Here is a 115,343-nt window from a genome sequence, read left to right as displayed (position 1 = left end):
TTTATCGCTCTTTTCAGTATGCTGGTCACCATAGTGAACGGATATTTTTCTATTTACTATGTTCAGAAAGAAATCATAAAAAAACAGTCATTTCAATCAGATATAAACTACTCCTCCGGGCTGGCCGCCTCGACAGATATGTTTTTTTCAACAGCGGAATCACAGCTGGCTTACAGCGCGGCGCTGCTGTCAAACGATGTTCGCTATGGTAACTTCGCCAGGCTACAGTCAGAGGTTCAGCGCATTCATCAATTTAGCCCTTATTTTAATTCTATTGTCGTAGTCAGTACCAGAAAAATCATTATTGCATCATCCCCGCCTGAATTAAAATTATCGGGTATGCCATTAGTTTCTCATGCCAGCCAAATGGCATTAGAATCCAGAGGATTATTTATAAGCTCGCCCTACACATCAATTACAGGGAATTATCTTTTTTTTATTTCAATGCCTATTTTCGATGATGCAGGAAATTACCTTGGTTATATTGGTGGAACGATTTACCTGAACAACCAAAAAATCATAAATCAATTTATGAAGACGCAGTTCAGCAATGAAGAATTAAACACTTATGTTATTGATAAAGAAGGCACCATGCTCTATAGCAGTAACATCAGTAATATCGGCAATAAATTTTATGATCTGAGCTTTATGGAGGCGGCATTCCAGCAGGAAAAAGGCAGTATCATGATGCCAGATGAACACGGAGTGTTGTCACCCGCCGGCTTTGCCAGAATAAAGAAATCCGATTGGATCGTTATTACCCAGCAACCGATGCAGGCAATGGAAGAAACATTACATAGCGTAATGATTCAAGTGCTCAAAATAGGCGCCCCCGCAGGTTTACTCACCTCACTGATACTGATGCTGCTGGCGTTTTACATTACCCGACCGCTGCGCCAGTTGGCGAAATCAGCCAGTGCGATGGATCAACCTGGCGTCATCAGCAAAATACGCAGCGTCAAAGCCTGGTACAACGAAGTCGAACAGTTAAAACGTGTGCTGCTCATGGGAACGGTGCTTTTGCATAAGCGGATTGGTCGGCTCAGTTCTGAAGCCTATACCGACCCGCTTTCCGGTATGCTGAACCGTCGGGGTATGCAGGAAAGCCTGGAGGAGATTCGTAACGAGTATAAAAAAATCTCCGTCATCGCCATTGATATCGACCATTTTAAACTGATTAATGACTCGTTCGGCCACGACGTCGGTGATGAAGTCATTCGTAAGCTCAGCCAGCAGATTCGCAAAAACTTCCGTAAAACCGACCTGATTTGCCGCATTGGCGGTGAAGAATTTCTGATCCTGCTACCGGGTTCTGACATTCATGTCGCCATCGCCATCGCAGAGCGGTTACGCCACAATGTCGCCAACACGGTTTATTTGTCCGGCTCAAACCACCGCCAGATTACTATTTCCATTGGCGTCACCACGTTTGATCCACAAAAATCGGCGTTGGACGTCGCCATCAAAACCGCAGACAACGCACTGTACAAAGCCAAAAATAGCGGCCGTAATCAGGTGGTGGTGGAACACCTCTCTGAAGATATTTCCCTCGCGCAGCCTTAACCCAAACCTCATCGGTGCGATACCGGCTATTCCCCTTGTAGGGTCACCACCAGCGAACGGCTGCCACCGTGATTGCGGTGTTCACACAGGTAAATCCCCTGCCAGGTGCCAACATGCAGCCGACCGTTGCGCACCGGCAACATCAGGCTGCTGCCCAGCAAACTGCTTTTCAGGTGCGCTGGTATGTCGTCACTGCCTTCGTAGGTGTGGCGGTAATCAAATGAAAACCACGGGAACGGGGTTTCAGCCGAATATCGTATTGTTTCCACATCTCAAGTCACCTGTAATGTGAATGATTACCAGATAATGCCATAAAAAAAAGCGCGGCAAGCCGCGCTTCACAACCGCCGAATGGAGCCTGCTTAACCACGCTCCAGAATCGGTTTCAGGAAACGAGCGGTGTGGGATTTCTCGCACTGCGCCACCGTTTCCGGCGTGCCGGAAACCAGAATTTCACCACCGCCACTGCCGCCTTCCGGGCCGAGATCGACAATCCAGTCTGCGGTCTTGATCACGTCCAGGTTGTGCTCGATCACCACAATGGTGTTGCCCTGATCGCGCAACTGATGCAGTACCGTCAACAGTTGTTGGATATCAGCAAAGTGCAGGCCGGTAGTGGGCTCATCCAGAATATAGAGCGTCTGCCCGGTGCCGCGTTTCGACAACTCGCGCGCCAGCTTCACGCGCTGCGCCTCACCGCCGGACAAGGTAGTAGCGGACTGCCCCAGCCGGATGTAGGACAAACCAACATCGATCAGCGTTTGCAGTTTACGCGCCAGCGCCGGAATGGCGTCGAAGAACTCGCGAGCTTCTTCGATAGTCATCTCCAGCACTTCATGGATGCTCTTGCCTTTGTATTTAATCTCCAGCGTTTCGCGGTTATAGCGTTTGCCTTTGCACTGATCGCAAGGGACGTAAATGTCCGGCAGGAAGTGCATTTCCACCTTGATCACGCCATCGCCCTGGCAGGCTTCGCAACGCCCGCCGCGCACGTTAAAGCTGAAACGGCCGGGGTTATAACCGCGGCTGCGCGCTTCCGGCACACCGGCGAACAACTCGCGGATCGGCGTGAACACACCGGTGTAGGTAGCCGGGTTGGAACGTGGAGTACGACCGATCGGGCTTTGATCGATGTCGATGACCTTATCGAAATGCTCCAGGCCCTGAATATCACGGTACGGTGCCGGTTCGTTCAGTTCGCCGCCGTTAAGCTGACGCTGGGCGATCGGGAACAGGGTATCGTTGATCAGCGTCGACTTGCCGGAGCCGGACACCCCGGTAATGCAGGTGAACAGTCCGACCGGCAGGGTGAGCGTCACATCTTTCAGGTTGTTGCCGCGTGCGCCAATCAACTTAAGGACTTTACCCGGATCCGCCGGTATGCGCTGCGCCGGAATCTCGATCTTGCGCGCCCCACTCAGGAACTGCCCGGTCAATGATTCCGGCACCGCCATAATCTGCGTGGCCGTGCCTTCGGCGATCACCTGACCGCCGTGTACGCCAGCACCGGGGCCAATATCAATAATGTGGTCAGCGGCACGGATGGCGTCTTCATCGTGTTCCACCACGATCACCGTGTTACCGAGATTACGCAGGTGGATCAGCGTCTCCAGCAGGCGCTCGTTATCGCGCTGGTGAAGGCCAATGGACGGTTCGTCCAGCACGTACATCACGCCGACCAGACCGGCACCGATTTGGCTCGCCAGGCGAATACGCTGCGCTTCGCCGCCCGACAAGGTTTCCGCCGAGCGCGACAGCGACAGGTAATTCAGACCCACGTTAACCAGAAAACGCAGCCGATCGCCGATTTCTTTCAGCACTTTTTCGGCAATTTTCGCCCGTTGACCGCTCAGCTTGATGTTATGGAAAAATTCCATCGCATGGCCGATGCTCATGTCAGCAATCTGTGGCAGCGTGGTCTGCTCCACATAGACGTGGCGCGCTTCTTCACGCAGACGCGTGCCGCCACAGCTGGCGCACGGCCGGTTGCTGATGAACTTTGCCAGTTCCTCACGCACCGCGGTCGATTCGGTTTCTTTGTAGCGGCGCTCCATATTATTGAGCACCCCTTCGAACGGATGGCGGCGCACCGACGTATCGCCGCGATCATTGATGTATTTGAACTCGATATTTTCCTTACCGGAACCGTAAAGAATGACTTTATGGACCGCCGGGCTAAGGCTATCGAACGGCGCTTCGACGTCGAATTCGTAATGTTCCGCCAGCGAGCGCAGCATCTGAAAATAGTAGAAGTTACGGCGATCCCAGCCACGAATAGCGCCGCCAGCCAGCGACAGCTCACCATTTTGCACCACACGCGCCGGGTCGAAAAACTGCTGCACGCCAAGCCCATCGCAAGTCGGGCAGGCACCCGCCGGGTTGTTGAATGAAAACAGACGCGGTTCCAACTCGTGCATACTGTAGCCGCACACCGGGCAGGCGAAGTTGGCGGAGAACAGCAGTTCCGGCGCGCCGGGGTCATCCATGTCCGCCACCACAGCGGTGCCACCAGACAACTCCAGCGCGGTTTCAAACGACTCGGCCAAACGCTGTGCCAAATCGTCGCGCACTTTAAAACGGTCGACGACCACTTCAATGGTGTGCTTTTTCTGCAATTCCAGTTTCGGCGGGTCCGACAGGTCACACACTTCACCGTCGATACGGGCGCGGATGTAACCCTGCGTCGCCAGGTTTTCCAGCGTTTTGGTGTGTTCGCCCTTACGTTCTTTCACGATCGGTGCCAGCAGCATCAGCCGTTTACCCTCCGGCTGCGACAAAACATTGTCGACCATCTGGCTGACGGTCTGGGCATCGAGCGGAATATCGTGTTCCGGGCAGCGCGGCTCGCCAACACGGGCAAACAACAAGCGCAGGTAATCGTGGATTTCGGTGATGGTGCCGACGGTGGAACGTGGGTTGTGCGACGTGGACTTTTGCTCGATGGAAATGGCGGGCGACAACCCTTCGATGTGATCCACATCCGGCTTTTCCATCAGCGACAGAAACTGGCGGGCGTAGGCTGACAGCGACTCCACATAACGGCGCTGCCCTTCGGCATACAGCGTATCGAACGCCAGCGAGGATTTGCCAGAACCGGATAACCCTGTCACGACGATCAGTTTATCGCGTGGAATAATCAGGTTGATATTCTTCAGGTTATGGGTACGGGCACCACGAATTTCGATCTTATCCATGCACACTTTTCCCGCAATAGACGCTGCGTTTTCATCCTTTCCGTATGACATTCCGTACGAAAGGAAACCGGTAGAAACGGCCGATTATGGCACAAAATAAACTGAATGGATATCCAGTATATGACTGCAACTCCCGCAACAGTGGAAAAAAGAATGGAGCGCGGATCGCGGGTATTATCTGTCAGAGTGGCATGATAGAATTCTTCGCTTAAACTTTAAAAAGTGATTGTTCAGGAGATACCAACATGGCCAGCAGAGGCGTTAACAAAGTGATTCTTATCGGGAATCTGGGTCAAGACCCGGAAGTCCGTTACATGCCAAATGGCGGCGCTGTCGCTAACCTGACTCTGGCCACGTCGGACAGCTGGCGCGACAAGCAGACCGGTGAGCAGAAAGAGCGTACCGAATGGCACCGCGTCGCGTTGTACGGCAAGCTGGCGGAAATCGCGGGCGAATACCTGCGCAAAGGTTCTCAGGTGTATATCGAAGGCCAGTTGCGTACCCGTAAATGGCAGGATCAGGGCGGCCAGGATCGCTACACCACCGAAGTGGTGGTTGATATCTCCGGCAGTATGCAGATGCTTGGCGGCCGTACAGGCGGCGGCGCTCCAGCGGGTGGCGGCATGAGCAACAATGCGGGTGGCAACGCACCACAAGGCGGTTGGGGGCAACCACAACAGCCGCAACAAGCTAACCAGTTCAGCGGCGGTGGTCAGTCCCGTCCGCAGCAAAGCGCACCAATGCCAGGCAACGAGCCGCCGATGGATTTTGATGACGATATTCCGTTCTGATAAGCGTCATCAGTGCCGGGGTCCATACTGGTTCCGGCATTATGGACAGGTTCAAGGATGAACCCGACTACTACAATAAATTCAGAAAAAAGGACGAGGATATTGCCTATGTCACGTTCATTTGAATTGCAGCGAATTTCCGAAGCACACCGTCAGGCTATGTTGCAATCCGTCGAACAGGCATCAAACCGCGCTAGCGCCGCAGGTGCAGCTGCAACAGTAAGAACACTCTCTCCGTCAGATCTGAACGAACTGATTCATCAGGCTATGAGTCAGGTATTAGGTTCTAGTGACGAAAAAAGATAAAATTAATACGGCCTAAAATATCTTTCGTATTGTATTAATACAGGACATTATTTCAGAGCGATGGAAAGCGATAATTCTTTGGTGGTAGCCAATGAGAAATCATGGGTTTTCAGTTACTGGTAAAAAATCCAGAAGACAGTATTGGTTTGATAGCCTATTCATTCTATAAACTTGAGAAAAACCAATACGCTGAAAAACTACGTGCTAATGGCCAATCTGATCAAGAGATTGATCTTGCCGTAAAGCAATTTCATGAGCAAGTTGTTCATATTCAACGACGTTTAGATGCTTACCGTGATAATGCCAGAACAATGTTTTCTCGTCTATTGGAAGACTGGGAAGAGGAAATCAGGAAGGACTATCAGCAGCAACTCGATATTATTGACAAGAAAAACTCGGAAATAGAAAACCTTAAAATAGAAATAGATAAGAAAAATCAAAAAATAGCCGAGAATGACATAATACAAAACCGGGCCATTGAGAATGCCAAAGAAGAGGCTATTAAAGAATTTTTTCGAGCCGCATCAAGAAAAGAAAAGCAAAAAACACCAATTGCATTACGTATATTATCCTGGATATGGAGTGGCTTTTCGGGAATCATCGCCAGCATTATTTTATTTACTTTCCTCTATGGCATGGTGGGATTATTAACCACACCAGAAAGAAAATCACAAATCTGGCAATGGGGTATAGAATCATTTAAATCTTCATCCCCTTTACCGCCAATAGAGAACAGTAAAGTACAATAAATACAATCAGCTGTATTATGGCGTTTATTTCCCCCTCAACGCCCTGCTCTTACAGGGCGTTAGTTTATGGTCACGACTCTTTCGCATCCAGTGCATCGCCGATGGCATAGTAGTGCCCGCCTGCCACATGATGCAGGCTACGCCATTGCGGGTCAGCGTCTTCAAAATGCCAGTGGCCGTCGCGAAATACATGTGAATCCGCCCAGGCACCAATGACCTCGCCGATAAACAGGTCGTAGGTGTGCTGATTGTGAGCTTCAGGGATCAGCTTGCACAGCAGCCACGCTGCACAACCTGCTACTAACGGCACATCTGATTCGCTGGTGCGAAACAGTTCCACCTGGCAGTGTGCCAGTTTATCTGAGTCATCCCGCAGGCTGATACTCCCCACCTGATTAGTCAGTTCCAGTTGTGCTACCGTCGGCACCTGAATGGCAAAATAACCGCTGTTTTCCAGTAGCTCACGTGTTTTAGTCGCCTTATCCAGCACCACGGTCAGCTTAGGTGGTGCAAAATCCAGCCCACAGCACCAGGCTGCCGCCATCACATCGTCCACGCCATCATGACAGGCAGACACTAGCACCGTCGGCCCGTGGTTAACCAGCCGATAGGCTTTTGCCAGTTCAACTGGTGAAATCGCGCTATTCATATTGACTCCTGCGTTATGCACGTTGCCTTTCACTCTACACCAGATGTTCAGAGGTAATCACCCGGACACCCGCGGCAGGGGCCAGCACCGCCGCCAGCAACGCATCCGCAATTCGCTCGGCCGGATTAATGCGCCAGGCTAACGGCAGCAACGGATGTAGTACCCGCAGCGCCTGCTGCGCTATCCATTCACCCGGTCGGCGCTCGTCACGCTTGCCGCCTATCAGCCCAGGGCGTACTAGCGTCAGTGAGGAAAACCCCACTCCGGCCAGGTCACGCTCCAATTCACCTTTCACCCGGTTATAGAAAAAACGTGATGATACGTTGGCTCCCGACGCCGAATTCAGCACATAAGCTGGCGTGCCATGCGCGTGGGCCAGCCGCGCGGCAGTCAGCGGATAGTCATGATCGACCCGATAGAACGCGGCCTGACTGCCCGCCGCCTTGATGGTGGTGCCCAGCGTGCAAATTACCGCATCCGCCTGCCACCAGTCGGCGTCTTCCGGCAATTGTTCAAAATTCACCGGCGGCGCGATCAGTTTGTCATGAGCCGGTAATGCACGACGCACCGGTGCCACCACCTGCGTAATACGTGTATCGGCCAACGCTTTTACTAACACCTGATGACCAACTAACCCAGTTGCACCTACAAGTAGTAGTTTCATTGGTTGCCATCCTTTTCAGCTATGCATCATGATATGCCATAATGACCAATGGCTTGTGACTGAATTCTTTTAACAGCAATACGCTAATCTCTTTTCAACAGCAATAAAAACCATCAATATATGCTTATTCTCTCGATTTTAATGCATTGTACTGATTAGCAACAGGGATATAGCATGGCTCGCGAAGATAAATACATCATATTTTATTCTCTAAAATTATTTATAGGTTTATTTTATTTTTTGGCTCTGCTTTATTTGGTATTTTTTCCCCAATGGCTTATTCCGGATTTATACCCAATATTAATCATGCCATGGCTATTATTTATCACATATAAAACATTTCGTGACATTCAGAGTATTCGTCAACAACACTGGGCCATAGAAGAGTATTTATCTCCAAGTCGAAGCCTGTGGTATCAAGGTTTCCTGATGACACCTAAGATGGCAATCGATGCCCTGAACAAATTGCTCTCTTTCTGAGTACTAGCCCGAGAACCTATTTCATCAGATGATCCTAATAAGTATCAGGATAGGTTCTCATTCCCTTCCCGATGAATTATTTCTCCGTTAAATGTATGAATACAACAACAGCTTTTGCCTGAAGCACCCGGCACATGGCTTTGATGCTGAACTCTGCCTGATGTTTTTCGATAAAGACAACCTTCATTTCAGGCGCTTCGCAAAGTATGTCGCGGCCTTTTGGAGAATGGCCAGCTCCTCGTTCCACTCAGCCAATTAGCGCTTGAGGCTGGCATTCTCTGCGGCCAGTTCGCTTTCTCGCTCTGAAGATGTCATTTGCTGTTGTTGTTTACTGCGCCATGCATAAAGCTGCTATTCATACAGGCTGAGTTCGCGGGCAGCAGCAGCGACACCGATGCGCTCAGCCAGTTTTAGGGCTTCATCGCGAAACTCCGGCGTATGCTGTTTACGGGGCTTCTTGCTGGTTGATGCTGGTTTTGTCATGTGAGTCTCCTCTGGTCGAGAGTTTGCCGCGTGCCCACTAATGGTGGGGAGGATCATTCCTCGAATTCGGCAACAGTGCCCGTTGTTTGATCACTGGCTCAGTCAGATGGAAGCGTTAGTGGACGCTTAGCGCGCCCGACTATTTACCGTCTTATTGTTTCTGATCTTATTGTCAATTAAGCCTGGTTCATTCCTTTACTGAAACAACCGGTGTCACTCCCGCCCCTACCGAATCCCTCACCACCAGATGCCCGGCCAGTTCGATGCGCTGGGCAATGCCGAGCGCCTGTGCGGGCAGCAGTTGCTGGGTGAGCAGATGCAGCGCGGCGCGTGCCATCTCTTCAAACGGCAGGTGCACGGTAGTGAGTGAAAGCGGCAGCATGTCCAGCGGCAGAATATCGTCCATGCCCATCACCGAGATATCATCCGGCACCCGCAGGCCGTGCTGGTTAAGCGCATCCGCCACGCCAATGGCCTGATTGTCGGCGGCGCAAAAAATAGCGGTGACGCCGAGCCGGTCCGGGTGGCGCGCCAGCCAGCCGAGCAGCGCGTCGCGGGCGGTCAGCGGCTGGAAATCCGGCAGCGACAGAATCAACCGTTCGTCCAGCGGGATACCGGCTTCAGCCAGCGCGTCGCGGTAGCCGCGCTCACGCTCGCGGATGGTCAGGCGGGAATGCCAGGTCAGATGCAAAATACGCCGATGCCCTTGTGCAATCAGGTAACGCACCGCCGCGGCGGCCGAGTAGTGGTTGGCGGGCATCACGGTGTTAAGCCGCATGGTCGGGTCTTCGCCGTTGATCAGCACTGCCGGTACGCCACTTTCTGCCACCGCGTTAAGTAACGTGGGGTGGTCGTCGTTGACGATCAGAATGCCACTTTCCCGCCCGCCGCGCAGCGCCTGCAATAACTGCTGTTCATTGATGCTGTCCGGCTCGCCAACAAACGGACTGAGCTGGATGTTGCGCTGCTGACACAAGGTTTTCAGCCGGTTGATCAGCGTCAGCGACACCAGATTGAGTTCACTTTCCAGCATCAGGTTGCGCGGCGTCGCCAACATGATGTGGCGCAGCGGCTCCGCAGTGGCCGCCGTTTTGCTCGCCTTATGCAGCGGATACCCCTGTTCGGTGGCGATCGCCATGATCTGCTGGCGTACTTTGGCACTGATGGGCGCGGTGCCGTTCAGCACCCGTGACACCGTACTGATCGACACCCCCGCGCGATCGGCAATATCCTTGAGCGTCGCCATTTATTTCATTCCCGTGTTGGCAATGCCGGTGGTGATGTATTTTTGCAGGAACACGAACACCGCCGTCACCGGCAGCAACGACAGCATGGTCATCGCCAGAATGTAGTGCCACTGCACCGAGAACTGCCCCTGAAACGCATTCAGGCCGATCTGCAACGTGAAGTTATCCTGACTGGATAGCACGATCAACGGCCACAGGAAGTCGTTCCAGCGCCAGATCACCGAGAAGATCGCCAGCACCGCCAGCGCCGGTGCGGTCAACGGCAGGATGATTTTCCAGTAAATACGAAACTCGCTGGCGGCGTCGATACGCGCGGCTTCGATCAACTCATCCGGGATGGTCAGCATGTATTGGCGCAGCAGGAACACCCCGGTGGGTGTGGCGATGGTGGGGATAATCACCCCCCACAGGTTGTCCCCCATATGCAGGCCGATCACCACCAGAAAGGTCGGCACCATCACCACCGACAGCGGGATCATCATGGTGGACAGAAAAAGCGTTAACACCGTGCCGCGGCCGCGAAACTGGTATTTTGCCAGCGCGAACGCCGCCATTGAACTCAGCAGCAATGTCAGCAGCGTCGCCATCACCGTCACAAATACGGTGTTTTTCAGGTAGGTGGCGAAGTGGAATTTCGACAGCGGTGTGGCGTAGTTGTCGGTTTCCAGATGCAGGGTTTTCTGTGGCGTCAGGTTCTGCACCGGCACCCGCACCACCTCCTGCGGCGCTTTAGGGTCTACCATCTGCGCCAACAGGCCGATGCGGCGTACCATCGCCAGCGTCTTGTTACTGCCGTCGTCCTGTTTCGCCTGCCACAGCTCCAGCGGTTTCGGGTAGTCGGGCAGCGTGACGGTGCTGGCGGCTTCCGGCAGAAAGCTGGGGGGGAAGCGGTTGATCTCCGACGGGGTTTTCAACGACGACATCGCCGCCCACATCACCGGGATCAACACCAGCAGCGTACCCACCACTAGCCAGACCCAACTGAGGATGTCGGTGACGTGAATCCGCCCCGGATAACGGGTGCGGGTAAGAAACGCGATTATCTTCATCATGCCGACTCCCGGTTATTTTTTGCCTTCCAGACGACGGGTCAGCAGGAACTGCAACGCCGTCAGAATCATCAGCACCAGCCCCATCAGCACCGACGCTGCCGAGGCCAGCCCGTACAGCGACGCGTTGGAGGAAAACGCGGTCTGATAGATGTACTGCACAATAAAGTTGTTGGCGGTGCCCGGCCCGCCGCCGTTGGTCAGCACCCAGGCTTCATCGAAAATCTGCACACTGTTGATGGTCAACAGGATCACCACCACCAGAATGTTGGGGGCGAGCAACGGCAGCGTCAGGCGATAGAAACCGCGCCAGCGCGAGGTGCCATCCACCGCCGCCGCCTCGTAGATATCACGCGGGATCGCCTGTAACCCGGCCAGCAGAATCAGGGTATAAAAGCCGACGTGAAACCACACCGACACGAACACCACCCAGAAGCGCGCCAGCGACGGCTCCAGCAAGAACGTAACCGGCTGGCCGCCCAGCGACGACAGCACCAGGTTTAGCAACCCGTTACGGTTGAGGAACCACTGCCATACCAGCCCGACCACCACCGGCGACAACAGCACCGGGTAGAAGAAAATGGCGCGGAAAAAGCCACGGGCGATGATCTTACGGTTGAGGATCAGTGCGGTAACCAGCGCCACGCCGAGCGTGCACGTCACATTAAAAAAGGTGAACGAGACGGTGTTGTAGACGCCGGTCCAGAACAGGTCCTGCTCGCAGGTGGTCGGCACGCTGTACTGCTCGCAACGCAGCAAGCTGGCGAAATTCTGTAGCCCGACGTAGGGCCGGTCCCACAGCAGAATGTTGGTGCCGCCGGTGAAGGCGTAGCACACCGCCAGCAGGATCGGAATAAACACGAACACGGCGAACAGCAGCATGTTCGGCGCGATGAAAAACCACGGCATCACCCGGCGGCCGCCGAATTTTTGCAGCAGGTTGACCGATTTTTCCACCGGCGTAACCAGCGTATCTACCAGCGACGCGCCAGGCTGAATCAACGATTTTCGGTTCATGCTTGTCTCCTGCCATCAGGCGTACTGTTCTGTCAGACGCGGCAGCACCTGACCGCTATCCGCGTCAAACAGGTGGCAATAGTCTGGTGGGAAGCGAACAAACACCAGCTCGCCGGTACGAAATTCATGATGCCCCGGCAGGTGTACGATCAGCTCGTCGTCGATACCGCCGCAGCGGCCATAGATAAAGGTTTCATGCCCCATCATTTCGCAGCGATCGATGCACAGCGACACGCCGCCGTCGTGTTCCCCCACCAGCTGACAGTGTGACGGGCGAATGCCCAACTCCACCGTTTTCCCCTCTTCACCGCGAAACGGCAGGCGCAGCAGGTTGCCGGACGGACAGCGCACGTCTACCCCTTCATCCGACGCACTGCTGATGGTGGCGTGGAACATGTTCATGCGCGGCGAACCGATAAAACCGGCTACAAACTTGTTTTTCGGCCGGTTAAACAGCTCCAGCGGCGTTCCCACTTGTTCGATGCGACCGCCGTTGAGCACCACAATGCGCTGGGCCATGGTCATCGCCTCAATCTGATCGTGGGTAACATAAATCATGGTGGTGCGCAGCTTCTGGTGCAGCCGGGTCAGCTCGCCACGGGTCTGCACCCGCAGTTTGGCATCAAGGTTGGATAGCGGCTCGTCAAACAGGAACAGATCCGGGTCGCGCACGATGGCGCGGCCGATGGCGACGCGCTGTTGCTGCCCACCGGACAACGCCCGCGGTTTGCGATCCAGATACGGCTCCAGCCCCAACATGCGTGCGGCTTCCGCGATGCGCCGCTCAATTTCGTCTTTGGGGAAATGCAGGTTTTCCAGCCCGAACGCCAGGTTCTTGCGCACCGACAGATGCGGGTACAGCGCATAAGACTGGAACACCATGGCGATTTTGCGATCCGCCGGGCCAAGGTCGTTGACCTTGCGATCGCCGATCCACAGCTCGCCGTCGGTGATCGGCTCCAGACCGGCAATCATCCGCAACAGTGTGGATTTCCCGCAGCCGGACGGCCCGACGAACACCATGAACTCCCCGTCGCGGATCGTCAGATCCACGCCTTTGATAATCTGTATCGACCCATAGCTTTTATGGACGTTTTTCAGTTCCAGACTCGCCATCACCGTTTCCTCAAACCTGTTTCTGTTTTTCAAACCTGGTTCTGTTTTTCAAACCCGTTTCTGTTTTTCAAACAGGATACCGCTGCGCCAGCAGCATCAGCATGACCAGCGCCTGCCCATACGGCACGGCGACATTGGGGATATCGTGATAAAACTGCAGGTCATGGCCCATCGCGGTGCCATCCGACACCCCTTGCACCACGCCCTGCTCATCAATCTGCGCTATTACCGCTGCCAGCCCTTTGTCCAGCACCGCCTGCGGAAAATCCGCCAACATGCCGAGCTGGCGAGCGGTGAGAATACCGGCGATGAAACCGGCACTGGCGGAGGTTTCCAGCGGCGAATCCGGGTCGTTGAGCAGGGTGTGCCACAACCCGGAATCGTGTTGGCAGGTCGCCAATGCACGGGTTTGCTGGGTGAGGATCGCCTCCAGCGTGCGGCGCACCGGCACCGAGAGCGGCCCATCCGCCAGACAACAGATTTCCGGCAGCACCAGCGTCACCCAGGCGTTGCCGCGCCCCCAGAACGCCCCGGCGTAATGGTGGCGGCCCAGAAAAGTCCAGCCGTGATACCACAGCCCGGTGGTGGCGTCCGCCAGATAACGGGCGTGAGTCAGCAACTGGTATTCGGCTTCGTCCAGCAGTTCGCGGCGTTTGAGCACCCCGGCGCTGACCACCAGAAACAGCCCGGCCATAAACAGTGTGTCGTCCCACAGTTGCCCGGTGTTGGGGCGCTCTTTGACCGTATGCTGGAAGCCGCCATCTTCGGTTTTCGGCAGCGAATGCAGCAGCCAGTCCGCCCACTCCGCCACTGCTGCCAGCCAGTGCGGACGCGGGTTGTCACGACACAGCAGCGCCAGCACCAGCATCGGCGCGGTAGAGTTGATTTGTCGCGGCGGCAACCCGGCCTGCAATTTTTGTTCGTACCACTGCTCCAGTGCCGCCAGCATGGCGTGATCCTGCCGCTGTCGCGCCAGTTTCCAGAAGCCGTACAGGCCGACGCCCACTTCCCAGTCCCACTCTTCGAACTGGATGGTCAGCGTGTCGCTGGCCTGCGCGTCATCGGTCACGCTGTTGATGGCCTTCAGGCGGCAGAACGCCAGCGCCACCTTGTCCAACAGCACATCAATCTGCTGGCTGTCGGATGACCCGATCGTAGATTGTGTTGTCATGTTACCGATCCTCCTCGGTACGCTCAGGCATTACCGACACCGTGTCGGGAAACGCAAAGGGATGATGATTGACAGAAAAACCGCTCGCCGGATGCCAGGCCATCAGGCCGTAGTCCGGGTCGTCAAACTGCGCCGCGCCGTCGTCCGACAATTGCGCCTGACGGTGGCGGAAGCGCTCGATAAACGCGGTGAATCCCGCCGCGCCCTGCCCGCTATCTACCACGATGTACCAGACGTTATGCTCGCCGAAGGCGCGCAATTCGCTGTCCGGCTGGCCGCCATCCGGGGTATGCCGTTGCAGCCCGGCCGGGTTGTGCAGCGCGGCATAACCGTTGCCGCCACGCACAAAACACCAGCAGGCGTCCACCACCACCTCGTCCAGCGCGGCACGCGGCAGGTAGAGATGGGTCCAGCGGCGCAGGTCGTGCTGTAAATCGAAAATCATCCAGGCGCGGTTGCGATGCTGCATCACGTGCGGCAGGCGGCCGTTGCCAGCCCAATACGAGGGGCGATGCACGCCGTCCGGGCGATCCTCACCGGGATGGTTGACCCACAATCGGGCGGCGTAATGCCGACCCAGACGAATATCCAGCACATGCTGCTGGTGCCCCGGCTGGCCGGGGTGGTGATCGAATACCGAGGAAAACGCCACATCCTGCTGTTTCCAGGCAATCACGCAGGCGCTGCGGTTCAGCCCCTGCACCCAACGGGCCTGCCCGCCCTGCGGCGACGGCCAGTGGGCGATGGCCAGCGTCTCGTCAGGCGGTTGATACTGGCTCAGGCACAGCAGCGGCAGCGCCGCGCAATGCGGAATCAACCAGCCTTCACCCCAGACCAGCGCACACAGGCCAGACAGCTCGGTCAACATGCCGGAGCGCAGTTCCTTATCGTAGGCGCGGCCCATGGTGCCGACCGCCACGCCATTCTGATGCACCCAGGCGGTCATCAGCAGGATACGGTCGATAACGGTGCGGGCGCGTTCGCGCAGGCTTTCATCGCAGGCCAGCTCAACCAGCGCCACCAGCCCGATCAGGTCGATGGGGTAGTAAGCAGCGGAGTTCCACTCCACCAGTCCGTGTTCCAGAATGGCGTCAAACCATCTGTCCAGCCGCTGACGGGCGATAGCCTGTTGCTCGCGGCCCTGACGACCACTGCATACGAATACCGCATCGGGAAAGTTTTGCCCGGCCAGATACTGCGCGACGTGGAAACAGAGGCAGTGGTTTTCGCTCCAGAACCACATGGTGTCGTTGCCCGGCTCGTCGATCCAGTAACGAAAACCGAGGATCACGCTACGGATGCGCCGCCAGTCATGCGCCGTCAGCCGTTGACCCTGATAGCGCTGCCACAGCCAGATGAGCGGCACCAGTTGAAAGTCGGCGCAGTCCTCCCGACGGCTGATCTTGTGCAGCGCCTGATTGAGGGCAGGCATGATATCCGCCGTTCCTTCGCCGGTGGCGAAGGCCGCCAGCACCCGGCCAATCCGCTCGAAGCCGTGCAACGCGATGTGGCGTAGCATGTAGTCGCGTCGGGCGGCCAGCGTCGGCAATGGCGGCATCGTCTGCGTTGGCAGGCGGCCGAAGCTGATAGTGCGATTCAGGGTGATGCCGTCGCACGCCGCGCTGCACACCAGGTCGTAATAGCCCACCAGTTCCACGGGCAGAGTTACCTGCCAGCCGACGTCGCCTGCCGCCAGCGACAGGTGTTGTCGCCAGGGCGGTGCCGATTCGTTGACGTTGCATAGCAGCCGATGACTGACGCTGACCGCTTCCGGCAATGGCGTGGCGGCGCGCAATGTCAGGGTATCGCCATCGGTCAGGTTATCGGCCAGCGATAAGCTGTTGAGCCAGCCGTCCAACGCCTGAATCCGTGCGCTACTGGCGGCATCCGGCGTGGCTTGCCAACGCAGCGGTGATTCATCAAGGTAACGCAGGCTAAACAGGTAGTCGGTGTCACGCTCGCACAGCTCCTCGGCGTGCACCACCAGCGTATTCAGCCCCAGTTGCAGCGGCAGCGTCAGTTCACAATGTTGTTCGGTGTTGCGGCTAAACGGGGTAAACCGGCAGATCTGGCGGCCGTTCAGCCAGACGGTCACACCACCGCAGGTGCTGAGCTGGAAACGCGCCGGTTGCAGGCTATCGCTGTGCAGGTAGCAGCGGGCAAAGCGCTGCACATGGGTGGCACAAGGCCAGAACTCGCTAAAATTGACCGACTGACTGTCATCTCCACCGCTCCACAGCGTGTGAAAACCCAGGTTATCCGGCAGACGGATGGTGCGCAGCGCGGTTTCTTTCAGGAACCGTACCCGACAAGGCAATACACCGACATCCACAAAACCATTAATAAAGCGGTAATTCACCGTATCCGGCAGGGTATCCGCTTCAGAAGGATAATATTTTTCCTCCAGTTCGGTAATCATAAACCGGTTAATCACACTATTTTTCTTTAACACCCAACCGATATTCATGGCGAATCCTTGTTACCGCACACGCGAATAAATGAAATATCGAAAATGCATGAATAAATAAAAAACTGACGAATAAAAAATACCTTATGGCATTTATTTGCACCGTTATCGTGCATGCCCCGCCTTTATTTGGCGCAATGCAACTTTTCAGTGCCACAAGGGTGAGCAAACTCAATTTAATGCAAAATTTGCATTATTTGGCAATTTGCACTTAACATCGTATTTTTGCATTATAGAGTAAATTATTGCGTGAACAATATGCGATTCTTATCACAAAAAGACGTTGACTCGGCCATAAGTCGAAATATATTTAATAGGCCTCACAAAAAAGAACGCCATTTTTGTTCATGATGAGTCCCTGAATGGACCATTAATGCAAATTTGCATCATGCATCAAAGCTGTCGAATATACCCGGAGTAATAAAGCCAACGCACCTGCAACTTCCAGTAACGTGAAGTATGACGGGGTTACCCAAAATAATTCGAGTTGCGGGAAGGCGGCAACCGAGTGAATCCCCAGGAGCTTACATAAGTAAGTGACTGGGGTGAGTGAGGGAAGCCAACGCACCAGCAACTTGAAGTATGACGGGTATATATATCCATATGGGTGGAAGAGTGGGAGAGTATGATGAATCGCTATCAACACGCGCTGTTATTTTCCTGTATAACGCTGGGCGCTATTGCCAGCAGTAATGCCATTGCCGCCAAAACGCAAATCACCTTTTTATACAGCGACGATGACCCGGAGCTGGTCCATTTCATGGAACAGAGGGTGAAGACGTTTTCACAAAGCAACGATCATATCGACGTAAACTTCGTCAGCACCGGCTACAACGCTCTGCAAACTCAGTTGCCGATGCAACTGGCCGCCGGTCTGGGGCCGGATATCGCCAAGACCACCCAGATGGGCCTGCTCTCCTACACGCTCGACCTGCGCCCGTATCTGGCTGACCCGGCCGGTTTTGAAAAACGCTACGGTGCCAGCATTGAAAAAATCATGCGTATCAAAGGGGTACACAAAGATAACGCCCTCCCCGGCTTCGTCGCCTCCTGGACCGCCGACCTGCCGTTCGTCAACGTGACCCTGTTCCAGCAGGCTGGTGTGCCGCTGCCACAGCCGGGTTACACGCTGGAACAATTGGTGCAGGCATCGAAACAGGTGGCAGCCAAAACCGGCGTCGCCATTCCCTTTACCATTGACCGCAGCGGTTTTCGTTTCTCTGGCCCGGCTTATTCCTACGGCACACGCTACGACAAAGACGGCGTGATCAACTTCCCAGACGCCGCCGCGCAGGCGTGGATTAAAGACCTGAAGCGCTGGTCGGACGAAGGCGTCTTCCCGCGTGAAATGTGGGGTGCCGCGGGTGGTGGTCAATACAAGAGCATGGCGGACGACTTCGTGAACGGCAATATCGTCACCTATTTCTCCGGTAACTGGCAGTTGAACCAGTTCAGCAAGCAGATCGGCAACGGCTTCGACTGGAAAATGCTGCCTGCTCCCTGCAAGGAAAAATGTATCTCGATGGGGGGTGCCACCTTCATCATGCCGTTCAAGACCACCAAGCACCCGAAAGAAGTGGCGGAATTCATGGAATGGTTAGGCAGCGACGCGATTCAACGTGAGATTGCCGAGCACTTTAATATCATCGTCGGTGCGGATATTCCGGATCTCCACTACCAGACCAAGGATCAGCACGTGATCGACGGGCTGAACACCGCCCGCACCGAGATCGCCAACATCCCGGCCTATGTCTTCGACTGGGAGAAAATGGAAAGTCTGGGTGGCAACGAGCTGTACCCGATTATCCTGACACGTTTTACCCAGTACCTGAACAATCAGGTGTCCTACGACGAGTATCTGCGCCTGACAGAAAACGACGTGAAACGGCTTAATCAAACCATCATCGCCAACCGCCAGCAGCAGAAAGCGCAGTAACGGAGGGGTATGAAACGCCAGTTGATTCACCTGCCCATCGATGGCAACACGCCGTTTGACTGGCAGACCGAAAACGACTTCTGCCAGCAACGCTGGCCGGATGAAGACCGCGTGTTAGTGATAACCGGCACCTTTACCCGGCTGCTGTGCTGGCGGCAAGGACGGCTGCAACGCTACGGCGGCAGCCTGTTTCCGGTGGGCGACCCAGCCAGCCAGGCGCGGCTCGGGCTGTGGGGCGTGCAGGCGATGCTGCAAACAGTGGAAGGTATGACGCCGCTCACGCCGCTCGCCAGTACGCTGTTTGCCCGTTTCGATAACCACATCGAGCAGGTGGTGGATTGGTCAAAGCAGGCACAGGCCGGTGATTACGCCACGCTGGCAGCCGAGATGCTCGCGCAACCGGACGACCCGCTGGCGGTGCCGCTGCTAAAACGCAGCGCCCATGAACTGGCAGTACTGCTGCGCATGTCTGAGGCACACCAACCGGAGCAGGTCTGCTTTAGCGGCGCACTGGCGGCGGCCTGCCTCCCTTATCTCATGCAGGAGGCCCGCGCATGACCGCCACTACCACGCCGGATAGCAGTAACAGAACCGATGCCGGTGAAGCGCTGTACGCTGGCGTCGACGGCGGCGGCACCGGTTGCCGGGCACGAATTTACCGCGCCGACGGCACGCCACTCGGCCAGGGCAGTGGCGGTCGCGCCAATCTGCTGCTGGGGGTGGCAACGGTGCGTCAGGCGGTGGACGACGCGTTGATGCAGGCGCTGAAACACAGTGGATTAGGCGAACAGGACAGCGCACGTCTGCACGTCGGGCTGGCGCTGGCTAGTGCTGAACACCGCAGCGCTTATCAGGCGTTTCTGGCTTTGCCACATCCCTACGCCGCACAGGTGTTGAATACCGATGCGCTGGGTGCCTGTCTGGCGGTGAATCAGGGTGCCGACGCCGGGGTGGTGATCGCCGGAACCGGTTCGTGCGGGCTGGCGTGGCATCAACGTGCCATCACCGCTTACGGCGGCCACGAATTTCCGATTTCCGATCAAGGCAGCGGTGCCCGTCTCGGGCTGGCCGCGTTGCAATACCTCTGGGGTGTCAAACAGGGTTGGGCGGCACCATCGGCATTAAGTCGGCAGCACGCACTGCCGTTTGATAGCGACGCGCAAGCAGCGGACTGGCTGAATCAGGCCAAACCGGGGGATTACGCCCGCTTCGCCCGACCGGTGTTTGACTGCGCTGGTCAGGGCGATGCGCTGGCAACCCGCCTGCTGCAACAGACGGCCCGTGACATCGAAGGGCTGCTCGCTGCGGTGGCGAAGCATCAGCCGCCCCACCTGTCGCTGATGGGCAGCATCGGTTTGCATATCCGGCCCTGGCTGGCTGAAGAGTGGCAACAGCGGCTGTCGCCGCCGACTGGCGACGCGCTGGACGGCGCACGGCTGATTGCCGTCCACGGTTACGCGCTCTACGCCTGACGCTCACACCTCTCGGTGCCCCACGCTTTCACGCACCTGCCTGCCGCCGCGTCGCCCAGCGCAGGCAGAGCAACGGCAGTGGCAATGTCATCGCCAGCAGCAACCACACCAGCGCGTACACCGCGTCCACGCCGTCATTTTGCAGGTTGATATACAGCTTCACCGGGATGCCTTGCGGAAAATAGGCGAAAATCATCACGATGCCGAATTCGCCCATCGCCCGCACCCAGGCGATGGCGACAGCCGCCGCCAGCCCGGAAGCGGCCTGCGGCAAGGTCAGGTAGATCAGCCGTTGCCAGGCGGTCGCCCCCAGAATACGCCCAGCCTCGTCCACCGCTACCGGAATACCGGCGAAAGCGGAGCGCGCCGCGGTGATGAAATAAGGCAACGCCCCGTACACCTGTGCCGTCACGAACGCTGCCGGGTTATTCACCAACGCCAGCCCGGCGCGGGATAGCAGGCTGCCGATCGGGCTGTACGGCCCGTACACCGACACCAGCAGGATCCCCATCGCCAACGGCGGCGTCAGCAGCGGGATCATCACCAGCAGTTCCACTAGCCAGCGACAGCGAGAGCCAGGCGCACGCGCCAGCCAGAGCGCCACCGGCAACCCCAGCAGAATCACCAGTGTGATCGACAGCAGGCCGAGGCTGACGGACACGGCAATAGCGTCGCCATCCCCCCAGGCCAGTTGGAAATGATGCCACGGCGTAATACCGAGCAACGTGACAAACGGCACCGCCAACAGCAGCAGTGCCGGTATTGCCAACCAAAACACCATCGTGGCGGTTACTTCGCCGCGTAGAGCGCCGTACCTTTTGGAACGTCGTAACCGTTCTGGCGCAACAGCGCTTGCCCTTCCGGGCTGAGCATAAAGTCGATGAATTTACGGGCCTGCGCCGCATCGGGCGCGTTTTTCAGCACCGCGGCGTAGAACACCAGCGGCTGGGTATGCAGCACCTGATCTTTACCCGCGCTGTCTTTGATGGTGAAGCTGACGGTGTCATACCACTGTTTCGACATCGCCGGGTTGCTGAGGTTGATCTCGTCCGGTAGCGATACATACGGCAGTTTGGCGGAGCGTACCGCGCTTTCGTAACCGGAGGTGGCGTCGATCTGGCCGGATTCCAGCCGGGTCAGCAGCCCGCCTTCCATGAACACCTGCGCCGGGTTCTGTACCTCGCCCAGCGCCTTTTTAGCAGCGTCCGGTTGATGGTAGTACTTTTCGGCCAGCAGCATGGTGAAGACGATGTTCTGGCCCTGCGGGTCGTTATACGGATCAGTACGGCCGAACTTCAGCGATTTGTCCTGCAACACGCTCAGCCAATCACTATTCTTTGCTTTATCGGACGCCGCCAGTCGGGCGGCAAACGGGCTTTTCGGGTTGTAGGCGATGACCATGCGGGTGCTGGCAACCGGAATGGCGTCGTCGATAAGTCCCGCGTCTTTCAGAATCTGCATCGGCCCTGGCGTGATCGACACGAATACGTCCGCCACCACCTTCTTGCTAGCCAGCAGGCGCGCCATGCCATACGCCCCTTGCCCCTGTCCCTGATAGGTCAGGTTTTCTTTTTTGGCGAACGTCGGCCCCAACGCCTTGTCCATCACCACGCCCATCGACCCGGCGTAGGTTAATTGAATTTTATCCTGCGCCTGCGCGGCGCTGCCCCCGAATAGCGCAGCCACCAATACGGCAGCCAGTTGATACGTCATCCGCGTGTTCACGTTCCACTCATCCGTTATATATAAAAAGAAATAACGAGACTCCTCCTGACTGCGAACAAATTCAAAAAATAAAATGCGACAAAATATGTGATCCCGATCGTGCTGTAAGGCATTTCAAGACCAGGCTGCGCTCTCAATACATTGAAATGCCTTGATAACGCCTTTCGTCACGGCGTTTGCGGCCCTCATTTGCTCCTTCACCATTCAGACACATTTTTTTACCTCTCGCGGACTGGCAAAAAATCGTTATGTTATATTATAACGATAATGATGGAGGATACTGTGACCAGTCTTTACGCTTTTTCCGCTGTTGCCCGGCTGGGTATCGCCGGTGTTGTGCTGGCGCTGTTATGGGGCTTGATTTCCTGGGCGGTGGCGCTGGCATGATTGCATTACACACCTTGATGTTTGGTTATCCGGGCCAGTCCCCGCTGGGCACGCTGGACGGTTGTTTTGACAGCGGTTCGCTGACCGCGATCGTCGGTGCTAACGGCACCGGGAAATCGACGCTGCTTAAGACCCTGGCCGGTTTGTTGCCGCCGCTTGGCGGGCATTTCTGCATGGCACCACAGGCACGCCGTCAACTGGGCTACCTGCCGCAATTAGCCGAATTCGACCGTCAATTTCCGCTCAGCGTTAACGACCTGGTTTTGATGGGCTGTATGCCGCACTGCGGCATGTTTGGCCGCATTTCCAGCGCATGGCGCAAAAACGCGCTCGATGCACTGGATACCGTCGGCATGGCGGCATTCGCGCAGGCACACATCGGTACACTTTCCGGCGGCCAGTTGCAGCGCGTACTGTTTGCCCGGCTGCTGGTAATGCAATCGCCGGTGATCCTGCTGGATGAACCGTTTACCGGCATTGATGCCCAGACCACGCGTGCGCTGCTGGCGGTAATCCGGCAGTTGCATCAGGAAGGACGCACCATTCTGGCGGTGCTGCACGACCTGGAACAAGTACAGGCGCATTTCCCCCGCGTGCTGATGCTCGCGTCGGAAGGCCACCGCTGGGGCGACTGCGACGACGTGTTGCCGTCTTCACCCCACGTCGCGACACCTTTGCAAACCACCTCACCGTTGCAAGCAACGGTTCCGCCGCAACTGAGGCTGGTGCCATGACGCTGATTCATTTGTTGACCGAGCCGTTCGGTGATTTTGGTTTCATGCGCCGGGCGCTGGTGGGCTGCCTGGCACTCACACTGAGCGCCGCGCCGCTCGGCTGTTTTCTGTTGCTACGCCGTATGAGCTTGGTAGGCGATGCGCTGTCCCACGCGGTGTTGCCCGGCGTGGCGATTGGCTACCTGATTTCCGGCATGTCGCTGGTGGCGATGGGCGTGGGCGGGTTTATCGCCGGGCTGGCGGTGGCGATGCTGTCCGGCGTGGTCAGCCGTCACACCGAACTGAAGGAAGACGCCAGTTTCGCCGGGTTCTATCTCGGCTCGCTGGCGCTGGGGGTGACGCTGGTGTCGCTGCGCGGCTCCAGTGTCGACCTGTTGCACGTGCTGTTCGGTTCGATTCTGGCTATCGACGCCGATGCGCTGATCACCATCGGCGTCATCAGCTCCTGCTCGGTGCTGGTGCTGGCGTTGATCTACCGGGCGCTGGTGATCGAATCGTTTGACGTCACCTTCCTGAAGATTTTGTCGCGCCGCTCGCGCGCGTTGATCCACGGCCTGTTTCTGTCGCTGGTGGTACTGAATCTGGTGGCGGGCTTCCAGTTGCTCGGCACGCTGATGGCGGTCGGCATGATGATGCTACCCGCCGCCTGCGCCCGTTTCTGGACCCACCGCCTGCCCGTCATGCTGATGGTCGCGGTAGCTATTGGTGCCTGCGCCAGTCTGGTGGGGCTAATCTGGTCTTATTACGCCGACCTGCCAGCGGGACCGGCGGTGATCCTCACCACTACACTACTGTTCTGTTTTTCGGTTCTTTTCGGTTCACATGGCGGCATGTTACGCACACGTCGCTGATATTTAATCATTCAACACACTGCCTGTCACACGACACTGAGAGGGAAAAAATGAAGCGTTCTGTTTTGGTTATGGCGTTGTCTAGCCTGCTGTTGAGCCCGCTGGCGATGGCGAAAGATCTGAATGTAGTCGCCAGTTTTTCGGTGCTGGGCGATATGGTTAGCCAGATTGGCGGCCAGCACGTGCACGTGACCGACCTGGTGCAACCGAACGGCGACCCGCACGAGTTCGAACCCTCGCCGAAAGACAGTAAAACCTTGTCGCAGGCCGACGTGGTGTTTGTTAACGGGCTGGGACTGGAAGGCTGGCTGGATCGCCTGGTCAAAGCCTCCGGCTACAAAGGCGACGTGATTACCGCCTCCAAAGGCATCAAAACCCTGAAAATGGAAGAAGACGGTAAAACCGTCACCGACCCGCACGCCTGGAACAGCATGAAAAACGGCATCACCTACGCTCATAACATCGTTGATGCGCTGGTCAAAGCCGACCCGGAACACGCTGAGGATTACCGCAAACAGGGCGACAGCTATATTCAGCAACTGCAACAACTGGATGACTACGCCACCCAAACGTTTTCCGCTATTCCTAAGGAAAAGCGCAAGGTGCTGACCAGTCATGACGCCTTCGGCTATTTTGCCGCCGCCTACGGCGTGCATTTCCTGTCACCTGTTGGTTACTCCACCGAGTCCGAAGCCAGCAGCAAAACCGTCGCCAAACTGATCAATCAGATCAAGAAAGAGCACGTGAAACTGTACTTCATCGAAAATCAGACCGATCCGCGTCTGGTGAAACAGATCGCCGACGCCAGCGGCGCGCAGCCGGGTGGGGAACTCTATCCGGAAGCGCTGACCGACAGCAACGGCCCGGCCGCGACCTACACCGCCGCGTTCAGACACAATGTGGACACGATCGCCGCAGGAATGAAGTAAGCGCTTAATTTGCCCGGCATCGCCGGGCAATACACCGACCGCTGCCCCTCAACCTCACATCATACCCTTACACTCAGTCCGGATAGCTCCTGCGTACCGTTTCGATTATGCTGCTTAAACACGCGCACGCTGGTTAATCCTGCGTCAGCAGGCGCGGTTATCCGCCTGCCACCACCTGGCGAGCGGCTCCGATAAGCTCAGTGTAAAGGGATACTATGTTGAAGTTCGGCGTATTTTGCGGTTCGGCTCCCGGCAATCACACGATTTACCAGCAACAGACAGAAACCCTCATCCGTTATCTGGTCGATAAAAATGCCGGGATTGTTTACGGCGGAGGAAAAGTGGGGCTGATGGGGCTGGTAGCCAACACGGCCCTGGCCTGCGGCGGCCAGGTGACCGGGGTGATTCCCAAACACCTGGTGGACAAGGAACTGGCGCACCCGGCGCTGACCGAATTGGTGATTACCGAAGACATGCACGAGCGCAAAGCAAAAATGGCGGCGCTGTCGGATGTGTTTATCGCGCTGCCGGGCGGTGCCGGTACGCTGGAAGAGATCATCGAACAATGGACCTGGGCGCAATTAGGCTTGCATCACAAAGCCTGCATTCTGTTCAACGTTAACGGTTACTATGACGGTTTCATCGACTTTGTGGCCCGCACCGTTCGCGATGGCTTTATGAAGCAGGATTACCTCGACATGCTGATCGTCTCGGATCGTCCGCAGGCGGTGCTGGATAGTGCCTTATCCTACCAACCGCCTAAGGCCAAATGGGATAAATAGCGGTGGTGCAATACCCCGCGGTCAGCGGCCTGCCACATTCACCAGTTGCAGGTTAAACGGCTGCGCCCGCAACTGGCGTTCCACCTCCGGCGGCAAATTGCTGTCGGTGATGATATCGGTCAGTTCAGACAACGGCGAGACACAGAATAGCGAGTAGGCACCGTACTTGCTGCTGTCCGCCAACAGCACCCGGCGGCTGGCGTTCGTGCCCAGATCCTGCTTGATGCCCGCTTTTTCCTCGGTGGGCGTGGTGATGCCTTTCTCCAGGCTCCAGGAGTTGCAGCTGATAAAGGCGATGTCTGGGTAGACACTGCGCAGTAAACGGCGACCGTGCTCGCCGATGCAAGACTGGCTGCTGTCGTCGATACGCCCGCCGATAATCGTCACTTCTATCTGCTTGAACTCGGAGAGAAATAGCGCGATCTGCAAATCGGCGGTGATCACCCGCAGCGGCAGATGCGTTAGATTGCGTGCCAGCTCCAGCATGGTGGTGCCAGCATCCAGCACCACCGCGTTGCCAGGCTGCACCAATGAGGCAGCCTGCCGCGCAATCGCCTGTTTTTCCGACAAATTGCGCTGCAACTTTTCATTGGTGGTCGGCTGGGAAGGGATAAAGCGGTTGAGCGTCACCCCACCGTGGCTACGGCTGATGACGCCCTGCTCGTCCAGCTTGATCAAATCGCGGCGAATCGTCGCCGGGGACGCATCAATGACCGTCACAAGTTCATCCACCGTCACCAGATTATGGCTTTTCAGATAGTCCAGAATCTGATCGAGACGGCTTTGTCCTTTCACTCGTTCTCCGTTTACACGCAACGTATCAGTCAATGTGTACCCCACCACGTATTCAACAGGTTCTCTACTCGGCGATTCTATCAGGCCAGTTGCATCGCTAATTTGATAGAGATCGCCATGCTCTCAGACTTCGCTTTACCTGTCCAGGCGATATCAAACGCGGTGCCGTGGTCCGCTGAGGTGCGGATAAACGGCAGCCCAGCGGTGATATTCACGCCATCATAAAAGCCCAGCAACTTGAGCGGAATATGCCCCTGATCGTGGTACATCGCCACCACCATGTCATATTGCCCTTCGTATGCCTGTAGATAGACGGTATCCGGCGGGCACGGGCCGTAGGCGTCGATGCCTTTGGCTTTCATCGCCTCGATGGACGGGCCGACGATCTTGATCTCCTCGTCGCCGAACAGGCCGTTTTCGCCCGCGTGCGGGTTGACCCCGGCTACCGCGATGCGCGGTGCCTGATAGCCGACGCGTTTCAGGAAGGTGTCCGCCATCGCAATCACGGTTTCCACTCGCTCACGGTTCAGTGTATCCAGGAATTTGCGCAGCGCGATATGGGTCGTAACGTGTATCACCTTCAGCTTGTCGGTGTACAGCACCATCGCGTAGTCGCGGCTGTTGGTCAGCTTCGCCAGCAGCTCGGTATGCCCCGGATAGAGGTGCCCGGCAGAGTGCAGTGCTTCTTTGTTCAGCGGCGCAGTAGCAATGGCATGGACTTCGCCCGCCATCGCCAGTTCGGTGGCGCGTTTCACGCAACGATACGCCAGGTCACCGGCCTGCGCCTGCACCACCCCTTTCTTCAGACCCTGCGGATCGGCCAGCGGTTCGTTGATCACGTTGATAACGCCGGGAGCGAAGCGTGCATCGGCAGGACGCGCAATTTCGTTCAGTTCCACCTGCGGCACGACGCCTAACGCCAGAATACGGCGCAGCGTCTGCACACAGCCCACCACCACCGCCGGTGCACCGGACAACTCGCCTTCCGCCAGCGACTTGATGATGATTTCCGGGCCGATGCCCGCCGGGTCACCCATAGTTACCGCAATAATTTTACTCACACGCACTCTCCTCAATAAATCGCAAAACATGTAGCAGGGTGGCCTCATCACCAAACCCGCCCGCTTTCGTCATCACGGGAATATCGCCGACCAGACTGTCCAGCAAACGCCCCCAGGGTACGCAGGATGCAATCTGCCCATTGATACGGAATCCGCTGGCTTGCAATGCGGTCGCCGCGGCAATGGCGATATCCCCGCCGGATAAATAGAGCCCGCCCGGCCGCTGGCACAGCACAATTTGCCGTGTCAGCTCGCCCAGCCGACGGCTGATCGTGTCGCCCAGTTGCTGACGGCTCATACCGTAGCGCTGGCACAGACGGTCTATCTCAAATCGTTGGTTATCGTCGTGACAGGTACGCATCACACAGTGACGGCCCGCCGCCAGTACCGCCGCCGCCTGCTGGCATGTTTGCGCCAGCCAGTCGTCACCGGTCGCCAGTAATCCGGCGATATCCAGGTCAATCAGCGTGACGTCTGGCCGCTGGCTGACCGCCTTGATCTGCAATTGAGCGATTTCACTCATCGAACCAATCACCGCCAGCAACGCGCGACAGGGTGCCGGAAACGCCAGATGTTGCGCCAATGCCTCACTCAATCCGGCGGAGCCAACCAGCAGCGGTTTTTCCGCCAGCTGCGCCGCTGCGTCAATAATCCGGTCGAGGTCCTGTTGATGTTCGGCGTCCAGCACCACTAACCGGACCCCGCTGTCACTTAACTGTTGCAGTCGCACGGCCAAATCGCTGCGACGAATCTCCTCCAGCGACAGCGTGGCCTGTGTCAGGCTGGTCTGTTCTGCCAGCCGCTCGCCGATTGACGCCGAGCGCACCGGCGTTTTCGGGTCGCTGGCGAACTCGGTATCGGTCAGCAACTTACCCTGTACCCAAACCTGCCCATCACGGGTGATACGGCCCAGCGCGGGTGCGGCTGGTGCGATCAGCGCCAGCGACAGGTCGGCAGCGTTCAGCGCAGCGTCGATTTCCGCACCAGGGTTACCGCGCAATGTGGAGTCCACCTTTTTGAAAATCCAGCCCTGTGCGCCACTCTTACGCCACATTGCCACCGCCTGTGCAGTACGCTCCGCCGCCAGCGAAGCCGCCACCGCGCGGCTGTCGGTGTTGACCACCAGTGCGTCATCCGATTGCCCAGCGCGGATTGCCGCAGCGTCAAACATCACATTCACCCGTGCGCCCTGTAGCGCCAGCCCGACGCCTGCATCGTTGGCACCGGTGAAGTCATCTGCCACCACGAGTATCCGGGTCAATTCACGCCCGTCCGGCATAGCCGTTCTCCGTCAGTTCGATTACCTGAAAATGATTATATTGAATCACGTTTGATTATATGTGAGCAACCTCAAATTATTCAAAACCAATTTAACCTATAAATTATCCACACAATGCGAACAAAACGATTTTTTTCTGTCACTCATTAGAAGTGTGATTGAAAAAAATCAGACTCATCCAGCTGAAGTCACAGCGAAAAGACAAGGTAATAGTATGAATATCAACAGCACCCTCATCAGTGGTTATCAGGCACTTCAGGATTTGGGCTACCTCCTGCGCGGCAGGCAGCACGTGCTGCTGGTGACGGACAAAAATATCGTGGGGTTGGCCGGGGTACAGGCGCTGATCGCGCAGTTGAAAGCAGGAGTCCCACAACTTTCTGTGATTGATAATGTGCCAGCTGAGCCCAGCCAGCATGATGTAGCTGCGGTGCTGCAACAGTTACCCGCCACCCAGCCGGACCTGGTCGTTGGCGTGGGCGGCGGTAGTGTACTGGACGTGGCGAAACTGTTGTCGCTGCTGTGTGCGGGTGAAGAGGGCATCACGCTCGACAGCCTGCTGGAAGGCCGCAAACCAACCCGCCGCACCACATCCCTGTTGATCCCGACCACCGCGGGCACCGGCTCGGAAGCCACACCAAACGCTATTCTGGCAATCCCCGAGAAAGAAACCAAAGTCGGTATCATCACCCCGGTCATGCTGCCGGATTACGTGGCACTGGTGCCAGAACTGACCACCAGTATGCCAGCACATATCGCCGCTTCCACCGGCATTGACGCGCTGTGCCACCTGATCGAATGCTTCACCGCTACCATCGCCAACCCGGTGGCAGACAACTACGCGCTCATCGGTATGAAAAAGCTGTTCGCTAACATCGAAACGGCAGTAAACGAACCAGACAATCTGGAAGCTCGCCTGAATATGCTGTGGGCTTCTTACTATGGCGGTGCCTCTATCGCCCATTCCGGCACCCATCTGGTGCACGCCATGTCTTACCCACTGGGCGGCAAATACCACATTCCGCACGGCGTGGCGAACGCCATCCTGCTGGCACCTTGTATGCGTTTTGTTCAGCACGCGGCGGCGGAAAAATTCGCACAGGCCTACGACCTGTTGCCAGACGCTGACCTGTCACTGACCACCGAACAGAAAGCCCAGGCGCTGGTGGATTACTTCACCGCACTGGTGAAACGACTGAATCTGCCGTCTTCGCTGCAACAGTTGGGCATTAGCCCGGACCACCTGCCGTATTTGGTGGAATCCGCATTGCAGGTACAGCGGCTGATGAAAAACGTCCCGACCGCCGTCACAGCGGAAGATGTCCACGCGATTTATTCAACGTTGTTTTAACTATGTGTTGCTCTAACTACGTGTTGATCCAACTACGAGTTGCTCTAACTACGTGTTCTAACAACGTCGCTCTGGATGATGAAAATAACGAGGAACAATAACGATGACTAGACCGATTACAGGCGTACTGACGGCAATCGTCACGCCTTTTGACCATCAGGGGGAATTCAGCCCCACCGCCATGCGCCAGCAGGTACAACGCCAGATGCGCTACGGCAACGGCATTTTCTGTAACGGCACCAACGGTGAGTTCTTTGTGTTGCACACCGACGAGAAAGTCGCCGTCACCGAAACCTGCGTCGATGAAGTCGCGGGTAAAGTACCGGTGGTGGCGCACATCGGGGAAATCTCCACCCGCGAAACCATCAAGCTCGGCAAACGCATCGCCGCGCTGGGCGTGGATGCAGTATCGGTGATCACCCCTTACTTCGTGCCGCTCAAACAAAGCGAGCTGATTGCCCACTACCGTGAAGTGGCAGACGCACTGACCGTACCGGTATTTCTGTACAACATTCCGGCTCGTACCGGAAACACCCTGCAACCAGAAACGGTACGGGTTCTGGCCGATCACCCCAACATTATTGGTATCAAGGACAGCGCCGGTAGTTATGAAAGCCTGAGCGGTTTCCTACAGGCAGTAAAAGACAAACCGAGCTGCGACGTACTCAACGGACCAGACTCGTTGATCCACCAGGGCTTTGTCGACGGCTGCTCTGCCTGTATTTCCGGCCTTGCCAACGTGGCACCAGAAGCCATCAGCCAGATCTGGCATCGCTTCCACGCTGGCGACATCGACGGCTCCCGTCAGGCGCAGGAGCAGGTGAGCGAACTGCGTAAAACGCTGTACGCCGTGGCGTTCTCACCGGCCGTGGTGAAGAAAGCGCTGGCGTTAATGGGACAGGATGTGGGTGTCAGTCGTTACCCGATTCAGTTCTCAGCACAAGACGAAGACACCATTCGCACCATTATTAAACCGTTCTCACAGTGAATGAGCACTTACCCTTACTCCTACAGGATCGAAAACCATGAACCATTTTGATCTGACAGACACACTTATCATCGTCGGGATAATTGTCGTCTACATCGCCCTTACATCCTTGCTGACCCTGCGGCTGCGCAGTAACTCCAACTCGGAGTTCATGGAAGGCTCGCGTGCGCTGCCAGCATTTATCGTCGGCGTGTTGCTGATGACCGAGTTTATCGGTGCCAAGTCTACCGTCGGCACGTCACAGGCCGCCTTTGAAAGCGGCATCGCGGCGTCGTGGTCGGTGATCGGTGCCGCCATCGGCTTCCTGCTGTTCGGGATGATTCTGGTGAAAAAGATCTATAACACCGGGAAAATCACTATTTCTGGCGCTATTGCTGAACGTTATGGCAATACCACCAAGAACATCATCTCCATCATCATGATCTACGCGCTGTTGCTGGTAAACGTGGGTAACTACGTCAGCGGTGCCGCCGCCATCTCCACCGTGCTGAAAGTGAGCCTGCCGGTAGCAGCACTGATTACCGCCATCGTCAGTACCTTCTATTTCTACTTCGGCGGTATCAAAGGCGTCGCATACGTGACGCTGATCCACAGCGGCATGAAGTACGTCGGGGTGATGGTTATCCTGTACGTGGCGCTGAAAATGACCGGCGGCATCACACCAATGGTCGAGAAGATGCCGGAATTCTACTGGACCTGGGATGGCAACATCGGTGCCAGCACCATCGGTGCGTGGCTCATCGGCACCATCGGCTCCATCTTTTGTACCCAGTTTGTCATTCAGGCTATCGCTTCCACCAAGGATGAGAAATCCGCCAAGCGCGCGACCTGGATAGCCTTCCTGTTCTGTATGCCGATCGCGCTGGCGATTGCGATTATCGGTGTCGCCGCCAAGTTCGTGCACCCGGAAATCAAGAGCCTGTATGCCCTGCCAATCTTCCTGCAAGACATGAACCCGTGGCTGGCTGGCCTGGTGACCACCTCACTGGTGGCGTCGATCTTCATTAGCGTGAGTACCGTCGCACTGGCGATCGCCTCGCTGATCGTGAAAGACTTCTATGTGCCTTACTGCAAACCGACGCCGGAAAAAGAGTTCAAGATGACCCGCGTGTTCTCGCTGATCATCGGTTTCCTGCCGCTGGTGTTCGTGCTGCTGGTGCCGGAGGTGTTGAAGCTGTCGTTCTTCACCCGTGCCATTCGTTTGTCGATTTCCGTGGTGGCGATGGTCGCCTTCTACCTGCCGTTCTTTAGCAGCGCCCGCGGCGTCAACACCGGCCTGATCCTGTCCTGTGTGGTCACCTCAGTCTGGTACATCATGGGTAACCCGTTCGGCATCGACAACATGTACATTGCGCTGGCGACCCCGGCAGTGGTGATGGCGATTGATCGTCTGATCCCGAACAAAAACGCCGGAAAGCAAGAAAAGAAAACCTCCGTCTCTCAAACAGGAGCCTAATCCGTCATGACGACCGAAACCATTACTATTGAACGTGACGGACTGGTCCGTCCGGCAGACAACGACAACCAGCGTATCGACGCCTACATCCCGTCGGAACGCCCGCAGAATCACGCGGCCAACCTGTTGCACCTGCCTAACGGCGACGTACTGTGCGTCTGGTTTGGCGGCACTCAGGAAGGGGTGTCGGACATCTCGATTTACCAGTCAAGGCTGGTCAAAGGCAGCGGACAATGGGCGCCCGCAGTCAAGCTCTCTGACGACCCGACCCGTTCCGAACAGAACCCGGTCTTGTTCCTGGCACCCGATGGCGTACTGTGGCTGCTGTATACCGCGCAGAAATCCGGCAATCAGGACACCGCCATCGTGCGTTACCGCCAGTCGCTGGATCAGGGCTACACCTGGGGCGAAATCGGTACACTGTTGGATCAGCCCGGCACCTTTATCCGCCAGCCGATTACCGTGCTGCCCAACGGCGACTGGCTGCTGCCGGTGTTCTACTGCCGTACCCAGCCGGGTGAAAAATGGGTTGGCAACGACGACATCAGTGCGGTGAAAATCTCCAGCGATCAGGGTAAAACCTGGCGTGAATCGGTGGTGCCGAACAGCACCGGCTGCGTGCACATGAACATTACGCCGCTCAAGGACGGTTCTCTGCTGGCGCTGTTCCGCAGCCGCTGGGCTGATTTCATCTACCGCAGTCATTCCACCGACGGCGGCGAAACCTGGTCCGAACCGGTGCCGACCGTTCTGCCCAACAACAACTCGTCGATTCAGGTGACCACACTGGACAACGGCCATCTGGCGCTGGTGTTCAACGCCATGAGCGCTGCAGGTGCCACCGAACGCCGCCTGTCGTTGTATGACGAAATCGAGGACGAAGAAGAAAACGACGCCAAAATGCCGGAGATCTCATCCGGGCGCAGCGCCTTCTGGGGTGCGCCGCGTGCGCCAATGACGCTGGCTATCTCCGAAGACGGCGGCAAGACCTGGCCGTGGCAGCGTAATCTGGAAGTGGGTGACGGTTACTGCATGACCAACAACTCGACCGAAAAACTCAACCGCGAGTTCTCCTACCCCAGCATCAAGCAGGGGCCGGATGGCAAGTTGCACGTCGCCTTTACTTACTTCCGGCAGGCCATCAAGTACGTCTGCGTCAGCGAAGCGTGGGTCAAGGGGTAACACCGTGTTGCCCTCTCCATGACCGTCATTGCTTTCAGGGAGGCGTTCATCGCCTCCTTTATTGTTAAGGAGCCATCCATGATTGCTGGTAATTTGAATCATCTGCCGCTGGCAACGTTGCCCGAACCGCTGTGGCGTATCCTATCCGGCTTTACGCTTGAGGGGCTGAACGCCTTGCCGGAAGGGAAATATCAACCGGATAACGCCGACTGGTTCTACTCCATCGGCACCGTCTCCACCGCCCCAAAAGCCGAACGCCATACCGAATTTCACCGCCGTTTTCTCGATATTCAGCTGATCCTCGAAGGCGAAGAGATCATCGGCTATGACCTGAATGATGCCGACAAGCGCCCCGCCACCGAGCGCAAACCCGACTTATTCATTCTGGACCAGCCACAGGTGCCACACGCCATCCGGCTCGCCGCCGGTGATTTCGTCACCTTCTATCCGGGTGAACCACATCAGGCACTGTGTGCCATCAACGACCAACCCGCACCAGTGAAAAAAGCGGTGTTCAAGGTGCCGGTCGAATTACTGAACGCACAGGGGTAACACCGTATGTCAGCACCAAAACAGGTGGTGATCACCGGCAGCAGTTCCGGTATCGGTGCCGCCATTACCACCACCTTGCTGGCGGCGGGTTGGAAAGTTATCGGGCTATCGCGTCAACCGGGCGCACATCAACACCCGAACTTCACCCATCACCCGCTGGATATCACCGATACACCGGCGCTTATCGCGTTGCTGGACAGCTTGCCCGCCGTCGATGCGGTGATTCACGCTGCCGGGGTGATGAAAGCCGCCACGCTGGGCACCCTGTCGTATGCCGACAGTGAGCAACTGTGGAAGCTGCACATTCAGGTGGCTGAAGTACTGGCCGACCGGCTGGTGGATAAGCTGCCAACCGGCGGGCGCATTGTGCTGCTGGGTAGCCGCACATCCAGCGGTGCCGCCGGGCGCAGCCAATATGTCGCCACCAAATCAGCGATGATTGGCATGGTGAGAAGCTGGGCGGCGGAACTGGCACCGCGCGGCATCACGGTCAATATCGTGGCACCGGGTGCCACCGAAACACCGATGTTGAACCAGCCAGGGCGACAAAGCTCGCCGCCGAAGCTGCCGCCAATCGGCCGGTTTATCCAACCGCAGGAGGTGGCGGATCTGGTGGCATACCTGCTGTCGCCTTCAGCGGCGGCCATCACCGGGCAACAGCTGGTAATTTGCGGTGGTGCCTCGTTATAACATTTCTACGCCGAGCGTATTCGGTGTAGCCGTCACGCGGCGACCGGCAGGCAGCAACGCCAGCCGCCGCGTTTCATCACCCCCGGTCGTCTCGGAAATCGTAAACCGACTAACGGATTGTTTCAGCTCCAGCGAGTGGGTTTCCAGATAAGCCGTATCCGTGGCAGTTTGCTCGACCATCGCAGCATTCTGCTGTGTTGTACGCTCCATCTCGGTGAGCGCGCGGGCAATTTCCTGTGTGGCGACGGACTGTTCCGCCGACGTATCGGCAATCTTCCGGATGAACTCACTGGATAAATCAACCGTCTGATTAATCTTCTGCATCACGTCAGACGCCTGGCTGATTTCACTGTACCCTTCGCCAATTTTCTCTGATGAGGCATCAATAAGTTTCTTTATCTGGTGCGCCGATGCCGTGGTTTTCTGTGACAAAGTACGAATTTCGGCCGCCACAACCGAGAAACCGCGCCCCACATCGCCAGCACGTGCCGCTTCAACCGCAGCATTAATCGCCAGAATGTTGGTTTGGAAGGCAATATCTTCAATCACCTTGGTGATCGATGAAATGCTGTCTGAATGCTGTTTGATACTTTCCATCGTATGCACGATCTGACTCACCAACTGGTAGCCCTGACGCGTTTCACTCACCGCGTTTTCAGATAACTGGCTGGCCTGTCTGGCGCTGGCAGCATTATCCTTCACCGATTCTGATACCTGCCCCATCGCCGCAGAGGTTTGCTGCAAGGCGGAAGCTTGCATGTCGGTACGCTGTGACAAGGCCACACTACTTTTACTGATATTTTCGCTGGCCGCCGTCACGCCATCCGCGTGCTTCAACACATTAGCAACAATGGCGATTAACGACTGACGCATGGCTTCAATCGCTGCCATTACACTGTGCTGTTGCTTATCATTAATCGCCGTTTTCTCAGCCAAATTACCGGATGCTATCGCATGGGTCATGGTGAGTAATACCGCAGGCTCGGTTCCTAATGACCGAAAGATGCGGCGCTGGGTCGTCAGCATCGCCAGTGCACCCAGCAAGATGGCAACAATTAAAATAATTGGCATCGCCACGGTAAAATACCGTGCTGTCTCCCTTGCCGTATGCGTCAGCTGATTGTTCTGTGCAGCTTCATAATTAATAAATGCATTCACATCAGCCAGCCACTGCACAAATGCACCGCGCCCTTCACTCAGCAATAAGGTACGGGCGACATCGGTATTCCCTGCGTTTTGTAATGCAATCAACCGGGCAATGATCGCACTGGTTTTATTATTCGAATCCTTTATGTTTTGGTATAACGCCTTTTCCTGATCGGCCGTTGGTAATTGAAGCATCATCGCATCAAGTTTGACATCAGACTGTTGATAGACTGCCGCCAGTTCATTGATGTGGTTAACGATGACAGACAACTCCTGCTTATCGGCAATTAATAAATCTCGCACAGCAATTGAACGGTCATGGACACTGCCACGTAAATTAACCGCATAAAATTGCTTAACACTATTTTCATCATTAATTTCAGTTAATATGTTGCTAATATGCCGAATGGTTATCAGCCCTAAAACCCCCAACAGAACACTGACTAATATTGGCATAATAAAGCCGACTGCAATTTGTTTCTTTACCGTCATGGTATTTGTCATATCTCCCCCGATGCCAACGTAACCAACTTAACAACATAAACAGTTCAATTTAACGACTGATTAACGACTGACTGCTATTTACTGTATTGTATATTGTAATAATTACCGTAATTCGACTCATACTAAGTCAAATTGGTATTTGAATCGACAGGGAAGAACATCGGCTCACGCTATTAATACAATTGGAGACAATTGCTATATATCCGTCATACTTAGAGCCTATACCAGTCATACTTCAAGTTACAGGTGTGTTGGCTGCGTTCATTCACCCGAATCACTTACCTGAGTAAGCTCATCGGGATTCACTCACTTGCCGCCTTCCTGCAACTCGAATTATTTTGGGTATACATTTTATTACCTGCCCTTCCCTGGGCCTTCACGTGTTTCTCCACAGCAGCACACCATCGGGATACCCGTGAAGGGTGCCCAGCACAAACGCCGTTGGATAGGGAGTGAAACCTAATGCCTCACCCTTTATCCACAAACGCCCGGTATTTTTCCAGCAACGCCAGAAAGTCGTCCAGCCCACACAGCGACAAGCTCTCTTCATCGTAATAGCTCATGCCTTCTTCCAGCTCGTCGGTTTCAAACGCCAGTTGATTGGCGCGCACCATCACTTCCTCGCTGTCTAGCAACAGCGTGTATTCGTGGCCGGGGCGCTCCCACTGGCGCTCACTGCCAGCCAGATCACGCACTGCGGCTTCCACTTCATCCAGCACCGCCTGTTGACCCTTAACTTCTTCATTCAGCCAGTGCCCTACCGCTTCATGGCCCATCGACATCCGGACCACAACCTGCCCGGTCACATCATGCAAAAATTCATAGTCCATGATCGTTCTCCTCTGTCTGATTCGCCACCGCACGCCACTACAGTAAAAAAGGGAGGCCTGCTGGCCTCCCTTCCGGTTAATTGCTGCGAACTATAGCGGTTTACACGGCGGTCTGGAAGATCACCTTGCCTGCTTTATCAGTGTACTGCTGCAACTGGTCAAAGTTCAGATAGCGGTAAGTGTCGTCCGCTGTCTTGTCCACCTGCGCCATATACTGCTGATATTCGTCCGGCGTCGGCAGACGCCCCAGCAACGAGGCTACCGCTGCCAGTTCGGCTGATGCCAGATATACATTCGCACCCGCCCCCAGGCGGTTCGGGAAGTTACGGGTAGAGGTCGATACCACCGTCGCGCCGTCTGCAACCCGCGCCTGGTTGCCCATGCACAGCGAACAGCCGGGAATTTCAACCCGCGCACCGCTCTTGCCGAATACGCTGTAATAGCCTTCTTCGGTCAGTTGTGCGGCGTCCATACGGGTCGGCGGTGCCACCCACAGCCGGGTTGGCAGTTGCCCTTTGTGTTGATCCAACAGTTTACCGGCAGCACGGAAGTGACCGATGTTGGTCATGCAGGAGCCGATGAACACTTCGTCAATCTTGTCACCCTGCACATCAGACAGCAGACGTGCATCGTCCGGATCGTTCGGTGCACACAGGATAGGCTCCTTGATATCCGCCAGATCGATGTCGATCACCGCGGCGTATTCTGCATCGGCGTCGGCTTCCAGCAGTTGCGGATCCGCCAACCATTTTTCCATGCCCTGCACCCGACGCTCCAGCGTACGGCGGTCGCCATAGCCTTCAGCAATCATCCACTTGAGCAGAACGATGTTGGAGTTCAGGTACTCGACGATCGGCGCTTTGTTGAGCTTGATGGTACAGCCCGCCGCAGAGCGCTCCGCCGAGGCGTCGGTCAGTTCGAACGCCTGCTCTACCTTCAGGTCCGGCAACCCTTCGATTTCCAGAATACGGCCAGAGAAGATGTTTTTCTTACCCTTCTTCTCAACAGTCAACAGACCCTGCTTGATAGCATAGTACGGAATCGCATGAACCAGATCGCGCAGCGTGATGCCCGGCTGCATCTGGCCTTTGAAACGCACCAGCACCGATTCCGGCATGTCCAACGGCATCACGCCAGTGGCAGCGGCAAACGCCACCAGACCGGAACCTGCCGGGAAGGAAATCCCGATCGGGAAACGGGTGTGGGAGTCACCACCGGTGCCCACGGTATCCGGCAACAACATGCGGTTCAGCCAGGAGTGGATCACGCCATCACCCGGACGCAGCGAAACGCCGCCACGGTTCATGATGAAGTCCGGCAGGGTGTGGTGGGTGTTAACGTCTACCGGCTTCGGATAAGCAGCGGTATGGCAGAAAGACTGCATCACCAGATCGGCGGAGAAGCCCAGACAGGCCAGGTCTTTCAACTCGTCACGGGTCATCGGGCCGGTGGTATCCTGCGAACCAACCGAGGTCATCTTCGGTTCACAATACGCACCGGGGCGAATACCAGCCACGCCACAGGCACGGCCGACCATCTTCTGCGCCAGCGAGAAACCACGGCTGCTTGGTGCCACGTCTTTGGCGTGACGGAATACATCACTGTGCGGCAAGCCCAGTGACTCGCGCGCTTTGGACGTCAGGCCACGGCCGATAATCAGCGGAATACGGCCGCCCGCACGCACTTCATCCAGCAGTACGTCGGTTTTCAGCTCGAAACTGGCCAACAGCTCGTTGCTGTCGTGGTGACGCACTTCACCCTGATACGGGTAGATATCAATCACATCACCCATGTTCAGCTTGGCAACATCCACTTCGATCGGCAGCGCACCGGCATCTTCCATGGTGTTGAAGAAAATTGGCGCGATCTTACCGCCCAACACCACACCGCCTGCGCGTTTGTTCGGTACGTTCGGGATATCTTCGCCCATGAACCACAGCACCGAGTTGGTGGCGGATTTACGGGACGACCCGGTGCCGACCACATCGCCGACGTAGGCCAGCGGGAACCCTTTCTGGTTCAGCGCTTCAATCTGTTTGATCGGGCCGACTACGCCAGCCTGATCCGGTTCGATGCCTTCGCGGGCGTTTTTCAGCATCGCCAGCGCGTGCAGCGGAATGTCCGGACGCGACCAGGCGTCCTGCGCCGGAGACAAGTCATCGGTATTGGTTTCACCGGTCACCTTGAAGACGGTGACGGTAATCTTGTCCGCCAGTTTCGGGCGGGACAGGAACCATTCGGCGTCAGCCCAGGATTTCACCACCTGCTGCGCGTGGCTATTGCCCGCTTTGGCTTTTTCTTCCACGTCGTAAAAATTGTCGAACATCAGCAGGGTATGGGACAGCGCGTTAGCTGCAACCGGGGCCAGAGCGGGATTATCCAATGCTTCAATCAGCGGCTGAATGTTGTAACCGCCTTGCATGGTGCCCAGCAATTCAATGGCTTTTTCTGGAGTGACGAGGGGAGAAACCGTCTCGCCTTTGGTGATGGCAGCCAGGAAACCGGCTTTGACGTAGGCCGCCTCATCAACACCCGGCGGAACACGATTGACTAACAGATCGACTAAAAACTCTTCTTCTCCGGCGGGGGGGTTTTTCAGCAACTCCACCAGTGCCGCCATTTGCGAAGCCTCTAACGGTTTGGGGACGATCCCTTGTGCAGCCCGCTCGGCTACGTGCTTGCGATAATCTTCTAGCACGACGTTCTCCTCGCTCTCATTGTCTAGTTATGCCCGGCGCTCAGTTCCAGGTTTAGGCTGATTATCAGCTGTGGATAAGTAAGGTCAGAGTGCCCGGTCCAGCCCGTTGAGCATATCAGAGTTTGAATCGATTGTTAATTCGTTTACATAAAGGCAACATTTTATAAATACGGTGCCTTTGTAGGGCAATACTACGTTCAGAAATAGAAATCCGGGCGTCCTGACTTTAGGCCAGCATAGCAGTTGGCGGCAAAATCAACCACCGATTACCCCGCAGAAACGACAAGGAGAATAAAGAAAAATAGGCCGGTGTCGCTGGTGCCGGACGCGTTATCACACGTCCGGTGTTTGACGTCGTTACGACGGCTGGAAGTGATGGCGCAAAGCATGTAGCAGGGCAGGAAACGACGCTGACATATGAGACTGTTCAGCGTGAACATGCAGCGAAACCGCCAGCCACGGCGTCTTCAGGCGTAGCTGTGTCGCCAGTTCCCGAATGCCCTCTACCATACGCCGCTGACCACGGTGCTGGCGCAGCCAGCGCTGCCGTTCGTCAGGCAGCCGCTGCTCCCACGCCTCCAGCGATTGTTCATATTCCCCCACCGACAGTGCCAGGTTCGCCGACGTATGTAACGGCCGCGCCTCCATGCTCGCGATAAATGCGCCAGCCCGCTGAGACAGATAGCCACCGTTCCACCACACCGACGGGCTGGAAGCATAAAAATGCTGAAAACTATCCGGCTGCTCAAACAGCGTATCCACCGTGAATAACCCGCCGTAGGAGTGGCCGAACAGCGCCTGTCGCTGGCTATCGATGTCGTAGCGTTGATGGATGAACGGTTTGAGTTCCTCCAGTAAAAATTGGCGAAAACCGGCGGCGTCCCCTCGCTCGCCAGAGGAACGGAGTCCACCGGACGGGTCAGACTCGGGAATCAGCCGCTCTACCGCGGGAAGGTAATCTCGGTCGCGTCGGGTCGGGCCATCGTAATCCACGGCCACAATAATGCCCGGTGTCACGCCACAACGCGGCTCGCGCATTGCGGCCAGCAACGAGACTACCGAAGCAAAGTAACGTTCGCCGTCCAGCAGGTACATCACCGGCCAGCCCCGTTCGGGTGCCGGTCCGTCAGGCCAGGCAGTCAGCAAACGGTAGTGGCCGCGTGTCGCTGACGTAAACGTCTCCACCCTGGTGTTGGACAACAAATACATATCGACATTCTCACTGATTGTTTACGACGGCGGTCGGCCCCAAGAGCCGACCGCCTCGCTTATTCTGTGTTAGAAGTGGGTGTTGATGCTCATGTAGAAGGTTCTGCCTGACTCATTGTAGGTCGCCGCCCCGGCACCCGCGATATTGATTACACTACAACTGCCGTCGGACGCCACGGTACAACCGGCGGAGGCGTTGCCACGGCGGAACTGGCGTTTATCAAACAGGTTGCTCACCCCGCCGGTCACGCTGACGTTCCTGGTGATGACGTAGGTTGCGCTGGTTCCGACTACTGCATACGGGCTGAGCTCGTTCAGTTCGTCCCCTGAGGCGGCAAGACCACGATAGTTGTATTTCTTCGGCTTCTGACGGCCGTACCAGGTCAACGTCGACTGCAACGACAAATCATCCGTCGCCTGCCAGCTCAACGAAGAGTTCAGCGTGAACTCAGGCGTCACCGACAGAATATCGCCGGTGCTCTTGTTCTTCGAACGTAGCATCCAGGTGATGTTGTTATTCCACTTGATGTTTTCCGATACCGGCACGTTCAGGGTGCCCTCCAGCCCTTCGACCACCGCACGGGGAATGTTGTCCCACTGGTAGACATTGGTTTTGCCGTTGGTGGTGGTGCCCACGGGTGTCAGCCCGGATTCAATCTTGTTGCGGTAATCGTTGCGGAAATACGTCACCCCAGCCTGATAGCCATCACGCTTGAACTCAATACCGATCTCTTTGTTGACGCTGGTTTCCGCTTTCAGTTCCTCGTTACCGATCAGATAGCAGTTATTGCTGGCACCGTTGATCAGATAGCAGCCCTGCCCGCGGCTATAGAGCAGATAGTTAGGGTTGACCTGATACAGGTTAGGTGCTTTGTAAGCCTGTGCGATACCCATTTTCAGCGTGAAATCATCACCCAGCCCCTGTGACAGGTTCAGACCAGGGCTGACCTTGCTGCCCGCCAGCGAGTGGTAATCAAAACGCAGCGCCGGAGTCAGCATGGTGCTTTGGGTCAGTTCAACGTTATCTTCGGCGAACAGCGCGAAAGTGTGGGCCTTGATATCACTGCTACGGTTACTGCTGTTATAACCTGCCATCGTGCCGGTGGACGAGATGTCATACGACGTGGAGCCGGGGTCCGTCATCCGTTGATCCGATGCGTCGATGCCCAGGGTCGCGGTCTGGCTGAAGTACGCCTCAAACGGAATATTCACCTCGCTATGGGCGGTCAGGGTGCCCAGCTTGACGGTGGTGTAGTCATCAGGGGAAGAGAAAATCCCCTCGGTGCCGCCCGCCAGCCCTTCGCTGATACGCGTGTTATGGGTACGCTCGTATTGCAGATAAGACGTGGCGCTGACGCCGCTGTCCCAGAAGCCGCGATGCGTCACGGCATAAGTCTGCCGGTACATGCGGTTAGTCTCTTTGCCGTAGTTGCTGGCGACATAGCTGTTAGTATTGGTGTTCTGGGTATCACCGGCATAGATATTGCCCTGACGGCTGGAACCGGCTTCAAACTCCAGCGACTGCTGCTTGGTGATATCCCAGCGCAATACGCCGTTGATATCTTTGTTACGCACCCCTTCGCGGCCGGACGGCACCGAACTGGCGTAGCTGCCGGTTCGCGCCGATTTATAAGGCTCGTTGATGTCGGCGGCGTCGGCCTGCGTCTTGTTGAGGTTGCCGTACAACCGCAGGCTCAGATTGTCGTTCAATCCGCCGGACAGGCTAAAATCGGTGCGCTTGGTCGCACCTTCCGCTTTATGCACCGGCGCATTGAAATAGGTATTCCAACTACCGTGCCACTCCTCGCTCGGTTGTTTGGTAATGATATTAATCACCCCGCCCATCGCGCCGGAACCGTAGCGCGCCGCCGCCGGGCCGCGTAGCACTTCAATGCGCTCCACCATGTCGGACGGCACCCAGTTGGTATCGCCGCGACTATCGCGCTCGCCACGCCAACCGTAACGCACCGCATTACGGCTGGAAATTGGCTTACCGTCCACCAGAATCAGGGTATTCTCCGGCCCCATGCCGCGGATATCGATCTGGCGGTTGTTGCCGCGCTGCCCGCTGGTGGAATTGCCGGTCAGGTTGACCCCCGGTTGGGTGCGGATAATGTCAGACAGATCGTTAGCAGGAGGATGTTTAGCGATATCCTCAGCGGTAATCACCGAAACCCCTGGTGCCTGGCGTGTCTGCTCCGCCGCCGTCACGACCATGGTGTCGCTCTGTGTCTGAGCGGCATCGCCGACCGATGAGGTATCCGTTGATACCGTGTTGGCCGCGGTTTTATTGGTTATTGTTGCCGCAGAGGTTGTAGTTGCCGCAGAGGTTACGCTTGTCGCAGTCGTTGCGGTGTCTGCCGCCCAGCTCAGGTTTGGGAAAGTTGCGCAGCTCAGCCCGATCAGCGTCGCCAGATAATGGCATGGTTGTCGTTTTATCATCAAAATCGCCCTGTATAAATGAAAGCCAGCAGCCAAAGGTGCTACTGAGAAGTATTTGCATTATCATGCAGGCACGATCATTGTTACATGTGTTGTTCGGGAAGGGGTTTGCGTAAACCGCAAATGACTTTGCGAAAGCGGCAAAATGGCCTGAATAACCAGACAGAACAAGGGGAAATCATGCGCAATCATGTTCCGTCATCAGCATCTATTTATAAGAACCAGATTATGCAGATGTCCAGCCTGGTCGCCAATCATTACCGTTTCCTCGGCCCCCAGCTGATTGATGAAACGCCGCTGCTGTTCGGTCACTTCAATGTCACGCCACTGCATCGCGATTTGATTCTGCACACCGCCGATGTGATCAATCTGCATAACATGCAAACCCAAACCACGCTGAACGGCGCGCTGAAGCTGGCGATTGTCGTGAACGGCAACGCGCATATCAGCTATGGTGAGCGGCGACTGCATTTGGGCGAACGCCAACCGGCTTCGCTGGTTTCGCTGACCGAACCGACGCTATTTAGTCGCTACGGTAAACGTGACGACTATGAGCGCACCGTTTCTCTGACCTTCAGCCGGGAATGGTTATACGGCAACCTGATGGGCAGCGTTGATAACTGGCAGTCCATCTATGATTTTACACAGACCCACCTGGCGACCCATCGCTGGATGCCGTCGCGTCAGGCACTGGCCGCCGCGTGGCAGATCCTGAACACCGGTGCCTGCCAGACACCACTGCAACGCCTGTATCTGGAAACCCAGTGCATGACGCTGATTATCGAAGCGTTCAGTTCACTCACCGAGCAGGCGTCAATAAGCAAACAGATATCGGGATTGCCCCTGCGCCATCAACAACGGATGCAGCAGGTAAAGGAGATGCTGGAAAGCGGCGAAGCCGACCACCTTGCCATCGTCGATATCGCCAAAAGCGTCAATATGAGTGAAAGCTCACTACAGCGTTACTTTCGCCAAACCTTTGACATGACAGTGTTTGAATACCTGCGCAACTGCCGCCTGCAACGCGCGGTGCTGGCAATGCAGCGGGAAGGTGTTGGTATCGCTCAGGCGGCCAGCCTTGCCGGTTACACCAGCCCGGCCAATTTCGCCACCGCCCTGCGACGCGTCTACGGGCTGACGCCGGGACAGTTGAAGAACCGCGTATAACCTTTTCGGCTGGTCATACAAACCGCCAGAAAATGAAAAATCACTGGGCTTCGCGTCTCATTCGCGGCATTGTCTGTCATCATGTCCACCGCTAAATGACACGTACCGATATCGCCATGTCTGCACATTCCAGCATTACCGCCCAACTGGCGCGCCTGATCGCCACTACCCAGCCAGATACCAACGCCATCGACCTCGCCCGCGACGGGGTGATGGATTTCATCGCCTGCGCGCTGCCGGTCTGGCATGGCGCGGTAGCAGACAGCGGGCTCGCACCGTTGAAGTCGGTCTATCCCGGCAATGACAGACAGACCCGCAGCCTGTTGCTGGGCTACGCCGGTCACGCGCTGGATTTTGACGATTTCCATTCCGGTTTTCGCGGCCACCCTGGCACGGTTATCCTGCCAGCTCTGTTGGCATTGGCTGGCGAGCAGCCGACCATCACGGAAGAACGCTTTCTGGCCGCCTATGTCATTGGCGTAGAAACCGCCGGTCGATTGGGGCTGGCAGCCGGTCCACGCCATTACAGCCTGGGTTATCACAATACCGCCACGCTGGGTGCCATCGCCGCCGCCGCCGCGACCTGCCGACTGACAGCGGCGACGACCGATCAAATCGCCAATGCGCTGGGGCTGGCCGCGTCGCAAGCCGCCGGGCTGCGTGCACAATTCGGCTCAGCCATGAAACCGTTGCACGCCGGGCTGGCAGCACGGGCCGGGCTCAGTGCCACCCAACTGGCACTGGCCGGATTTCACGGCAACCACGATACCGTACTGGACGCATTTCTCGCCACTCACGGCGATGGTCAACAGCATAGCGACGCGCTGGTAACCGGCTGGGGCGAGCCGTGGCGCGTCCAGTCACCGGGATTGACCTTCAAGCGTTACCCTACCTGCGGTGGCACCCACAGCGCAGCGGAAGCGGCGTTTATCCTGCGGGAACACTACCGGCAAGCACGATCGTTACCACCATACTCCGGGCACCCCTCAGACGACTTTTCCGCCGCCGTTGATCGCATCACGGTGACGTTCCCGCCGGGCGGTGACGCCGCGCCGTTTATCCGCCAGGCTACCACCGGCGTCGAAGGACGATTCAGCCTCGAATACGTGATTGCCGCCGCGCTACTGGAAGGCGAGCTACGGTTAGAGCGCTTTACTGAAGGCCCGGTCGATCCCCACATCGCTATGCTGGCGAGCACAGTATCGCGTCAGGAAGACCCCAACGCCCCACCGGATGAGCAGAATCCTGATGCCCGCTTTCATGATGTCACGCTGTGGCTGAAAGACGGATCACGCTTTAACGCCCGAGTGACCTGGCGGCAAACCGCGTCCGTAAAAACCGATGTCGCCGCCAAACTACGCCAGACATTAAGCCTGCTGCCGCACTTACCGGCTGACGAGGTGCTCCAGCACGCTCAGTTACACCCCCCCGGCTCACTGGCGGCGCTGGTTCGGCTGCTGTCATAATCGCCAGGCGCACAGCACGATCAGTGCAAGTGCGCCGTACCTCCCGGCGACGATACCAGCCAACTATCCAACCACTGGAACACCGCTTCCTGCTGCTCCTGATAGAACACATGCCCCAATTCGGGCCAAATACGGGTTTCCAGCCGCTCATCGGCATGTTGTGACTGCCAAACCTGATGCATCCGGTCATACGCGGCCTGCACCGCCTGTTGTGGGAACAAGGTGTCTTTGCCGCCGTTGAAGAACAGCATCGGCCGCGGTGCGGCAATGCTGGCAACGTCGGGGAAATCAAGACGAGCCGGTAACCCCGGATGCAACATGTAGAAAGAAGACTGACCACGCAGCACATTGTTACCCGGCACCATCAATCCGTCATAGGTGCCAATCCAGGAAATAGCCGCCGTCGCAGCGGCCTTATCTGATAAGGCTGCCAATTGCCAGGCGCGGTAAGCGCCCATAGAGAACCCCACTACACCAACCCGCTTCGAGTCAACCGAACGCAGCGAAGCCAGAAAGTCCAGCGAACGCATGTCTTCATACGCCAGCGAGCCCGCCAGCGAGCGCCCCAGATTGAAGAAATTACTGGCTAGCGCCTGCTGCTGTTCATACTTAAGTGGCCCGCGGTCGCCCCATCCGAGCGCATCCACCGCCAGCACCACATAACCACGTTTCGCCAACTCATCGCCGACAAAGCGGCCGGTAAAATAGCGATCGGCCCAGGCGATAGCGGAGGCTAAACGGATGTCGTCGCCCCACGGCCGGATCATTTTCTCCTTGCCGATATCAAATTTCGCGCCGTGGTCATGCAGCAGCAACACCGCCGGATGCGGCCCCGGCGTTTTCGGTGTCAGCAATAATCCTGGCACCCGGCTTTCATCGGTAAGGTTGAAGGCAACCTTCTGCGCCACATAGGTGTCACGATCCTGACTGTCGACAACCTGCGGTTCAAAAGCACGGTGAGAATCCGGCGTCAGCAGCAGCGATCGCACCACCTGGCGGGCATGTTGCCGCCATTCGCCGAAATGCGCATACCGCCCAGACTGCCATGCGTCAGGATAGGTCAGTTGCTGTTTCAGTTGCGGGTAGAACGTGGGTAATGCGTCATCGGTTATCGACGACGTGGTATAGGAATGATCATTTGCCATAAGCGGGGCGCTCGCCAGACAGCACATCAGAACACAGAGGGTACGACGTAATCCGCGTCTTTTCATTATTATTCTCCAAAAATAAAACACCGTTTCTTTTCGGTGTTTTGGATTCTAAATGAAGCAGATAACGCTGGCAGGAAGAGATCGAAATTCTGGGAGGCAGGTAAAAAAAAATCCGGCAACATGTGCCGGATAGACATTAAAACAGCAAGAAGCATCGCGCCCCGCCGCTATCGCGACGGGAAACGAATTATTTCTTCTTCGCTTTCGGGTTCGGCAGGTCGGTGATGCTACCTTCGAACACTTCAGCGGCCAGACCCACAGATTCGTGCAAGGTCGGGTGAGCGTGGATCGTCAGTGCGATATCTTCCGCATCGCAACCCATCTCGATCGCCAGGCCGATTTCACCCAACAGCTCGCCACCGTTGGTGCCGACAATCGCGCCACCGATCACACGGTGCGTTTCTTTGTCGAAAATCAGCTTGGTCATGCCATCAGAGCAGTCAGAGGCAATCGCACGGCCGGACGCCGCCCACGGGAATACCGCGGTTTCATAGCTGATGCCTTTTTCCTTCGCTTCTTTCTCGGTCAGACCGACCCAAGCCACTTCCGGCTCGGTGTAAGCGATGGACGGGATCACCTTCGGATCGAAGTAGTGTTTCTTGCCTGCGATAACTTCAGCCGCCACGTGGCCTTCGTGCACACCTTTGTGCGCCAGCATCGGCTGACCCACGATGTCGCCGATAGCATAGATGTGTGGCACGTTGGTACGCATCTGCTTGTCGACACGGATAAAGCCGCGATCGTCAACTTCCACACCAGCCTGACCGGCATCCAGCAGTTTGCCGTTCGGTACACGGCCGATAGCTACCAGCACCGCGTCATAACGCTGCGGTTCAGCCGGTGCTTTCTTGCCTTCCATCGACACGTAGATACCGTCTTCTTTGGCTTCTACCGCGGTGACTTTGGTTTCCAGCATCAGGTTGAATTTTTTGCTGATGCGCTTGGTGAAGACTTTAACGATGTCTTTGTCAGCAGCCGGGATCACCTGGTCGAACATTTCAACCACGTCGATCTGAGAGCCCAGCGCATGATACACGGTGCCCATTTCCAGACCGATGATACCGCCACCCATTACCAGCAGACGCCCAGGAACGCTCTTCAGTTCCAGCGCATCGGTGGAATCCCACACGCGTGCGTCATCATGCGGAATAAACGGCAACTGAATCGGACGAGAACCGGCCGCGATGATAGCGTTGTCAAAGTTCACCGTGGTGTTACCGTTTTCGCCTTCCACCACCAGGGTGTTCGGGCCGGTGAATTTACCAAAGCCGTTAACCACTTTGACTTTACGGCCTTTGGCCATACCAGACAGACCACCGGTCAGCTGATTGATGACTTTTTCTTTCCAGGTACGAATCTTATCAATATCGGTCTGCGGTTCGCCAAACACGATGCCGTGCTCAGCCAGCGCTTTGGCTTCTTCGATAACTTTCGCAACGTGCAGCAGCGCTTTGGAAGGGATACAGCCTACGTTCAGACATACGCCGCCCAGCGTGGAATAGCGCTCGACCAGTACGGTGTCCAGACCCAAGTCTGCACAACGGAACGCCGCGGAGTAACCTGCGGGGCCCGCGCCAAGTACCACCACCTGAGCTTTAATTTCAGTACTCATCATGACCTCTTAATTAATTTCCGGCGGGTCTGTGACGTCATTATTGTGAGTCTTAACGCCCTCTTCCACCGGGACGTGTCTTTGCCGCGATAGTTTACAAAATCGTTAACAATTTTGAAACAACAAGCGACTAACGATTTGTCCTTAATCACTGATCGCTGTAACAAATAACAGCTTATCAGAAAAAAGCCGGCCGTCAGGCCGGCTTTTCGATTACATCACCAGACGGCGAATATCGGACAAGGTGTTATTGATGATGGTAATGAAGCGTGCACCATCAGCACCGTCAATGACACGGTGGTCGAAGGACAGAGAGATCGGCATCATCAGACGCGGAACGAACTCTTTACCATTCCAGACCGGTTCCATGGCAGACTTGGACACACCCAGAATCGCCACTTCCGGCGCGTTGACGATCGGCGCGAAATGCGTCGTACCGAGGCCGCCAATGCTGGAGATGGTGAAGCACCCGCCCTGCATTTCGCCTGCGGTCAACTTACCGTCACGGGCTTTCTTGGAGATAGTCATCAGCTCACGAGACAGCTCGATGATGCCTTTCTTGTTCACATCTTTGAACACCGGAACCACCAGACCATTCGGGGTATCAACCGCCACACCGATGTTGATGTATTTCTTCAGCGTCAGACGTTGAGCATCTTCAGACAGCGAGCTGTTGAAACGTGGCATCTGCTCAAGTGCAGCAGCAACCGCTTTCATGATGAACACAACCGGCGTGATCTTCACGTCCAGCTTACGCTTCTCAGCTTCCACGTTCTGCTGTTTACGGAACGCTTCCAGATCAGTGATGTCGGTTTTGTCGAAGTGCGTAACGTGCGGGATCATCACCCAGTTACGGCTCAGGTTCGCGCCAGAAATTTTCTGAATACGACCCAATTCTACTTCTTCAACTTCACCAAACTTGCTGTAGTCCACTTTCGGCCACGGCAACAGGCCCGGCAGAGAACCACCGGTAGCGCCAGCCGCCGGTGCAGACTCAGCACGCTTCACGGCGTCTTTCACGTAAGCCTGAACGTCTTCACGCAGGATACGACCTTTGCGACCAGTACCTTTGACTTTCGCCAAATTAACACCGAACTCACGCGCCAGGCGACGAATCACCGGAGTCGCATGAATGTAAGCGTCGTTCTCGGCGAATTCGCCTTTGCTGTCGGCTTTCGCAGCAGCTGGAGCGGCAGTCGGCGCGCTGGCAGCCGGTGCTGGCGCGGCAGCAGCCGGAGCAGCAGCTGCCGGAGCGGCACCTTCTACTTCGAACACCATGATCAGCGAACCGGTTTTCACCTTGTTGCCGGTGCTAACTTTGATTTCTTTGACGGTGCCCGCAAACGGTGCCGGTACTTCCATAGAAGCCTTGTCGCCTTCTACGGTGATCAGCGACTGCTCAGCAGCCACTTTATCGCCGACTTTCACCAGCACTTCCGTCACTTCGACTTCATCACCGCCGATATCCGGTACGTTAACCTCTTTCGGGCCAGACACCGCAGCAGCGGGTGCAGCAGCCGGAGCCGCTTGCTGAGCCGGAGCCGCTGCGCCAGCAGCACCCGCGACTTCGAACACCATAATCAGCGAACCGGTTTTCACTTTATCGCCAGTATTGATTTTGATTTCTTTGACCACGCCCGCGAACGGTGCCGGTACTTCCATAGAAGCTTTGTCGCCTTCTACGGTGATCAGTGACTGCTCAGCACTTACGCTGTCACCCACTTTCACCATAATTTCAGTGACTTCAACTTCATCGCCACCGATATCCGGCACAGCGACGTCTTTGGCTGCGCTGGCAGCGGCCGGAGCCGCGGCAGGCGCAGCAGCAGCCGGAGCCGGTGCGGCAACTGCCGCACCCTCTGCTTCGAAGACCATGATCAGCTTACCTGTCGCCACTTTATCGCCGACAGCCACTTTGATCTCTTTCACCACACCAGCCTGAGGAGAAGGCACTTCCATGGACGCTTTGTCGCCTTCCACGGTGATCAGCGACTGTTCTGCTTCTACTTTGTCGCCCACCTTCACCATTACTTCGGTGACTTCAACTTCATCTGCACCGATATCCGGTACGTTGATTTCGATAGCCATTACTCTTTCCCTCTTATGCTACACGCGGGTTAACTTTTTCAGGGTCGATGTTGAATTTCTTGATGGCTTCAGCCACCACAGATTTTTCAACTTCACCGCGTTTAGCCAGTTCGCCCAGCGCAGCCACGACCACGTAGGACGCGTCCACTTCGAAGTGGTGACGCAGGTTTTCACGGCTGTCGGAACGACCGAAGCCATCGGTGCCCAGTACACGATAATCGCTGGCCGGAACGTAGGTACGAACCTGCTCGGCAAACAGTTTCATATAGTCGGTAGACGCGACCGCCGGTGCATCGTTCATCACCTGAGCGATGTACGGTACGCGTGGCGCTTCGGTCGGGTGCAGCATGTTCCAACGTTCGCAGTCCTGACCGTCGCGGGCCAGTTCCGTGAAGGAGGTAACGCTGTACACGTCGGAACCGATGCCGTAATCCTTCGCCAGAATCTGCGACGCTTCGCGCACATGACGCAGGATGGAACCCGAACCCAACAACTGAACTTTGCCTTTGCTTCCTGCCACGGTTTCCAGCTTGTAGATACCTTTGCGGATACCTTCTTCGGCACCCTGCGGCATAGCTGGCATGTGGTAGTTTTCGTTCAGCGTCGTGATGTAGTAGTAAACGTTTTCCTGCGCTTCACCATACATGCGGACCAGGCCGTCATGCATGATTACCGCAACTTCGTAAGCGAAAGCCGGGTCGTAGGAAATACAGTTCGGGATGGTCAGCGACTGAATGTGGCTATGACCATCTTCATGCTGCAGACCTTCGCCGTTCAGCGTAGTACGACCGGAAGTGCCGCCGATCAGGAAACCGCGCGCCTGCTGGTCGCCCGCCGCCCAGCACAGGTCACCGATACGCTGGAACCCGAACATGGAGTAGTAAATGTAGAACGGGATCATCGGCAGGTTGTTGGTGCTGTAAGACGTTGCCGCCGCCAGCCAGGAAGCGCCAGCACCCAGTTCGTTGATGCCTTCCTGCAGGATCTGACCTTTCAGGTCTTCCTTGTAGTAAGCAACCAGTTCACGGTCCTGCGGGGTGTACTGCTGGCCGTTCGGGCTGTAGATACCGATCTGACGGAACAGACCTTCCATACCGAAGGTACGCGCTTCGTCGGCGATGATCGGAACCAAACGGTCTTTGATCGACTGGTTCTTCAGCATCACGTTCAGAGCACGAACAAACGCGATGGTGGTGGAGATTTCTTTGGTCTGCTCTTCCAGCAGAGGACCGAAATCTTCCAGCGTCGGCAGTTCCAGTTTTTCATCAAACTTCGGCTGACGGGACGGCAGGTAACCTTCCAGCGACTGACGACGTTCGTGCAGGTATTTGTACTCTGCTGAGTCTTTATCGAAGGTGATAAACGGCAGTTTTTCAACATCGGCATCCGCCACCGGCACATTGAAGCGGTCACGGAAGTAACGCACGCCGTCCATGTTGATTTTCTTAACCTGGTGGGCGATGTTTTTGCCTTCGGCTGCATCACCCATACCGTAACCTTTAATGGTATGAGCCAGAATCACTACCGGCTTACCTTTGGTTTCCTGGGCTTTTTTCAGTGCAGCGTAGACTTTCTTCGGATCGTGACCGCCACGGTTGAGCGACCAAATCTGATCGTCAGTCCAGTCTTTGACCAGTTCAGCGGTTTCCGGATACTTGCCGAAGAAGTGCTCACGCACGTAAGCGCCATTTTTGGATTTGAAGGTCTGGTAGTCGCCATCAACGGTTTCGTTCATCAGCTGAATCAGCTTACCGCTGGTGTCTTTACGCAGCAGCTCATCCCAACGGCCGCCCCAAATAACCTTGATAACTTCCCAGCCAGCACCACCGAAAATGCCTTCCAGCTCGTTGATGATCTTGCCGTTACCGGTGACCGGACCATCCAGACGCTGCAGGTTACAGTTGATGACGAACACCAGGTTGTCCAGTTTTTCACGGGTCGCAATGGTGATGGCACCCTTGGATTCCGGCTCATCCATTTCACCGTCGCCCAGGAAGGCGTAAACGGTTTGTTTCGTGGTGTCTTTCAGACCGCGATTGTTAAGATACTTCAGGAACTTAGCCTGATAGATCGCGTTGATTGGACCCAACCCCATCGATACGGTCGGGAACTGCCAGAATTCCGGCATCAGCTTCGGATGCGGATAAGAAGACAGGCCATTACCATGAACTTCCTGACGGAAATTGTTCATCTGATCTTCGGTCAGACGACCTTCCAGGAACGCACGTGCGTAAACCCCTGGAGAGATATGACCCTGGAAGAACACCAAGTCACCGCCATCTTGTGCGTTGCGAGCACGGAAGAAATGGTTAAAGCACACTTCATAGAAGGTAGCGGAAGACTGGAATGACGCCATGTGACCACCCAGCTCCAGATCTTTCTTAGAGGCACGCAGTACTGTCATGACCGCGTTCCAGCGAATAGCGGAACGGATACGGCTTTCCAGATCAAGGTTACCCGGATATGCGGGCTCATCTTCAACCGCGATGGTGTTAACGTAGCTGCTGCCGGTGCTGCCCGCAGCCACGTTAACCCCACCTTTGCGTGCTTCGGACAGTACCTGATCAATCAGGAACTGAGCGCGCTCAACACCCTCTTCACGGATAACCGATTCGATCGCCTGCAGCCAGTCACGCGTTTCGATCGGATCCACGTCATTATTCAAACGTTCTGACATGGTGTATTCCTTATCTGTTTCTAATCAGTGGATTTATCTGGAGCCTGTCTTCCTGCGTTCTGTTCCTGCCGGAGAAAGCGCAGGAAGACAGGCCCTTCGTCTTGTTTACCGCACACGACCGCCATCTGGCGGTCTAATCCTTGCGTTGCTGGAGCCGACGCAACGATCGTTCACGCCGACTATGTTCCCGGTTAAGTTCCAGCAGTACTTCCTCAATAAATGCCAGGTGACGATGTGATGCTTCGCGTGCTTTTTCCGGCTCGCGGGCGACAATCGCCTCAAAAATCCTGGCACGATGGCTACTCACCTGCGTCAGGACTTCACGACTCAGATAAAGCAACTCAAAATTCTGTCTGACGTTCTGTTCGAGCATCGGTCCCATACAGCGTAACAGGTGCAACAGCACGACGTTATGCGTGGCCTCGGTCACCGCCACCTGATAGTGCATGACGGCCTCAGACTCCCCTTCCAGATCACTGGATTCGCGCGCGGTTTCAATCAGGGCATGACAATCTCGAATACGCTGCAGATCTTCTTCGGTGCCGCGTAACGCAGCATAGTAAGCAGCAATCCCTTCAAGGGCATGACGGGTTTCGAGGAGGTCGAACTGAGATTCGGGGTGATTACTCAACAGTTCCGCCAGCGGATCGCTAACGCTCTGCCAGAGGTTATTCTGCACAAAGGTGCCGCCGCCCTGACGACGTAACAGCAAACCTTTCGCTTCCAGCCGTTGAATCGCCTCGCGCAGCGAGGGGCGGGAAACATCAAACTGTTTTGCCAGTTCGCGTTCCGGCGGCAGTTTCTCACCGGGGCGCAAGGTTCCCTCTAGGATCAGAAACTCCAATTGCTGTTCGATGACATCTGACAGTTTGGGCTGACGGATCTTGCTGTAGGCCATGTGGATTCTTCCCGGCGAAAAAGCGCGGAGTCAATTGGTAATACCAATTTTAAAAACGTGACGCACAAAGTAACAAAGTATTCACCTTCTGTCCATACGGACGTTGTGCGAAATCACCAATCACCTCACTTTTTAACAAATGCCCATAATCTTGCGGCAAAAGCACGAATCGGTCAGTGGTATGACCATTCTTGACGCCAGAACATTTTAACTTTTTTGAAACTATAATCAGGCAAAGCTGAACCGTTAAACCTGCAATAACATGAATAAAAACCCAAATAAACAGAATAAAAACTCAAACAAAACTACAAGACACCCTCTCCCTATTCAGCAACATCCCTAACATATCGCAACGATATGACATGGATAAGGCAACCGCAGCGAATCCTGCCCCACCACGATAAAATAGCCGCCCGGCACCGTACAGATGACGACGATCATGACATCACACTTTTACGTCGTGTCTCGCAAGAAATCAGTGCAATTCTCTGCGCGTATCACTATTCTCTGACGCGCGATAGCGTTGGCGGCGATTTAGGTTTGTCAGCGTCGTAAATATAAAATTACACATACGTAAAAAGACAAACGCCAGCCCACGCCACACCGTCGGTGAACGGTTTGTCTTTTCATCGGCAGAGGGTAAAAGTATGCAAGATCAACAAGACGGTACGCTGCAACGCGGCTTGAAAAACCGTCACATACAGTTGATTGCTCTGGGCGGGGCGGTTGGTACTGGACTGTTTCTTGGTATCGCGCAAACGATCAAGATGGCCGGGCCATCCGTCCTGCTGGGTTATGCTATTGGCGGCTTGATCGCGTTTTTCATCATGCGTCAGTTAGGCGAAATGGTGGTAGAAGAGCCGGTTGCCGGTTCGTTCAGCCACTTTGCCTACAAATACTGGGGTAACTTCGCAGGTTTCGCTTCCGGCTGGAACTACTGGGTACTCTATGTACTGGTGGCGATGGCGGAACTGAGTGCCGTCGGCATCTACGTACAATACTGGTGGCCGGGCATTCCGACCTGGGTTTCCGCGGCGGTGTTCTTTGTAGTCATTAACGCCATTAACCTCGCCAATGTAAAAATGTACGGCGAACTGGAATTTTGGTTTGCGATTATTAAGGTCGCGGCCATTGTCGGCATGATCGTATTCGGTGGCTGGCTGCTGGTAAGCGGTCATGGCGGACCGGAAGCCACCATCACCAACCTCTGGGCACAAGGCGGTTTCTTCCCTAACGGGGTCGTCGGTCTGGTGATGGCGATGGCAGTGATCATGTTCTCTTTCGGTGGGCTGGAGTTGGTGGGGATTACCGCCGCAGAAGCAGACAAACCGGAAGAAAGTATTCCCCGCGCGACCAATCAGGTGATCTATCGTATCCTGATTTTCTATATCGGTTCACTGACCATCCTGCTATCGCTCTATCCGTGGGGTAAAGTGGTAGAAGGCGGTAGTCCGTTCGTGATGATTTTCCATGCACTGAACAGTGAACTGGTTGCCAATATCCTGAACATTGTGGTGTTGACGGCGGCCTTGTCGGTTTACAACAGTTGCGTCTACTGTAACAGCCGTATGCTGTACGGTTTGGCTAAACAGGGGAATGGCCCACAATCGCTGCTGAAAGTCGACCGCCGCGGTGTACCGGTCGTAGCGATTGGTATCTCCGCGCTGGCAACCGCGCTTTGTGTACTGCTTAACTATGTGCTGCCCGGCAAAGCGTTTGAACTGCTGATGGCATTGGTGGTGTCCGCACTGGTCATCAACTGGGCGATGATAAGCCTGGCGCATCTCAAGTTCCGTGCCAGTAAAGACCGCGAAGGGGTGCAAACTCGCTTCAAAGCACTGTGGTTCCCGTTTGGCAACTACCTGTGCCTGGCTTTTATGGCCGGTATTTTGGTGATCATGTACCTGACGCCGGGAATCCAGATCTCCGTCTTGCTGATCCCGGTCTGGCTGGCCGTGCTGGGTATCGGTTATCGTTTCAAAAAGCGTCACTAATCCGTGACGCACTCTCATGGCCGCGTCGGCGGCCATGATGTTTTCACCCTGCCTCGCGTCATACCAACGTCCCGTAAATCGTCAGTAAGGCGACGACAACAACCAGTACCAGCGTTACCTTCTTCGCCAGCGACACCGCTGCTCTCGGTGTGGAAATCGGATCGCTATGCGCCTCTCGCTCCAGTGAAAATTGCGCCAGTTGCGTCAGTACCCAGTACTGAGAAGAACGCACATCCATCATGGCGGCAAACCAGGCAGGCAGCGCCTTCTCACCATGCCCCAGCAGTGCATAAGCGGCACCAGCCAACCGCACCGGGACCCAGTCCAGCCAATGCAACAACGTATCAACGCCGGAATTTGCCCGCGCAAGCGGTGTATGATGCCGGGCCAGACAGCACTGCCGGGCACGCAACACCGCGTAACCGACCAGCGCTACCGGGCCATAAGGTCCGGCAGCAATGAACCAAAACAAGGGGGCCAAATAAAAACGGAAATTCAGCCACAGCAACGCGTTTTGTAGTTCCCTTAGCCGCTCACGTTCGCTGGCGTCCAATGGCAGACCGTGAATAAGCGCCAGTTCCTCTGCCATCTCCCGACAGGCATTCGCTTCGCCACGCTGAGCAGCCTGGATATAGCGATGATAGTGCTGCCGCGTTTCCCCGGCACCAATGCACAGCAACCCAACCGCGATCCATAATAACAACAATGGCAAGCCAAACAGCCACCCGCTAAGCAGCCACTGCGCCGCCAGCACGATCACCATCCCAACGATAGCCAGCAGCAAAGTCTGAACCAACGACGGTGCAGAAAGATGACGGAACACCCGCTCCAGATGGTGATCCAGTTGCCAGTGTTCACCACGTTTAAACAACCGCTCCCATCCCAGAACCAGCAATAGGCTAAACAACGTCATCAGTGGTTACTCCCCTTGTTCCGGCTGTGTTTGCCATAACTGTTGATACCGTTCCCAGTCAAACTCAGGACCAGGGTCGGTCTTGCGCCCCGGTGCAATATCGCTATGACCGGTAATACGTGCTGGCGTAATACCGTAAGCCGCGCTCAGCAGACGGGTGACTTCCGCCAGACGGGCATACTGCTCTGTGGTAAACGGCAGCGTATCAGTGCCTTCCAGCTCAATACCGATAGCAAAATCATTACAACGTTCTCGCCCTTCAAACTGCGACACCCCGGCGTGCCAGGCCCGCTTTTCGAACGCAACGTACTGAACTATCTCGCCGTCACGGCGGATCAGGCAGTGCGCCGACACCCTCAAATGGCATATTGAGGCAAAATAGGGATGCTCACCCCCATCCAGCGTACCAGTAAACAGTTGATCAATATAAGGCCCGCCGAATTCGCCCGGCGGCAAACTGATGTTGTGAATCACCAGCAGAGAAGGTAACTCACCTTCCGGACGATCATCCTGATGCGGCGACAGAACGCGTCTGACATCTGTCAGCCAGCCATGTTCCACTTTCATCAACGCTCCTTTTATCTGACCTGCCATTCATGACATTCGCCGGTTTATATCCGGGCAAGGCGCAATGCAATCTAACCGACTGATCGCAATCATCATGCAATCATCTTACCGCATCCATCATGTTCCTGACGTGTTAAAAAACTATTCCGGTTTATCTGCCGATGCTATGTCGGGTACGCACACAAATCATGATGTTCTTCTTTTCTTCTGGTATGCTGCGCCCCTTCTTTCCAGCAGGCACAGATGGGCACGCCATAGTGGGCAAACGTTTCCGTCACTGCGCATTGCCGGAAAGTTTTTAGTACTTATAGTTTGTTATCACAGTTTTGTTATCACGATCCGAATCGCTATCCGCTGACCAGGCAGGTATGTCAGGCAGCTAACAGCGATTCTGGCAATACAGAGAATCGCCATGAAAAAAATCCTTGCCGCCTGTGCAATCAGCACACTGTCGTACAGTTTACCTACCCTTGCCGAGGGGAATTCCCCGCAATATCTCTCCGACTGGTGGCACCAGAGCATTAACGTGGTTGGCAGCTATCACACCCGTTTTGGGCCCCAACTCAACAACGATTTGTATCTGGAATATGAAGCGTTCGCCCATAAGGACTGGTTTGACTTCTATGGCTATGTCGACGTGCCAAAAGTCTTTGGTGCCGGTAATACGCCAGATCGTGGTATCTGGGACAAAGGATCCCCGCTGTTCATGGAGATCGAACCGCGCTTTTCCATTGATAAACTGACCAATACCCAATTGGGCTTCGGACCATTCAAAGAGTGGTACGTCGCCAACAACATCATTTACGATCAAGGGCAAAATAACGACTCACGTCAGAGCACCTGGTACGTAGGTTTGGGAACCGATATCAATACCGGCACAGACCTGTCGTTGTCCGCCAATATCTATGCCAAGTACCAGTGGCAAAACTACGGCGCACCGAATGAAGACCGCTGGGATGGCTACCGTTTTAAAATCAAATACTTCTACCCGATTACCTCCTTATGGGGTGGCAAGCTGACTTATATCGGTTTCACCAACTTCGACTTCGGTTCCGATCTGGCTGACAACGCTGGCCCGTCCCGTACCAGCAATGCGATTGCCTCCAGCCATATCCTGGCTCTGAATTACGACCACTGGCACTACTCGGTCGTCGCCCGTTACTTCCATAATGGCGGCCAGTGGGCCGATGGCACCGAACTGAACTTCGGTCGTGGTCCATTTAATGTCCGCTCCACTGGATGGGGCTATTATCTGGTGGCCGGTTACAACTTCTGATCCCCACCACTGCGTATCCCGGCCCATCGCCGGGATATCAAAAAAACCACAGTAATGCATTGATTAATATAAGTATTTAACACAACCACCGCCTACTACTCAGTGGGTAACACAACGTCCGGATTTCTGTCGGAGTAAAATGATGACCACACGTCGTTATAGTCAGGAACAGCGTCAGGCTGAACTGTTCAGCCGCATCGAGCAGGATATCCCCATCAGTGTAAATCTGGCATTACGTGAAGACCTGGGTGGCGAAGTCAACCCGGAGCACGACATCACCGCGCAGCTGTTACCAGCACAAACACCGGCCAATGCGGTGATCATTACCCGCGAAGCTGGCGTCTTCTGCGGGCAGCGCTGGCTGGACGAAGTGTTTCACCAATTAGGCGGCCACATTGCTATTGAGTGGCTGGTCCGCGACGGCGATGCGCTGACGGAAAACCAGCCGCTGTGCCGTCTGCATGGCCCCTCCCGTGTACTGCTGACCGGTGAGCGCACCGCACTCAATTTCCTGCAAACCTTGTCCGGTGTGGCAACCGAGGTCAGCCGCTATGTCGCACAGTTGGCAGGCGCTCATACCCAATTGCTGGATACGCGTAAAACGTTGCCCGGCCTGCGCACGGCGCTCAAATACGCGGTACTGTGCGGCGGCGGTAGCAACCACCGCCTCGGCCTGTCGGATGCCTTTCTGATTAAGGAAAACCACATTATCGCTGCCGGTTCCATCAAACAGGCCGTCGAGCACGCCTTCCAATTGCGTAGCGATGTGCCGGTAGAAGTCGAAGTAGAAACGCTGGATGAACTGCAACAGGCGCTGAGCGCTGGCGCGGATATCATCATGCTGGACAACTTCACGCTGGAAGGTATCCGCGAAGCGGTAACGCTGACACATGGCCGTGCGCTGCTGGAAGTCTCCGGCAACGTGACACTGCAAACGCTGCCAGATTACGCCGCCACCGGCGTTGACTATATCTCGGTAGGTGCGCTGACCAAACATGTGCAGGCGCTCGACCTGTCGATGCGTTTCAGTTAGTTCTTCTCGCTCCATCATGGCTCCACTCCATCAGCCCGGCATCTCCGGGTTGGTGGCTATCCTGCTTCCTCTCTGGCTTTTTCGCTAACGTATCTTTCGCTTGAACCCATCATTTTGCGAGCGAGCACGCCTGTTTTCTGCAACCACCAATCGTTGCACTCGCGGTTTTCGTAGCCGCTTCCTGATTGAAAACAGGGTTGTCGCCAGCCATGTCCCTTGTCGCTATCCTGCCGCCACCAGCCACACCAGGGAACCAATAACATGACACAACAAGGATTTTCACTGATTGAACTGATGGTGGTCATTGTCATCATCGCCATCCTGAGCGCGCTGGGAATCCCGGCGTATCAGGGCTATTTACAAAAAGCCGCCATGACCGACATGCTGCAAACCATGAGCGCTTATAAAACGGCTGTAGACCTCTGCAGCCTCAGTAACGCGGGGCTGGAAGGGTGCAGTGCAGGCAGCCAGGGAATCCCAACCCCAGCCACATCGCGCTATGTCAGCGCGGTCACGGTCAATCAGGGCATCATTACCCTGACCGGCCAGTCAACACTGCAAGGGTTGAGCGTCGTCATGACGCCCACGTTGGATACACAGAACGGCACATCCCGTTGGACGAGAGCCTGTCAGACCGGAACGAATGCAGATAGCCTGCGTCAGGCATGTGAAGACGTCTTTCGTTTTGACGCTACAGGCGGATGATCATCATGACTCACAACGCGTTACAACATGAATTGCAATTACTTTGCCGACGCTACCATGCCCTACTGCTGGATATGGATGAGCAGGTGGTTTCTATCGCCGTGGCAGGCACGGTAATGGAGGAACTGGTCGCCGCGCTGCGTTTTACCAGTCACCGACGAGTTCTGGTTGAGCAATGGCCTGCTGCACGGCTGGAAAAACAGCTGATGTCACCACAAGCTGAAGAAAACACCGCGCATTATCAAGCCGATACAACAACGCTCGACGAACCCGACGATGCGCCGGTGGTCCAGTTCATCAATCAGACGTTGAAACTGGCGATCCAGCGGCGTGCCTCTGATATTCATTTCGAACCGTTATCTGCCGGTTACCGTGTCAGACTACGTATTGACGGGGTTTTGCATGAAATCCCATCGGCACCGGATGCTTTGGCTGGGCGGTTGATCGCCCGGCTCAAAATCATGGGAAAACTCAATATCGCCGAGCGACGTTTGCCGCAAGATGGCCAGTTCAGCCTGCGGCTGGATAAGCTTGCCTACTCGCTACGCATCGCCACGTTGCCGGTTCAGGGCGGTGAGAAAGTGGTGCTGAGAGTGCTACAGGCACAACAGCAGGCTCTGGAACTGGATACGCTGGGCCTGCCAGCCCAGGCGTTGCGGCAATTAAAACGGACGCTGAGTTTGCCCCAAGGGCTGATTCTGGTTACCGGCCCTACCGGCAGCGGCAAGACGTTCACATTGTATAGCGCTATCCGCTGGCTGAATGACGTGAGCCGTAACATCTGTAGCGTTGAGGATCCCGTTGAAATTCCGTTGGCTGGTATCAATCAAACCGCTATCCATGCCCAAAGCCAGCTGGATTTCGCCAGGGTGCTGCGCGCCCTGCTGCGTCAGGATCCCGACGTGATCATGATTGGTGAAATCCGCGATGCCGAAACCGCAGAAATTGCCGTCAAAGCAGCGCAAACCGGCCACCTGGTACTCTCTACCCTGCATACCAATTCCGCCGCTGACACGCTGGCTCGTCTGGGGCATTTGGGGATCCCTGGTTATCTGCTGGCTGCCGCGCTCAAGCTGGTGATAGCCCAGCGTCTGGTCAGGCGATTGTGCCCGCATTGCCGTCAGTTAACCGAGGATGTCACCACCTTGCCCGATAATCTGTGGCAAGGCCCGTTACGACAGTGGCGAGCGGCAGGGTGTGAACACTGCTTCTCCGGTTACTATGGCCGCGCGGCGCTTTATGAACTGCTGCCAGTTACGCCAGCGCTTCAGCAGGCGTTAGCTGGCTCCACATCATGGTCTGATAGCAGTCAGATACGGCCCCGGCAGCAGGAAAACGGGCTGCTATCCGCTGGGCTGACACTGGTTCACGAAGGCATCACCTCGCTGGAGGAAGTCTATCGGGTGGTCGGTGACCGAATTGAATAAGGGCAGATGATGACGGTACAAAAACTCTATTACTGGCAAGCGCTTCGCGGTGATGGCGAATTCTGCACCGGTGAGCGAATCGGCACTAACCGAGATGAAATTTACCAGTATCTGCTGGAAATCGGCTACCAACCGTTGCGCCTTAAAACCGGGCAATACCTGACATCGCATTACTGGCGTGGCCCTCAGCTATCCATCATCATCCGGCAACTGGCGACGTTGCTACAGGCCGGGTTGCCATTGCTGGATGCATTGGACCTGTTGGGCCGTCAGCACGAAAAGGCAGGCTGGCGCTGCCTGTTGCAGGAAATCCGTTTGCAGGTGTCTCAGGGGCGAGCATTATCAGAAGTATTAGCCGATTATCCCGCCGTCTTCCCGGTAATGTGTAGTTCTCTGGTCGCGGTCGGCGAACTGACCGGTAAACTGGATGACTGTTGCGCACGGCTGGCAAACTATCAGGAAAACCAGCGCCAGCTCACCGGGAAGGTGGTCAAAGCCCTACGCTATCCGGCCTTTGTAATTACAGTCGGGCTACTCGTTGCACTGCTGATGTTAACGCTGGTCTTACCGGAATTCGCCGGGCTGTACGCCTCCTTTGATGCGCCACTCCCCTGGCTGACCCGCATGATGCTGGGCTTATCGGATACGCTGAGTCATCACGGCACGTTGCTCGTCACGCTTCCCGTGGTGATATTACTGAGTTATCGGCAGATACGCCGACAAAAAGTGGAATGGCAAAAGCGGGAGCAGCGGCTACTGTTGAGGCTGCCGTTGCTATCCACACTGGTACGGGGCCATTGCCTGAGTCAAATTTTTCATACGCTGGCAATGACGCAGCAGGCAGGATTAACGCTACCTTCCGGCCTAAATGCCGCCGCAACACTGAGTAACCCGGTTTATCAGCAATCGCTCACTGAAATCAAAAGTCAGCTTGAACAGGGCATTCCGCTCGGACAAGCTATCCATGACGATCCCTGGCTCTATCCTGCCCCTTGCCATCAACTCGTCAGCGTCGGGGAGGAAACCGGCGCGCTGGATCAGCTATTCGCCCGGCTGGCAGGCTGGTATGAGAACCATACCCGGCAATTTGCGGACACGCTGACACAAACGTTGGAACCGCTGTTGCTGGTCATCGTCGGCGGGCTGGTGGGAACACTGGTTATCGCCATGTATCTGCCGATTTTCCAGTTAGGGAATGTACTGGCAGGTGCCTGAACCCCACCAGTACATACACTCATCATGTTTCAGGCACTGACTATGTTTCAATCACTGACTATGTTTCAGGCATTTACCCTGTTCCACAGTTGCTGACGTGTTGGCTTCTCTACGACTCGCATAGTTGAGGTATATCAGCAGGTATCAGCCGTTAAACACCCGGTTTTCCTGCTCGGCAACCCGAATAAAAGTAGTGCGTTTGGTCAGCTCTTTCAGCCGTGCGGCACCCACGTAAGTGCAGGCGGAACGCAACCCGCCGAGAATATCGCGCACAGTGTGTTCTACCGGGCCGCGAAACGGCAAACGCACCGTTTTGCCTTCCGCGGCACGATAATCGGCAACGCCACCAACATGCCGCTCCATTGCGGAAGCGGAACTCATGCCGTAAAACAGCATCATTTTGCGGCCATCTTCCTCAATGATATCGCCACCGCTCTCTTCATGGGCCGCCAGTAACCCACCCAGCATCACGAAGTCTGCACCGCCGCCAAAGGCTTTGGCGACATCGCCTGGCACACTACAGCCGCCATCGCTGACAATCTGCCCGCCCAGACCATGTGCGGCATCAGCGCACTCGATAACCGCCGATAACTGCGGATAACCCACGCCGGTTTTCACCCGCGTAGTACAGACAGAGCCGGGGCCAATACCTACTTTGACAATATCTGCCCCTGACAATAGCAGCTCTTCCACCATTTCCCCGGTTACCACGTTACCGGCACAAATCACTTTGTCCGGAAAGACTTCGCGCGCTTTCTGCACAAAATTGACGAAATGCTCCGAATATCCGTTAGCCACATCAATACAGATAAACTTCAAGGCCGGTGATAACGCCAGAATTTGCGTCATTTTCTCGAAATCACCATCAGACGTGCCGCTCGATACCATTACATGACGTAAAACGGTAGCCGGTGTAGTCTCAATGAACTGCCTCCACTCAGTTACCGAATAGTGCTTGTGCACGGCGGTCAGCAGCTCAAATGACGCCAGTACCCGCGCCATCTCGAACGTCCCCACCGTGTCCATGTTGGCTGCAATAATCGGCACACCGGACCAGTCACCACCGGCATGTAAAAAGGCAAACTCACGCGTCAACTCCACGTCTGCCCGGCTTTTCAACGTAGAACGTTTGGGGCGAATAAGCACATCTTTAAAACCCAACTTGATATCTTCTTCAATACGCATGATAAACGACCTGATGAAGTGAGAATAATGGTCAAGGGAGGAACAGGCGATAGGCACCAATTCATAATGATCATACGCCCGAATAATCCGGCGGCAAGACTGCGATTTTCCCTCGATTTGGGCTAGAATCCGGTAAATTTACCCAGCCATTTCCAGTTGATTACCATGGCATACATCGTCGCGCTGACAGGCGGTATAGGCAGCGGAAAAAGTACGGTTGCTCAGGGCTTTGAAACACTAGGTGCCACTATTGTTGATGCGGACGTCATCGCCCGCCAGGTGGTGTCTCCTGGGCAGCCTGCTCTGGCAGCCATTGTTGAATATTTTGGCCGTGAGATATTACAGCCAGACGGCGCGCTGAACCGAAGCGCCCTGCGAGAGCGCATTTTTTCTAATCCAGAAGACAAACGCTGGCTCAGTGCCTTGCTGCATCCGTTGATCCATCAGGAAACTCAGCGTCAATTGGCGGCTGTTACCACCCCGTATGCGTTGTGGGTAGTTCCTCTGCTGGTGGAAAACCAGCTTCAAGGGCAGGCACAGCGTATTCTGGTGGTGGATGTTCCCCTGGAGACGCAATTGCAACGCACCATGGTCCGGGATGGCGTTTCCCGCGCCCAGGCGCAAAACATTCTGGCGTCGCAGGCCAGCCGTGAACAGCGGTTAGCCTGCGCCGATGATATTATCGATAATAATAGCAATCCGAGCGTACTCGCTCCGCGGATTGCCGCTCTGCATCAGCATTATCTGACGCTGGCTACATCCGCAACTGACAGGACGACCCATAATGAGTGACGTTTCCTCAACAGTTCTTTTTGAATATCCGCTGAATGAAAAAATGCGTACCTGGCTACGCCTGGAGTTTTTACTGCAACAAATGTACGACAACCATGCGTTGAAGGATATTGGCGTTGCCCTGACCTTCTTCCGCGCGGTAGCGGAGTTGCTGGATATTCTCGAACGCGGGGATGCCCGCCCCGACCTGCTGAAAGAACTGGAACGCCAGCAACAAAAACTGGCGCAGTGGGGCGAACTGCCGGAAGCAGACATTGAGCGCATTAACACGCTGCGTCAGAAGTTACGCAATCTGTCTGCCGAATTGATTGCCGCTCCGCGCATGGGGCAAGGGTTGCGTGAAGACAAGTTGATCGGTATGGTTCGGCAGCGCCTGAGCCTGCCGGGCGGATGTTGCAGTTTTGACCTGCCCACACTGCATATCTGGTTACATCAGTTGCCAGAACAAAAACAGTGGCAGACCCGCATCTGGCTGGACAGTGTATCGCCGTTAAAACGCTCGCTCGACAGCATACTGGAATTGATCCGCCATGCCGGTGCTTTCAAGGAACAAACCAGCCTTAATGGTTTCTATCAGGATAATGCAACCGACGCCGATCTGTTACGTTTACGGATTGGTCTTGAGCATCAGATCTATCCGCAAATATCTGGTCACAAGAGCCGTTACGCTATCCGCTTCCTGCCGCTGGATAGCGATGGGCAAACGCCTGCACGACTGGCATTCGAACTGGCTTGCTGCTAAGCAAGAGCGTTTCCCGAAGATAACCGTACCGAGGATAACAAGATGACCGTTGTAAAATGCCCCACCTGCACCAAACCGGTGGAATGGAGCGAAATTAGCCCTTATCGGCCGTTTTGTAGCAAACGTTGCCAGTTGATCGATTTGGGGGAATGGGCCGACGAGGAAAAACGTATTCCCAGCGCGGAAGATGTATCCGACAGCGATGCCTGGAGCGAAACACAGCACTAGTCCGGCATCGCTACTCATTCGACATTCGCTACTCGTTCGGTATTCATTGCCATTCCGTACCGCGATTCATGCAGGCCTCAGCACATGAATCGCCGACAACACAGCGAACTTCGGCTAAAACTTAGGCGATATCCGCCTTCAAGCGACGAATCATCTCGACGTTTGCAGGCGGAAATTCTGTTTCATCCAGCTCGTCAGCGGTCAGCCAGCGCGAGGGTTGGCCTTCTCGTCCATACGGCTCGCCGCGCCACTGCTCCACCAGGAAGAAGTGCAGCGTAATCAGGCGTTCGCCCGCCGAAAACGTTTTGCTGTCTAGCGGCTGTGGATTGATCACCTCAATCCCCGCTTCTTCATGCAGTTCTCGCACCAGCGCCTGCTCCGGCGTTTCGCCTTCTTCGACCTTGCCGCCGGGAAACTCCCATTTACCGGCCATGTGCACCCCAGCCGGACGGCAGGCGATGAAGAACTTTCGCTGCGGATTCCGGATTATCCCCACCGCCACAGATAAAGTTTTTTGCATCATGATCCTTTCAACCAGTGAAAAGGCGGTCAATGACCGCCTTTTATTTTGATATATCGCTACGCTATCGGCCTTACTTCTGCAAACGACCGTGGCACTGCTTATATTTTTTGCCAGAGCCGCATGGGCATGGGTCGTTACGGCCGACCTTGCGATCGGCATAAGGTGAACCGGTTGCGGCTTCATCCTGATGGCTCAACTGCTGCTGACGGGCCAGACGCTCGGCTTCTTCACGGCGCTGCTGTTCCAGTGCTTCGATTTCTTCCGGCATCCGCACCTGAACCTTACTCAGGGTGCTGATCACTTCATATTTGAGGCCTTCCAGCATAGCAGCAAACATGGCGAACGACTCGCGCTTGTATTCTTGCTTCGGATCTTTCTGCGCATACCCGCGCAGATGAATCCCCTGACGCAGATAGTCCATCGCCGCCAGATGTTCTTTCCACAGCGAATCCAGCGTTTGCAGCATCACGCCTTTCTCGAAGTTACGCATGACATCGCTGCCAACCACTTCTTCCTTACGACCATACACTTCCACCGCCTGCGCGTAGATACGTTCACGCAGTGTCTCTTCGTGCAGATCCGGCTCCTTGTCCAGCCATTCGGCGATCGGCAGTTCGAGATCAAAGTCATTTTTCAAACGCTGTTCCAGTCCCGGAACATCCCACATTTCCTCCAGAGACTGCGGCGGAATATGAGCATCAATGGTGACCTTAAACACGTCTTCACGAATGCTGTTGATGGTTTCGCTGATATCAGACACATCCAGCAGCTCGTTGCGCTGAGTATAGATAGCGCGACGCTGGTCATTAGCCACATCATCGTACTCAAGCAACTGTTTACGAATATCAAAGTTGCGGTTTTCCACCTTGCGCTGTGCGTTGGCGATCGCCTTGGTTACCCACGGATGCTCAATCGCTTCGCCTTCTTTCATCCCCAGTTTGCGCATCATATTAGAAACGCGATCCGAGGCAAAAATACGCATCAGCGCATCTTCCATCGACAGGTAGAAACGGGAAGAACCTGGGTCACCCTGACGGCCAGAACGACCGCGCAACTGGTTGTCGATACGGCGGGATTCATGGCGCTCGGTGCCGATAATGTGCAGACCACCCGCAGCCAGCACCTCATCATGGCGTTGCTGCCATTCAGCTTTAATAGCGGCGATTTGGGCTTCGTCTGGATTTTCCTGTTGGGCCACTTCTGCCTGCCAGCTACCGCCCAGCACGATATCAGTACCACGGCCCGCCATGTTGGTAGCGATGGTCACCGCACCTGAACGCCCGGCCTGCGCCACGATATCCGCTTCCATCGCGTGGAACTTGGCGTTCAATACATTGTGCTTGATACCAGCTTTGGTCAGCGCATGTGATACCACTTCGGATTTTTCGATGGAAATGGTCCCCACCAGCACCGGCTGCCCTTTGGCGGTACGCTCTCTGATATCTTCAATGATAGCGCCGATTTTTTCCTGCTCGGTCATGTACACCAAATCCGGTAGATCTTTACGGATCATTGGGCGGTTGGTTGGCACGACGATAGTGTCTAACTTATAAATCGAGCTAAATTCGAACGCTTCGGTGTCTGCCGTACCAGTCATCCCGGCCAGTTTTTCATAGATACGGAAGTAGTTCTGGAACGTGATCGAGGCCAGTGTCTGGTTTTCATTGTTGATCTTGACGTTTTCCTTGGCTTCCACCGCCTGGTGCAAACCATCGGACCAGCGACGCCCCTGCATGGTACGACCGGTATGTTCATCAACGATAATGACTTCGTCGTCTTTCACAATGTAGTCGACATCGCGGGTAAACAGCACATGCGCACGCAGTGCTGCCGTCACGTGGTGCATCAGCATGATGTTGGCAGGCGAATACAGTGACTCGCCCTCTTCCATGATACCGCCCTGCACCAACAACTCTTCAATTTTAACCAGACCGCGTTCAGTCAGGTTAACCTGACGCGCTTTCTCATCCACCGAGAAGTGGCCTTCACCGTGGAAAGTATCCGAATCCTCTTTCTCCTGACGGATCAGATGCGGAATAATTTTATTCACCCGCATATAAAGCTCGGAGCTGTCTTCCGCCGGACCAGAGATAATAAGCGGAGTCCGCGCTTCATCGATCAAGATGGAGTCCACTTCATCCACCAGTGCGTAATACAGTGTGCGCTGCACGCGCTCTTCCGGGCTGAATGCCATGTTGTCGCGCAGGTAATCAAAACCGTACTCGTTGTTCGTGCCGTAGGTAATATCGGCAGCGTAGGCTTCGCGCTTGGCCGGTGCAGGCATACCCGGCAGGTTAATGCCGACGGTCAGCCCCAGGAATTCAAACAACGGGCGGTTATTTTCGGCGTCACGCTGAGCCAGATAATCGTTGACGGTCACCACATGCACGCCTCGACCGGTCAGCGCATTAAGGTACGCCGGTAGAGTTGCCGTCAGGGTTTTACCTTCACCGGTACGCATTTCCGCGATGCAGCGCTCGTTCAACACCATACCGCCAATCAGCTGTACATCGAAGTGGCGCATCCCAAACACTCGCTTACTGGCTTCACGCACCACCGCGAAGGCTTCCGGCAACAGCGACTCCAGCGTTTCACCCTTCTTGATACGGTCACGAAACGCCTGAGTTTTCGCCTTCAGCTCATCATCGGAAAGTTTTTCCATATCCGGTTCGAGGCGATTGATCACATCCACAATTTTGCGCATACGGCGCAACGCACGGTCATTACGGCTACCGAAAACTTTGGTCAATAACTTGATTAACATAGTAATTTTAATCTCAACAATGCCAGTCCATCGATGCTGGCACGACATCAGAAAAGGAATCTACGGCTACATGCCATAGAGCAGCACACTATCGACGTCAGGCTAGCGGCCCGGCACGAATGCCCTGCACCTGCGCTAGCCACAGGCCGGTATGATGGGAAGGTGAAAAATGAGTCGGCACCCGATCAGCGAGGGCAAAAATGTGTGGTGTCGCTTCGCGCGTCAGCAACGCATTCAGCGTCTCCAGCAATACCTGATGATGTAATCGGGAAGCCTCTGTTGCCTCAACCACAGTAACAGGTGGTGTAAAAGCAAACGACAGATGACGAATCACCGTACGGATGGCATGCTGATGCCAGAAATCATTACTGAACAGCGAACGGCGACGAGAATCTTTTAAAGCCGCCAGATCGGTGAGATTAAAATAAGATACGCTCGGACGACTGATTGCCGATGCGGAATTGGGTGCAGTAGAAGCCTCGCGGGATTCGGTGAAGTTGGCAGGCAGGCCGAGCGTCGCCGCGACCATCCCCAGTAGCAGGTGAGGCCAAAAATAACGTCTGCCAAATTGTCGCCAACGATTTAAAATACCAATCACAAGTTTCTTTCCGTCGGAGCCTGCGTTATGCGTGATAACCGTCCACAATCACTGGAGTCATTTTTCGATGGCGCATCGCAAACCGGGTCAGGCCCGCTGCATGATATTCAACAACGAGCGCTCGCACTGTTAAAACTCAATCGGGCGGTGCACGCCTTATTACCAACAGCGCTACGTTCATACTGCCGAGTAGCCAACTATCGTCATGGTCTGCTAGTGCTGGAAACTGCCAGCGCCAACTGGCTGATGCGGTTACGTTATGAACAACCTGCCCTGCTTTCCGCTTTGCGCGCACAAATACTACCATCATTGGCAGCAATCGACATCAGGATTAATCCAGCGCTAGCCGCAAAAATGCATGAAAATGAGAAAACCCATACTATTGCGCTGACAGATGAAACGACTGTGACAACAACACGAATTCTCAGTGTGCAGAGTGCGGAAATATTGAAGGGACTGGCGGAGCAAAGTCCGGAACGACTACAGAAAATACTAAAACGACTGGCTTCGCTGGCCGGAGAGAATACCAGCGAAAACCAGTCGTCATGATGTCATGTATTGCGGAATCAGGCCAGAACGGTTGACGGCGCTTTGAAAGCCAGCGGCATTTCCGCTTCATCTTCAAAGGTCACGAATTCCCACGCTTCCTGTTTAGCCAGCACAGCCTTCAGCAGCTTGTTGTTCAACGCATGGCCAGATTTGAACGCCGTGAACGCGCCAATGATATTGTGACCACACATGAACAAGTCACCGATCGCGTCCAGCATTTTGTGGCGCACGAACTCATCATCAAAACGCAGGCCGTCTTCATTCAGCACACGGTAATCATCCACCACGATCGCACTATCGAGACTGCCGCCCAGGCACAGGCCGCGGGATTGCAGATACTCGATATCACGCATAAACCCAAAGGTGCGCGCACGGCTTATCTGGCGAACAAACGCATCAGCGGAGAAATTCAGCTTGAAGCGCTGTGAACCAGAATCAATCACCGGATGATTGAAGTCGATGGTGAAATCGAGGCTAAAACCATTGAATGGCTTTAATTCTGCCCATTTGTCGCCGTCTTCTACACGTACTGGCTGTTTGAGTCGAACGAACTTCTTGGCACAGTTCAGTTCTTCGATACCAGCATCCAGCAACAGGTAGACAAACGGACTCGCGCTGCCATCCATGATCGGAATTTCAGGTGCATCAACCTCAACAACGATGTTGTCGATGCCTAACCCCGCCAGGGCCGCATTCAGATGCTCCACCGTCGAAATACGCACGTCATGCTCATTAACCAGGCAAGTACAGAGCATAGTATCACGTACGGATTTGGCATCAGCCGGAAAATCAACCGGTGGATTCAAGTCAGTACGACGATAGATGACCCCGGTGTTCGCCGGTGCAGGACGCATAGTCAGGGTGACTTTCTTGCCGGTATGAAGACCGACCCCTGTCGCCTGTACGATACGTTTTAATGTACGTTGTTTGATCATCGTATTATCTCGCATTCATCTGAACCTACGGCCTTAGTTTAAACCAAGACCGGCGGCACAGTTTAGCACAAAGAGCGGAGATTCCAACCTAACCTTAGTCAGCCTGCTTACGCAGGAAAGCAGGAATATCGAGATAATCCGGCTCTTTATTGGTCTGCACACTCTGGTCATTCACCACTTTAGCGGCAGGTTTTTCCTGCGTCAGCGGCGTCATACCATGTTGTTGATAGCGGTGGTCCATAACCGGCTGGCTGCTCTGTTTGTTGGTAACCAGCGTAATTTCCGGACGTTTGTCCATGCCGATACCAGTCGCGACCACGGTCACTCGCAGTTCGTCGTTCATTTCCGGATCCAGCGACGTACCAATCACTACCGTTGCATTATCGGATGCAAATGCGCGAATGGTATTACCAACAGTCTCAAATTCATCCAGACGCAGATCGAAACCAGCAGTGATGTTAACCAACACACCACGCGCACCGGAAAGGTCGATATCTTCCAGCAGCGGGCTGGAGATAGCCATTTCCGCCGCTTCTTCCGCACGGTCTTCACCGCGAGCCACGCCAGACCCCATCATGGCGTAACCCATTTCGGACATAACGGTACGCACGTCAGCAAAGTCGACGTTCATCAGACCCGGACGGGTAATCAGCTCGGCGATCCCCTGTACCGCACCTTTCAACACGTCGTTCGCCGCGCCGAACGCGTCCAGCAGGGAGATACCACGACCCAGCACTTTCAACAACTTATCGTTAGGGATGGTGATCAGCGAATCCACGTGCTTGGACAGCTCCGCGATTCCCTGCTCAGCAAACGCCATGCGTTTTTTGCCTTCAAAATTAAACGGCTTGGTCACTACGGCAACCGTCAGGATACCCAGATCCTTGGCGACTTCCGCCACCACTGGTGCCGCACCGGTGCCCGTGCCACCGCCCATACCGGCTGCGATGAACACCATGTCCGCACCTTCCAGTGCAGAGCGCAGTGCTTCACGATCTTCCTCAGCGGAATTGCGGCCCACTTCAGGGTTAGCGCCTGCACCCAGACCTTTGGTAATACCGCTACCGATCTGGATAGTCTGGCCGACCGCTGTTTTGCGCAGTGCCTGCGCATCAGTGTTAACCGCAAAGAATTCAACACCTTCGATGCGTTCACGCACCATGTGTTCGACAGCGTTACCGCCGCCACCACCGACGCCGATGACTTTAATCACCGCGTCGTTGGTTAACTCCATTGGTTCAAACATAGTTTCTCTCCGTCTTGTGCCTGTGTTACTTCAAGATCAAAAAAGTCGTGCTAAATGATCTCTTTTGATAACCGTCAAAATTCTTTTCTCAGCCAGCTGTTCAGGCGTTTAAACCAGTTGCTGACTGAGGTGCGTTTCTCAACTTCGTGTTCGCCACTCAGATGAGACTCTTTGCCGTAATGCAGCAGCCCAACCGCTGTCGAGTAATAGGGCTCCTGCGCATAATCCGTTAATCCGGTGATATTCAACGGCTGACCGATGCGTACCTGCGTGTGGAAAACACGCTGCGCACAGGCCGCCAGACCGTCAATTTGCGCCGCACCGCCGGTCAGCACAATGCCAGCCGCCAGGTGATGCTTCACGCCTTGCTGGCGCAGTTGTTCCTGTAACTGCAACAGCTCGTCATTCACCAGGTTCAATAACTCGGTATAGCGAGGCTCAATCACCTCCGCCAGTGTCTGACGTTGCAGACTACGCGGCGGACGGCCACCGACGCTCGGCACTTCTACGGTTTCATCTTTGCTGACGATGGAACCGAGCGCACAGCCGTAACGTACCTTGATCGCTTCCGCATCCGTAGGCGGCGTGCCAAACGCATAGGCTATATCGCTGGTGACTACGTTACCAGCATAAGGAATCACTTTTGTGTGACGCAGCGCGCCGCCGGTATACACCGCCATATCCATGGTGCCGCCGCCGATATCCACTACGCACACGCCCAGTTCACGTTCGTCTTCGGTCAGTACTGCATAACTCGATGCCAACCCGGCGAAAATCAGTTGATCCACCTTCAGACCGCAACGCTCCACCGCTTTAACAATGTTCTTCGCCATGTCGTTATGACAGGTGATCAGGTGCACTTTGGCTTGCATCCGCACACCAGATAATCCAACCGGGTTTTTAATCCCTTCCTGATAATCGATGGCGTATTCCTGCGGGATCACATGCAAAATACGGTGCTCATCACGGACCCGGACAGACTTGGCCGTATGCACCACGCTTTCTACATCGTCCTGCGTAACTTCTTCTTCGGAGATAGGCACCATGCCGATCTCGTTCTGGCAGCTGATGTGCTTACCGGACAACGCCAGATACACGGATGAAATCTGGCAATCAGCCATCAGCTCGGCCTGATCGATGGCACGCTGAACGCACTTGACCACCGATTCCAGATCGTTAACACCGCCTTTATCCATGCCCCGTGACGGGCAGCTTCCCACACCGATGATATTGATCATGCCATCAGGCAGAACTTCACCTACCAGTGCAGCCACTTTTGCTGTACCGATTTCCAGCCCAACTACCAGTTTTCTGTCCGTCGACTTGATCATTGCTGTTTAGCCTGTGCCTGATTTTGTTGCCGATTACCGTTCTTTTGCTGATCAATGTCTTTTTGCTGATCAATAAATGCCGGGCTCCACCCTACCGCAGCGCCGGTGTCATACCGCAGGTCCACATAGTTAACCCGCTTGTTTTCATTCTGAGCCTGCCGTTGCACCAACGGATACAGCTCCAGAAAACGCGCCAGACGCCGACTTCGGTCATCACGTCCCAAATCGAGACGGATATCATCGTCCAGCCCAACCTGCCATGAATGGCGCGCAGTCATCGCCACCATCTTCACCGTGAACTTACCTGCCGACAGTATCTGGTTCATCTCGCGATACCCTTCCAGCACGTCTTCTTCACCGCCCTCTGGGCCGTACAACATCGGCATCTTTTGGTTGCCGATACGCTCAGCAGGCACGCTGAAAGTGTTACCTTCACTGTCAACCATAAGCTGGTCATTCCAGCGCGCAAACGGAACATATTCAACCAGATGAATCTTTAATTCGTCCGGCCATTGCTTACGTACACTGGCCTGTTTAATCCAGGGCAGTCGTTCAATCTGCTGCTGGATGACATTCACATCCTGCGTCATGAACGTCCCCGGCGATCCCAACGACAAAATCGCCTGGCGAATATCGTCATTGGTGGTGTAGTGTCGCTCGCCAGTCACCACCAGCCGGGACAGCGGCAGGCGACTGGCATCTTTCATCCAGCCCAGCACCATCCAGCTTCCCCACAGAATGGTGCCGACCACCATCAGCAGGAAAAAAATTCCCGCCAATTGACCGCCATTGCTGCGTCGTGTGCCTTTTTCCTGCTCACGTCCGCGTGTATTCAACGCCGCCTGCGACATACTAATCAGCCAACTCCACAGCGGATACGCGGCGGTAACCGTTGTTTGTCTGGACTGAGCGCGAAACGTCGGCGCACCGAACCGCAACCGGCCCCAGGCCGGTATCGTCGCAGTCAGTATGGGTACGCGTCATTTCTATCATCACGTGCTCAGTCATCCTGTTCTCAGTCTTTGCCCTTCGCCTGCAGACGATTTTCCGCCAGCCGACGCGCCAGTTTGCCAATGTTGCCAGCCCCCTGAACCAGCACCAGATCATCACCCTGCAGTGCCTGAGCCAGCAATTCAGGCAACGCTTCCACATCCGGCACCATGATCGGGTCGATTTTGCCGCGCCCGCGAATGGTGCGACACAGCGACCGGCTGTCCGCTCCCGGAATCGGCGCTTCGCCAGCCGGGTACACATCCAGCATCAGCAGCACATCCACCTGGGACAGCACATGCGCGAAGTCATCGTACAGATCCCGCGTGCGGGTATAACGATGCGGCTGAAAAATCATCACCAGGCGTTTATCCGGCCAGCCAGCGCGCGCTGCCTTGATGGTAGCGTCCACTTCCGTTGGGTGATGTCCATAATCATCCACCAGCATGGCGCTGCCGCTTTTACCGTTGACCGGCTGTAGCGGGAATTCGCCCAGGAAATCAAAGCGACGCCCAGTCCCCTGAAAGCGCGCCAGCGCACGCAGAATCGCATCGTCATCAATGCCTTCTTCCGTCGCCACCGCAACCGCCGCCGCTGCATTCAGCGCATTGTGGCGACCCGGCGCGTTCAGCGTCACATTCAGCAACGGTTTGCCCTGACGCGCGAGCGTAAACAGCCCCTGCGCCCCGACCTGCCGGTAGTCAGCCACCCGTACATCCGCATCGTCGCTGAAACCATAAGTGGTGATGTGACGCCCCACTTTTGGCAACAGCTCCCGAATCACCGCATCATCCAGGCACATCACCGCATGGCCATAAAACGGCAGGTTGTGCAGGAAGTTGATGAACGTCTGCTTGAGGTTCTCAAAATCCCCCTGATACGTGTCCATATGGTCGGCTTCGATGTTGGTCACAATCGCCACCATCGGCTGCAAATGCAGGAACGACGCATCACTCTCGTCCGCTTCCGCAATCAGGTAACGGCTCGACCCCAGGCGGGCGTGCGTGCCGGCCGCTTTGACCAGCCCGCCGTTGACGAACGTCGGGTCCAGCCCCGCTTCGGCGTAGATACTGGTCACCATCGCCGTGGTCGTGGTCTTGCCATGTGTCCCGGCGATGGCGATGCCATGACGAAAGCGCATCAATTCTGCCAGCATTTCTGCCCGGCGAATCACCGGAATACGGGCCTCATGTGCCGCGATAATCTCCGGGTTGTCCGCTGCAATCGCGCTGGACACCACCACTACACTCGCCTCATTCACATTTTCCGGGCGATGGTGGAAATAAATCTGGGCACCCAGATCGGTCAATTGCTGCGTCACGGCGTTAGGTGCCAGATCAGACCCGCTGATCTGATAGCCCTCGTTAGCCAGGACTTCGGCGATACCGCCCATGCCAGCACCACCGATGCCAACAAAATGGATGTGCCGGACGCGGTGCATCTCGGGCACGATTGAACGCAGTTTCGCCAGTTCTTGAGTATTCACTATCTTCTATCGCAACCTACATCAACGCTGGCTATTGCCAGCCATTATCATTAATTCCGGACAGCGTTAACCGCCCGCTGCATCGCCGCCGCCGCAACTTCGGCCGCTACACGTTCCGTCGCATCGGGAATCGCCACGGTACGAGCTTTCTGCGCCATGTCGCGTAACGTAGCGCGATCCCAGGCTGACAACACCTCGCTTATCGCGTCCACGCTGAGGTCGGCCTGTTCAATAATCCTTGCGGCACCCGCCTGTTCCAGCGGCAACGCATTCCAGTACTGCTGCCGATCCTTATGCTGGAACGGCACAAACAATGCAGGCAACCCGGCCGCGGCAATCTCGCTGACGGTTAGCGCGCCGGAACGGCACACCACCACATCGGCCCAGGCATACGCCGCCGCCATGTCGTCGATAAACTCGGTAATCCGGTGCTGCGACTCACCGGCTTGTGCATACGCAGCCTGCACTTCCGCCTGAGCGCCTTTACCGGTTTGGTGCCAGATGGTAACGGCGTCATGCAGCCGCGCCGCGACACCAGGCAGGGTTTGATTCAGCACCCGCGCCCCCTGACTTCCGCCAACCACCAGTACCCGCACCGGGCCGCTACGTTCAGCCAATCGTTCTGTTGGCGACGGCAGCGCCAGCACATCGGTACGCACCGGGTTTCCCACTACATCCGCATCAGGAAACGCGCCAGGGAATGCTTGTAATACTTTTTTGGCGATGCGCGACAACCAGCGGTTGGTCAACCCAGCGATACCGTTTTGCTCGTGCAAGACAACCGGTATGCCACACAACCAGGCCGCCAGACCGCCGGGTCCGGACACATAACCCCCCATGCCCAACACCACATCCGGCTGATAGCGACGCATAATCGCCTGCGCCTGCCGTACCGCCCGGAAGATACGTACCGGTGCCAGTAACAACGCTTTCAGTCCCTTGCCGCGCAGACCGGAAATGCGAATAAAGTCGATGTCGATGCCGTGTTTCGGCACCAGATCCGCTTCCATCCGATCTGCCGTGCCCAGCCAGCGTACCTGCCAGCCTTGCGCCATCAGATGATGCGCCACCGCCAGACCGGGGAACACATGCCCGCCGGTGCCGCCAGCCATCACCATCAAACGCTTGCCTTCGCCACTCATCGGGCACCCCTCGTAAACGCCTGCGCTTTGGTCAGACGCGTTTCATAATCAATTCGCAACAACAACACGATAGCCGTCGACATAATTAGCAGACTGGAACCACCGTAGCTGATCAGCGGCAATGTCAGCCCTTTGGTTGGCAACATGCCTGCGGCCGCGCCAACATTCACCAGCGTCTGAAAACTGAACCAAATGCCGATGGAGCAAGCCAGAAAGCCCGAAAAACGCTGATCGATTTCCAGCGCCCGCCGTCCTATCGACATCGCCCGAAAAGCGACGAAGAATATCATTAACAACGCCAAAACCACACCGATATAGCCCAGTTCCTCCCCCAGAATGGAGAAAATGAAGTCGGTATGTGCTTCCGGCAAATATTCCAGTTTCTGGATAGAATTGCCGAGCCCCTGTCCCCACAGTTCACCGCGGCCAAACGCCATCAACGACTGGGTCAACTGGTAACCACTGCCGAACGGGTCATCCCACGGATTCCAGAACGACGTCACGCGGCGGACACGATACGGTTCGGCGATAATCAACAGCGCGACGGCGAAGATGCCACAACCGATGATCGCCAGGAACTGCCACAGTTTGGCTCCAGCAAGAAACAACATCGCCAGCGTAGTAATGAACAACACCACCACTGTGCCGAGGTCCGGCTGAGCCAACAACAGCACCGCCAGCACCACCATCACGCCCATCGGCTTACAAAATCCCCAGAAGTTATTCCGTACTTCTTCGACTTTGCGCACCATGTAGCTGGAGAGGTAGCAGAACAATGACAACTTCGATAACTCTGCTGGCTGAATACGCAGTGGGCCAAGGGAAATCCAACGTGATGCCCCGTTGACCGAGCTTCCCACCACCAACACGATCAGCAGCATCACGATCGACGCCAGCAGCAATACCACGCTGTAACGCTGCCAGACTTCCATCGGCACCCGCATGGTGACCAGCGACAGACCGAACGCCAGCCCCAGATACAGCGCATCGCGCTTGGCAAACAAAAAGGGATCGCTAGCTAACCGCTGCCCGACAGGCATCGACGCCGAAGTCACCATCACAAAGCCGATCACCGCCAGCCCCAGGGTCAACCACAGCAACGTCCGGTCGTACAGCACGGTGCTGAGGTTGTCGCTTTCACGCGTCCCCATCACCCAGCTTTTCAGACGTTCGACCATGCCGACCCCGATAAAACGCATTATCCCAGCTCCTCTGCCAGGCGGGCGAACTCGTCACCACGCTGTTCAAAACTGCGGAACTGATCGAGACTGGCGCACGCTGGCGACAGCAACACCATGTCTCCCGGTTGGGTGCGGCTGGCGATAAGGCGCATCGCCTGCTCCATGGTGTCGGTCTGTTCAGCGATTTCCGGTCGCAGCGCCGCCAGTTGCCCACCATCGCGACCAAAGCAGTACAACCGAATGTGCTCGCCCTGCAGGTAATGTAATAACGGAGAGAAATCCGCCGATTTCCCATCACCGCCCAACAACAGATGCAGCGTGCCGTCGACATGCAGCCCGCTCAGCGCCGCCTCGGTACTACCAACATTGGTTGCTTTGGAATCGTTGACCCAGCGCACGTCATGACGCGCCAGCACCAGTTGGAAACGGTGCGGCAGGCCGGTAAAGGTCGTCAGTGCGATCAGGGCCGACGAGCGGGGAATGCCAACAGCGTCCGCCAGCGCCAGCGCAGCCAGCGCATTGGTGTAGTTGTGCTGACCGACCAGCTTGATCTCGCGGGTATTCAGCACCCGCTCACCTTTTACCCGCAGCCAGGTTTCGCCCTGCTGCCGGTTCAGATGGTAATCGCCCACGTCCACACCGAAACTCAGGCAGCGCGCATCAGCACCACGCACCGGCATGGTCAAGGCATCGTCCGCGTTCACAATGCAGACTTTGGCGTTTTCATAAATACGTAATTTGGCGGCGCGGTACTGTTGCAATCCCAACGGGTAGCGGTTGGTGTGATCCTCGGTAACGTTAAGAATTGTGGCAGCGGCAGCGTGCAAGCTGTAGGTGGTTTCTAACTGGAAGCTCGACAGCTCCAGCACATACAACTGGCTTTCCTGCTTAAGCAGTTCCAACGCCGGAACACCAATGTTACCGCCGACGCCGACGGCCCAACCGGCCGCACGCGCCATTTCCCCCACCAGCGTGGTCACGGTGCTTTTACCGTTGGAACCGGTGATAGCGACAATCGGTGCCTGCGCTTCGCGGCAGAACAGTTCGATATCGCCGATAATCTCAATGCCAGCTTGTGCTGCTTCGCACAGAATTGGCGTCGCCAGCGCAATACCGGGACTGGCGACGATCAGATCGGCGGACAGTAGCCACTCATCATTGAGGCCGCCCAGATGACGTTCAACGGACTCAGGCAGCTTATCCAGGCCAGGCGGACTAATACGGGTATCCACCACGCGCGGCACCACCCCGCGTGCAAGGAAAAAATCAACACAGGAGAGCCCTGTCAGCCCTAACCCGATAATGACAACCTTTCTACCCTGATAGTCCATTTTTTACCGTACCTTGAGCGTTACCAGGCCGATGAGCATCAGCATCAACGAAATAATCCAGAACCGTACAATCACTCGCGGCTCCGGCCACCCCTTAAGTTCATAATGATGGTGGATAGGTGCCATACGGAAAATCCGCTGGCCACGGAGTTTGAAGGACCCCACCTGCAAAATGACGGACAGGGTTTCCACCACAAACACCCCGCCCATGATCACCAGCAAAAACTCCTGACGCAGCAACACCGCGATAGTGCCGAGTGCACCGCCCAGCGCCAGCGAGCCGACATCGCCCATAAACACCTGCGCCGGATAGGTGTTAAACCACAAAAATCCGAGCCCTGCGCCGACAATCGCAGTACACACCACCACCAGTTCGCTGGCGTGACGGATGTACGGAATATGCAAATAGCTGGCGAAATTCATGTTGCCGGTCGCCCAGGCCACCAGCGCGAAACCGACCGCCACAAACACCGTCGGCATGATGGCCAACCCGTCCAGACCATCGGTGAGGTTGACGGCATTACTGGTGCCGACAATCACGAAGTAGGCCAGCACGATGTACATCACACCCAGTTGCGGCATCACGTCCTTAAAGAATGGCACCACCAACTGCGTTGCTGGCGTATCCTTACCAATCGCATACATGGAAAACGCGACTGCCAACGCCAGTACCGACTGCCAGAAGTACTTCCAGCGGGCAATCAACCCACGGGTGTCCTTGCGCACCACTTTGCGGTAGTCATCCACAAACCCGACAACGCCGTAACCCACCAGCACCAGCAGCACGCACCAGACATACGGGTTAGCCAGGTTGACCCACAACAGCACCGAAATAATGATCGACGCCAGAATCATTACCCCGCCCATGGTCGGCGTGCCACGCTTGCTGAAATGGGACTCCGGCCCTTCGTTACGCACCACCTGACCGATTTGCAGGCGCTGCAACCAGGCGATCAGGTGCGGTCCCATCCACAGGGAAATGATTAACGCCGTCAGCAGGCTGACAATGGCCCGGAACGTCAAATACGAAAAGACGTTAAAGCCGGAATAAAACTTGACCAGATGCTCGGCCAGCCAAACTAACATGTGGCATTCTCCTGTAATGCATGTACTACCTGTTCCATCGCAGCACTGCGTGAACCTTTAATTAAAACGGTGATGGTATTGTGCTGCGCCACCAGCGCCCGCAAACGAGCGATCAACGCAGTTTTATTGTCAAAATGCTCACCTGCGCCGCTGGCATCGCCGATAAGCGCGCTTAACACGCCTACGCTCAATACTTTTTCAATGTTTGCCTTGCGGGCTGCTTCGCCCACCTGACGGTGACACGCCTGCGCATTCTGGCCCAATTCGGCCATATCACCGACCACCATCACTCGGTAGCCTGGCATCTCCGCCAGCACCTGCGCCGCCGCAGTCATTGACCCAACGTTGGCGTTGTAACTGTCGTCCAGCAGCAATTTCCCTGGGGCCAACACAATCGGGAATAGCCGCCCCGGCACCGCCTGCAATTGCGCCAAACCAGCCTTCACCGCATCCAGCGAGGCACCTACCGCCAGCGACAGCGCCGCCGCCGCCAATGCATTGGCGATGTTATGACGCCCCGGCAACGGTAAGGTCACCGCGATATTGCCTGTCGGCGTATGCAGCACGAAATCGGTCCCACGCTCGCTGATGCTGACATCGCTGGCGTAAAAATCGACACCCGCGCGCGCCTGCGGCGAAAAGCGCCACAGGGTTTTCCCCGTCAGCGCATCGTGCCAACGAGCCTCATCGTGGCTATCAGCATTGAGGATCGCCACGCCATCAGTTGACAGACCGCTAAAAATTTCGCCTTTAGCCTGCGCCACGCCTTCAAGCGAGCCAAAGCCTTCCAGATGCGCGGCGGCCAGGTTATTCACCAGCGCCGCTTCCGGGCGCACCATCGCCGTGGTGTAAGCAATTTCGCCGATATGGTTAGCACCCAGCTCAATCACCGCATAATCATGCTCCGGCGTCAGACGGAACAACGTCAGCGGCACGCCGATATCGTTGTTGAAATTACCGGCGGTATACAGCACGTTGCCGCACTGACGCAAAATCGCCGCGGTCATTTCCTTGACGGAGGTTTTTCCCGAAGAGCCCGTCAGCGCCACCACGCGAGCCCGGCTTTGTTGACGCACCCAGCCCGCCATCGCCCCCAGCGCCAGACGCGTATCATCCACCACCAGCTGCGGCACGCTTATTGGTAAGTGCTTACTCACCAATAATGCGACCGCCCCATGATTAACGGCATCTGCTGCGTAATCATGAGCATCAAATTTTTCCCCGCGCAACGCGACGAACAGACAGCCATCGGTGAGTTTACGGGTATCCGTGGACACCTCACTGATAATCAGGTCTTCCCCCACCAACCGGGCACCCAGTACATCAGCCAACTGCCGCAACGAAACGCTGATCATACGATAACCCCCAGCAGACGTGCGACAGTAATACGATCCGAATAATCCAACCGCTCATTTCCTACCAACTGGTAGTCTTCGTGCCCTTTGCCTGCGACCAACACCACATCATCAGCGCCAGCCTGCATCACCGCACTGGTGACGGCTTCCGCCCGACCGGCAATCACCTGCACCCGGCCCGCATCCAGCAATCCGCTCAGGATATCGGTCACAATCGCCTGCGGGTTTTCGCTGCGCGGGTTATCGTCAGTCACAATCACCCGATCCGCCAGTTGTTCCGCAATCGCCCCCATTAGTGGGCGCTTACCTCTGTCGCGATCGCCGCCGCAACCGAATACGCACCACAGTACGCCCCGGCAGTGCAAACGCGCCGCCGCCAGCGCTTTTTCCAGCGCGTCTGGGGTATGGGCGTAATCCACCACCACCGTCGGTCGGCCGCTGGCAAGAAAAACTTCCATTCTACCGCAGACCGGCTGCAGCGCAGAGCCGCTCTTCACCAGCTGTTCCAGCGAATAACCCAGTGACAACAGCGTCGCCAGCGCTAACAACAGGTTACTGACGTTGAACGCGCCCATCAGGCGACTATTGATCTCACCAGCACCCCAGCTGGAGTCAAATTGCACGGTGAAACCGCTGTCGTGATAATCGATACGGGTGGCTTTCAGCCAGTGCGCCCGGCCAGCATCGATCTCGCCCGCCACACTCACCGCCACCGCTTGCGGTAAGCGGCTTAACCAACGACGGCCAACCTCGTCATCGGCGTTAATGATTTTCTGCCCGACCTGATGCTCAGCGAACAGCCGCCATTTAGCCGCTTCGTAATTCGCCATGTCGCCGTGATAATCAAGATGATCGCGACTCAGGTTGGTAAACACCGCCGCGGCAAACGACAGCGCCTCGACCCGGTGCTGCACCAACCCATGCGAAGACACTTCCATAGCGGCGAAATCCGCCCCTTGCTCCACCAACTGACTCAGGATCTGCTGCACATCCACCGCCGAACCGGTGGTGTTTTCCGACGGCACCACATGCCCCAGTAAGCCGTTGCCGACGGTGCCCATCACCGCGCTGGTTTTGCCCAGCGCCTGGCTCCACTGCGCCAGCAACTGGGTAGTGGTGGTCTTGCCGTTGGTGCCGGTGACGCCGATCAGTTGCAACGCCGCCGATGGCTGGCGATAAAAGCGCCCTGCCAGCGCGGATAAACGCTGGTTCAGGTTACCCAGATAAATCACCGGTACACCGTGCATTTCAGTCAGGGTGCCATCGGGCGTGGCATCATCCGCCTGTGCGACAACCGCCGCGACGCCCTGCGCAATAGCCTGCGGAATATAGTGCCGCCCATCCGTCTTGTGGCCGACTATCGCCACAAACAGATCCCCGGCAGCCGCCACGCGGCTGTCTAATGTCATTTCCCGCAGCGCGCGATCCGGGGCATCGGTCACCCACGGAGCCAGGACATCGCGCAAGTTACGATCTGTCACCTGAACCCTCTTTTCTGTTGATTACAAACTCGCTTTTTTCACCCGTCGGCAACGCATCCGGTTCGATATTCATGGTGCGCAGTACGCCGCCCATGATCGCCCCGAATACCGGCGCCGACACCGCGCCGCCGTAGTATTTCCCCGCCTGCGGGTCGTTAATGACCACTACCAGCGCAAAGCGCGGGTTACTGGCCGGTGCCACCCCGGCGGTATAGGCGATATATTTGTTGATGTATTTGCCGTCCGGGCCGACCTTTTTCGCCGTACCGGTTTTAATCGCGATGCGATAGCCTTTCACCGCTGCCTTTGTGCCACCGCCGCCGGGTAAGGCCACGCTCTCCATCATGTGCACCACGGTACGGACAATCTGTTCGGAAAAAACGCGCTCGCCCGGCACCGGTGGGTCGACCTTGGTGATGGATAGCGGGCGATAAATGCCGAAGCTGCCGATGGTGGCGTAGACACGCGCCAGTTGCAGCGGGGTCACCATCAGGCCATAGCCAAACGAAAACGTGGCGCGCTCGATATCCGACCAGCGTTGGCGATTGGGGTACAGACCCAGGCTTTCCCCCACCAACCCCAGATTGGTGGCTTTACCCAGACCAAAACGGGAGTAAGTATCCACCAACGCGGAAGCTGGCATCGCCAGCGCCAGATGCGATACGCCGACGTTACTGGACTTCTGCAGCACGCCGGTCAGGGTCAACTCGCTATAACGCGCCACATCCTTGATTTCATGACCGTTGATGTAATACGGCAACGTGTTGAGCACCGCATTTTCCTTGACCACGTTGCGCTGTAGCGCCGTCATCACCACCATCGGTTTCACGGTCGAGCCGGGTTCGAAAATATCGGTGATGGCGCGGTTACGGATCACGTCGGTCGGCGTACCGGTCAGGTTGTTCGGGTTGTAGGAGGGACTGTTGGCCATCGCCAGCACTTCGCCGGTGTTCACATCCACCAGTACGGCGGTGCCCGATTCGGCCTTATTGAACGCCACCGCGTTGTTCAGCTCGCGGTACACCAGCGCCTGCAGGCGCTCATCGATACTGAGCATCAAGTTGTGCGCCGCCTGACTGTCCACCGAGGAAATGTCTTCGATGACCCGCCCAAAGCGGTCTTTACGCACGGTACGCTCGCCAGGGCGGCCGGTCAGCCAGCGATCGAAACTCTTCTCGATGCCTTCAATCCCCTGACCGTCAATATTGGTAAAACCAATCAGATGCGATGTTACCTGACCGGAAGGATAGTAGCGACGCGACTCCTGCCGCAAATTAATGCCCGGCAGTTTCAGCTTGTGGATGTATTCACCAATCGCCGGGTTCACCTGGCGGGCAAGATAGACAAAACGGCCGCTCGGGTTGGCATTCACCTTAGCAGCGATTTGGTCCAGCGGGATTCCTAATGCATCCGCCAGCGCTTTCCAGCGGGTATCCAGTGAAATGCCACCATGATCGTTAACGTCTTTCGGGTCAGCCCAGACCGCGTTAACCGGCACACTCACCGCCAGCGGGCGACCGGCGCGATCGCTGATCATGCCGCGAGCGGTCGGAATTTCCTGTACGCGCAGGGAACGCATGTCACCTTCACGCACCAGCTTGTCGGGGGCGATCACTTGCAGATACGCTGCACGCAACATCAACCCGACCATGCACAACAGAATACCGCCGCAAAGCAACGCAAAACGCCAGCTGACAAAGCTGGCATGTTCTTCCTGACGCTTCAATTTTCCCGGTCGCGCTGCTCTCATAATTTAGGCGATACCTGTTAATTCATTGTTGTTTAACCACAATATTTTCCTGTGAAGGATCAACATGCACCATATGCAGTTTCTCGGTGGCGATCTGCTCGACGCGGCTATGATCGCCCAGGGCATTCTCTTCCAGAATCAGGTTGCGCCACTCGATATCCAGCGCATCACGTTCCAGCAACAGCCGCTCACGCTCCGCCGTCAGCAGGCGCGTGCGGTGCGCGGTGGTCACCACCAGAATGGCGGACACCAACACCGCAATCAGCAGCAACAACGGCAGTTTTCCGTGTCGCAGCAGATCGTCGCCAATCACGCCGCCCAGCGAATGGCGCTCGTTCCCGATCACGACGGCAGTCTCTCGGCAAAGCGCAGCACCGAACTGCGCGCACGCGGATTTTCCGCCACTTCGTCATCAGGCGGCATCATCTTGCCTGCCGCCTTGAGCGTCTGACCGCCCTGGCTACGCAGCTGTTCTTCCGTCAACGGCAGACCAGCAGGCACCTGCGGCCCCCGGCTATGCTGGCGGATAAAGCGTTTCACAATCCGGTCTTCCAGCGAATGGAAACTGATCACCGACAAACGACCTTCCGGTGCCAGCACCTGCAGCGCGCCGTCCAACGCCCGCTCGATCTCTTCCAATTCACTGTTGATGTAAATACGAATGGCCTGGAATGAACGGGTCGCCGGGTGCTTGTGTTTCTCGCGAATCGGGCTGGCGGCGGCGATCAATTCCGCCAGTGCTTTGGTTCGTGTCAACGGCTCGACGCGGTTACGCTCCACAATGGCGCGAGCGATGCGCTTGGCGAAACGCTCTTCACCGAAGGTTTTCAGTACCCAGGCGATGTCTTCCGCTTCCGCTTTCATCAGCCATTCCGCCGCTGACTGGCCCCGTGTCGGGTCCATACGCATATCCAGCGGACCGTCACGCATAAACGAAAACCCCCGTTCGGGGTCGTCGAGCTGGGGCGAAGAAACGCCCAGATCCAGCAGGATGCCGTCGATTTTGCCGGTCAGCCCGCGCTCGTCGACATACTCAGCCAGTTCGGAAAAAGGTCCGTGGATAATGGAAAAACGCGCATCATCAATGGTATTGGCGACGGCGACAGCTTGAGGATCACGATCGATGGCCAACAAACGGCCTTCCGGCCCCAGGTGGGACAGAATGAGACGGGAATGGCCACCTCGGCCAAACGTACCGTCGATGTAGATACCGTTACTGCGAATGTTCAGGCCGTTAACGGCTTCATCCAGCAACACGGTGGTGTGTTTAAACGTTTCTGCCATGACTATAGTGATAAGTCCTGCAGCCGCTCAGATAAGGGCTCCTGAGTTGACTGCTCAGCGTCAATATCTTCCTTGACTTGTCGATACCAGGTCTGTTCATCCCACAGTTCAAACTTGTTGAACTGGCCGACCAGCATCACTTCTTTCGTAAGACCCACATGCTGCCGCAGCGTAGATGCAATCAATATTCTTCCGGCGTTATCCATCTGGCATTCGCTGGCATGTCCGAGTAGCAGGCGCTGAACACGGCGTTCCGCGGGGTTCATACTCGACAGGCGAGAAAGTTTCTGTTCGATAATTTCCCATTCGGGTAGCAGGTAAAGCAGCAGACAGGGCTGATGGAGGTCAATGGTGCATACCATTTGCCCTTGAGCTTCCTCGTTCAGTAAATCCCGGTAACGGGTGGGAACGGCAAGCCGTCCTTTACTGTCGAGGTTGACCAGTGTCGCCCCACGAAACATGACAGTATTTAACCCTTCATGACCCTTTTCACCACTTTGCCCCACAAATCTCCACTCTTGAGAGTTTACGGAGGGGATGAAAAGCTTGTCAAGCCAGCACGGACGCGCCCAGGTATTATTTCCCGCAAAATCAGAGAGTGAAAAAACCGCAAAAAAACCACCATGATGAAATAATGAGGATTAACGCTGTGATTATTTAAGGAAAATTAATGGCTCTCAGGACGGCGCATAAAGATATAGGATTTTTCATTCGGTGCAATATTATTTTGTCTGTCACAGTTCGATACGTATTTCTTAAATCTTCATACGATATCAAAATATTTTTATCGACTGATTTTTAAGCATTTTTAAAAATCATTCTTCCTATCGGTACAAAACATGACAGGTAAAGTAAATTTATTGAGCCTGGAATCCCATTTTTTTGACCTGAACCACACTGTCGGTTACTTCAACTCAGGTTATCTATTCATGTCTGAAACATTAATCAGCTGTTTCAGCTATACCTGAAAGAATAACTGGGTTTATTTCCAGTATTATTCACATTCACTTGCACTTTACCGTTCAGCAACCTTTTCATTCCAAACCACGCCATTTCTGGCCCAATTACCTCTCTGTTGCCCGCCCCTCATTAATTGATTGTTTTATATGAAATTAAATACCTGACTCATGATTTTCGAATGAAAAAAACGATTTGCAGCCATAAAGTTGCGCCACCGAACAAAAAATAAGCAAAAATAAGTTTTTCAAGCTAGTTAAAACGCAATAGATAGTTATGTAGACTACAAATAAAGCGATAAAGCAAAACTAAACACCAATAAACAACATCAAAAGCAACGTTATTATCCTTCACCATGGAGCCGTACACTATGTCTTCCCCCATTTCCCGCGTGCGTGGCATCGTTGCTGATACCGTTGCCATGGTGGTGTATTGCTTCCTGACCGGCATGGCGATTGAGATCCTGCTGTCAGGCATGACCTTCCAGCAGTCGCTCTCTTCCCGATTGCTGTCGATCCCGGTCAATATCGTCATCGCCTGGCCTTACGGCCTTTATCGCGACCGTATCGTCGCCCTGGCGTTACGCCTGAACGCGGATTCACGCTGGGGAAAAAATATGGCGGACCTGTTTGCCTACGTCAGCTTTCAGTCACCGGTTTATGCCGCCATTTTGCTGACGATTGGTGCCGAGCCATCGCAAATCATAAAAGCGGTTGCCAGTAACGCGCTAATTTCCATGTTTATGGGGGTAGCTTACGGTTATTTTCTGGAATATTGCCGCCGTTTGTTCCGGGTCGATGTTCCGGCTCACCCGCAAATTGCCAGCCAGTAATCCGGCGCAACAAGCAGCGAGGGAATATACCCGTCATACAGTAAGTTGCAGGTGTGTTGACTGCTCTTTTTCAACCTAATCACAGACGGGTGTCAGCTTCAATAGATTCATTCGCTCACCGCAGTTCTGCGGCTCGAATTATTTCGGGGCTAAATATAAAAAAGAGAAAAGCAGGATAAAAATAGGAGTTATCCGATGCGGCGTGGAACAAAAATTATTCCAACGCCGCATACTGTCATTCAGAGACGGCTTAGAAAACCGCGGCGATAGAGATTACGACGAATACGGTATAAACCCGGTTTCGGTTTACGTGGCTCATCCAGACTCGCCAGCACCAATTCCAATACCCGCTCCGCCACCTCTCGATGGCGCTGCGCCACTGCCAACACCTGGCACTCCAGGAAATCCAGCAATTCATTATCACCGAATGTGGCGATAGCCAGATTGTTCGGCAGGCGTCCGCTCTGCTTGAGCGTCACGTCCATCACCCCTTGTAGCAGTGGGAACGAGGTCGTAAACATCGCCTGTGGCATCGGGTTGGTTTTCAGGTACTCCTCAAATACCGCCGCCGCCGCGCTACGTTCATAGCTGTTGGCATAGATGTAATTCACCTGGCGCGGGTCGTCTGCCCAGGCGCGTCGGAATCCCTGCTCACGCAGGAAACTGACCGACAACTCCGGCAGCGCACCGAGATACATCACCGACTCTGCTGGCACCTTGCGCAGTTCCTGTGCCAGCATTTCCGCGTCTTCCATATCCGCACCGACCACGCTGGTGAAATGCTCGCGATCTAACGCCCGATCAAGCGCGATCACTGGCAGGGGATCATTAGCCCAGCGCTGGTAAAACGGGTGTTCTGGCGGTAGCGCCGTTGAAACGATAATCGCATCCACCTGACGTTGCAGCAGATGCTCGATGCAGCGCATCTCGTTATCGGGTTGATCTTCAGAACACGCAATCAGCAATTGATAGCCGCGCTGACGAGCCTGACGCTCCAGATAATTGGCGATACGGGTATAACTGGTGTTCTCCAGGTCCGGAATAACTAACCCGATGGAACGGGTACGTCCGGCGCGCAGACCGGCTGCGACAGCGTTTGGATGGTAGTTGTGCTCTCTGACTACCGCCATCACTTTCTCAACGGTCTTATCACTGACGCGATATTGCTTCGCCTTACCATTAATAACGTAACTGGCCGTTGTACGCGAAACCCCAGCAAGACGCGCGATTTCATCCAGTTTCACTGACAACCCCTTAATAAGCCGGACAAAAAATAAAAAATGAAACGATAACCATGAGTTAACCGTGGATATGATACCGATCTAAGCGCAGAAAACACTGACGGGCAACAGCTTTTATTATTTACTTCACTCAGGATCAAAAAAGCCCGGCATCATCGCCGGGCCAGATATTACCATCAGAAAAGCCAGTTTTGCTGTATGAACATCAGCAAATCATCAGAAAAATGGTCGAGCTTCAGCACTGCTTCAGCGCATGATGCGATCGCCGCGTGATACGCCCACGATACCGGAGCGCGCCACTTCAACAATTTCAGCCACTTCGCGCACGCTATTGAGAAACGCATCCAGTTTCTCGCTGGTTCCCGCCAGTTGTACGGTATACAGCGATGCGGTGACATCGACGATTTGCCCGCGGAAGATTTCCGCACAGCGCTTAACCTCTTCACGACCATAACCGGTAGCCTGTAGCTTGACCAGCATCAGCTCGCGCTCAACGTAAGCACCTTGCCCCAGCTCGCTGACCCGCAACACGTCCACCAGTTTATGCAGTTGCTTTTCAATCTGCTCCAGCACCTTTTCGTCGCCCACCGTCTGGATAGTCATCCTCGACAGGGTAGGGTCGTCCGTCGGGGCGACGGTCAGGCTTTCAATGTTGTAACCGCGTTGAGAAAACAGGCCAATCACGCGCGACAGAGCACCCGATTCGTTCTCCAGTAATACCGACAAAATACGACGCATGATCAGGTCCTCTCCGTTTTGCTTAACCACATCTCATCCATCCCGCCGCCGCGGATCTGCATCGGGTAAACATGCTCGCTGCTGTCCACCCGTACATCCACAAACACCAGACGGTTTTTCTGTTCCAGCGCCGCTTTCAACTTCGGCTCCAGCTCATCCGGCGTATCGATGGTGATACCGACGTGACCATAAGCTTCCGCCAGTTTGACGAAGTCCGGTAGGGATTCCATGTAGGAACTGGAGTGACGACCGGAGTAGATCATGTCCTGCCACTGTTTCACCATGCCAAGGAAGCGGTTGTTGAGGCTGACCACCACAATCGGCAGGTCGTACTGCAACGCCGTGGACAACTCCTGAATATTCATCTGAATACTGCCGTCACCGGTGACGCAGATGACCGTTTCCTGCGGCAGCGCCAGCTTAATGCCAAGCGCAGCTGGCAGGCCAAAGCCCATGGTGCCCAGACCGCCAGAATTAACCCAGCGGCGTGGCAAATCAAACGGGTAATACAACGCGGCGAACATCTGATGCTGCCCCACGTCGGAGGCCACGTAGGCCTTGCCTTCTGTCAAACGGTGCAGGGTTTCGATCACCGCCTGCGGTTTGATGGCATCACCGTCGGTGTTGTATTTCAGGCATTGCCGTGCACGCCACTGTTCGATGCGCTGCCACCAGTCGCGTAACGCGTCGAATTTCTGCTGCGCGTCGCCGCCTTGCACCAGCAACTCCAGCATCAGGCTAAGCACCTGACGGGCATCGCCGACGATCGGAATGTCCGCCGCCACGGTTTTGGAGATAGACGCCGGGTCGATATCGATATGCAAAATGGTGGCGTTCGGGCAGTACTTGGTCAGGTTATTGGTGGTTCGATCGTCAAAGCGCACCCCGACGGCAAAAATCACATCGGCGTTGTGCATCGCCATATTGGCTTCATAGGTGCCGTGCATACCGAGCATACCGAGACTCTGACGGTGGGTGCCTGGAAAACCGCCCAGCCCCATCAGCGAACAGGCCACCGGCAGATTGAGCTTTTCCGCCAGTTCGCGCAGTTCCTGATGGCAATTGGCGTTGACAACGCCACCGCCGCTGTAAATGACCGGGCGCTCAGCGGCCAGCAGCGTCTGCAACGCTCGCTTAATTTGGCCTTTATGCCCTTGTACCGTCGGGTTGTAGGAGCGCAAGCTGACCTGATCGGGGTAAGCATAAGGCAACTTTTTGGCTGGGTTGAGAATGTCTTTCGGCAAATCCACCACCACCGGGCCGGGGCGGCCGGTGGACGCGAGATAGAAGGCTTTTTTCAGCACGGTGGGAATGTCTTCGGTCTGTTTAACCAGATAACTGTGCTTCACCACCGGGCGGGAAATCCCCACCATGTCGCATTCCTGAAAGGCGTCATACCCAATCAACGAAGTCGCAACCTGGCCGGAAATCACCACCAGCGGAATGGAATCCATATACGCCGTGGCGATACCGGTAATGGCATTGGTTGCCCCCGGACCGGAGGTGACCAGCACCACGCCCACTTCGCCGGTCGCTCTGGCGTAGCCGTCGGCCATATGCACCGCGCCCTGCTCATGGCGCACCAGAATATGTTCTATGCCGCCGACGGTGTGCAGCGCGTCATAAATATCCAGCACCGCACCGCCCGGATAGCCGAACACATGTTTTACGCCCTGATCGATCAGCGATCGAATCACCATCTCGGCGCCTGACAACATCTCCATGGGTTTGCCTCTTATTTTATTGTTCAGATGCGACTTATTCAGATAGCGAATCGCTTCTGTATTGACAGGGAACACCCCGTGCTGATTAAGACGGCGTATGGTGAATGAAGACGCAACGTGTGGATTGGGTTTTCAATCACACGTCGGCCCTCTCGTTCAACACCGTCCGGGTTTTTACATATAACTTATTAACATAACGCCGGATTATGAAGCAGGCAAACACCGCGCCGCCACGGTAAATAACACGATTATGGTAAATCAACTGTTAAAAGAGAGAGCAAAGAAATAAAACGCTGGGGAGTGACCACAGCGTTAAAAAATATCCCGCCGTGGTCAGACATTACAGAGTGAAATATTGACGATAAAATTGCTATGCGGCGCGCCGGTTACCACCGATACGTCTGCTAATCGGCATACATGGCTTCGATTTCCAGCTGATAACGCTGATGAATGACCTTGCGACGGAGTTTTAATGTCGGAGTCAGTTCACCTTCCGCCTGACTAAACGGCGCAGGCAGCAGGGTAAATTTTTTCACCTGTTCAAAACGCGCAAACTCTTTTTGCACATCACGCAACCGCTGTTCGAACAGCGACAGGATATGGTTGTGCCGCAGCAACTCCAGTCGATCCTGATACCCCAGATTGATCGAGCGGGCATACTCCTCCAGCGCCTCAAAGCAAGGGACGATCAGCGCGGACACGTATTTGCGAGCATCAGCAATCACCGCCACCTGTTCAATGAAGCGATCCTGCCCGAGTGCGCCTTCCAGATGTTGCGGCGCAATGTATTTGCCGCCCGAGGTTTTCATCAGATCCTTAAGGCGTTCGGTGATGAACAGGTTGCCATTGGCGTCTACCTCCCCCACATCGCCGGTTTTGAACCAACCATCCGGCGTAAAAGCCTCCGCCGTATCCTGTGGACGGCGATAATAACCACGCATCACGGTAGCACCACGTACCTGGATTTCGTTCTGTTCACCAATGCGTACAGCGATGCCCGGCAGTGGTGTCCCGACGGACCCAAGCCGGTAGTGGTCAGCTTCCCAGCAGGACACGGTGGCGCATGTCTCCGTCAGGCCGTAGCCATAAACGATACGCACGCCCATCGCCTGGAAAAAGGCGATGACATTGTCATCCAGACGCGCCCCAGCAGCAGGCAGAAAACGTACCTTTCCCCCCAACAACTGACGCAGGCGCGACAACACCAACTGATCAGCAAGACGATACGCCAGCGCGCTCCACAGTCCGGCACGTTCTCCAGCCTGTTGGCGTAAAAACCGTTTATTACCCTGAGCTATCCCCCAGTGAAACAGCGTGCGCCGGTGCCACGGTGCCTGCGCCACTTTCTCATGGATGGCGCTGAACACTTTTTCATAGAAGCGCGGCACCGCACACATCACGGTAGGGCTGACCGCCGCCATCGCCGCACGCACCTGATCGGTATCGCGCAAATACACGTTTACCGCGCCACGGTGCATGATGAAAAAACTCCAGGCCCGTTCGAACACATGTGACAGCGGCAGAAAACACAATGACACATCCTGCCCCCCCACCTGCAACCGCTCATCATGCAGCGCCAGTTGAGTCGCCATATTGGCATAATCCAACATCACGCCTTTGGGTTCGCCGGTCGTACCGGAGGTATAAATCAACGTAAACAGATCGCTCAGATCCCGTTCCTGCACTCGTTGCCGCAGCACCGGTTCCCACACCGACAGCTCTGCATTTTCCTCGAACTCCTGCAAAGATACGGCGATATCGCAGCCACGACGGCGAATTTGTTCATCCAACAGAATAATGGTGCGCAATTGCGGACAGCTGTCACGCAGCGACATCAGCAGGTCAAACTGCGCCTGACCGCCGACAAACACGGTACGGATATCCGCGTCATTCAGAATAAACGACGCCTGCGCCGCCGCACTGGTGGCATACAGCGGCACGGTAACCGCCCGCAGGTGCAGCAACGCCAAATCTGCCAGCGACCAGGCGATGGCGTTATCGGAAAAGACTGCCACCCGTTCCTGGACATCAATACCCAACCTCAACAGACCGCTGGCGATGCGTCTAACACGCTCACCTACCTGATGCCAGTCGAGCTGCTGTTCCTGTTCTGGTGCCCATTCACGAAATGCCAGCGCGTTAGGGCGCTGAGCAATTTGCTGCTGAATGCGGTGAACCAGATGGTATTGGGAGAGTGAATTTGTCTTCATGCGCGTGGGGCCTGGCAATCTCAAAAATAGGCGTAAAAATCGGGCAGGCAGTCTACCGCGCCCATCAACAGCCTCAAAGCGCTTTCCGCCGCTTTTCAGCTGGGAATGTGACGGGTCAAACACACCGGCCAGGGTTACCGTATGCAATCCCGAGGTTGACATCAATGCCGGAATCAAGTACCAATAAAAGCAGAACTGAATGTTTAATCAACCTGGACAACGAAACAGCATGTTTAACTTCGCTCAGCTACTAGGCCTACTACTAAACGCATCTCACGTGCGCGGTATGCCGGTGGGCGAAATCCAGAGCTGATTTCACGTCACACCTCATATAAAAAACCCGCGCCGTTGCGCGGGTTTTTTTTTACTCGCCGGGCGCCCAGGCAAACAGAACAAAGGAAGAAGACCGATGAACCAACAAGTGATTATTTTCGATACGACGTTGCGTGACGGTGAGCAAGCGCTGCAGGCCAGCCTGAGCGTGAAGGAAAAACTCCAGATTGCAATGGCGCTGGAAAGAATGGGTGTCGACGTGATGGAAGTGGGCTTTCCGGTGTCCTCCCCTGGTGATTTCGAATCCGTACAGACCATCGCCCGCAATATCAAGAATAGCCGTGTCTGCGCCCTCGCCCGCTGTGTCGAGAAAGACATCGATGTCGCCGCCGAGTCGCTGCGCGTCGCCGAGGCGTTCCGCATCCACACCTTTATCGCCACCTCGCCGATGCATATCGCTACCAAGCTGCGCAGCACGCTGGATGAAGTGATTGAACGTGCGACCTATATGATCAAACGCGCCCGCAACTACACCGACGACGTGGAGTTCTCCTGCGAAGACGCCGGTCGTACCCCGATCGAAGATTTGAGCCGGGTAGTGGAAGCGGCGATCAACGCAGGTGCCCGCACCATCAACATCCCGGACACCGTCGGTTACACTTTGCCCCACGAATTCGGCAACATCATTGCCTCGTTGTACCAGCGCGTTCCTAACATCGATAAAGCCATTATTTCCGTGCACACCCACGACGATCTCGGTCTGGCGGTGGGCAACGCTATGGCGGCGGTGCACGCCGGTGCGCGCCAGGTAGAAGGCACGCTGAACGGTATCGGCGAACGTGCGGGTAACTGCTCGCTGGAAGAAGTGATTATGGCGATCAAAGTGCGCAGCCAGTTGATGAACCTGCACACCGGCATCAATCATCAGGAAATCTACCGCACCAGCCAGATAGTCAGCCAGATCTGCAACATGCCGATCCCGGCCAACAAGGCGGTCGTGGGTGCCAACGCCTTCGCTCACTCTTCCGGTATCCATCAGGACGGCGTGCTGAAAAACCGCGAAAACTACGAAATCATGACGCCGGAATCCATCGGCCTGAAAGAAGTGCAGTTGAACCTGACGTCCCGTTCCGGTCGCGCCGCGGTCAAACACCGCATGGAAGAGATGGGATATAAAGAAGGCGACTACAATCTGGATACCCTGTACGCCGACTTCCTCAAGCTGGCCGACAAAAAAGGCCAGGTGTTCGATTATGACCTGGAAGCGCTGGCGTTCATTAATAGCCAGCAGGAAAGCACCGAGTTCTATCGTCTGGACTACTTTAGCGTTCAGTCCGGCTCCAGTGTGATGGCAACCGCGTCCGTCAAATTGTCATGTGGCGAAGAGACACTGTCTGAAGCCGCCACCGGCAACGGCCCGGTCGATGCCGTGTATCAGGCTATCAACCGCATCACCGGTTACCCGATTAATCTGGTCAAATACCAGTTGTCCGCCAAAGGACAGGGTAAAGAAGCACTCGGTCAGGTGGACATCGTGGTGGAATATCAGGGACGCCGTTTCCACGGTGTGGGTCTGGCGACCGATATCGTCGAATCCTCCGCCAACGCGATGGTTAACGTATTAAACAACATCAAGCGTGCGCAACTGGTCGAAAAAGAAGTGCAGCGTTTGCAGCAACACAACAAACAAAACAGTCAGGAAACAGTGTGATGACCAAGAGTTACCATATCGCCGTCTTACCCGGTGACGGCATCGGCCCAGAAGTCATGGCTCAGGCGTATAAAGTATTGGATGCGGTTCGCCAGCGTTTTGGTCTGCGCATCACCACCAGTGAATACGACGTCGGCGGCATCGCCATCGACCGTCAGGGCACACCGCTGCCGCAGGGCACGGTTGAAGGCTGCGAGCAGGCGGACGCCATTCTGTTCGGTTCAGTCGGCGGCCCGAAGTGGGAACACCTGCCACCGGCGGAACAACCGGAACGTGGCGCGCTGTTGCCGCTGCGCAAGCACTTCCGCCTGTTCAGTAACCTGCGCCCAGCGCGCCTGTATCAGGGGCTGGAAGCCTTCTGCCCGCTGCGCAGCGACATCGCCGCCAACGGCTTTGACATCCTGTGCGTGCGTGAACTGACCGGCGGCATCTACTTCGGCCAGCCGAAAGGCCGCGAAGGCAGCGGCATGTACGAACGCGCCTTCGACACCGAGGTGTACCACCGTTTCGAAATCGAGCGTATTGCCCGTATCGCTTTTGAGTCGGCACGCAAACGCCGCGGTATCGTCACCTCCATCGACAAGGCCAACGTGCTGCAAAGCTCGATTCTGTGGCGTGAAATCGTCACTGAAATCGCCCGCGACTACCCGGATGTCCGTCTGAATCATCTGTACATCGACAACGCCACCATGCAGCTGATCAAAGATCCGTCTCAGTTCGACGTGCTGCTGTGCTCCAACCTGTTCGGCGATATCCTGTCCGACGAGTGCGCGATGATCACCGGCTCAATGGGGATGCTGCCGTCCGCCAGCCTGAATGAACAAGGCTTTGGCCTGTACGAACCCGCGGGTGGTTCTGCGCCGGATATCGCCGGGAAGAACATCGCCAACCCGATCGCCCAGATCCTGTCCGCCGCGCTGCTGCTGCGCTACAGCCTGGGAGCGGATGACGCCGCTACCGCCATTGAGCAGGCGGTCAACCAGGCGTTGGCGGAAGGCTACCGCACTGGCGACCTGGCCAGCGACGGCAAATCCGTTACTACCGATGAAATGGGCGATGCCATTGCCCGATTTGTAGCAGAAGGGGCGTAATCATGGCTAAAACCTTATATCAGAAACTGTTTGACGCGCACGTCGTGCACGAAGCGCCGAATGAAACCCCGTTGCTGTATATCGACCGTCATCTGGTGCATGAAGTGACGTCTCCGCAGGCATTCGACGGCCTGCGCGCCATGGGCCGCCAAGTGCGCCAGCCGGGCAAAACCTTCGCCACCATGGACCACAACGTGTCCACCCAGACTCGTGACATCAACGCCAGCGGCGAGATGGCTCGCATCCAGATGCAGGAACTGATCAAGAACTGCGCCGAGTTCGGCGTGCAGTTGTATGACCTGAACCACCCGTTTCAGGGCATCGTGCATGTGATTGGGCCGGAACAAGGCATGACCTTGCCGGGCATGACCATCGTCTGTGGCGACTCCCACACCGCGACTCACGGTGCCTTCGGCTCACTGGCCTTCGGCATCGGCACCTCGGAAGTGGAGCATGTGCTGGCGACACAAACCCTGAAACAGGGCCGCGCCAAGACCATGAAGATAGAGGTGGCTGGCGATGCCTCCAGCGGCATTACCGCCAAAGACATCGTGCTGGCAATCATCGGTAAAACCGGCAGTGCTGGTGGCACCGGCCATGTGGTGGAATTCACCGGCAAGGCGATTGAAGCGCTGAGCATGGAAGGCCGCATGACCCTGTGCAACATGGCGATCGAAATGGGTGCCAAAGCCGGTCTGGTCGCACCGGACGACACCACCTTCGCTTACCTGAAAGGCCGCCAGTTCGCGCCCACCGGCAGTAACTGGGACGCGGCGGTGGAATACTGGAAAACCCTGCGCTCCGACGCCGATGCCCACTACGACACCGTGGTGACGCTGAACGCTGCCGATATCGCACCACAAGTGACCTGGGGCACCAACCCCGGTCAGGTGATCGCCGTCGATCAAATCATCCCGGCACCGGAATCTTTCAGTGATCCGGTAGAACGCGCCTCAGCAGAAAAAGCGCTGGCTTATATGGGTTTGCAACCGGGCGTGAAGCTGACGGAAGTGGCGATCGACAAAGTGTTTATCGGCTCCTGCACCAACTCCCGTATCGAAGATCTGCGCGCTGCCGCCGCCATCGCCAAAGGCCGTAAAGTGGCGGCCGGTGTTCAGGCGTATGTGGTTCCCGGCTCCGGCCCGGTCAAGGCGCAGGCGGAAGAAGAAGGTCTGGATAAAATCTTTCTGGACGCAGGCTTTGAATGGCGCTTGCCCGGCTGCTCCATGTGTCTGGCAATGAACAACGACCGCCTGAATCCGGGCGAGCGTTGCGCTTCCACCAGTAACCGCAACTTTGAAGGGCGTCAGGGCCGCGGTGGCCGCACCCATCTGGTTAGCCCGGCAATGGCGGCAGCGGCGGCAGTGACCGGTCGTTTCGCAGACATTCGTGAACTGAATTAAGAGAGGCAATCCATGGCTAAATTTACCCAACACACTGGTTTGGTGGTGCCGCTGGATGCCGCCAACGTCGATACCGACGCGATTATCCCGAAGCAGTTTCTGCAAAAGGTGACCCGCACCGGTTTCGGTCAGCATCTGTTTCACGACTGGCGTTTTCTGGACGACGCGGGTCAGCAGCCTAACCCGGATTTCGTGCTGAACCAACCGCGCTACAAAGGTGCCAGCATTTTGCTGGCACGCGAGAACTTCGGTTGTGGTTCTTCCCGCGAGCACGCACCGTGGGCGCTGACCGATTACGGTTTCAAGGTGGTGATCGCCCCCAGTTTCGCCGACATTTTTTACGGTAACTCGTTCAACAACCAGCTGTTGCCGGTCAAACTGAGCGAATCCGATATCGACGACCTGTTCAAACTGGTGGCAAGCCACGAAGGCATCACCTTCACGGTGGATCTGGAAGCGCAGCAGGTGAAAGCGGGCGACAAAACCTACTCGTTCGATATCGACAGCTTCCGCCGTCACTGCATGATAAACGGTCTGGACAGCATCGGCCTGACGCTGCAGCACGAAGCGGCCATCTCCCGCTACGAGCAGCAACAACCGGCATTCCTGCGTTAATTCGGCCTCGCCGTTTGACAACACGCACAAAGCCCACTTCGGTGGGTTTTTGATTACAGACAAACCACGTAAGTGCAAGGTGAAGAGGTTTTCGGCGTCAAAAACTGTGCTGAGGTGGACGACTTCGCCGGGTGAGCGACAGGACGTCGCGAAAGCCCGTGCCGCGCCGGACAAAAACGCTGGGAACGTTTTTGAACAGCGTTTACGCTGGCCCGAAGGGCGAGCCCCAGGGATGGGGCGAGTAACCGCGTCACGGGCGGCCCGAACAGCGAAGGCGAACGCCGAAGGGACCGCGGTAGCGGCGCAGTTTAGCCCCCAGCCAGTGGTCAAGGAGAGGCGGCGTCTGAGCCTCTCCTTGTCGTGCGAGCGATGACGTTGCAAAGGAACAACCGTCGTTATCACGCACGAAACTTCTCACTGATCTTGCATAAATTCGCCAGCAACAAAATAACACGGTTGTTTGTCAACAACCTCAGTGTGAACGGGGGCCGCGGCTCCAGTACGCCATAAAAGTGATGGACTCCTGCGCCAGGCTTTTTTCTCCCAGCAAGTAGCGGCGCAGTGCTTTCACTGCTGATGATTCAGCCGCTATCCAGCCGAAGAACTGACCTTGCTGCGTACTGGCAGGTTCCCAAACCTTCTCGCCCTCTTCGATATCTGCCACCATCACTGGCTGTGCTGCTACCTGCGCTGCCGGGCATGACCAATGGCGCGCCGCTTCCAGCAAGCGCTCACCATAGCTCGCGCCGGTGCCTTCGCGCGGCAGCCACACCACCTCGGCAAACGCCAGATGGCGATAGTCGATGCAATCTGAACGCAACGGTACTTCGATAAACGCCTGCACCTGCGGCGGGTTATCCCGTTGTGACAACTGCTCCAGAATGCCTTTGATCGCCGGGAGCGCGGTTTCATCCCCCATCAGCAACACCTGACGGGTGTTTTCCGCCAGTACCCACTCATAGCCGCCGTTATCACCGACAAAATCACCGCGTGGTGCCACGACCTGCAATTCCTCGCCAGGCTGCGCACGCATCACCCAGGCGGAAGCCGGGCCTTCGGTGCCGTGCACCACGAACTCCACCACCATTTCTCCCGCGACAGTATCCAGACTGCGCAGCGTATAGGTGCGGGGAATCGGGCGCTGTTGTTTAGGCATTGCCTGCACCAGCTTGTACCACTCGCCGACATCAGGCAGACGCGGCGGTGTGCCATCCTCAGCGGGCAGCAACACTTTAATTCGTTGATCCGGCGAGCAGATTTTCATCTTCTTCACCGCTTCGCCGCTGAATACACAACGCATCAGCGATGGGGTAAGCAATGTCTTGTGGGCCAACGTAACATCAAACACTTTATATTCCTTTACCCCAGCCATAACTCGCCTCGACCTCTCTGCTTGTGACTCTCCGGCAACCTGCCGCCTGTTAATGACTTGTGCCGATAACGGCCTCAAACCCCGCACAGTTTTATCATTTACTCACGATAATGAGAAACATTATTGACTCAATTTCTATTCTCATACCACTTATCACCAACTGCCTCCGGATTGCCTGCGGGATCACGGTTTTGTCCGCCACTTTTCGCCTATCCTGATTGTTCGTTACTCACGAGATAAGGAGAACTCATGACACGCGTTATCCGGTGTTATCGACTGAGCCTCTCCGGCGATTGTCGCCCCTGGTTCAACATCGACCACCGTCTCACCAACGATTTCCCTCGCCCGTTTCATGCCTGATTCAGCTCTGCGCTGATTTTTCCCGTTTATTTCAATTTATTTTTGACGTCATACCGCGGCGGTTACGTCTGCTGGCGGACGTCATGGAGATATCGCATGAAACGCATTCCTGAGCCTTTTCGCATCAAAATGGTAGAAAACATCCGTATGACCACCCGCGACGAACGGGAGCGAGCCTTGCAGGAAGCAGGCTACAACCCGTTTCTGCTGCGCAGTGAGGATGTTTATATCGACCTGCTGACCGACTCCGGCACCGGTGCCATGAGCGACCGTCAGTGGGCAGGGCTGATGATGGGCGACGAAGCCTACGCCGGGTCGCGCAACTACTACCACCTGTGTGATCAGGTAAAAGCGCTGCTGGGTTATCCGTTCACCATTCCGACCCATCAGGGGCGCGGTGCGGAGCAAATCCTATTCCCGTGTCTAATCGCCAAAAAGCAGCGCGCTGGCGGCGGCAAGAAGCCCGTGTTTATTTCTAACTTCCATTTCGATACCACCGCCGCCCATGTGGAACTGAACGGTGCGCGCGCCATCAACGTGGTGACGCCAAAAGCCTTCGATACCACCACCTATTACGACTGGAAAGGCGATTTCGATCTTGATCTGCTGCAAACCACCATTGAACAGCACGGCGCGGACAATGTGGTGGCGATCATCACCACCGTTACCTGCAACAGCTCCGGCGGCCAGCCGATCTCGATGGGTAACATGCGTGAGGTGTATCGCATCGCACAACAGCACGGGATCCCGGTCGTGATCGACTCGGCACGGTTCTGTGAAAACGCCTGGTTTATCAAACAGCGCGAAGCCGGTTACGAAAACCGCTCGATCAAAGCGATCGTCCACGAGATGTATCAGTACGGCGACATGCTCACCATGTCGGCGAAGAAAGACCCGATGGTGAACATTGGCGGCCTGTGCTGTTTTCGCAGTGACGAGGATCTGTTCAATGAGGTGCGCATCCGTTGCGTGCCGATGGAAGGTTTCGTCACCTATGGCGGCCTGGCCGGGCGCGACATGGAAGCGTTAGCCATCGGGCTGGAAGAAGGCATGAACGAGGACTATCTGACCTACCGCATTGGTCAGGTGACCTACCTCGGCGAACGCCTTCGCGCCGGTGGCATCCCGATTCAGTATCCAGTGGGTGGGCACGCGGTGTTTGTCGATGCTAAAAAACTGCTGCCTCACATTCCGGCGGAACAGTTCCCGGCGCAGGCGCTGAATAACGAACTTTACCTGGAAGCGGGTATCCGCAGTGTGGAAATCGGCTCGTTGTTGCTGGGGCGAGATCCAGATACCGGCGAGCAGAAACCGTCACCGCTGGAGCTGCTGCGCCTGACCATTCCACGCCGGGTGTATACCAACGATCACATGGACTACATCGCTGACTCGCTGATCGCCTTAAAAGAAAGGGCTGGCAGCATCAAAGGCCTGACCTTTACCTACGAACCGCCGGTATTGCGTCACTTTGTCGCCCGCCTGAAACCGGTGGAATAACGCGCCGCCATAAAAAAAGCCAGCGGAATACCCGCTGGCTGGTGAATAGCACCATTACTCAGAACACGGTGGCGGTTTCCCGCCGTTGTTCTCACTCTCATTCGATGTCACCGTCTGGTCACAGCCAGCGACGATACTCTTCCTCATCCATATCCCGGATCTGCCATTGGTTGACCTGTAACAACAACGCCATCCGCTGACCCGCAGTGAGTCCCCCCCACCCCCGGCGACATCCCCGGCAAAGCCAGTGACGGTAAAAGCGGAATAACTGGCGCATATGCCCACCCCTTCACAGCGGTTCACGCACTGAACCATTCACTGACTGAAAGTATCCGCGTAATATAGGGAAAAATATATTGATGAGCTTAAGCCGCGGAGTTCCTCTTTTATGTCCTCGCCACGCCTGCAACAACAATTCATCCGGTTATGGCAATGCCTGCAAGGTCAGGACACCGACACCACGTTACAGGAACTGGCGCTGCTGCTTAATTGCTCCCGCCGTCATATCCGTTCGCTGCTGGGTGCCATGCAACAACAAGGCTGGCTTACCTGGCAAGCGGAAGCCGGACGCGGTAAACGTTCGCGCCTTGGCTTTCTCTACACCGGGTTAGCGCTGCAACAGCAGCGTGCTGAAGACCTGCTGGAGCAGGACCGTATCGATCAGTTGGTGCAACTGGTGGGCGACAAGGAAACCGTGCGCCAAATGTTGCTGTCTCATCTCGGACGTAGCGTGCGCCAGGGGCGTCATCTGCTGAGGATCCTGTACTACCGGCCGATGCATAACCTGTTGCCCGGCAGCGCGTTGCGGCGTTCGGAAACCCACATCGCTCGTCAGATTTTCAGCGGGTTGACCAGCCTAAATGAGGAAAATGGGGAACTGTTGCCAGATATCGCCCACCACTGGCAGGCGCTGTCGCCGCTGCACTGGCGTTTCTATCTGCGCCCGGCGATTCGTTTTCACCACGGACGGGAACTGACGATGGAAGACGTGATCGCTTCGCTGTCCCGGCTGACGGCGCTACCGCTGTTCTCACACCTGACCGACATCGCTTCCCCTACGCCGTTCGTGCTGGATATTCGGCTCAGTATGCCGGATGAGTGGCTGCCGTGGCTGCTCGGCAGCGTACCGGCGATGATCCTGCCCAAAGAGTGGCAAACGCTACCGGATTTTATGCGCCAGCCCATTGGAACCGGGCCGTATCAGGTGGTACGTAACTCGCCCAATCAATTGAAGATTGCCGCGTTTGACGATTACTTTGGCTACCGGGCGCTGATTGATGAAGTCAGCATTTGGGTATTACCAGAAGCACCGATCATTCCCGCCTGTACTGTCACGTTGCAGGGCGACGACACCACGGACAATGAACTGGAGAACCGGCTCGAAGAAGGCTGCTATTTCCTACTGTTTGACCGCCGTTCGCCGCAAATGGCGGACCCGGAGATCCGCCACTGGTTGTGTCAGGTGTTAAGCCCGGTGGCGATGCTCGGCCTGGCCGATAGCCCCTACCAGAGCGAATGGTCCCCCGCCTATGGCCTGCTGCCGCGCTGGCATCACAGCCCGCCGCGAGCGGTACGGGAAAAACCGGTCGGCCTGACCCATCTCACCCTCACCTGCTACCGTGATCACCCAGAATACGCGGTGATAAGCAGTATCATGAGCCACCTGCTAGCCACGCATGGCGTCACGTTAACGTTGCGCAGCCTGGAATTTGATGACTGGTGCCAGGGCGATGACGCAGGCGAACTCTGGCTTGGCAGCGCCAACTTTTATCTGCCGCTGGAGTTTTCACTGTTCGCGATGCTGTACGAATTGCCGTTGCTGCGGCACTGCCTGGGCGATGACGAGTTGGAACACACCGCGCGTCAGTGGCGTCAGGGCGAGTTGTCGCAGGCGGAGTGGTGCCAGTCGCTGGTCAGTCGGCAGCAACTCCATCCGCTATTTCACCACTGGCTGCGGCTGCAAGGCCAGGCCAGTATGCGCGGCCTGCGTATGAATACGCTGGGCTGGTTCGATTTCAAATCGGCCTGGTTTGCACCACCGGACTCAACGCTATAACCACGTGTCGTGGGTCATGGCGCTTTTCCTGATGTGACAAACACTTTACAATACCGCCGTTCTCAACGGGGTGCGGTCAACGCTTACAGGCGTTGTATCGCTGAGAAAATACCCGTCGAACCTGATCCGGTTAATACCGGCGAAGGGATTTGAGACTGCATCCCGCTTGCTCAAAGTCCTTTGCCGCCTTCAACAATTGGAGCGCAAAGTGTTAAAGAAATTACTGTCCTGCCTGCTACTGCTGTCCGCCCCCGTGTTCGCCAAACCGACCCTGACGGTCTACACCTACGACTCGTTCGCCTCAGAATGGGGCCCCGGCCCGGCGGTCAAAACCGCGTTTGAAAACGCGTGCAACTGCGAGCTGAAATTCGTGGCGCTGGAAGATGGCGTCGCTCTGCTCAACCGCCTGCGTATGGAAGGCAAGAACACCCCGGCGGACGTGGTACTGGGGTTGGACAACAATCTGGTTCAGGCCGCGGCACAGACCGGCCTGTTTGGTAAGCATGGCGTCAATACCAGCGAGTTGACGGTGCCCGGCGGCTGGCACAACGACACCTTTCTGCCCTTCGACTACGGCTATTTCGCCTTCGTCTACAACAAGGACAAACTGAAAAACCCGCCCAAGAGCCTGCGCGAACTGGTGGAAAGCAATCAACCGTGGAAAGTGATTTATGAAGATCCGCGCACCAGCACGCCGGGTCTGGGCCTGCTGCTGTGGATGCAGAAAGTCTATGGCGACCAGGCACCGCAAGCCTGGCAGAAACTGGCGGCCAAAACCGTCACCGTCACCAAAGGCTGGAGCGAAGCCTACGGCCTGTTCCTGAAAGGCGAAGCCGATCTGGTGTTGAGCTACACTACCTCCCCGGCTTACCACCTCATCGCCGAGAAGAAAGACAGCTACGCGGCGGCCAGTTTTAGCGAAGGCCACTATTTGCAGGTTGAAGTCGCCGCGCAATTAGCCAACAGCAAAAATCCGCAACTGGCGACACAGTTCCTGCAATTTATGGTCAGCCCAACCTTCCAACAGATCATCCCAACCACCAACTGGATGTATCCGGTTGTCAAAATCGACCTGCCCGCAGGCTATAACACCCTGCCACAGCCCTCGGCCCCGCTGGAGTTCACCTCGCAGCAGGTAGCTGAGCAGCGCGCGAACTGGGTACAGGCATGGCAACGCGCCGTCAGCCGCTGATTCCCGGCTGGCTGTGGCCGGGGCTGCTGGCGGCAGCATTGCTGACCGGCACCGCGGTGCTGGCGTTCGCGGCGCTGTGGCTGGACGCGCCCGGCGTCCCCTGGCAAGCGCTGTGGGATGACAGCTACCTGTGGCATGTCATTCGCTTCAGCTTCTGGCAGGCGCTGCTGTCTGCTCTGCTTTCCACCCTGCCCGCGTTGTTTCTGGCGCGGGCGTTATACCGCCGCCGCTTTCCCGGCCATCGCCTGCTGCTGCGCCTGTGCGCGATGACGCTGGTCCTGCCGGTACTGGTGGCGGTATTCGGCATCCTCAGCGTCTACGGCCGCGAAGGCTGGCTGGCACGCCTGCTGATGCAATTCGGTATCGAATACCGTTTTTCGCCTTATGGTTTGCAGGGCATTCTGCTGGCCCACGTCTTTTTTAATCTGCCGCTGGCGACCCGGCTGTTTGTGCAGGCGCTGGAAGGCATCGCCACCGAGCAGCGCCAATTGGCAGCCCAGCTTGGCCTGCGCGGCTGGCACTTTTTCCGGCTGGTGGAGTGGCCGTGGCTGCGTCGGCAGTTGTTGCCCGCCGGTGCGTTGATTTTCATGCTGTGTTTCGCCAGTTTCGCCACAGTATTGGCGTTGGGTGGCGGCCCGCAGGCGACTACCATCGAACTGGCGATCTATCAGGCGTTGAGCTTCGACTATGACCCGGCCCGCGCCGCGCTGCTGGCGCTGTTGCAGATGGCGTGCTGCCTGGGGCTGGTGTTGATCAGTCAGCGGCTGAGCAGGCTGCTGACAGTCGGTTCCAGCCAGCATCTCCACTGGCGCGACCCACAGGACAGCAGGCTCAGCCGTGTTACCGATACGCTACTGATCGCCGCGGCGCTGTTGCTGTTGCTGCCGCCGCTGCTGGCGGTGGTGGCGGACGGCCTGAACCGCTCGCTGCCGGATGTCTTGCGCCAGCCCGCGTTATGGCAAACGCTCTGGACGTCACTGCGCATCGCGCTGGCTGCCGGTGTACTCAGCGTGGTGCTGACGCTGATGCTGCTGTGGAGCAGCCGGGAACTGAAACTGCGCCAGCGGCAGCGTTCCGCCCAATGGCTGGATGTCAGCGGGATGCTGATTCTGGCGATGCCGGGCATTGTGCTGGCCTCCGGCTTTTTCCTGCTGCTTAACCGCACTATCGGCTTACCCGCTTCTCCGTATGGTCTGGTGGTGCTCACCAACGCGTTGCTAGCAATCCCCTACGCGATGAAAGTGCTGGAAAATCCGATGGTTGACACGGCAGCGCGTTATAGTCTGTTGTGTCAGTCGCTGGATATCCGCGGCTGGCACCGCCTCAAGGTGGTGGAACTCAAGGCGCTGCGCGCGCCCATCGCCCAGGCGCTGGCCTTTGCCAGTGTGCTGTCGGTGGGCGATTTCGGCATCATCGCGCTGTTCGGCAACGAGCAGTTCCGCACTCTGCCGTTTTACCTCTATCAGCAGATTGGCGCTTATCGCAGCGCCGACGGCGCGGTGACGGCGCTGCTGCTGTTGCTGTTGTGTTTTATGCTGTTTACCCTGATTGAAAAACTAGCAGGCTTTCATGATCGCGCTCGATAAGTTGACCTACCTCTACCAGCACCTGCCGATGCGTTTCGATTTACAGGTGCAGCCCGGCGAGCGTATCGCCATTCTGGGCCCGAGCGGCGCGGGGAAAAGCACCCTGCTCAGCCTGATCGCCGGTTTTCTTCCGGCTGACAGCGGCCGCCTGCTACTCAACGGGCAGGATCACCTCACCACGCCACCGGCGAAACGCCCGGTGTCGATCCTGTTTCAGGAAAACAACCTGTTTCCCCATCTGACGCTGGCACAGAATATCGCGCTCGGCCTGCACCCCGGCCTGAAGCTGAATGCGGAACAGCGGGATACGTTGCGCGATATCGCCAGCCGCATGGGGCTGTCTACGCTGCTGGAACGCCTGCCGTCGCAAGTTTCCGGCGGTCAACGGCAACGGGCGGCGCTGGCACGCTGCCTGATCCGCCAGCAGCCGATCCTGCTGCTGGACGAGCCGTTTTCCGCGCTCGACCCGGCCCTGCGTCAGGAGATGTTATCGCTGGTGGACGAGATCAGCCGGGATCGCCAGTTAACGCTGCTGATGGTGTCTCACCAGTTGGAAGACGCCGCGCGTATTGCGCCGCGCAGCGTGTTGGTGGTGGACGGCCGCATCTATCACGACGGCCCGACCCACGAACTAGCCAGTCACCCGGATGCGGCGCGGGTGCTCGGTCTGGGATGATAGAGTGCAATCCTTACCAGGAAAATGTGATCCTCCGCACGATTTTGCTTTTTCAGTGTGACGGAGCCTTGTCTGATTTTCCGCACTCATGGTTAGATGAAGATGCTAATTAACCCAAACGACTATAAGGTTCTCCGTGAAACACGCCGCCTCTACTTTCGCACTACTAAACAACACCGCGCTGCTTGACGCGGTCGTCGTCGTGCGCGTGGTGGTCGTGGTCGGCAGCGCGCCGTAACGGGTTCCGAATCAAGCAAAGATTCCCAAACCCCGCCGGCGCAAGCCGAGCGGGGTTTCTTTTATCCACCCTCCCCGCTCCTCCTGACACCGGCCCTGATAAAGGATATGACTATGCGTTATACAGGCGCTGAGCTGATCATCCGTCTGCTAGAGCAGCAAGGCATCACGACCGTGACCGGTATTCCGGGCGGTGCAGCACTGCCGCTGTACGATGCGTTGGGAAAAAGCCGCACTATTCGCCACGTACTCGCCCGCCACGAGCAGGGAGCCGGATTCATCGCGCAGGGGATGGCGCGTGCCAGCGGTAAAGCGGCGGTTTGTATGGCGTCCAGCGGGCCTGGCGCGACCAACCTGCTGACGGCTATCGCCGATGCCAAGCTCGATTCCATTCCGCTGGTGTGCATCACCGGTCAGGTGCCGTCCAGTATGATCGGCACCGATGCTTTTCAGGAAGTCGACACCTACGGCATCTCGATCCCGGTCACCAAACACAACTATCTGGTGCGCGATATCAGCGAACTGCCGCGGGTGATCAACGATGCCTTCCGGCTGGCGCAGTCTGGCCGCCCCGGCCCGGTATGGGTGGATATTCCCAAAGACGTGCAGACTGCCACCATCGAACTGGCAGAACTGCCCGCACCGAGCGAGCTGACCCCAGCACCAGCCGTGGATCAGGACGCCATTCGTGCCGCCGCTGCGATGATCAATCAGGCTAAACGGCCGATTCTGTATCTGGGCGGCGGCATCATCAGCGCAGGCGCGCATCAGCAGGCGATTGAATTGGCGGAACGCGCCGGGCTGCCCACCACCATGACCCTGATGGCGCTGGGTGCCATGCCGGTGGATCATCCACTGTCGCTCGGTATGCTGGGTATGCACGCCGCCCGTTGCACCAATATGATCCTGCAACAATCGGACTTGCTGATCGTACTGGGTGCGCGTTTTGACGATCGCGCTATCGGCAAAGCCGAGCAGTTTTGCCCGAATGCCAGCGTAATCCATATCGATATCGACCCAGCAGAATTGGGCAAGATCCGCCAGCCGCACGTGGCGCTCCACGCCGATGTCGCACAGGCGCTGGATCAGTTGCTGCCGTTGATCGAACGCCAGCCGCGTACCGACTGGCTCGCTCAGGTGCGCACATTACAGCAGGAATTTCCGTTCAGTATGCCGAATGCTGATGATCCACTCAGCCATTACGGACTGGTCCGCGCCGTCGCCAGCCAATTGGATGACAAGGCCATCATCACCACCGATGTAGGACAGCATCAGATGTGGGTGGCGCAGGCCTACCCGCTGCGCCGCTCGCGGCAATGGCTGACCTCCGGAGGCTTGGGCACCATGGGCTTCGGCGTACCGGCCGCTATCGGTGCCGCACTGGCGGAGCCACAACGCACTGTCGTCTGCTTTTCCGGTGACGGCAGCCTGATGATGAACATTCAGGAGATGGCCACTGCGGTGGAAGAGAACCTGAACGTAAAAATCGTGCTGATGAACAACCAGTCGCTGGGGTTGGTGCACCAGCAGCAGGATCTGTTCTATCAGCAAAACTATGTGGCTTCTGATTACCGCTATCAGACCAACTTTCTGGCGATTGCCGCAGGCTTTGGCTTCGCCACCTGCGACCTGAACGCCGCCGACAATCCGCAAGCTGCATTGCGCGAGGCACTGCAACGACCGGGACCGACGTTGATCCACGCCGCTATCGATATCAACGAAAAAGTGTTCCCGATGGTGCCGCCGGGTGCCGCCAACATTGAGATGATTGGAGATTAAATCATGCAGACCCCATCCATTACTGCACAGGTCACGCTGGAACTCTCGGTACGCAACCATCCGGGCGTGATGTCGCATGTATGCGGGCTGTTCGCCCGCCGCGCGTTCAACGTGGAAGGCATCATGTGTATGCCGCTACCGGGCGACGAGCAGAGCCGTATCTGGTTGCTGGTGAAAGACGACCAACGCCTGCCGCAGATGATAAGCCAAGTGGAAAAGCTGGAAGATGTATTGCAGGTGACTCGCCACGGCGAAGAGATGCGTATCTTTGATCAGGTCGCGGAGTTTTACCGCTGAGCCGCAGGGGCCATACCGATTCCCGGTATGGTCCTCGACCCAGATTCAACCAATCAGAATTTGCCACAGCAGACGGCGGTACACCGGCATCAACGGGTGCTGCCATAACTGCCACAAGCTGGCGACGGCGATAACCGAAACCAGCGGTGCCAGCCAGTACAAACGGGCAAGCGTCAACCAACCGGTTGATTCGGCTTTTGCTCCACGACGTGTACGCCACAAACGCCACACCAACCAACCCGCCCCCCACAGCAGGATAGCCGTGGCTAACAACAGCCATTTAAAACTGCCGCTGTCGGCCTGCTTGGGGATATCAATCGCCACGCCGGCCAAAATGCCGGGCATCAGATAAACCGGCGGCCAGGTGAGACAGCCGATGATATTCGGCAACGCAAAGCGCCGGGGCGACAACTCCAGCATTCCCGCCACCATCGGGATCAGCGGGCGAGTCGGGCCAAAAAACCGTCCAATCAGAATGGTCGCCATATTGTGCTGATGCAGCATTTTTTCGGTGCGATACAGGTAAGCGCGGTGCTTTTGCAGGAAAGACCAGTTATGCAGCCGATCCTTGAAACGCCAGCCAATGAAATAGGAAATCCAGTCTCCCAGCAGGCAACCGATAATGCCCATGCCCCAGGCCGGGTAAAGCCCCATATTGCCGCTACCGATCAACGCCCCCAGCGACGCCATCATCAGCGTACCGGGCAACAGCAGCCCCACCAACGCCAGCGACTCCAGAAACGCCACCAGCAGTACCGCCGTCAGCGAATACGCTAACGATTGAGTGATCAGATGCTCCAGCCAGGCTTCCATAAACCTCTACATTTCTGCTTTTTTATGAACAAAGATAACGGAATGATAGCAGGAAACGGTGGGAATATGGCAGATAGTAGTAAAAACGCGGCTGACGCGAGGCTCATCATCACTGGACGGCCACGTCCTTGAAGCTACGCTATTTTGTTGTTATAAAAGCATCATATTAGGAAAATAAATGGATTGATTCATGGAAGAAGCCAGGATTGCTTTTCCTGTTGGCAAAGGGCAGGTTAACAGGGCTGAAGACGTAAAAACCGTTCAACAGTTGCTGAATAGCCGGTCAAACGGAATACTGAGCGTTGATGGTATTGTCGGCATCAGAACACAAACCGCGATTACTCAATTTCAACGCCAGATAGTAGGAATGGGTACGCCTGACGGTATCGTCTCCCCACACGGACCTACACTGAGAAAATTAAACCATCTTCACACCCGACGCCCGGCAACCTCTCAGCCCTCTTTCTCTGACAACTCTGGCGACAGCGTCTCCGAAGAGCTTTACCTTAATGCAGCCAGAGAGCTGAATTGTGAAGTGGCAGCCATTAAAGCGGTTGTGATGACTGAAACCGCATTACGTAGCGCTTTTATCAGCCCCGGAAAACCGAAAATACTCTATGAGCGGCATTATTTTCATAACCTGACACAAGGCAGATATGATCGCACATACCCAGAGATATCAGGTGAACGTTACAAGCAATATGGCTCACATGAACTCCAATATGAAAGACTCGAAACTGCAATGACACTGGATCGACAAGCGGCACTCATGTCCGTTTCCTGGGGAGCGTTCCAGATTATGGGAGCAAATTATAGAAGTGCAGGCTTTAATGACATTGAAAGTTTTGTCTCTGCAATGAAAAACACTAATGGTCAGGTATTTGCTTTTATTAATCATATAAAAAACACGCCAGCTTTACGCTCGGCATTACAAAACAAAGACTGGACAACATTTGCGAGACTTTACAATGGGAGAAAATATGCCGAAAGGAATTACCATATAAAAATGGCAAATAACTATCATTTACTAACAACCAGATAGTAGGGGATCTTATGAGAAAGATATTATTTCTAATTACGATATTTGCTTCATTACAATCTTACGCATCGATAAACTTGGTAAAAAGCAGCGAAGAATCACTAATAAAAAAAACCATTGAGGATGCAAGCCAAAGAGGCATTGTTGATATAAAAATACAAGAAGAGCAAATTTTTGATATTACTGAAAACAATAAAAACATAGGAACAATAATACCGGGAAAAGGATTTTATAAAAATGACTATCCAGTTTGCTTTATTAGTTGGTCTACGGACAAAAAGACGATTTCTAATATTGTCTTATCGATGGGGAATGGTGACTTTGAGTTTTCACAATGCGAAAGCCTTGATGCGCTAGGAAAGATAGAGTCCGCAGGAAAAACATTCATTGGATTTGTTTATTCAGTCGGTCTGCCTGATGACAGAACGGAACAAAATTATTTTTTATTGGAGCTAGATCAGGACAAAAGAGCTATTACAGATAAAAGCAAGCTTGTAGAACCCCTACAAAATACCAATGAAATAAAAAGTATTACTGCAATCAGAAAACATCTTAAAAAAGTGATGGAAAAGAAAGAATGAAAGCTCTGTTGACAATACTCATATTGATAATTCCATTGAATTCATACTCTACTATTAGGCTAACTCAAAATGATGATAGTAGCATATTGAATAATTTAATAACAAAAGGTCAACTATCAAAAATCAACCGCATAAAAATACAGAAAGGTCAGACTTTCGACATCAGCGAAAACGGAAAATACATAGGCACTATCGTGCCCGCTGAAGGATATTACAACAACATTGAACCACTCTGTTTCATTGGATGGTCTTCAGATAATAAAAACATCTCAGATATAAAAATTTCTATCGGTCGAGGATTTTTTGGAACAGTGACCTGCCTGAGTCTCGATGCGGTAGGAAAAATTGAAGTTAAAGGAAAAACGTTCATTGGTTTTGTTTATACCGTAGCATTGCGTGACAGAACATCGCAAAACTATTTCTTACTTGAATTAGATAAAGAAAGAAAAACAATAACCGATGTAAGCAATACAATTGAAAAGCTACAGTTTTATTCTGAAAAGAAAAGCATCATTGATCTTAAAAAATACCTTGAAGAAAATCCGTAAGCTGTGAAAAGCTAAAAACACTAAATTTAAAATTAATTATCCGGCACCTAATACCACACGATGGTGCCAGATAATAACACAGGAATAATCCGCTAATTAAAACGACTGACTTTCCCAAATACAATATGCACTGGTTCCAGCTTTGATATGTTCGCACAGCATGTTTTTATAAGTAAAAGAGATAAACTCTTCTGGTTGATATTCGTTGTGTGTTATCGAACTGGGATAATGCATTCTGATATTTTTTACTTTTGCATCAGTCAGTTTCATTGAAAAATATTGCTCCATCCCTCCATTTTCTGAGGTTCGGTAGAAAATGAAGGGAGGGTGTAATTAAAATTG

100 protein-coding genes, 2 pseudogenes and 1 riboswitch (1 of these 103 running past the window's edge) are annotated in these 115,343 nt (G+C 55.7%); of the genes and pseudogenes, 47 read left to right on the top strand and 55 right to left on the bottom strand.

What is annotated here, in order from left to right; translation table 11 throughout:
• A protein-coding gene (locus OB87_RS09215) for a sensor domain-containing diguanylate cyclase (RefSeq protein WP_033569147.1) crosses the window boundary here: on the top strand, window positions 1-1,563 show its 3' portion. It extends 48 nt beyond the left edge of the window; the window shows 1,563 of its 1,611 coding nt (coding positions 49-1,611); its start codon lies beyond the left edge, outside the window; it ends in the stop codon at window positions 1,561-1,563.
• A gap of 26 nt (window positions 1,564-1,589) precedes the next feature.
• Here OB87_RS09215 and OB87_RS09210 read toward each other — a convergent pair.
• A pseudogene (locus OB87_RS09210) lies at window positions 1,590-1,778 on the bottom strand (secondary thiamine-phosphate synthase enzyme YjbQ); the annotation flags it as partial.
• A 147-nt stretch (window positions 1,779-1,925) separates the two neighbouring features.
• Complete coding sequence (gene uvrA, locus OB87_RS09205) at window positions 1,926-4,757, bottom strand: excinuclease ABC subunit UvrA (protein ID WP_033569146.1); 2,832 nt, start codon at window positions 4,755-4,757, stop codon at window positions 1,926-1,928.
• 245 nt (window positions 4,758-5,002) lie between these two features.
• Here uvrA and ssb1 point away from each other — a divergent pair, with 245 nt between their 5' ends.
• The 3 genes from ssb1 to OB87_RS09195 all read left to right on the top strand — a co-directional run bounded on the left by ssb1 (window position 5,003) and on the right by OB87_RS09195 (window position 6,603).
• Complete coding sequence (gene ssb1 / locus OB87_RS09200) at window positions 5,003-5,548, top strand: single-stranded DNA-binding protein SSB1 (protein ID WP_033569145.1); 546 nt, start codon at window positions 5,003-5,005, stop codon at window positions 5,546-5,548.
• A 108-nt stretch (window positions 5,549-5,656) separates the two neighbouring features.
• The gene (locus tag OB87_RS19810) at window positions 5,657-5,854 is read left to right on the top strand and encodes a hypothetical protein (protein ID WP_235425253.1); all 198 of its coding nucleotides are present in this window, start codon (window positions 5,657-5,659) and stop codon (window positions 5,852-5,854) included.
• A 101-nt stretch (window positions 5,855-5,955) separates the two neighbouring features.
• Complete coding sequence (locus OB87_RS09195) at window positions 5,956-6,603, top strand: hypothetical protein (protein ID WP_033569144.1); 648 nt, start codon at window positions 5,956-5,958, stop codon at window positions 6,601-6,603.
• Between the two features lie 70 nt (window positions 6,604-6,673).
• Here the strand turns inward: OB87_RS09195 and OB87_RS09190 are convergent, their stop codons facing one another.
• Both OB87_RS09190 and OB87_RS09185 read right to left on the bottom strand, forming a co-directional pair.
• Window positions 6,674-7,252 (bottom strand): flavin reductase family protein, encoded by a 579-nt coding sequence (locus tag OB87_RS09190; protein ID WP_033569143.1) that lies wholly within the window; start codon window positions 7,250-7,252, stop codon window positions 6,674-6,676.
• Window positions 7,253-7,286: 34 nt separating this feature from the next.
• Entirely contained in the window at window positions 7,287-7,916 is a 630-nt protein-coding gene (locus OB87_RS09185; protein ID WP_033569142.1) for a Rossmann-fold NAD(P)-binding domain-containing protein, read from the bottom strand.
• A gap of 174 nt (window positions 7,917-8,090) precedes the next feature.
• Here OB87_RS09185 and OB87_RS09180 point away from each other — a divergent pair, with 174 nt between their 5' ends.
• Window positions 8,091-8,396, top strand: coding sequence for a hypothetical protein (locus OB87_RS09180; protein WP_033569141.1), 306 nt, complete (start codon window positions 8,091-8,093; stop codon window positions 8,394-8,396).
• Between the two features lie 118 nt (window positions 8,397-8,514).
• On the opposite strand, the pseudogene OB87_RS20605 reads toward OB87_RS09180, so the two are convergent.
• The 7 genes and pseudogenes from OB87_RS20605 to OB87_RS09145 form a co-directional block, all read right to left on the bottom strand.
• Window positions 8,515-8,879: pseudogene (locus OB87_RS20605) on the bottom strand (transposase); the annotation flags it as partial.
• A 187-nt stretch (window positions 8,880-9,066) separates the two neighbouring features.
• Entirely contained in the window at window positions 9,067-10,125 is a 1,059-nt protein-coding gene (locus tag OB87_RS09170) for a LacI family DNA-binding transcriptional regulator (protein ID WP_033569140.1), read from the bottom strand.
• Window positions 10,126-11,178, bottom strand: a complete 1,053-nt coding sequence (locus OB87_RS09165) for a carbohydrate ABC transporter permease (RefSeq protein ID WP_033569139.1) — start codon at window positions 11,176-11,178, stop codon at window positions 10,126-10,128.
• A gap of 12 nt (window positions 11,179-11,190) precedes the next feature.
• Entirely contained in the window at window positions 11,191-12,192 is a 1,002-nt protein-coding gene (locus OB87_RS09160; RefSeq protein ID WP_033569138.1) for a carbohydrate ABC transporter permease, read from the bottom strand.
• Window positions 12,193-12,207: 15 nt separating this feature from the next.
• On the bottom strand, window positions 12,208-13,308 hold the full coding sequence (locus OB87_RS09155; RefSeq protein WP_033569137.1) for an ABC transporter ATP-binding protein: 1,101 nt from the start codon (window positions 13,306-13,308) through the stop codon (window positions 12,208-12,210).
• A gap of 67 nt (window positions 13,309-13,375) precedes the next feature.
• Complete coding sequence (gene bglB, locus OB87_RS09150) at window positions 13,376-14,479, bottom strand: beta-galactosidase BglB (RefSeq protein WP_033569136.1); 1,104 nt, start codon at window positions 14,477-14,479, stop codon at window positions 13,376-13,378.
• Window position 14,480: 1 nt separating this feature from the next.
• Window positions 14,481-16,946 carry a hypothetical protein gene (locus OB87_RS09145; RefSeq protein WP_033569135.1) on the bottom strand — a complete coding sequence of 822 codons (2,466 nt, stop codon included), beginning with the start codon at window positions 16,944-16,946 and terminating at the stop codon, window positions 14,481-14,483.
• Between the two features lie 628 nt (window positions 16,947-17,574).
• On the opposite strand from OB87_RS09145, the gene OB87_RS09140 reads away from it, so the two are divergent.
• The 3 genes from OB87_RS09140 to OB87_RS09130 are packed head-to-tail and all read left to right on the top strand — an operon-like array spanning window position 17,575 to window position 20,354.
• Entirely contained in the window at window positions 17,575-18,882 is a 1,308-nt protein-coding gene (locus tag OB87_RS09140) for an ABC transporter substrate-binding protein (protein WP_033569286.1), read from the top strand.
• Between the two features lie 9 nt (window positions 18,883-18,891).
• On the top strand, window positions 18,892-19,440 hold the full coding sequence (locus OB87_RS09135) for a glucosamine kinase (RefSeq protein ID WP_033569134.1): 549 nt from the start codon (window positions 18,892-18,894) through the stop codon (window positions 19,438-19,440).
• Window positions 19,437-20,354 carry a BadF/BadG/BcrA/BcrD ATPase family protein gene (locus OB87_RS09130; protein WP_050515682.1) on the top strand — a complete coding sequence of 306 codons (918 nt, stop codon included), beginning with the start codon at window positions 19,437-19,439 and terminating at the stop codon, window positions 20,352-20,354. The genes OB87_RS09135 and OB87_RS09130 overlap by 4 nt, the downstream gene beginning before the upstream one ends.
• Before the next feature lie 28 nt (window positions 20,355-20,382).
• Here OB87_RS09130 and OB87_RS09125 read toward each other — a convergent pair whose 3' ends face one another.
• Both OB87_RS09125 and OB87_RS09120 read right to left on the bottom strand, forming a co-directional pair.
• Window positions 20,383-21,135, bottom strand: coding sequence for a molybdate ABC transporter permease subunit (locus tag OB87_RS09125; protein WP_033569133.1), 753 nt, complete (start codon window positions 21,133-21,135; stop codon window positions 20,383-20,385).
• 8 nt (window positions 21,136-21,143) lie between these two features.
• Complete coding sequence (locus OB87_RS09120) at window positions 21,144-22,079, bottom strand: extracellular solute-binding protein (RefSeq protein ID WP_235425252.1); 936 nt, start codon at window positions 22,077-22,079, stop codon at window positions 21,144-21,146.
• 383 nt (window positions 22,080-22,462) lie between these two features.
• On the opposite strand from OB87_RS09120, the gene OB87_RS09115 reads away from it, so the two are divergent.
• The 4 genes from OB87_RS09115 (at window position 22,463) to OB87_RS09100 (ending at window position 25,762) form a co-directional block, all read left to right on the top strand.
• The gene (locus OB87_RS09115) at window positions 22,463-23,200 is read left to right on the top strand and encodes a metal ABC transporter ATP-binding protein (protein ID WP_033569131.1); all 738 of its coding nucleotides are present in this window, start codon (window positions 22,463-22,465) and stop codon (window positions 23,198-23,200) included.
• The gene (locus OB87_RS09110) at window positions 23,197-24,051 is read left to right on the top strand and encodes a metal ABC transporter permease (protein ID WP_033569130.1); all 855 of its coding nucleotides are present in this window, start codon (window positions 23,197-23,199) and stop codon (window positions 24,049-24,051) included. Before OB87_RS09115 ends, OB87_RS09110 begins: the two co-directional genes overlap by 4 nt.
• A 50-nt stretch (window positions 24,052-24,101) precedes the next feature.
• Entirely contained in the window at window positions 24,102-24,980 is an 879-nt protein-coding gene (locus OB87_RS09105; protein WP_033569129.1) for a metal ABC transporter substrate-binding protein, read from the top strand.
• Between the two features lie 215 nt (window positions 24,981-25,195).
• Window positions 25,196-25,762 carry an LOG family protein gene (locus OB87_RS09100; protein WP_033569128.1) on the top strand — a complete coding sequence of 189 codons (567 nt, stop codon included), beginning with the start codon at window positions 25,196-25,198 and terminating at the stop codon, window positions 25,760-25,762.
• Between the two features lie 21 nt (window positions 25,763-25,783).
• Here OB87_RS09100 and OB87_RS09095 read toward each other — a convergent pair whose 3' ends face one another.
• From OB87_RS09095 to dtnK, 3 genes are read right to left on the bottom strand one after another with little or no spacing between them, the layout of a single operon-like run.
• On the bottom strand, window positions 25,784-26,602 hold the full coding sequence (locus OB87_RS09095; RefSeq protein ID WP_033569127.1) for a DeoR/GlpR family DNA-binding transcription regulator: 819 nt from the start codon (window positions 26,600-26,602) through the stop codon (window positions 25,784-25,786).
• A gap of 35 nt (window positions 26,603-26,637) precedes the next feature.
• Window positions 26,638-27,618, bottom strand: a complete 981-nt coding sequence (locus OB87_RS09090) for a D-threonate 4-phosphate dehydrogenase (protein ID WP_033569126.1) — start codon at window positions 27,616-27,618, stop codon at window positions 26,638-26,640.
• A complete protein-coding gene (gene dtnK / locus OB87_RS09085; RefSeq protein WP_033569125.1) occupies window positions 27,611-28,897 on the bottom strand; it encodes a D-threonate kinase in 1,287 nt (428 codons plus the stop codon). Before dtnK ends, OB87_RS09090 begins: the two co-directional genes overlap by 8 nt.
• 214 nt (window positions 28,898-29,111) lie before the next feature.
• Here dtnK and OB87_RS09080 point away from each other — a divergent pair, with 214 nt between their 5' ends.
• The 6 genes from OB87_RS09080 (at window position 29,112) to OB87_RS09055 (ending at window position 35,116) form a co-directional block, all read left to right on the top strand.
• Entirely contained in the window at window positions 29,112-30,248 is a 1,137-nt protein-coding gene (locus OB87_RS09080) for an iron-containing alcohol dehydrogenase (protein WP_033569124.1), read from the top strand.
• 103 nt (window positions 30,249-30,351) lie between these two features.
• A complete protein-coding gene (locus OB87_RS09075; protein WP_033569123.1) occupies window positions 30,352-31,236 on the top strand; it encodes a dihydrodipicolinate synthase family protein in 885 nt (294 codons plus the stop codon).
• A gap of 37 nt (window positions 31,237-31,273) precedes the next feature.
• Window positions 31,274-32,692 carry a sodium:solute symporter family protein gene (locus OB87_RS09070; RefSeq protein ID WP_033569122.1) on the top strand — a complete coding sequence of 473 codons (1,419 nt, stop codon included), beginning with the start codon at window positions 31,274-31,276 and terminating at the stop codon, window positions 32,690-32,692.
• A 6-nt stretch (window positions 32,693-32,698) separates the two neighbouring features.
• Window positions 32,699-33,874 carry a sialidase family protein gene (locus OB87_RS09065; protein ID WP_033569121.1) on the top strand — a complete coding sequence of 392 codons (1,176 nt, stop codon included), beginning with the start codon at window positions 32,699-32,701 and terminating at the stop codon, window positions 33,872-33,874.
• 78 nt (window positions 33,875-33,952) lie between these two features.
• On the top strand, window positions 33,953-34,426 hold the full coding sequence (locus OB87_RS09060) for a YhcH/YjgK/YiaL family protein (protein WP_033569120.1): 474 nt from the start codon (window positions 33,953-33,955) through the stop codon (window positions 34,424-34,426).
• A gap of 6 nt (window positions 34,427-34,432) precedes the next feature.
• Window positions 34,433-35,116: an SDR family NAD(P)-dependent oxidoreductase gene (locus OB87_RS09055; RefSeq protein WP_033569119.1), complete on the top strand. Its 684-nt coding sequence runs from the start codon at window positions 34,433-34,435 to the stop codon at window positions 35,114-35,116.
• Here the strand turns inward: OB87_RS09055 and OB87_RS09050 are convergent.
• The 5 genes from OB87_RS09050 to OB87_RS09030 all read right to left on the bottom strand — a co-directional run bounded on the left by OB87_RS09050 (window position 35,111) and on the right by OB87_RS09030 (window position 43,945).
• Complete coding sequence (locus OB87_RS09050; protein WP_268745834.1) at window positions 35,111-36,754, bottom strand: methyl-accepting chemotaxis protein; 1,644 nt, start codon at window positions 36,752-36,754, stop codon at window positions 35,111-35,113. The genes OB87_RS09055 and OB87_RS09050 overlap by 6 nt on opposite strands.
• Before the next feature lie 479 nt (window positions 36,755-37,233).
• The gene (gene yacL, locus OB87_RS09045; protein ID WP_033569118.1) at window positions 37,234-37,596 is read right to left on the bottom strand and encodes a protein YacL; all 363 of its coding nucleotides are present in this window, start codon (window positions 37,594-37,596) and stop codon (window positions 37,234-37,236) included.
• Between the two features lie 100 nt (window positions 37,597-37,696).
• Window positions 37,697-40,294 (bottom strand): bifunctional aconitate hydratase 2/2-methylisocitrate dehydratase, encoded by a 2,598-nt coding sequence (gene acnB, locus OB87_RS09040; RefSeq protein WP_072025448.1) that lies wholly within the window; start codon window positions 40,292-40,294, stop codon window positions 37,697-37,699.
• Window positions 40,295-40,651: 357 nt separating this feature from the next.
• Entirely contained in the window at window positions 40,652-41,503 is an 852-nt protein-coding gene (locus OB87_RS09035; protein ID WP_033569116.1) for an alpha/beta hydrolase, read from the bottom strand.
• A gap of 69 nt (window positions 41,504-41,572) precedes the next feature.
• Window positions 41,573-43,945 carry a TonB-dependent siderophore receptor gene (locus OB87_RS09030; protein WP_033569115.1) on the bottom strand — a complete coding sequence of 791 codons (2,373 nt, stop codon included), beginning with the start codon at window positions 43,943-43,945 and terminating at the stop codon, window positions 41,573-41,575.
• A 180-nt stretch (window positions 43,946-44,125) separates the two neighbouring features.
• On the opposite strand from OB87_RS09030, the gene OB87_RS09025 reads away from it, so the two are divergent.
• Both OB87_RS09025 and OB87_RS09020 read left to right on the top strand, forming a co-directional pair.
• Complete coding sequence (locus OB87_RS09025; RefSeq protein WP_033569114.1) at window positions 44,126-45,112, top strand: helix-turn-helix transcriptional regulator; 987 nt, start codon at window positions 44,126-44,128, stop codon at window positions 45,110-45,112.
• Window positions 45,113-45,228: 116 nt separating this feature from the next.
• Entirely contained in the window at window positions 45,229-46,578 is a 1,350-nt protein-coding gene (locus OB87_RS09020; protein ID WP_033569283.1) for an MmgE/PrpD family protein, read from the top strand.
• A gap of 20 nt (window positions 46,579-46,598) precedes the next feature.
• Here the strand turns inward: OB87_RS09020 and OB87_RS09015 are convergent, their stop codons facing one another.
• From OB87_RS09015 to pdhR, 5 genes are all read right to left on the bottom strand, one after another.
• Entirely contained in the window at window positions 46,599-47,789 is a 1,191-nt protein-coding gene (locus tag OB87_RS09015; protein ID WP_033569113.1) for a dienelactone hydrolase family protein, read from the bottom strand.
• A gap of 187 nt (window positions 47,790-47,976) precedes the next feature.
• Window positions 47,977-49,401, bottom strand: a complete 1,425-nt coding sequence (lpdA, locus tag OB87_RS09010; protein ID WP_033569282.1) for a dihydrolipoyl dehydrogenase — start codon at window positions 49,399-49,401, stop codon at window positions 47,977-47,979.
• Between the two features lie 213 nt (window positions 49,402-49,614).
• Window positions 49,615-51,489: a pyruvate dehydrogenase complex dihydrolipoyllysine-residue acetyltransferase gene (gene aceF / locus OB87_RS09005; protein ID WP_033569112.1), complete on the bottom strand. Its 1,875-nt coding sequence runs from the start codon at window positions 51,487-51,489 to the stop codon at window positions 49,615-49,617.
• 13 nt (window positions 51,490-51,502) lie between these two features.
• Window positions 51,503-54,166, bottom strand: a complete 2,664-nt coding sequence (gene aceE, locus OB87_RS09000; RefSeq protein ID WP_033569111.1) for a pyruvate dehydrogenase (acetyl-transferring), homodimeric type — start codon at window positions 54,164-54,166, stop codon at window positions 51,503-51,505.
• A 133-nt stretch (window positions 54,167-54,299) separates the two neighbouring features.
• The gene (gene pdhR, locus OB87_RS08995) at window positions 54,300-55,064 is read right to left on the bottom strand and encodes a pyruvate dehydrogenase complex transcriptional repressor PdhR (protein ID WP_033569110.1); all 765 of its coding nucleotides are present in this window, start codon (window positions 55,062-55,064) and stop codon (window positions 54,300-54,302) included.
• A 647-nt stretch (window positions 55,065-55,711) separates the two neighbouring features.
• Between pdhR and OB87_RS08990 the strand changes: the two genes are divergently transcribed.
• On the top strand, window positions 55,712-57,058 hold the full coding sequence (locus OB87_RS08990) for an amino acid permease (protein WP_033569109.1): 1,347 nt from the start codon (window positions 55,712-55,714) through the stop codon (window positions 57,056-57,058).
• A gap of 58 nt (window positions 57,059-57,116) precedes the next feature.
• Here the strand turns inward: OB87_RS08990 and ampE are convergent, their stop codons facing one another.
• Complete coding sequence (ampE, locus tag OB87_RS08985; protein WP_033569108.1) at window positions 57,117-57,971, bottom strand: beta-lactamase regulator AmpE; 855 nt, start codon at window positions 57,969-57,971, stop codon at window positions 57,117-57,119.
• 6 nt (window positions 57,972-57,977) lie between these two features.
• The gene (gene ampD / locus OB87_RS08980; protein WP_033569107.1) at window positions 57,978-58,538 is read right to left on the bottom strand and encodes a 1,6-anhydro-N-acetylmuramyl-L-alanine amidase AmpD; all 561 of its coding nucleotides are present in this window, start codon (window positions 58,536-58,538) and stop codon (window positions 57,978-57,980) included.
• Between the two features lie 412 nt (window positions 58,539-58,950).
• Between ampD and OB87_RS08975 the strand changes: the two genes are divergently transcribed.
• The 5 genes from OB87_RS08975 to hofC all read left to right on the top strand — a co-directional run bounded on the left by OB87_RS08975 (window position 58,951) and on the right by hofC (window position 64,194).
• Window positions 58,951-59,814 carry a nucleoside-specific channel-forming protein Tsx gene (locus OB87_RS08975; RefSeq protein ID WP_033569106.1) on the top strand — a complete coding sequence of 288 codons (864 nt, stop codon included), beginning with the start codon at window positions 58,951-58,953 and terminating at the stop codon, window positions 59,812-59,814.
• Between the two features lie 142 nt (window positions 59,815-59,956).
• Window positions 59,957-60,847 (top strand): carboxylating nicotinate-nucleotide diphosphorylase, encoded by an 891-nt coding sequence (nadC, locus tag OB87_RS08970; RefSeq protein ID WP_033569281.1) that lies wholly within the window; start codon window positions 59,957-59,959, stop codon window positions 60,845-60,847.
• Window positions 60,848-61,108: 261 nt separating this feature from the next.
• Window positions 61,109-61,552, top strand: a complete 444-nt coding sequence (ppdD, locus tag OB87_RS08965) for a prepilin peptidase-dependent pilin (RefSeq protein ID WP_033569105.1) — start codon at window positions 61,109-61,111, stop codon at window positions 61,550-61,552.
• Between the two features lie 5 nt (window positions 61,553-61,557).
• Entirely contained in the window at window positions 61,558-62,979 is a 1,422-nt protein-coding gene (gene gspE / locus OB87_RS08960; protein ID WP_033569280.1) for a type II secretion system protein GspE, read from the top strand.
• Window positions 62,980-62,988: 9 nt separating this feature from the next.
• Window positions 62,989-64,194, top strand: coding sequence for a protein transport protein HofC (gene hofC / locus OB87_RS08955; protein WP_033569104.1), 1,206 nt, complete (start codon window positions 62,989-62,991; stop codon window positions 64,192-64,194).
• Window positions 64,195-64,338: 144 nt separating this feature from the next.
• On the opposite strand, the gene OB87_RS08950 is transcribed toward hofC, so the two are convergent.
• Complete coding sequence (locus OB87_RS08950; protein WP_033569103.1) at window positions 64,339-65,379, bottom strand: GMP reductase; 1,041 nt, start codon at window positions 65,377-65,379, stop codon at window positions 64,339-64,341.
• Between the two features lie 165 nt (window positions 65,380-65,544).
• Between OB87_RS08950 and coaE the strand changes: the two genes are divergently transcribed.
• From coaE to yacG, 3 genes are read left to right on the top strand one after another with little or no spacing between them, the layout of a single operon-like run.
• A complete protein-coding gene (gene coaE, locus OB87_RS08945; protein ID WP_033569102.1) occupies window positions 65,545-66,171 on the top strand; it encodes a dephospho-CoA kinase in 627 nt (208 codons plus the stop codon).
• Window positions 66,164-66,913, top strand: a complete 750-nt coding sequence (gene zapD, locus OB87_RS08940; RefSeq protein WP_033569101.1) for a cell division protein ZapD — start codon at window positions 66,164-66,166, stop codon at window positions 66,911-66,913. The genes coaE and zapD overlap by 8 nt, the downstream gene beginning before the upstream one ends.
• 42 nt (window positions 66,914-66,955) lie before the next feature.
• Window positions 66,956-67,141, top strand: a complete 186-nt coding sequence (gene yacG / locus OB87_RS08935) for a DNA gyrase inhibitor YacG (RefSeq protein ID WP_033569100.1) — start codon at window positions 66,956-66,958, stop codon at window positions 67,139-67,141.
• Between the two features lie 121 nt (window positions 67,142-67,262).
• Here the strand turns inward: yacG and mutT are convergent, their stop codons facing one another.
• From mutT to secM, 3 genes are all read right to left on the bottom strand, one after another.
• Window positions 67,263-67,664 (bottom strand): 8-oxo-dGTP diphosphatase MutT, encoded by a 402-nt coding sequence (mutT, locus tag OB87_RS08930; protein WP_081977374.1) that lies wholly within the window; start codon window positions 67,662-67,664, stop codon window positions 67,263-67,265.
• A gap of 70 nt (window positions 67,665-67,734) precedes the next feature.
• Window positions 67,735-70,428 (bottom strand): preprotein translocase subunit SecA, encoded by a 2,694-nt coding sequence (gene secA / locus OB87_RS08925; protein WP_033569098.1) that lies wholly within the window; start codon window positions 70,426-70,428, stop codon window positions 67,735-67,737.
• A gap of 97 nt (window positions 70,429-70,525) precedes the next feature.
• Entirely contained in the window at window positions 70,526-71,026 is a 501-nt protein-coding gene (gene secM / locus OB87_RS08920) for a secA translation cis-regulator SecM (RefSeq protein WP_033569097.1), read from the bottom strand.
• A gap of 27 nt (window positions 71,027-71,053) precedes the next feature.
• Here secM and OB87_RS08915 point away from each other — a divergent pair, with 27 nt between their 5' ends.
• The gene (locus OB87_RS08915; RefSeq protein ID WP_033569096.1) at window positions 71,054-71,575 is read left to right on the top strand and encodes a DUF721 domain-containing protein; all 522 of its coding nucleotides are present in this window, start codon (window positions 71,054-71,056) and stop codon (window positions 71,573-71,575) included.
• 17 nt (window positions 71,576-71,592) lie between these two features.
• On the opposite strand, the gene lpxC is transcribed toward OB87_RS08915, so the two are convergent.
• From lpxC to mraZ, 15 genes are all read right to left on the bottom strand, one after another.
• Window positions 71,593-72,510 carry a UDP-3-O-acyl-N-acetylglucosamine deacetylase gene (gene lpxC, locus OB87_RS08910; RefSeq protein ID WP_033569095.1) on the bottom strand — a complete coding sequence of 306 codons (918 nt, stop codon included), beginning with the start codon at window positions 72,508-72,510 and terminating at the stop codon, window positions 71,593-71,595.
• A gap of 94 nt (window positions 72,511-72,604) precedes the next feature.
• On the bottom strand, window positions 72,605-73,756 hold the full coding sequence (gene ftsZ / locus OB87_RS08905) for a cell division protein FtsZ (RefSeq protein WP_033569094.1): 1,152 nt from the start codon (window positions 73,754-73,756) through the stop codon (window positions 72,605-72,607).
• 74 nt (window positions 73,757-73,830) lie between these two features.
• Entirely contained in the window at window positions 73,831-75,087 is a 1,257-nt protein-coding gene (gene ftsA, locus OB87_RS08900) for a cell division protein FtsA (protein ID WP_012768377.1), read from the bottom strand.
• A complete protein-coding gene (gene ftsQ / locus OB87_RS08895) occupies window positions 75,084-75,938 on the bottom strand; it encodes a cell division protein FtsQ (RefSeq protein WP_033569093.1) in 855 nt (284 codons plus the stop codon). The genes ftsA and ftsQ overlap by 4 nt, the downstream gene beginning before the upstream one ends.
• A 164-nt stretch (window positions 75,939-76,102) precedes the next feature.
• A complete protein-coding gene (gene murC / locus OB87_RS08890; RefSeq protein ID WP_033569092.1) occupies window positions 76,103-77,563 on the bottom strand; it encodes a UDP-N-acetylmuramate--L-alanine ligase in 1,461 nt (486 codons plus the stop codon).
• A 50-nt stretch (window positions 77,564-77,613) separates the two neighbouring features.
• Complete coding sequence (gene murG / locus OB87_RS08885) at window positions 77,614-78,705, bottom strand: undecaprenyldiphospho-muramoylpentapeptide beta-N-acetylglucosaminyltransferase (RefSeq protein ID WP_033569091.1); 1,092 nt, start codon at window positions 78,703-78,705, stop codon at window positions 77,614-77,616.
• The gene (gene ftsW / locus OB87_RS08880) at window positions 78,702-79,904 is read right to left on the bottom strand and encodes a cell division protein FtsW (protein WP_033569090.1); all 1,203 of its coding nucleotides are present in this window, start codon (window positions 79,902-79,904) and stop codon (window positions 78,702-78,704) included. The genes murG and ftsW overlap by 4 nt, the downstream gene beginning before the upstream one ends.
• Window positions 79,904-81,217, bottom strand: coding sequence for a UDP-N-acetylmuramoyl-L-alanine--D-glutamate ligase (murD, locus tag OB87_RS08875; protein ID WP_033569089.1), 1,314 nt, complete (start codon window positions 81,215-81,217; stop codon window positions 79,904-79,906). Before murD ends, ftsW begins: the two co-directional genes overlap by 1 nt.
• A gap of 3 nt (window positions 81,218-81,220) precedes the next feature.
• Window positions 81,221-82,303, bottom strand: a complete 1,083-nt coding sequence (mraY, locus tag OB87_RS08870) for a phospho-N-acetylmuramoyl-pentapeptide-transferase (RefSeq protein WP_033569088.1) — start codon at window positions 82,301-82,303, stop codon at window positions 81,221-81,223.
• Window positions 82,297-83,658 (bottom strand): UDP-N-acetylmuramoyl-tripeptide--D-alanyl-D-alanine ligase, encoded by a 1,362-nt coding sequence (murF, locus tag OB87_RS08865; RefSeq protein WP_033569087.1) that lies wholly within the window; start codon window positions 83,656-83,658, stop codon window positions 82,297-82,299. The genes mraY and murF overlap by 7 nt, the downstream gene beginning before the upstream one ends.
• Window positions 83,655-85,139, bottom strand: a complete 1,485-nt coding sequence (murE, locus tag OB87_RS08860; protein WP_033569086.1) for a UDP-N-acetylmuramoyl-L-alanyl-D-glutamate--2,6-diaminopimelate ligase — start codon at window positions 85,137-85,139, stop codon at window positions 83,655-83,657. The genes murF and murE overlap by 4 nt, the downstream gene beginning before the upstream one ends.
• Window positions 85,126-86,889, bottom strand: coding sequence for a peptidoglycan glycosyltransferase FtsI (locus tag OB87_RS08855; protein ID WP_033569085.1), 1,764 nt, complete (start codon window positions 86,887-86,889; stop codon window positions 85,126-85,128). The genes murE and OB87_RS08855 overlap by 14 nt, the downstream gene beginning before the upstream one ends.
• 22 nt (window positions 86,890-86,911) lie before the next feature.
• The gene (ftsL, locus tag OB87_RS08850) at window positions 86,912-87,235 is read right to left on the bottom strand and encodes a cell division protein FtsL (protein WP_013319471.1); all 324 of its coding nucleotides are present in this window, start codon (window positions 87,233-87,235) and stop codon (window positions 86,912-86,914) included.
• Entirely contained in the window at window positions 87,232-88,173 is a 942-nt protein-coding gene (rsmH, locus tag OB87_RS08845) for a 16S rRNA (cytosine(1402)-N(4))-methyltransferase RsmH (protein WP_033569084.1), read from the bottom strand. The genes ftsL and rsmH overlap by 4 nt, the downstream gene beginning before the upstream one ends.
• 2 nt (window positions 88,174-88,175) lie before the next feature.
• Window positions 88,176-88,634 carry a division/cell wall cluster transcriptional repressor MraZ gene (gene mraZ / locus OB87_RS08840; RefSeq protein WP_033569083.1) on the bottom strand — a complete coding sequence of 153 codons (459 nt, stop codon included), beginning with the start codon at window positions 88,632-88,634 and terminating at the stop codon, window positions 88,176-88,178.
• Window positions 88,635-89,500: 866 nt separating this feature from the next.
• On the opposite strand from mraZ, the gene OB87_RS08835 reads away from it, so the two are divergent.
• A complete protein-coding gene (locus tag OB87_RS08835; RefSeq protein ID WP_033569082.1) occupies window positions 89,501-89,962 on the top strand; it encodes an L-alanine exporter AlaE in 462 nt (153 codons plus the stop codon).
• Window positions 89,963-90,201: 239 nt separating this feature from the next.
• On the opposite strand, the gene cra is transcribed toward OB87_RS08835, so the two are convergent.
• From cra to OB87_RS08815, 4 genes are all read right to left on the bottom strand, one after another.
• Window positions 90,202-91,206, bottom strand: a complete 1,005-nt coding sequence (cra, locus tag OB87_RS08830) for a catabolite repressor/activator (protein ID WP_033569081.1) — start codon at window positions 91,204-91,206, stop codon at window positions 90,202-90,204.
• A 243-nt stretch (window positions 91,207-91,449) separates the two neighbouring features.
• Window positions 91,450-91,941, bottom strand: a complete 492-nt coding sequence (gene ilvN / locus OB87_RS08825) for an acetolactate synthase small subunit (RefSeq protein WP_033569080.1) — start codon at window positions 91,939-91,941, stop codon at window positions 91,450-91,452.
• Window positions 91,942-91,943: 2 nt separating this feature from the next.
• Window positions 91,944-93,665 carry an acetolactate synthase 3 large subunit gene (ilvI, locus tag OB87_RS08820; RefSeq protein ID WP_033569079.1) on the bottom strand — a complete coding sequence of 574 codons (1,722 nt, stop codon included), beginning with the start codon at window positions 93,663-93,665 and terminating at the stop codon, window positions 91,944-91,946.
• 404 nt (window positions 93,666-94,069) lie between these two features.
• Entirely contained in the window at window positions 94,070-95,875 is a 1,806-nt protein-coding gene (locus tag OB87_RS08815; RefSeq protein WP_033569078.1) for an AMP-dependent synthetase/ligase, read from the bottom strand.
• Between the two features lie 199 nt (window positions 95,876-96,074).
• Here OB87_RS08815 and leuL point away from each other — a divergent pair, with 199 nt between their 5' ends.
• From leuL to leuD, 5 genes are all read left to right on the top strand, one after another.
• A complete protein-coding gene (leuL, locus tag OB87_RS21160) occupies window positions 96,075-96,188 on the top strand; it encodes a leu operon leader peptide (RefSeq protein WP_123250955.1) in 114 nt (37 codons plus the stop codon).
• A gap of 96 nt (window positions 96,189-96,284) precedes the next feature.
• Window positions 96,285-97,859 carry a 2-isopropylmalate synthase gene (leuA, locus tag OB87_RS08810; RefSeq protein WP_033569077.1) on the top strand — a complete coding sequence of 525 codons (1,575 nt, stop codon included), beginning with the start codon at window positions 96,285-96,287 and terminating at the stop codon, window positions 97,857-97,859.
• On the top strand, window positions 97,859-98,950 hold the full coding sequence (leuB, locus tag OB87_RS08805) for a 3-isopropylmalate dehydrogenase (RefSeq protein WP_033569076.1): 1,092 nt from the start codon (window positions 97,859-97,861) through the stop codon (window positions 98,948-98,950). Before leuA ends, leuB begins: the two co-directional genes overlap by 1 nt.
• A gap of 2 nt (window positions 98,951-98,952) precedes the next feature.
• Window positions 98,953-100,353 carry a 3-isopropylmalate dehydratase large subunit gene (gene leuC / locus OB87_RS08800; RefSeq protein WP_033569075.1) on the top strand — a complete coding sequence of 467 codons (1,401 nt, stop codon included), beginning with the start codon at window positions 98,953-98,955 and terminating at the stop codon, window positions 100,351-100,353.
• 12 nt (window positions 100,354-100,365) lie between these two features.
• Window positions 100,366-100,968 carry a 3-isopropylmalate dehydratase small subunit gene (leuD, locus tag OB87_RS08795; RefSeq protein ID WP_033569074.1) on the top strand — a complete coding sequence of 201 codons (603 nt, stop codon included), beginning with the start codon at window positions 100,366-100,368 and terminating at the stop codon, window positions 100,966-100,968.
• A 472-nt stretch (window positions 100,969-101,440) separates the two neighbouring features.
• On the opposite strand, the gene OB87_RS08790 is transcribed toward leuD, so the two are convergent.
• Window positions 101,441-102,340, bottom strand: coding sequence for a siderophore-interacting protein (locus OB87_RS08790; protein ID WP_033569073.1), 900 nt, complete (start codon window positions 102,338-102,340; stop codon window positions 101,441-101,443).
• A gap of 249 nt (window positions 102,341-102,589) precedes the next feature.
• Between OB87_RS08790 and tnaC the strand changes: the two genes are divergently transcribed.
• Window positions 102,590-102,700 (top strand): tryptophanase leader peptide, encoded by a 111-nt coding sequence (gene tnaC, locus OB87_RS19790; protein WP_071603989.1) that lies wholly within the window; start codon window positions 102,590-102,592, stop codon window positions 102,698-102,700.
• 96 nt (window positions 102,701-102,796) lie between these two features.
• Window positions 102,797-104,197, top strand: coding sequence for a tryptophanase (gene tnaA, locus OB87_RS08785; RefSeq protein ID WP_033569072.1), 1,401 nt, complete (start codon window positions 102,797-102,799; stop codon window positions 104,195-104,197).
• Between the two features lie 118 nt (window positions 104,198-104,315).
• Here tnaA and sgrT read toward each other — a convergent pair whose 3' ends face one another.
• A complete protein-coding gene (gene sgrT / locus OB87_RS08780; protein WP_033569071.1) occupies window positions 104,316-104,474 on the bottom strand; it encodes a glucose uptake inhibitor SgrT in 159 nt (52 codons plus the stop codon).
• 111 nt (window positions 104,475-104,585) lie between these two features.
• Here sgrT and sgrR point away from each other — a divergent pair, with 111 nt between their 5' ends.
• The 6 genes from sgrR to ilvN (OB87_RS08750) all read left to right on the top strand — a co-directional run bounded on the left by sgrR (window position 104,586) and on the right by ilvN (OB87_RS08750) (window position 112,020).
• The gene (gene sgrR, locus OB87_RS08775) at window positions 104,586-106,253 is read left to right on the top strand and encodes an HTH-type transcriptional regulator SgrR (protein WP_033569070.1); all 1,668 of its coding nucleotides are present in this window, start codon (window positions 104,586-104,588) and stop codon (window positions 106,251-106,253) included.
• 56 nt (window positions 106,254-106,309) lie between these two features.
• Window positions 106,310-106,419: riboswitch (TPP riboswitch) on the top strand.
• Window positions 106,420-106,461: 42 nt separating this feature from the next.
• Window positions 106,462-107,445, top strand: a complete 984-nt coding sequence (gene thiB / locus OB87_RS08770; protein ID WP_033569069.1) for a thiamine ABC transporter substrate binding subunit — start codon at window positions 106,462-106,464, stop codon at window positions 107,443-107,445.
• Window positions 107,421-109,031 (top strand): thiamine/thiamine pyrophosphate ABC transporter permease ThiP, encoded by a 1,611-nt coding sequence (gene thiP, locus OB87_RS08765; RefSeq protein WP_033569068.1) that lies wholly within the window; start codon window positions 107,421-107,423, stop codon window positions 109,029-109,031. The genes thiB and thiP overlap by 25 nt, the downstream gene beginning before the upstream one ends.
• Window positions 109,015-109,707: a thiamine ABC transporter ATP-binding protein ThiQ gene (gene thiQ / locus OB87_RS08760; protein ID WP_033569067.1), complete on the top strand. Its 693-nt coding sequence runs from the start codon at window positions 109,015-109,017 to the stop codon at window positions 109,705-109,707. The genes thiP and thiQ overlap by 17 nt, the downstream gene beginning before the upstream one ends.
• Before the next feature lie 351 nt (window positions 109,708-110,058).
• On the top strand, window positions 110,059-111,723 hold the full coding sequence (gene ilvB, locus OB87_RS08755; RefSeq protein WP_033569066.1) for an acetolactate synthase large subunit: 1,665 nt from the start codon (window positions 110,059-110,061) through the stop codon (window positions 111,721-111,723).
• 3 nt (window positions 111,724-111,726) lie between these two features.
• Window positions 111,727-112,020: an acetolactate synthase small subunit gene (gene ilvN, locus OB87_RS08750; RefSeq protein ID WP_033569065.1), complete on the top strand. Its 294-nt coding sequence runs from the start codon at window positions 111,727-111,729 to the stop codon at window positions 112,018-112,020.
• A 45-nt stretch (window positions 112,021-112,065) separates the two neighbouring features.
• Here the strand turns inward: ilvN (OB87_RS08750) and OB87_RS08745 are convergent, their stop codons facing one another.
• The gene (locus OB87_RS08745; RefSeq protein WP_033569064.1) at window positions 112,066-112,833 is read right to left on the bottom strand and encodes a DedA family protein; all 768 of its coding nucleotides are present in this window, start codon (window positions 112,831-112,833) and stop codon (window positions 112,066-112,068) included.
• A gap of 190 nt (window positions 112,834-113,023) precedes the next feature.
• Here OB87_RS08745 and OB87_RS08740 point away from each other — a divergent pair, with 190 nt between their 5' ends.
• Genes OB87_RS08740 through OB87_RS08730 form a run of 3 tightly spaced genes read left to right on the top strand, consistent with a single transcriptional unit; the run spans window position 113,024 to window position 115,001 of the window.
• On the top strand, window positions 113,024-113,875 hold the full coding sequence (locus OB87_RS08740; protein WP_033569063.1) for an N-acetylmuramidase domain-containing protein: 852 nt from the start codon (window positions 113,024-113,026) through the stop codon (window positions 113,873-113,875).
• Window positions 113,876-113,886: 11 nt separating this feature from the next.
• The gene (locus tag OB87_RS08735; RefSeq protein ID WP_033569062.1) at window positions 113,887-114,453 is read left to right on the top strand and encodes a hypothetical protein; all 567 of its coding nucleotides are present in this window, start codon (window positions 113,887-113,889) and stop codon (window positions 114,451-114,453) included.
• The gene (locus OB87_RS08730; RefSeq protein WP_033569061.1) at window positions 114,450-115,001 is read left to right on the top strand and encodes a hypothetical protein; all 552 of its coding nucleotides are present in this window, start codon (window positions 114,450-114,452) and stop codon (window positions 114,999-115,001) included. The genes OB87_RS08735 and OB87_RS08730 overlap by 4 nt, the downstream gene beginning before the upstream one ends.
• A 96-nt stretch (window positions 115,002-115,097) precedes the next feature.
• Here OB87_RS08730 and tssD read toward each other — a convergent pair whose 3' ends face one another.
• Window positions 115,098-115,319 (bottom strand): type VI secretion system tube protein TssD, encoded by a 222-nt coding sequence (gene tssD / locus OB87_RS19785; protein ID WP_268745833.1) that lies wholly within the window; start codon window positions 115,317-115,319, stop codon window positions 115,098-115,100.
• Between the last annotated feature and the right edge of the window lie 24 nt (window positions 115,320-115,343).

The organism is Dickeya undicola (assembly GCF_000784735.1).
Lineage (GTDB): Bacteria > Pseudomonadota > Gammaproteobacteria > Enterobacterales > Enterobacteriaceae > Dickeya > Dickeya undicola.
Note: the sequence above shows the minus strand (reverse complement) of the source record. Positions and strands in the feature narration are given on the sequence as shown.

Coding starts and splice junctions, on each gene's coding strand:
- ssb1 (WP_033569145.1), top strand. CDS start 5,003: ATGGCCAGCAGAGGCGTTAACAAAGTGATTCTTATCGGGAATCTGGGT.
- OB87_RS09075 (WP_033569123.1), top strand. CDS start 30,352: ATGACTAGACCGATTACAGGCGTACTGACGGCAATCGTCACGCCTTTT.
- OB87_RS08990 (WP_033569109.1), top strand. CDS start 55,712: ATGCAAGATCAACAAGACGGTACGCTGCAACGCGGCTTGAAAAACCGT.
- OB87_RS08950 (WP_033569103.1), bottom strand. CDS start 65,379: ATGCGTATTGAAGAAGATATCAAGTTGGGTTTTAAAGATGTGCTTATT.
- OB87_RS09195 (WP_033569144.1), top strand. CDS start 5,956: ATGGGTTTTCAGTTACTGGTAAAAAATCCAGAAGACAGTATTGGTTTG.
- leuA (WP_033569077.1), top strand. CDS start 96,285: ATGAACCAACAAGTGATTATTTTCGATACGACGTTGCGTGACGGTGAG.
- aceF (WP_033569112.1), bottom strand. CDS start 51,489: ATGGCTATCGAAATCAACGTACCGGATATCGGTGCAGATGAAGTTGAA.
- OB87_RS09030 (WP_033569115.1), bottom strand. CDS start 43,945: ATGATAAAACGACAACCATGCCATTATCTGGCGACGCTGATCGGGCTG.
- secA (WP_033569098.1), bottom strand. CDS start 70,428: ATGTTAATCAAGTTATTGACCAAAGTTTTCGGTAGCCGTAATGACCGT.
- OB87_RS09065 (WP_033569121.1), top strand. CDS start 32,699: ATGACGACCGAAACCATTACTATTGAACGTGACGGACTGGTCCGTCCG.
- nadC (WP_033569281.1), top strand. CDS start 59,957: ATGACCACACGTCGTTATAGTCAGGAACAGCGTCAGGCTGAACTGTTC.
- bglB (WP_033569136.1), bottom strand. CDS start 14,479: ATGACAACACAATCTACGATCGGGTCATCCGACAGCCAGCAGATTGAT.
- ampE (WP_033569108.1), bottom strand. CDS start 57,971: ATGACGTTGTTTAGCCTATTGCTGGTTCTGGGATGGGAGCGGTTGTTT.
- OB87_RS09100 (WP_033569128.1), top strand. CDS start 25,196: ATGTTGAAGTTCGGCGTATTTTGCGGTTCGGCTCCCGGCAATCACACG.
- murG (WP_033569091.1), bottom strand. CDS start 78,705: ATGAGTGGCGAAGGCAAGCGTTTGATGGTGATGGCTGGCGGCACCGGC.
- mutT (WP_081977374.1), bottom strand. CDS start 67,664: ATGATGCAAAAAACTTTATCTGTGGCGGTGGGGATAATCCGGAATCCG.
- ilvN (WP_033569080.1), bottom strand. CDS start 91,941: ATGCGTCGTATTTTGTCGGTATTACTGGAGAACGAATCGGGTGCTCTG.
- OB87_RS09170 (WP_033569140.1), bottom strand. CDS start 10,125: ATGGCGACGCTCAAGGATATTGCCGATCGCGCGGGGGTGTCGATCAGT.
- ppdD (WP_033569105.1), top strand. CDS start 61,109: ATGACACAACAAGGATTTTCACTGATTGAACTGATGGTGGTCATTGTC.
- rsmH (WP_033569084.1), bottom strand. CDS start 88,173: ATGGCAGAAACGTTTAAACACACCACCGTGTTGCTGGATGAAGCCGTT.
- OB87_RS08975 (WP_033569106.1), top strand. CDS start 58,951: ATGAAAAAAATCCTTGCCGCCTGTGCAATCAGCACACTGTCGTACAGT.
- OB87_RS09180 (WP_033569141.1), top strand. CDS start 8,091: ATGGCTCGCGAAGATAAATACATCATATTTTATTCTCTAAAATTATTT.
- OB87_RS09140 (WP_033569286.1), top strand. CDS start 17,575: ATGAATCGCTATCAACACGCGCTGTTATTTTCCTGTATAACGCTGGGC.
- murF (WP_033569087.1), bottom strand. CDS start 83,658: ATGATCAGCGTTTCGTTGCGGCAGTTGGCTGATGTACTGGGTGCCCGG.
- uvrA (WP_033569146.1), bottom strand. CDS start 4,757: ATGGATAAGATCGAAATTCGTGGTGCCCGTACCCATAACCTGAAGAAT.
- zapD (WP_033569101.1), top strand. CDS start 66,164: ATGAGTGACGTTTCCTCAACAGTTCTTTTTGAATATCCGCTGAATGAA.
- OB87_RS09145 (WP_033569135.1), bottom strand. CDS start 16,946: ATGAATATCGGTTGGGTGTTAAAGAAAAATAGTGTGATTAACCGGTTT.
- leuB (WP_033569076.1), top strand. CDS start 97,859: ATGACCAAGAGTTACCATATCGCCGTCTTACCCGGTGACGGCATCGGC.
- murD (WP_033569089.1), bottom strand. CDS start 81,217: ATGGACTATCAGGGTAGAAAGGTTGTCATTATCGGGTTAGGGCTGACA.
- OB87_RS09115 (WP_033569131.1), top strand. CDS start 22,463: ATGATTGCATTACACACCTTGATGTTTGGTTATCCGGGCCAGTCCCCG.
- gspE (WP_033569280.1), top strand. CDS start 61,558: ATGACTCACAACGCGTTACAACATGAATTGCAATTACTTTGCCGACGC.
- tnaC (WP_071603989.1), top strand. CDS start 102,590: ATGACACGCGTTATCCGGTGTTATCGACTGAGCCTCTCCGGCGATTGT.
- leuC (WP_033569075.1), top strand. CDS start 98,953: ATGGCTAAAACCTTATATCAGAAACTGTTTGACGCGCACGTCGTGCAC.
- yacL (WP_033569118.1), bottom strand. CDS start 37,596: ATGGACTATGAATTTTTGCATGATGTGACCGGGCAGGTTGTGGTCCGG.
- tnaA (WP_033569072.1), top strand. CDS start 102,797: ATGAAACGCATTCCTGAGCCTTTTCGCATCAAAATGGTAGAAAACATC.
- thiQ (WP_033569067.1), top strand. CDS start 109,015: ATGATCGCGCTCGATAAGTTGACCTACCTCTACCAGCACCTGCCGATG.
- OB87_RS08730 (WP_033569061.1), top strand. CDS start 114,450: ATGAAAGCTCTGTTGACAATACTCATATTGATAATTCCATTGAATTCA.
- OB87_RS08735 (WP_033569062.1), top strand. CDS start 113,887: ATGAGAAAGATATTATTTCTAATTACGATATTTGCTTCATTACAATCT.
- OB87_RS08835 (WP_033569082.1), top strand. CDS start 89,501: ATGTCTTCCCCCATTTCCCGCGTGCGTGGCATCGTTGCTGATACCGTT.
- mraY (WP_033569088.1), bottom strand. CDS start 82,303: ATGTTAGTTTGGCTGGCCGAGCATCTGGTCAAGTTTTATTCCGGCTTT.
- ilvB (WP_033569066.1), top strand. CDS start 110,059: ATGCGTTATACAGGCGCTGAGCTGATCATCCGTCTGCTAGAGCAGCAA.
- OB87_RS08815 (WP_033569078.1), bottom strand. CDS start 95,875: ATGAAGACAAATTCACTCTCCCAATACCATCTGGTTCACCGCATTCAG.
- ilvI (WP_033569079.1), bottom strand. CDS start 93,665: ATGGAGATGTTGTCAGGCGCCGAGATGGTGATTCGATCGCTGATCGAT.
- OB87_RS09130 (WP_050515682.1), top strand. CDS start 19,437: ATGACCGCCACTACCACGCCGGATAGCAGTAACAGAACCGATGCCGGT.
- dtnK (WP_033569125.1), bottom strand. CDS start 28,897: ATGCCGGACGGGCGTGAATTGACCCGGATACTCGTGGTGGCAGATGAC.
- OB87_RS09080 (WP_033569124.1), top strand. CDS start 29,112: ATGAATATCAACAGCACCCTCATCAGTGGTTATCAGGCACTTCAGGAT.
- coaE (WP_033569102.1), top strand. CDS start 65,545: ATGGCATACATCGTCGCGCTGACAGGCGGTATAGGCAGCGGAAAAAGT.
- ampD (WP_033569107.1), bottom strand. CDS start 58,538: ATGAAAGTGGAACATGGCTGGCTGACAGATGTCAGACGCGTTCTGTCG.
- OB87_RS09050 (WP_268745834.1), bottom strand. CDS start 36,754: ATGACGGTAAAGAAACAAATTGCAGTCGGCTTTATTATGCCAATATTA.
- lpdA (WP_033569282.1), bottom strand. CDS start 49,401: ATGAGTACTGAAATTAAAGCTCAGGTGGTGGTACTTGGCGCGGGCCCC.
- OB87_RS09165 (WP_033569139.1), bottom strand. CDS start 11,178: ATGATGAAGATAATCGCGTTTCTTACCCGCACCCGTTATCCGGGGCGG.
- lpxC (WP_033569095.1), bottom strand. CDS start 72,510: ATGATCAAACAACGTACATTAAAACGTATCGTACAGGCGACAGGGGTC.
- leuD (WP_033569074.1), top strand. CDS start 100,366: ATGGCTAAATTTACCCAACACACTGGTTTGGTGGTGCCGCTGGATGCC.
- OB87_RS09015 (WP_033569113.1), bottom strand. CDS start 47,789: ATGAAAAGACGCGGATTACGTCGTACCCTCTGTGTTCTGATGTGCTGT.
- OB87_RS08745 (WP_033569064.1), bottom strand. CDS start 112,833: ATGGAAGCCTGGCTGGAGCATCTGATCACTCAATCGTTAGCGTATTCG.
- OB87_RS09060 (WP_033569120.1), top strand. CDS start 33,953: ATGATTGCTGGTAATTTGAATCATCTGCCGCTGGCAACGTTGCCCGAA.
- OB87_RS09125 (WP_033569133.1), bottom strand. CDS start 21,135: ATGGTGTTTTGGTTGGCAATACCGGCACTGCTGCTGTTGGCGGTGCCG.
- OB87_RS09135 (WP_033569134.1), top strand. CDS start 18,892: ATGAAACGCCAGTTGATTCACCTGCCCATCGATGGCAACACGCCGTTT.
- sgrT (WP_033569071.1), bottom strand. CDS start 104,474: ATGCGCCAGTTATTCCGCTTTTACCGTCACTGGCTTTGCCGGGGATGT.
- pdhR (WP_033569110.1), bottom strand. CDS start 55,064: ATGGCCTACAGCAAGATCCGTCAGCCCAAACTGTCAGATGTCATCGAA.
- OB87_RS09070 (WP_033569122.1), top strand. CDS start 31,274: ATGAACCATTTTGATCTGACAGACACACTTATCATCGTCGGGATAATT.
- hofC (WP_033569104.1), top strand. CDS start 62,989: ATGACGGTACAAAAACTCTATTACTGGCAAGCGCTTCGCGGTGATGGC.
- OB87_RS09105 (WP_033569129.1), top strand. CDS start 24,102: ATGAAGCGTTCTGTTTTGGTTATGGCGTTGTCTAGCCTGCTGTTGAGC.
- OB87_RS08855 (WP_033569085.1), bottom strand. CDS start 86,889: ATGAGAGCAGCGCGACCGGGAAAATTGAAGCGTCAGGAAGAACATGCC.
- OB87_RS09035 (WP_033569116.1), bottom strand. CDS start 41,503: ATGTATTTGTTGTCCAACACCAGGGTGGAGACGTTTACGTCAGCGACA.
- ftsA (WP_012768377.1), bottom strand. CDS start 75,087: ATGATCAAGTCGACGGACAGAAAACTGGTAGTTGGGCTGGAAATCGGT.
- OB87_RS08740 (WP_033569063.1), top strand. CDS start 113,024: ATGGAAGAAGCCAGGATTGCTTTTCCTGTTGGCAAAGGGCAGGTTAAC.
- OB87_RS09185 (WP_033569142.1), bottom strand. CDS start 7,916: ATGAAACTACTACTTGTAGGTGCAACTGGGTTAGTTGGTCATCAGGTG.
- OB87_RS09110 (WP_033569130.1), top strand. CDS start 23,197: ATGACGCTGATTCATTTGTTGACCGAGCCGTTCGGTGATTTTGGTTTC.
- OB87_RS09160 (WP_033569138.1), bottom strand. CDS start 12,192: ATGAACCGAAAATCGTTGATTCAGCCTGGCGCGTCGCTGGTAGATACG.
- thiP (WP_033569068.1), top strand. CDS start 107,421: ATGGCAACGCGCCGTCAGCCGCTGATTCCCGGCTGGCTGTGGCCGGGG.
- OB87_RS09025 (WP_033569114.1), top strand. CDS start 44,126: ATGCGCAATCATGTTCCGTCATCAGCATCTATTTATAAGAACCAGATT.
- OB87_RS19810 (WP_235425253.1), top strand. CDS start 5,657: ATGTCACGTTCATTTGAATTGCAGCGAATTTCCGAAGCACACCGTCAG.
- OB87_RS09020 (WP_033569283.1), top strand. CDS start 45,229: ATGTCTGCACATTCCAGCATTACCGCCCAACTGGCGCGCCTGATCGCC.
- sgrR (WP_033569070.1), top strand. CDS start 104,586: ATGTCCTCGCCACGCCTGCAACAACAATTCATCCGGTTATGGCAATGC.
- ilvN (WP_033569065.1), top strand. CDS start 111,727: ATGCAGACCCCATCCATTACTGCACAGGTCACGCTGGAACTCTCGGTA.
- ftsQ (WP_033569093.1), bottom strand. CDS start 75,938: ATGTCGCAGGCGGCGTTGAATACACGCGGACGTGAGCAGGAAAAAGGC.
- OB87_RS09190 (WP_033569143.1), bottom strand. CDS start 7,252: ATGAATAGCGCGATTTCACCAGTTGAACTGGCAAAAGCCTATCGGCTG.
- aceE (WP_033569111.1), bottom strand. CDS start 54,166: ATGTCAGAACGTTTGAATAATGACGTGGATCCGATCGAAACGCGTGAC.
- ftsW (WP_033569090.1), bottom strand. CDS start 79,904: ATGCGTTTTATCGGGGTCGGCATGGTCGAACGTCTGAAAAGCTGGGTG.
- OB87_RS08915 (WP_033569096.1), top strand. CDS start 71,054: ATGCGTGATAACCGTCCACAATCACTGGAGTCATTTTTCGATGGCGCA.
- OB87_RS08790 (WP_033569073.1), bottom strand. CDS start 102,340: ATGGCTGGGGTAAAGGAATATAAAGTGTTTGATGTTACGTTGGCCCAC.
- OB87_RS09155 (WP_033569137.1), bottom strand. CDS start 13,308: ATGGCGAGTCTGGAACTGAAAAACGTCCATAAAAGCTATGGGTCGATA.
- leuL (WP_123250955.1), top strand. CDS start 96,075: ATGTTTAATCAACCTGGACAACGAAACAGCATGTTTAACTTCGCTCAG.
- ftsZ (WP_033569094.1), bottom strand. CDS start 73,756: ATGTTTGAACCAATGGAGTTAACCAACGACGCGGTGATTAAAGTCATC.
- mraZ (WP_033569083.1), bottom strand. CDS start 88,634: ATGTTTCGTGGGGCGACACTGGTCAACCTCGACAGTAAAGGACGGCTT.
- yacG (WP_033569100.1), top strand. CDS start 66,956: ATGACCGTTGTAAAATGCCCCACCTGCACCAAACCGGTGGAATGGAGC.
- OB87_RS09055 (WP_033569119.1), top strand. CDS start 34,433: ATGTCAGCACCAAAACAGGTGGTGATCACCGGCAGCAGTTCCGGTATC.